The sequence below is a fragment of the Streptosporangium pseudovulgare genome, from assembly GCF_014648055.1.
Lineage (GTDB): Bacteria > Actinomycetota > Actinomycetes > Streptosporangiales > Streptosporangiaceae > Streptosporangium > Streptosporangium pseudovulgare.
On the sequence record NZ_BMQJ01000008.1, the window covers coordinates 56,438 to 170,638 of the forward strand.

Here is a 114,201-nt window from a genome sequence, read left to right on the forward strand (position 1 = left end):
GGCTGGGCCACGGTCATGTTGTCGTAGGCGCACATCTGCAGGAAGCGCTCGATGCGGGCCGACGAGTGGTCGGGGCCCTGGCCCTCGTAGCCGTGCGGCAGCAGCAGGGTCACGCCGGAGCGCTGGCCCCACTTCTGCTCGCCCGCGGTGATGTACTCGTCGATGACGGACTGCGCGCCGTTGACGAAGTCACCGAACTGGGCCTCCCAGCACACCAGTGCGTCGGGGCGCTCCACGCTGTAGCCGTACTCGAAGCCGAGGGCGGCGTACTCGCTGAGCAGCGAGTCGTAGACGTAGAACTTCGTCGTGCCGTTGTTGAACGTCTTGAGCGGGGTGTGCTCCTCGCCGGTGAGGCGGTCGACCAGCACGGCGTGCCGCTGGGTGAAGGTGCCGCGCCGGGAGTCCTGGCCGACCAGGCGGACCGGGTGGCCGTCGATCAGCAGCGAGCCGAAGGCCAGGGTCTCGCCCGTGCTCCAGTCGATGCGGTCCTCGGCGACCATCTGGCCGCGGCGCTGGATGACCGGCAGCAGACGCGGGTGGATGGTGAAGCCCTCGGGGAGGTTGAGCTGGGTGTCGATGATCCGCTTGACGGTCTCCTCGGTGACGGCCGTCGGGACGTCGTCGTGGCACCACTCGATGGCGCCGTCGACGTCGACCGGGCGGGTGAACTCGCCCGTGGTCTCGCCGGCGGTGCGGGTCTCGGCGAAGGCGTTCTCCAGCTTGGCCTGGTAGTCGCGCAGCGCGCCCTCGGCCTCCTCCACCGTGATGTCGCCCCGGCCGATCAGCGCCTCGGTGTAGAGCTTGCGCACCGACCGCTTGGCGTCGATCAGGTCGTACATCAGCGGCTGGGTGAAGCCCGGGTTGTCGGTCTCGTTGTGGCCGCGGCGGCGGTAGCAGATCAGGTCGATGACGACGTCCTTGCGGAACGCCTGGCGGTACTCGAACGCCAGCCGCCCGACCCGGACCACGGCCTCGGGATCGTCGCCGTTGACGTGGAAGATCGGCGCCTGGACCATCCGGGCGACGTCGGTGGCGTAGACCGACGAGCGGGACGAGGCCGGGGAGGTGGTGAAGCCGACCTGGTTGTTGACCACGATGTGCACGGTGCCGCCGGTGCGGTAGCCGCGCAGCTGCGACAGGTTCAGCGTCTCGGCCACCACGCCCTGGCCGGCGAAGGCCGCGTCGCCGTGGACCAGCACCGGCAGGACGGTGAAGCCCTCCTCGCCGCGCTCCAGCAGGTCCTGCTTGGCGCGGACCACGCCCTCCAGGACCGGGTCGACCGTCTCCAGGTGGGAGGGGTTGGCCACGACCGAGGTCTTGAGCTTGGAGCCGTCGGCCGAGACGAAGTCGCCGCTGGAGCCCAGGTGGTACTTCACGTCGCCGGAGCCGTGGGCGGTGCGCGGGTCGATGTTGCCCTCGAACTCGCCGAAGATCTGGCCGTAGGACTTGCCCACGATGTTGGCCAGGACGTTCAGGCGGCCGCGGTGGGCCATGCCGATGACGGCCTCGTCGAGCTTGTCGTCGGCGGCGGCGCTCAGCACCGAGTCGAGCAGCGGGATCAGCGACTCGCCGCCCTCCAGCGAGAACCGCTTCTGGCCGACGTACTTGGTCTGCAGGAACGTCTCGAACGCCTCGGCGGTGTTCAGGCGCTCCAGGACGCGCAGCTGCTCGGCCCGGTCGGGCTTGGCGTGCGGGCGCTCCACCTGGGCCTGGATCCAGGCCCGCTCCTCGGGGTTCTGGATGTGCATGTACTCCACGCCGATGGTGCGGCAGTAGGAGTCGCGCAGCACGCCGAGGATCTCGCGCAGCCGCATCAGCGGGCGGCCGCCGAAACCGCCGGTGGCGAACTCGCGCTCAAGGTCCCACAGGGTCAGCCCGTGCGACTTGATGTCGAGGTCGGGGTGCTTGCGCTGCTTGTACTCCAGCGGGTCGGTGTCGGCCATGAGGTGGCCGCGGACCCGGAAGGCGTGGATCAGCTCCAGGACCCGGGCGGACTTGGCCACGTCGTCGTCGTGGGTGGCCGAGATGTCCTGGACCCAGCGGACCGGCTCGTAGGGGATGCGCAGGGCCTCGAAGATCTCGTCGTAGAAGCCCTCCTCACCCAGGAGCAGGCGGTGGATCTGGCGCAGGAAGTCGCCCGACTGGGCGCCCTGGATGATCCGGTGGTCGTAGGTGCTGGTGAGCGTCATGACCTTGCTCACCGCGAGCCGGGAGAGCGTCTCGGGGGAGGCGCCCTGGTACTCGGCGGGGTACTCCATCGCGCCGACGCCGATGATGGTGCCCTGGCCCGGCATCAGGCGCGGCACCGAGTGGACGGTGCCGATCGTGCCCGGGTTGGTCAGGGAGATCGTGGTGCCCGCGAAGTCCTCGACGGCGAGCTTGCCGCCGCGGGCCTTGCGGACGATCTCCTCGTAGGCCACCCAGAACTGGCGGAAGTCCATGGTCTCGGCGCGCTTGATGGACGGCACGAGGAGCTGGCGGGTGTCACCCTTCTGGATGTCGATCGCCAGGCCGAGGTTGACGTGCTCGGGCTTGACCAGCACCGGCTTGCCGTCGACCTCGGAGTAGGAGTGGTTCATCTCCGGCAGGGCCGCGAGGGCCTTGACGACCGCGAAGCCGATCAGGTGCGTGAACGACACCTTGCCGCCGCGACCGCGCGACAGGTGGTTGTTGATCACGATGCGGTTGTCGATGAGCAGCTTCGCCGGGACCGCGCGGACGCTGGTCGCCGTGGGCACATGGAGGCTGGCCTCCATGTTGGCCGCCGTACGGGCGGCGGCCCCTCGGAGTCGGACTTCCTCGGCGCCGGCGGCGGGCACGCTCGTCTCCTGCTTGGTCTTGGTCGCCGGGGTGGTCGTGGCGGCCGCGGGGGCCGCCGCCTTCGGCGCGGGGGCTGCCGGTGCGGGGGCCGGGGTCGCCGGGGCCGCAGCCGGGGTGGGGGTGGCGGGCGCGGCGGCCGCCGTGCCCGGGGGCGCGGCGCGACCGGCCCCGGAGTCTGGGGTGTAGTCGGCGAAGAAGTTCCACCAGGCCCGGTCAACGGACTCGGGATCCTGGAGGTACTTCTGGTACAGCTCGTCGACCAGCCATTCGTTCTGACCAAAGGCTGCCAGCGGGTTTGTCCGCGACGACTCAGACGACACGGCGGAAATCGCCCTCTTCCGCAGATCGGCGTTGATGATGTTGATGATGGAGAACCGGTCCAAGGCTACTCGCCTGGACCCGGACCTGCGCCATTCCGACGGCAGCTCGCCGCCCGACCTTCCCAGGGTAGTCGAAAACGGTCACGCTGGAGGGCGATGTCCGGGAGATGCGATCCTCGTCACTCGCCGCCGGCGGGTCCGATGATCCTCGTCTCGACGCGCGCGCCGGGGCTGACGGCCCGCAGGAGTCCGGCCAGCTCCTCGCCGGCGGCGGTCAGCTCCCCGATCGTCATGGGTTCGAGCCGCTCCAGCAGGAACAGCGCGTCGGTCGTCTCCTCGGTGATCCGGGTCCGCACGCACTGGCGCCAGTTCCAGCGGCGGCAGGTGACGCCGTGGTCGTCGCGCCAGACCACCTCGCCGATCTCGGGGTGGTCGACGGACGGCTCGCCCCGGTCGGTCGTCTCGAACGGCTCGTCGCCCGTGGCGCGGACCAGCCTGGCCGGTCCCTCGTAGTGGCCGAGGTCCTCCCCGCCGATCGGCAGGCCGTGCCGGACGCTGACCGCGTTGTAGGCGTCGACCACGAGGTTGATCTCCGGCAGCGGCATCCGCCGGACCAGCGCGTCCACCGACGGCCGGGTCCGCTGCGGCTTGGCCCCGAAGGCGCGGTAGGCCTCCCGCCACGCCTCGATCCTCGGGTCCGCGGCCGGTACGGCGTCGCGGGCGGCCTCGGCCAGCCAGGCCCGCGACCGGTCGTCGGTCGGGCCGTTGCGCAGGCCGTACACGCCCATGGCCAGGACCGCGAAGTCGGGCCGCAGGGAGGTGACGGAGGGGTCCACCCGGATGTCGTCGATCACGTGCCCAGTTTAGGCGGGGCGTTCCGTCACCTCGGGGCCGGGGAAACCGGCCCGGAGCGGCGGGGCCGGCCCGGAGCCGTGGAAGCGGCCCGAGGGTCCCTCCCCGGCGGGCGCGCCGGGGAGGGACCGGGAGAAGACGCTCAGCGGCAGGGCGCGCCGTTGAGGAGGAACCGCTCGGGGGCCGGGTCGGCGCCCGGGGCGGACCTGCCGTTGAACCCGAAGGTGACCGACGCGCCGGGGGCGATCCTCCTGTTCCAGTCGAGGTTCCGCGCGGTGACCGCCGAGCCCTTCTGGTCGACCGCCGCGCTCCAGGCGCCGGTGATCTTCCGGCCGCCGAGGAAGGACCACTTCAGCGTCCAGCCGTCGATCGCCTTCGCGCCGGTGTTGCGGAGGGTGACCTGGGCGGTGAAGCCGTCGGGCCAGGCGCCGTGCCGGGTGTAGGCGACGTCGCAGGAGGCGGCGGGGGCGTCGTCGGCGACGAAGGACGCCACCCAGGCCAGCGGGGCGTTCCAGTTGATGGTCAGCTCGTTGGTCGACCACGACTCGATGTCGTCGATGTAGCAGAACTGCGGGGCGCAGCCGCGCAGTTTGGCCTGGGCCACCGGATCCTGGAGGCCGGAGTTCGGGCCGCCGGCCAGGGTGCCGCGCGGCGGGTTGGGCAGGGACGGGTCGAGCTGGTGGGAGTACCAGCGGCTGTGCTGGTTGTGCGAGGAGACCTCGCCGTAGCCGGTGACGTACGACTGGTTGAGCGCGTTGCGGCCGAGGACGTAGTCCATCGTCTCCACCGCCCCGTCGCGGTACTTCGCCTCGCCGCTCAGGTCGTGGGCGACGGCCAGCACGACCGCGTTGTTCAGCACCTGGCTGTTGGAGCCCCACTCGAAGCGCGCCGGGCCGTACGGCATGCCGTACGGCTGCGCCTTCTGGACGGCGAGGTACTTGTCCGCGCCCGCCAGGACCGACGCCCGGACGGCGTCGCGGCCCGGCAGGCCGTTCGGCACGGCGGCCAGGTCCAGGCGGCCGAGCTGGGCGACGCTGCCCCAGTTGAAGCCCTCGGGATGGAAGATGTCGGCCTTGTGCAGCGGGGAGGCGAGGACGCGGTCGGCGAACTCCTTCTCGCCGGTGGTGATGTACAGCTCGGCCGCCGCCCAGTAGAACTCGTCGGTCACGTCGGCGTCCTCGTAGGCGCCGCCGCCCACGCCGTCGGAGGGGCTGGCGTAGATGCCGGGCTCGGCCTTGGCCGCGGCCCACGCCCTGCGGGCGGCCCTGAGGTTGCGCTCGGCGAACGCGGCGTCGTACGGCGCGAACAGCCGGGCGGCCTGGGCGGCGGTGGCGGCCAGGTTGAGGGTGGCGGCGGTGGACGGCGGGTGCAGCTCGCGCTTCTGCGGATCGCGGTGCGGGAGCAGCGGCAGGCCGGTCCAGTTGGCGTCGTGGATCTTGTGGTGGGCCATCCCGGCGTGCGGCTTTCCGTCCGGGACCTGCATGCTGAGCAGGAACTCCTGCTCCCAGCGGGCCTCGTCGAGGACGTCGGGCACCCCGTTGCCGCTCTCGGGGATGTCCAGCTGTCCATCGGCGAAGACGCCCGTCGCCGCGGCCCGCTCGAAGGCCGACATGAGCTGGTGGACCGAGATGCCGCCGTTGACGACGTACTTGCCGTGGTCGCCGGCGTCGTACCAGCCGCCGCTGACGTCGAGGGAGTAGTCGCAGACGCCCGGCTGGCAGGGCACCTTCACGTCGCCCTGGTTCGGCGCGACGCCCAGGTGGCCGGCGGGCCTGCCGTACCCGGGGCGGAGGTCGTCGCGGATCTCGGCGCCGCTGCGCTGGGGGTAGTAGAACTTCAGCGCGTCGTCCCGCAGCCGGTCGTAGAGGTCGCGGCCGATGTCGAAGGGGCGGCTGGTCTCGCCGTCGGCCTCCAGCGTGTAGCCGGTCCCGGCGGCGGTGAAGGAGCCGAAGTCGACGGAGTGGACGTTCTGGCCGGAAGTGGCGTCCGTCCCGCGCGGGGTGGTCTCGCCGGTCGCGACGACCTCGTCGCCCTTCCTCAGGCGCCAGGTCACCGGCTCGGTCCGCTCGGTGACCAGGGTGGCGTTCTTCGGCCCGGAGGGGAGATAGCCGACCATGTTCACCCGGACCCGCGGGCCGGTGTCGGGCTTGTAGACGTCGGGCTCGGCGCCGCCCTTGAGGGAGACGTCGTCCAGGCAGAAGCGCCAGGGCGTGGCGCCGCCGCCGAGCTGGAAGACCACCTGGGCCTTCGGCTGGTCGACGGGGGAGGTGAAGGTGTAGGCGTAGTCGTTGCCCGACACGCTCAGCTCGGGACTGGCCGACAGGTAGGCGGTGTAGGGGTCGGAGGGCATCTGGACGATGGCCTTGGCGACGTGCCCGGGGTCGGCGGCGGCGAAGAACGAGAACGCGTAGGTCTCGTCCTTGACCAGCGGGATGTCGTTGATCCCGACGATGACGTCCCAGGGGTTGACGGTGCCGCCGGGGACGTCCGCGCAGAGCCGGCCGCCGTCGACCTCCAGCGCGGTGTTGGCGGTGCTCCACCAGGGGGCGGAGCCGGTGTCGAAGGTGCCGTTGGGGATCTGCTCCGGCCCCTCCTCGGCGGCGGTGGCGGGCACCGCGGAGAGGGTCACCGCGGCGGCGGCCACGGCGAGGGCGAGCCAGGCGGGGGGTCTGATCACGTGGTGTCCTTCGGGGGCGCGCGGTCAGCGGGTGCTCGGGAACCGGGGACGATCCGAGAGGGTGGTGGGAGCGTTCCCACGGATGGGACGCGCCGATGGTTCCAGCGTGTTTCCCGGGGCGTCAACGGCCCGGTCCCGGCGCGCCCGCTGACCGGCCCGACGGCGGTTCGCCCGGTGAAACTTTCACGGAGCGCCCGACCGGGCGGGAGACCGGCCGGGCGAGGACCGCCCGGTCCGGCGGCCAGGGACCGGCCGGGCGGTCGGGGATCGGCCGGGCGGTCAGGGGCCGCCGGCGTCGCGGCGGGTGCGGGTCGGTCCGGCGGTCAGGGGGCCGTCCAGTCGATCTCGGGGCCGCGGGGAACGATGCCGGTGGGGTTGATGTTCCGCTGCGTCACGAAGTAGTGCCGCTTGATGTGGTCGAAGTCCGTCGTGTCGCGGAAGGCCGGGATCGCGTACAGACGGCGGGCGTAGGCCCACAGCGCCGGATGGTCGGTCAGCCGCCGCACCGAGCACTTGAAGTGCGAGTGGTAGACCGCGTCGAACCGGGCGAGCGTCGGGTAGAGCCGTACGTCGCTCTCGGTGAGGGCGTCACCGTGCAGGTAGGGGCGGTCGGCGAGCCGCCGCTCCAGCGCGCCGAGCGTGTCGAACACGTCGGTGACCGCCTCCTCGTACGCGTCCTGCGAGGTGGCGAACCCGGCGCGGTAGACGCCGTTGTTGAGGCCGTGGAAGATCCGGTCGTTCAGCTCGTCGATCTCCGCGCGCAGCGCGGCCGGGTACAGGTCGGGGGCGCCCTCGGCGTGCCAGGGCGCGAAGGCGGTCTCCAGGGTCAGCGTGATCTGCGGGTAGTCGTTGGTGACCAGGACCCCGGCCTTGGCGTCCCAGACGCAGGGCACGGTGTAGCGGCCCTCGAAGCCGGGATCGGTCGCGAGGTAGAGCTCGGAGAGGAACTCCGCGCCGGTGACGGGGTCGCCGCCGGGGATCCGCCAGCCCCGCTCGTCGCGGATCGGGTCGACGATCGTCACGCCGACGACGTCCTGGAGGCCGAGGAGTTCGCGCACGATGAGCGAGCGATGCGCCCACGGGCAGGCGTAGGAGGCGTAGATCCGGTAGCGGCCGGGCTCGGGCGGGTGCTCCCCGCCCTCCTCGATCCGCGCGGTGAACCGGTTCGGCTGCCGGACGAAGCGCCCGGTGTCGGAGGTCTCGCGTGCCAGGTCCATGCTTCCGACCGTACGGCACCGCAGTAGAACATCGTTCGGTAACCCGGCAGAATCACGGGAGAGTCGGGGTGACGAAGGGAGAGGCGGGAGATGCGGCGGGACATGAGGAGAGAGAAGGTGACCCCGGCGAGCGAGGCCCAGCGCGAGGCGTGGCGGAGCGGGGGTTTCCCCGAGGTGGAGCGGGTGCGGCCGGGGGTGTGGTCGATCCCGGTGCCGATCCCGATCAACCCCCTGCGCTACGTGCTGGTCTACGCCCTCGAACTCCCCGGCGGGGTGGCGATCGTGGACGCCGGGTGGGACACCGACGAGGCGTACGACGCGCTGGTCGCCGGGCTGGGGGTCGCCGGATACGAGATCACCGACGTCCGGGCGGTCCTGGTGACCCACATGCATCCCGACCACTACGGGCTGGCGGGGCGGGTCCGCGAGGCGTCGGGCGCGTGGATCGGCCTGCATCCGGCGGACGCCCGGCTGCTGCCCGGCCGCTACGACGAGAGCCTGGTCGGCGACCTCGTACGGCGCGAGCGCGGCCTGCTGGCGCGGTCCGGGGTGCCGGAGCCGTCCCTGGACGAGCTGGCCGGGGCCTCCATGATGATCCGGCGCTTCGTGAGCATGGCCAAGCCCGACCGGCTGATCGAGGACGGCGAACGCCTCGACCTGCCCGGCTGGGATCTGCGGGCGGTGTGGACGCCCGGCCACTCGCCGGGCCACCTGTGCTTCGCCGAGCCGGAGCGGCGGCTGCTGTTCTCCGGCGACCACGTGCTGCCCCGGATCACGCCGATCGTCGCCGTCCACCCGCAGTCCGGGCCCAACCCGCTCGCCGACTACCTGGAGGCGCTGGCGGCGGTGGGCCGGCTCGACGTGGAGGAGGTGCTGCCCGCGCACGAGTACCGCTTCCTGGAGCTGGCCGGCCGGGTCGGCGACGTGATCGCCCACCATCACGAGCGGCTGGCCGAGATCGAGGCGGTGGTCGGCGCGGCGGACGGGATCTCCTGCTGGGAGACGGCGACCCGGCTGACGTGGTCGCGGCCTTGGGAGAGCATCCCGTCGTACATGCGGCGGGGGGCCAACAACGAGACGCTGGCGCACCTGGTGTGGCTGGAGACCGCCGGGCGGTTGCGCCGGATCGCCGGCGAGCCCGATCTCTGGTTCCCCGCCTGAGTCCCCCGCCGGACGCCGTCCCCGGCCGGGCGGCGCCTGAGCCCGGGGCGCGGTGTGGGACCGCCTTCCCGGTGCGGTCCCCGCCCGGGTGACGGCCGCCCGCCCGCACCGCCGACGCCCGGCGCGGTCGGTCCCGGTCCACTCTCGGACATCCGATTCAGGGGAGATTTACCACACTTCGGGAAGATATGGCGCTGGTACCGGGTTATGGGCGGGCGGGCGTGACGTCGGAGAAGACGAGGAGGAACGGTGACCGAGGCCATCTCAGGCCGGGCGATCGACGCCCAGCGGTTCCGGCGGGCGCTGGCCCTGCACGCGGCGGGGGTCGTCGTGATCACCGCGCAGTGCGAGGAGGGTCCCGTCGGGCTGACGGCCACCTCGTTCTCCTCGGTCAGCCTTGAGCCGCCACTGGTCTCCTTCTACGTCGGCCGGGAGTCGAGGACCTGGCCCAGGCTCCGCGAGGCGGGCTGCTTCGCGGTGAACGTCCTGGCCGGCGACCAGGCGGAGCTGGCCGCCCGCTTCGCGAGCCGGGGCGTCGACCGCTTCGCCGCCCCCACCGTCTGGGAACTCGCCCCACCGGGGGTGCCGCTGCTGGCCGGGGTGTCGGCCCACCTGGTGTGCGAGCCCCACTCGACCGTGGACATCGGTGACCACGTGCTGGTCGTGGGCCTGGTGGCCGAGGCCCACATCGATCCCGGGGGGCTGCCCCTCCTCTACCATCGCGGCCGCTTCGGCCACTTCGTCCCGCATTCCTGAGCCGCGGGCGGGCGTCCCCGGACCGGGACGCGACGCCTCCCGGCGATGACGCGGTGCCATCGACGGCGGTCACCGATACGGGTGGATTTTTCGGACAGATCCCTGTGGAGTCTGCTAGGAAATCCCAGGACCGAAATTCATCCCGGAGAGGGACGCTGTGGAACCGGAGAACCTGTCCAGACCGTATGTCATGCGGCACCATCCCGATCAGGAACCGTACGACGAGGACGCCCGCGAGCGGACCGGTCCCATCGAACCGATCGCGCGGCCGCAGGACGCGGCGCCCCCGGCGGGGGACGTGCTGTCGGACGGATGGGTCCTGGTGGAGGAGCGGGGAGCGGCCGGCGGCGGGGAAGAGTTCCCGGAGCGCACGGAGCGCACGGAGCCCGCGGGGCTCTCGGAACCCGAGGCGGCCCGTCGCACCGGTTCCCCGGACCTGACGCCCGATGACGACCGGCGTGACGAGCTCACGGAGCTCGATGCCATCAGGGCGGACGGAACGGCCGGAACGGACGGATCATCCACGGCCGAGTGGACACCCGACCACGACGCGGCGGCCACAGCGGAGCGGGACTCCGACCGTGACGTGGCCATCGCGATGTGGGGACCCGATGGCGACGGTGGACCCCGGCGCCGGGGCAGGCTCCTGCTGGCGGCCGTCACGGGTGTCGTGACGGTGGGTCTCGCCGGGGGCTGGTTCCTGTCGTCCATGGGCGACTCGACGCCCGACGCCGGGTGCTCCGCGAACGGCCGGTGCGTGAAGGCCGAGGTGCCCCAGGCGCCCGCCGACGCGCCGACGAAGGCGGTGAAGGAGCGGCCGCGGCCCGTGGAGACCACGCCGCCCCCCGCCGAGGAGCGGGCCACCGCCGCGCCGGAGACCTCCCGCTCCGCCGCGCCCCGGACCAGTGAGCCCCGCCCGGAACCGGCGCGCGCCACGCCGACGGCGAGGCACACCGCGGAGCCCACCCGGGAACGCGAGGAACAGCGCGACATCGACCACCGGCCGCGCGTCACCTCCGCCCCGTCGGCCGAGACGCCCGACTCCCGGCAGAGCACCGCGCCCGAGCAGACCTCCCAGACCTCCCAGCCCGAGCAGCCCTCCGGGCCGGCCGAGACCACCGTGCCGGCCCAGAACCCGCCGCCCGAGAGGGAGCGGCGCGGCGGCCTGCTCGACTGGCTGTTCTGAGCCCCGTCCCGGGTCGCGTCCCCGGGACGGGAAACGGACGCCGGAAAGGACATCGGTGGCGGGCGCCGAACGCGGTGGGAGCGGCTCTCCGGGGATAAGCGCGCCGGTTCCGGAATTGGACGAGCGCCGTACCGGGCCGACGCGCCGCGGGTGCGGCCGTGTCACCACCGGGTCCGTCGATAAAAGGCGATTATCCCCAAATATCACCTATTTCATTTCATTTATGGACGGTGCGGGAACGTCCTCCGTCGGCCGGACCGTACGGTGCCCGCCGGCCGGGCCGTACGGTGCCCGTCAGGCGAGCCGTACGGTGCCCCGGCCGGTGGTGAGGGGCAGGTCCAGGATGGTGCGGATGCCGGGCGGGGCCGCGCAGACGGCGGCCACCGCGTTGACGGCGTGCGCCGCGGCCCCGGCCAGGCCGTGGGACATCTCCTCCACGGCGAGCGTCATCTGCGGGACGCCCTCGATGTGCACGGTGAACCCCGGGTCGGACCAGCGGCTCACCCTGGTGGAGTCGGCCTTGTAGACGCACTCCACGGTCATGAAGGGACGGCCGCGGACCAGCCCGCTGAAGGTCCAGCGGGACGCGCACACCGTGCCGGCCCGTACCGGGCCCGCGGCGATCTCGAACTCCTCGGTGGCGAGCTCGAACTCGTCGCTCTCCTCCACCTCGTCGAGGGTCACGCCGAGGTGGCCCGCGACGAGCTGGACGCTCTCGGCGAACAGCGAGCGCTGCAGGACGCGGAACGGGCGCACCGCCGCGGCGTAGTCCTTGGCCGAGCGGGTGAATCCGTACAGGTCCACCACGATCTGGCGGGACGGGTGGCCCCGGAAGTCGGACGACTCGCGGACGTAGATGTGGTCGATCCGGCTGGACAGGCCGCTCAGCGCCAGGGGCAGCATGTCGCTCATGAAGCCCGGGTTGATGCCGGTGCCGTGCAGCGAGGCGCCGCCCCGGTGGCAGGCGGCCTCCAGGCGGTCGACCAGGCCGCGGCCGTGGCAGGCGGGGTAGACGAAGCCGGTGGTGGTGATGACGTTCTTGCCCGAGGCGAGGAGGGCGCAGATCGTCTCGACGTCGTCGATGGCGCTCCCCTCGCCGAAGAACGCGGCGGGCAGCGGCATGTGCAGCACGCAGTCGGCGTCCAGGGCGAGGATGCGGTCGACGTCGTCGGTGCAGATGACGCCGGTCTCGGAGAGGCCGACGAGCGTCCCGGCGTCCTGCCCGGCCTTGTCGGGGTCGTAGACGAGCACCCCGGCCAGTTCGAACTCGGGGCGGGTGATCAGACTGCGCAGCGAGTAGCGGCCGACGGCGCCGGTGGCCCACTGGACCACGCGGAGGGGCGGCTGTGTGGCCATGCCATGCCTCCAGCCCGGTTCTGTGGGCGGGGGTGCGGTCGGAGGAGCGCCATCAATGACCCTCGCCCTGTGCGGGGGCAGAAACTTTAGCAGAAATTCACATGTCCGCTCACTATCCACGATGGTTTCACTTCGGGCGCGTTTTCCGGGCGCCCGGCGGGGTCTTCTCCTGATCCCGGGAGAGGGTCGGAGGATCGTGCGGGAGAGGCGCGGGGCGGGCTTCCGGAGATGCGTCGGGCGGGCTTCTGGAGAGGTGATCTGGCGGATGAAAGATGGCATTAGACGGCTTTGACGGATATTGTGCGAAAAACAGAACTATATTCTCCAGGGAGTCCGGATGACGGAGCTGCGGTTCGACGGCAGGGTGGCGATCATCACCGGTGCCGGGCACGGTCTCGGCCGCTCGCACGCGCTGACACTGGCCGAGCGCGGCGCGAAGGTGGTCGTCAACGACCTCGGCGGCACGCTGGACGGCACCGGCTCCTCCGCCGGTCCGGCCGCCGAGGTGGCCGAGCTGATCGCCAAGAACGGCGGGGAGGCCGTCGTCAGCACGCACGACGTCGCGACCCCGGAGGGCGCCGCCGCGATCGTGCAGACCGCGATCGACGCCTTCGGCAAGGTGGACATCGTCGTCAACAACGCGGGCATCCTGCGTGACAAGTCCTTCGGCAAGATGAGCGTCGAGGAGTTCGACCAGGTCCTCGCCGTCCATGTGCGCGGCTCGTTCCTGGTCACCCGGGCCGCCTTCCCCCACCTCAAGGAGCAGGGCTACGGGCGGATCGTCAACACCTCCTCGCCGGCCGGACTGTTCGGCAACTTCGGCCAGGCCAACTACTCCACCGCCAAGATGGGGCTGGTCGGCCTCACCAAGACGCTCGGCATCGAGGGCGCCAGGGCGGGGATCAGGGCCAACGCGATCGCGCCCATCGCCTGGACCCGGATGACCGAGTCGCTGCTGCCGGCCGAGTTCGAGGAGAGGTTCACGCCGGGCCGGGTCAGCGCCCTGGTCGCCTACCTGGCGCACGAGTCCTGCGAGACCAGCGGCGAGGTCTTCAGCGTCGGCGCGGGCCGGATCGCCCGGGTGTTCGTGGCCGAGGGGCCCGGCTGGCGGCAGGAGGACCACACCGTCGAGGACATCCGGGACAACTGGCAGGCGATCATGGCCGAGCAGCCGTACCTCACCCCGACCACCCTCGGCGAGCAGGCCGGGGCGTCGCTGCGGGCCATGCTCTGACCTCGCTCCGGCCGTTCTCCGATCATGTTCCTGCGGTTCACACGGGCCGCGCCCTGACCTCCGTGCGGCCCGTGCCGCCATCCGTACTCTGACGTCCGCCTGCCGAAGGGCGCCCCAGCCGGGGCGCCCTTTTCGCTGTTCAGAAGCGGTTTTCGGGGGTTCGCACGCCCCCACCCGCACGGCCCGCCGGACTTTTGCGGATTTCTGCAAAAGTTCGGTGACTTTCGGCGAAAGGTCTTCACAAGCCGGGAAGAAGGGAGTTACCTTCTGCTGCACCGGCTCCAGATGCGGTCAGACCCCCGACCCCCAGCGAGGTTCCATGTCCGCCGTCACCCCCCTGCTGCAGATGAAGGGCATCGTCAAGCGGTTCCCCGGCGTGCGCGCGCTCGACGGCGTCGACCTGGAGGTCCTGCCCGGCGAGGTGCACTGCCTGCTCGGCCAGAACGGCGCCGGGAAGTCCACCCTGATCAAGGTCCTGGCCGGCGCGCACCGGCCCGACGAGGGCGTCGTCACCCTCGGCGGCGAGGAGGTGCGCCCGGCGAGCCCGATCGACGCGATCCGGCTGGGCATCTCCACGATCTACCAGGAGCTCGACCTGGTCGACGGGCTGACCGTGGCGCAGAACGTCTTCCTCGGCCACGAGCCGTCCCGTCTGGGATTCGTCGGACGGTCCGAGGCGGGCCGCGCCACGCGCGGGCTGCTGACTCGGCTGGGACACGGCGAGATCCGCCCCGGCACCGAGGTCGGCCGGCTGTCCCCGGCGGCCAAGCAGGTGGTGAGCATGGCGCGGGCGCTGTCCCGCGACACCCGCCTGATCGTCATGGACGAGCCGTCGGCGGCGCTGGCCCACGACGAGGTGGCGAACCTGTTCCGGATCATCCGGGAGCTGACCGCCCAGGGGGTCGCGGTGATCTACATCTCCCACCGGCTGGAGGAGATCCGCGAGATCGGCGACCGGGTGACGGTGCTCAAGGACGGCCGCACGGTGGCCGTCGGCCTGCCCGCCAAGACCACCCCGACCGGCGAGATCGTCTCGCTGATGACCGGCCGGTCCGTGGAGCACGTCTTCCCGCCCCGGCCGGACCCCGGGAGCCACGAGGACCGTCCGGAGGTGCTGCGCGTCGAGGACCTCGCCGTCCCCGGCGTCCTCGCCGGCGTCTCCTTCTCGGTGCGGGCCGGGGAGATCGTCGGCTTGGCGGGGCTGGTCGGCTCCGGCCGCTCGGAGATCATCGAGGCCGTCTACGGCGCGCGCCGCTTCACCGGGAACGTCCTGCTGGAGGGACGGCCGGTGGGCCGGGGCGGCACCGGGCGCACCGTACGGCTCGGCATGGGCCTCGCCCCCGAGGAGCGCAAGTCCCAGGCGCTGCTGCTGGACCAGAGCGTGACCCGCAACATCTCGCTGGCCGGCCTGGGCCGCTACTCCCGGCTCGGCTGGCTCGACCGGCGCCGCGAGGCCGCCGACGCCCGCGCCCTCGTCGAGCGGCTGGACGTCCGGCCGGGCGACCCGGACCGGCCGGTCAAGACGCTGTCCGGCGGCAACCAGCAGAAGGTCGTGCTGGCCCGCTGGCTGCTCAACGAGCGCAGGCTGCTCCTGCTGGACGAGCCCACCCGGGGCGTGGACGTGGGCGCGCGGGCCGAGCTGTACGCCGTCATCCGGGAGCTGGCCGACTCGGGCATCGGGGTGCTGCTGGTCTCCAGCGAGGTGCCCGAGGTGCTGGGCCTGGCCGACCGGGTGCTGGTCATCCGCGAGGGAACGGTCATCCACCAGGGTGACGCCCGCGACCTGGACGAACATCGAGTGCTTGACATGATCATGGAAGGCGGTGCGCTGTGACCGAATCGCAGGGCGGGGCCCCCGCGAGCCCCGCGAGCCCCGCGAGCCCCGCGAGTCCCGTGGACGTCGCCGGGCCACCGGCCGGACCGGACGCCCCCGGCGCCGCCGCCCCCAGGCCCGCGCCCCCACCGGCGGCCCGGCTGTCCCGGCTGGGGGAGGTGCCGCACCTGGGACTGGTCGCCGCCCTGGCGCTGCTCGCGGTGGTGGGCCTGGTCACCGTCCCCGACGCCTTCGCCAGCGCCTCCAACCTGGTCGGCATCCTGTCGCTGGCGGCGACGATCGGCGTGATCACGGTCGGCGCGACGTTCGTCATCATCGGCGGCGGGATCGACCTGTCGGTGGGGGCCGTCATGGCGCTGGCGTCGGTGTGGGCGACCACGCTGGCCACCCAGTCGTACGGCCCGCTGGTCATGATCGTGTGCGCGGTGCTGGTCGGCGCCGGCGCCGGACTGGTCAACGGCCTGCTGATCGCCTACGGGCGGCTGGTGCCGTTCATCGCGACGCTCGCCATGCTGGTGGCCGCCCGCGGCCTGGCCCAGCGGATGTCGGACCGCAGGACCCAGCTCGTCCAGCAGGGCAACCAGGCCATCGTGGACCTGTCGACCACGCGGGTGTTCGGCGTCCCGGTGCTGGTCTACATCTTCGCGGTCGTGGTGGCGGCGGGTTGGATCCTGCTGAACCGCACCACGTTCGGCCGCCGCACCTACGCGGTCGGCGGCAACCCCGAGGCCGCCCGGCTGGCCGGCATCGACGTGCGCCGCCACACGATGTGGCTGTACGCGCTGTCCGGGCTGTGCTGCGGCATCGCCGCCGTGCTGATCATGGCGCGGACCACCACCGGCTCCTCCACCCACGGCGACCTGTACGAGCTGGACGCGATCGCCGCGGTGATCATCGGTGGCACGCTGCTGACCGGCGGCCGGGGCTCGATCGTCGGCTCGATCCTCGGCCTGCTGATCTTCACGGTGATCACCAACCTGTTCATCCTCAACGGTCTCAACACCAGCGACCAGCTCATCGCCAAGGGGCTGATCATCGTGGTGGCCGTGCTGCTGCAGCGGCGCAGCCTGCGCTCACCGACCTGACCGGCGCCGCCGGCCGTACGGCCCGCGACACCATCCGGCCCGCGGCGCCGTACGGCCCGCCGTGCCGTCCCCGTCCGCGACACCCCCCACCCCCCACGGGAGCAAGGAGAACAACCATGTCCACACCAGTCGGTCGCCGGGGGATCCTCTTCGGCGGCGCGGCGATCGGCGCCGGGGCGCTGGTCACGGCCTGCACCGGCAACACCCCGGCAGGCACGGCGGCCACCTCGCCCCCGGCCGCGCCCGCACCCGCCGGTGACAACGACAAGCCCGGCGAGAAGGTCGTGATCGGCTTCTCCGCGCCGGCCGCCGACCACGGCTGGATCGCCGCGATCGCCAAGAACGCCGAGAGCACCGCCAAGCAGTACTCCGACGTGGAGTTCAAGCCGGTCGAGCCGACCAACGACATCAACGCGCAGATCTCGGCGGTGGAGTCGCTGATCGCGGCGAAGGTGAACGCGCTGGTGATCCTGCCCAACGACGGCCAGCAGCTCAATCAGGTCGCCCGGCAGGCCGCCGACGCCGGCATCCCGGTGATCAACCTGGACCGGGTGTTCCCCGACAAGCTGTCGTACCGGACCTGGATCGGCGGCGACAACTACGGCATGGGCGTCGCGGCCGGCCACCACATCGGTAAGACGCTCAAGGACAAGGGCGTGTCGAACCCGGTGATCCTGGAGATCCAGGGCATCGCGACGCTGCCGCTGACCCAGGACCGCAGCAAGGGCTTCGAGGACGCGCTGAAGACGTACGGCTTCTCCGTGACGGCCAAGCAGGACGCGCAGTTCACGGTGGAGTCCGGCACGAAGGTGGCGAGCAACCTGCTGCAGGCCCACAAGAAGATCGACGCGATCTGGAACCACGACGACGACCAGGGGGTCGGGGTACTGGCCGCGATCAAGGAGGCCGGGCGGAACGAGTTCTTCATGGTGGGCGGCGCCGGATCGGCCAACGCGATGCGCGAGATCCAGGCCGGCTCCGGCGTGCTGCAGGCGACGGTGACCTACAGCCCCACGATGGCGTCCTCGGCGATCAAGCTGGCCCGCCTGATCGCGCAGGGCAAGGGGATGAGCGACCTGGTGGAGAACGGGGTGCCGCAGTCGATCACGCTGGCGTCGGAGACCGTCACCAAGGACAACGTCGACAAGTATCTGCCGCTGGGGTTCGAGTCCTGATGGCCGCCGACAACAGGCCGACGCTGGGGATCGGCATGGTCGGGTACGCGTTCATGGGACGGGCCCACTCCCAGGCGTGGCGCAGCGCGGGCGCGTTCTTCGACCTGCCGGTCAGGCCCGTGATGGCGGCGCTGGCCGGCCGGTCGAAGGAGTCCGTGGCCGCCGCCGCCCGCGACCTGGGCTGGGCGGCGGCCGAGACCGACTGGCGCGACCTCGTCGCCCGCGACGACGTGCAGGTGGTGGACATCTGCACCCCGGGCGACTCGCACGCCGAGATCGCGATCGCCGCCCTGGAGGCCGGCAAGCACGTCATCTGTGAGAAACCGCTGGCCAACACGGTGGCGGAGGCCGAGGCGATGACCGAGGCGGCGAAGCGCGCCGCGGCCCGCGGCGTGCACGCCATGGTCGCCTTCAACTACCGCAGGGTCCCGGCCGTCGCGTTGGCCCGCCGGTGGGTGGCCGAGGGCCGCCTGGGGGAGCTGCGCCACGTGCGGGCGCAGTACCTCCAGGACTGGATCGTCGACCCGGACTTCCCGCTGGTGTGGCGGCTCCAGCGGGACATGGCCGGGTCCGGCGCGCTGGGCGACATCGGCGCGCACATCATCGACACCGCCCAGTTCGTCACCGGCCGCCGCCTGACCGGCGTGTCGGCGCTGACCGAGACGTTCGTCAAGCACCGCCCGCTGGCCGAGGGCTCCGCCGGGCTGTCCGCGGGCGGCGCCGCGCGGGAGACCGGCGAGGTAACCGTGGACGACGCCGCGCTGTTCATCGGCCGCTTCGAGGGCGGGGCGCTGGGGTCGTTCGAGGCGACCCGGTTCGCCGCCGGCCGCAAGAACGCGCTGCGCCTGGAGATCAACGGCTCGGCCGGCAGCCTGGCCTTCGACTTCGAGGCCATGAACGAGCTGTGGTTCCACGACCACACCCTGCCCGCGTCCGAGGCGGGCTTCCGCCGGGTCATCGTGACCGAGGCCGACCACCCCTACGCGGGGGCGTGGTGGCCGCCCGGCCACGGCCTCGGCTACGAGCACACCTTCACCCACGAGGTGAAGGACTTCGTCGAGGCGGTCGCCGCCGGCCGGGCGCCGTCGCCGTCGTTCGCCGACGGCCTGCGGGTGCAGCGGGTGCTGGCCGCGGTCGAGGCGAGCGCGGCGGACGACAGCCGGTTCACCGCGGTGGAGGACGTCCCGCGCGCGGGCGCCGCCGTACCGGACGCCGTCCCCCAGACCCCCGAGGAGGAATCATGACCCGACCCGTCACGCTGTTCACCGGGCAGTGGGCCGACCTGCCCTTCGAGGAGGTGTGCCGGCTGGCCGCCCAGTGGGGCTACGACGGTCTGGAGATCGCCTGCTGGGGCGACCACTTCGAGGTGGACAAGGCCCTGGCCGACGACTCCTACGTCGAGCGTAAGAAGGAGACGCTGGCCAAGCACGACCTGAAGGTGTGGACGATCTCCAACCACCTGGTCGGCCAGGCCGTCTGCGACAGTCCCATCGACGAGCGGCACCGGGGTATCCTGCCCGCGCGGATCTGGGGCGACGGCGAGCCCGAGGGCGTGCGGCGGCGCGCCGCCGAGGAGATGAAGGACACCGCCCGCGCCGCCGCGAAGCTGGGCGTGGACACGGTGGTCGGGTTCACCGGCTCGTCCATCTGGCACACCGTGGCGATGTTCCCGCCGGTGCCGCCGTCGATGATCGAGGACGGCTACGCCGACTTCGCCGCCCGGTGGAACCCGATCCTGGACGTCTTCGACGAGGCGGGGGTGCGCTTCGCCCACGAGGTGCACCCCAGCGAGATCGCCTACGACTACCACACCACCGTGCGGACGCTGGAGGCGATCGGCCGCCGCCCGGCCTTCGGGCTGAACTGGGACCCCTCCCACATGGTCTGGCAGGAGATCGACCCGGTCGGGTTCATCCTGGACTTCGCCGACCGGATCTACCACGTCGACTGCAAGGACGCCAAGGTTCGCACCGGGGACGGCCGGCGCGGCCGGCTGGCCTCGCACCTGGCCTGGGCCGACCTGCGCCGCGGCTGGGACTTCGTCTCCACCGGCCGCGGCGACGTGCCCTGGGAGGACTGCTTCCGCGCGCTGAACGCGATCGGCTACGACGGGCCGGTCTCCATCGAGTGGGAGGACGCGGGCATGGACCGGCTGGACGGCGCGCCCGACGCGCTGGCCTTCATCCGGGCCCTCAACGCGATCACCCCGCCGGCCGCGGCCTTCGACGCCGCCTTCTCCACCGAATAGGGGCTCCCGCCGGTACGGCCCGCGCCGCTCGTCCGCACGGGCGAGGGCCGCGGGCCGTACCGGCACCGCGGCACCCCGCTCCCACGTGCCGCCACTCGATCAGGCGGCCGTCGCCGATGCGGCGTGGACCCGTTCGGCGATCCGGCGTGCGACCTCGGCCGGTCCGGGACCGGGACCGGACGACTAGCCCTGTCCCCGGGAGGGTGAGAGGGGCGCCGTCCCGCCGGAACCGCCGGACGGACCGGAGGCGGCGAGGTCGAGAAGCGTCATCGCGTCGTGGTCCGGGCTGCCGGGCGGCGCCATGTAGACGATGAGGCGCTGGCCCTGCGCGCGGTTCAGGGACAGCCCCTCGTGCGAGAGCGTCATCGTGCCGACCTCCGGGTGCCGGAGCGTCTTGGTGCCGTCGCCGATCGTGCACACCTCGTACCGCTCCCAGAGCCGGTTGAAGTCGGGGCTCTTGACGATCAGCTCACCCACGAGTGAGGCGAGATCCGGGGCGTCCGGATCGGTGCCGGCGAGCGCCCGCAGCTGGGCGACGCATCCCTTGGCCTTCCGCTCCCAGTCCGTCCACAGGTCCCGGGCGGCCGGGTGCAGGAAGGTGTACCGGATGGTGTTCCGCTGCCGCTCCGGCCAGTCGGTGATGCCGTGGAGCAGCCGGAGGCCCCCGGGAGTGGCCGCCAGCAGATCGTTGGTGCGGCTCACGACGTACGCCGGGTTGGGCCGGAGCGTCTCCAGAAGCCGCATGACGGTCGGGCGGACCCGCCGCGACGGCAGGGGGCGGGGCTCGGGCGCGCGCCGCGCCGCCCGCGCCGCCAGCTCACGCAGGAAGCCGCGCTCCTCCTCGTTGAGGCGGAGCGCGTCGGCCAGCGCCTCGACCACGGAGGGGCTCGGGCGGGTCTCCTTGCCGCGTTCCAGGCGTACGTAGTAGTCGATGCTCACACCGGCCAGCGCCGCCAGCTCCTCCCGGCGCAGACCCGGCGTACGGCGTGTGCCGGTTCCGGGGGGCAGCCCGACGTCTTCCGGGCGTATGCCGCCACGGCGAGCCAGCAGGAACTTCCCGAACTCGGTCATATCGCCATTTTGTCAGCGGGTGGGCACGTTCCCGGCCCGGAGCCAGGCCCTGTCACACCCCCTGTGGCGCACCCCGGAAGACCGCGGTCTGCCTCGCCCCCGCGAGTCGCACCAGCCTGGACGGATGACTCCTCTCGCACCGGTCCGCGCGTCACAGGGCGCCCGGCGACGCACGGCCGGGCCGAAGCTGATCCTGGCGACCACGCTCATGGGCGCCTTTCTGCTCAACCTCGACGCCATGGCGATGAGCGTGGCGCTGCCCGGGATCGGGCGGGCCCTCGGCGGCGGCACGGCGGGACTGCAGTGGATCGTGGACGCCTACACGCTGATGTTCGCCGCGCTCCTGCTCTCCGCGGGCACGCTCTCCGACCGCGTCGGGGCGAGCCGCGCGTTCGGCGCCGGCGTCGCGGTCTTCACGGTCGCCTCGGCGGCCTGCGGACTGGCACCGGGGCTGGGCGAGCTGATCGCCGCCCGCCTGCTTCAGGGGAGCGCCGCGGCGATCATGCTTCCCTCCTCGCTGGCCCTCGTCCGTCAGGCGTTCCCGGACGCGGCCGAACGGGTGCGGGCCATCGCGCTGTGGGCCGTCGGCGGAGCCGTCGCGGTCGCCGCCGGCCCGGTGGCCGGCGGGGTGCTGTCCAGCACCCTGGGCTGGCGGGCGATCTTCGTCGTCAACCTGCCCATCGGCGTCGTCACCCTCGTGGTGCTGGCCCGCGCGGAGCGCTCGCCGCGCGGTGTCGCGCCGCTCGATCCGTACGGCCAGCTCACGGCGGTCATCGCGCTCGCGGCGCTCACCTTCGGGGTGATCGACGGAGGGGAGAACGGTTTCGGCGAGCCCGTGGTGCTGGGCTGCCTGGGGCTCGCCGCGGTGGCGGCGGCCGCGTTCGTCGTGATCGAGGCGCGCACCGCCGCGCCGATGATCCCGCTCGGTCTCTTCCGTTCGCGCACGGTGACGGTCTCGGTCGTGATCGGCTTCGTCGTCAACGCCGCGTTCTACGGGCTGGTGTTCGTGCTGAGCCTGTTCTTCCAGGACATCCTGAACCTGTCCGCCATGAGCGCGGGGCTGATGTTCCTGCCGATGATGGCCGTGATCGCCGGAGCCAACCTGGCCTCGGCCAGGGCCGCGGCACGCTTCGGGCCGCGGATGCCGATCGCCCTGGGGCAGGCGGTCTTCGCGCTGGCGATGTCCGGCCTGCTCTGGACGGACGAGGGGACCGGCGGGGCGGTGATCGCGGCGATGCTCGTCCCGGCCGGCCTCGGCATGGGTCTCGTCGTGCCCTCCCTGACCGCCGTCCTGCTGAACGACATCGCCGCGGACCGGGCCGGAACGGCCGCCGGGATCCTGAACTCCTTCCGGCAGACGGGCGGCGCGCTCGCCGTGGCCGCCTTCGGAACCTTGGCCGCGGACCGGGGTGAGTTCATCGTGGATCTGCGGGTCGCCCTGTGCGTCGCGGCCGTGATGCTGGTGGTCACCACGGCCGCGGCCCTCATGCTGCCGCGCGACCGTGGCTGACGGGCCGACGACGAGCGGGTCCGGTGAGGGGCCCTCTCGCCGGCGGCGTTCCCGTGAGGCGGTCAGCCCAGGGCGTCAGTCCAGGACGACCACTTGGCGCAGGACCTCGCCGCCGCGCAGGGCGGCCACGGCGTCGTTGAGGTCGGCGAGCCTGATCCGGGCGCTGATCATGCTCTCCAGGTCGAGCTTGCCGGCCTTGTACAGCTTGGCGAAGAAGGGGAAGTCGTGCCGGACGTCGGATCCGCCGTACATCGAGCTGAGGATGTTCTTGCCCTCGAACAGGAGGTTGAAGGCGCTCAGCGGGACCATGTCGTCGACGGCGCCCGCGCCCACCACGATCATGTCGCCGCCGCGCCGGGTCGCCTGCCAGGCGGTCATGATGGCGGCGGACTTGCCGACCGCCTCGAAGCCGTGGTCGAACCCGTGGCCGCCGGTCAGCGTGGCGACGGCGTCCTGGAGCTGGTCGGGGGTGACGGCGTGCGTGGCGCCGACCTTCTTCGCCAGCTCGTGCTTGGACTCGAGCGGGTCGATCGCCAGGATGGTGGTCGCGCCGGAGATCCGCGCCCCCTGGATGATCGACAGGCCGATGCCGCCGGCGCCGACCACCGCGACCGTCGAGCCGGGCCGTACCTTGGCGGTGTTGAGCGCCGCGCCGACGCCGGTCGTGACGCCGCAGCCGATCAGCGCCGCGATCTCGTAGGGGATCTCCGGATCGACCTTGACCGCCCCCTGCCAGGGCACGACGATCTCCTCGCACCAGGTGCCGCACCCGGCCATCCCGAACGCCGGGGTGTCGCCGCCGTAGCGGAACCGGGCGTTGACGAAGCTCTCCATCATGTAGGTCATGCACAGGTACGGCTGGCCGACCAGGCAGTTGGCGCAGTGGCCGCAGGCCGGGGTCCAGTTGACGATGACGCGGTCACCCGGCTGGACCGAGGTCACGTGGTCGCCGATCTCCACCACCTCTCCGGCGCCCTCGTGCCCCGGGATGATCGGGAGCGGCATGGGCAGCACGCCGCTGATCACCGAGAGGTCGGAGTGGCACACGCCGGTCGCCCTGATCTTGATGCGGACGTCCGTCGGGCCCACCGGGGTGAGGGTGAAGTCGTCGCGGATGTCCAGCTTGTCGTCGCCGACGGCGTGCAGAAGCGCACCACGCATGGGGGATCCTCCTAGCTCTCCTTCAAGGAGATGGCGGCTTTGGGGCAGGACCGCGCGGCGTGCCGGACCCGGTCCGACAGCTCCGCGGGCGGCTCGGGCAGCAGCACGTGCAGCTGGTCGTCGTCGTCAAGCTCGAAGACCTCGGGGGCGAGGCCGGTGCAGACGGCGTTGGCCTCGCAGACCAGGTAGTCGACGGTGATTCTCACAGAGGGCCTCCTATGCCGGTGAGGCGAGCTTACGGTGATCCCAGGAGACCACCCGGACGGGCTCGACGACGAAGGCGACCCTTTTACGGCCGGTCTCCGCGACGTACCCCCGCAGGGCCTCCTCGTCGGAGGGCATCCCGGCCATCCGCCGGGCCACGTCCATGCCGACGCCGAGGACGCCCTCGGGGTCGCCGATCCGCCGGGCGGTGCCGTACAGCAGGACGCCGCGCAGGTCGAAGTAGTCCTCGCCGGCCTCGATGAGGCAGGTCACCCGCGCGTCCCGCTCGATGTTGCGCGCCTTCTGGGCCTTGCCGTACGTCCAGAAGGAGATCCTGCCGCCGGTCAGCCCGTAGAACATGGTCACCAGGTGCGGCGTCCCGTCCGGGTTGATCGTGCCGAGCTGGAGTTTCCGCGACGCGGCGACGAAGGCCGTGACCTCGTCCTCCGCCATCGTGATGCGGGCGCGCTGGTTCACGGTGGAAAGTAGAACACGGGGCACAGGGGCGGGCAAGGGTTGTTTGGAATGTTGTTCGGTTTCCGGAGTCGTCGCGGTGTGACGGGGTTTTCGTCGGGATGATGCCGCTTCTGGGTAGGCTGCCTCGATGAGCATCCCGACCATGCCGACCGAGCTGCGGAACGCGGCCCGGCGCGCCAAGGGTTTCATGCCCGACGCCGAGGGCCTCGCCCTCTTCGAGACCGCCGCCGAGTACGGCACGCGCGGCCCGATCTGCGAGATCGGCACCTACTGCGGCAAGTCCGCGATCTACCTCGGCGCGGGGGCGCGTCAGGCGGGCTCCGTCGTCGTCACCGTCGACCACCACCGCGGCTCGGAGGAGATCCAGCCCGGCTGGCCGTACCACGACCCCTCGCTGATGGACCACCGCTTCGGCAAGATGGACTCGCTGCCCACCTTCCGCCAGACGATCGCCGCGGCCGGCCTGGAGGAGGAGGTCATCGCGGTCGTCGGCCCCTCCGACCGGGTCGCGGCGCTGTGGAACACCCCGCTGGGGATGCTCTTCATCGACGGCGGGCACTCCGAGGAGCCGGTGACCAAGGACTACGAGGGATGGGCCCCGCACGTCACGCCGGGCGGCGCGCTCGTCTTCCACGACATCTACCCCGACCCGGCCGACGGCGGGCAGGCGCCGTACCGGGTCTACCAACGGGTGCTCGCCTCCGGGGCGTTCAAGGAGGTCCGGCACACCGGCTCGCTGCGGGTACTGGAGAGGGTCGGCCCCGGCATCGGCTGACGGCCCCTCTCCGCCTCCGCCTCGGCGGCGTCCTCCCGCGCCGCCGGTTCCGCGGCCGGCTCCGGCGGCGTCCACCCCGCCGGGTCCGCCTCCCGCAGCCGCAGGCCGGTCCACGCCACCACCAGCCGGCCCCGCACGTCGGTCGCGGTGACGTCCCAGACGTGCTCGTCCCCTCGGTGGTCGCGCCCGGCGGCGTGCAGCCGCACGTCCCCCTGCGAGGGCCGCACCAGCAGCCGCTCGCCGCCCGAGGGCAGCAGCCGACGATGCGGCACGCACGCCTGCAACGCGTGGATCACCGCGTCGTTCAGCCCGGGACTGCCCAGCACCGGCCTGCCGTACCCGGGGCCGAACCAGCCCAGGGAGTCGTCGCCCCGCAGTTCGCCCCGGCAGCTCCGCGGCCCGGTGAGGGTGAGCCGGACGACCCGGCGGAACCGGCCGGTGGGGAAGCGCGCCGGGCCGCCGGGGAGACCGGCCGTGCCGTACAGGTCGGCGGCCGAAAGCGGGGGACCGTCCGGGCCGAGCCGGGGGACCTCCAGCGTCCCGTCGGTCGGCTCCACCGGGAAGGCGGCGCGGAAGTGGTCGACGTGGAAGGCCGTCTCCTCGCAGCAGAGCACCGTCTCGATCAGCGGCCCGCACCGCAGGGCGCGCACCCGGATCAGGGTGCCGCCGTCGTCGGGCACGACCACCGGCCGGTCGAACGCCATCCGCGTGATCTCGTCCGGCGGCCGCCCGGCCAGCGCGCCCGCGGCCTGCGCCATGGCCTCCAGGGCCACCACGGCGGGGAGCGTCGCGCGGCCGTCGACGCGGTAGTCGTCCAGATAGGGGTCGTCGGCGAGGGAGAGGCGGCTGTCGGCGACGAGCTCCACCCCGGGCACGTGGGTGCGCGCCCCGGCCAGGAACCGCCCCCGTCCGTCCCCGTCCGTCCCGCCCGTCCCGTGGCTCATCGTGGTTCCGCCGTAACCGCCGTAGCCGCGGAGGCCGTGGGAGCGGAAGCGGCGGGAGCCGTCCCGGGGGAGACCGCCGAGCGGGCCGCGGAGGAGGCGGTGAGGGCCCTGCCCGCGCGGCGCCGTACCCGGTTCCGCACGGCCAGGGCCGCGCCGCGGCAGGCGCAGACGGCCACGAGGGCGAGGAACGGCCCGTGGGCGACGCCCAGCACGACCAGCAGGCCGTGGACCGCGGCGGTGGCCGCGCCGAACACGACCTGGGCGCGCCGGCCGGCGGGGGTCGTGTCGGGGTCGGCGACCACGTAGACGGTGTAGAGGGCGAAGGCCACGCCGGTCACCGGCAGCAGGGCGTCCATCACCGAGACGCCGGACAGGACGCCCCGCACGACGGCCTGCGCGGCGAACCCGCCGGCCCAGCCCGCCAGCACCGGCAGCCTGCCGGTCAGCCCCGCGTGCAGCGCCACCCCCAGGCCCAGCACGACCGGCGGAGCCACCACGTCGAACGGCTCCGGCACCCCCGCGGTGAACCGGTACGGTGACGCCGCACCGGTCCACGACAGCAGCACCGTGGCCGTGCCGAGGGCCGCGGGGTTCAGGACGGGGCCGCCCGTCCAGCGGAACCGGAAGACGTACCTGCCGCTGACACCGACCAGCGTGGCCAGCACCACGGGGGACAGGCGGCCGTCGCCGTACAGGAACATCGCGCAGAGCAGGCCGGTGACGTACGACGGCAGGAAGAAGTCGAGCGTCCCGCCGGCCCGCCCGCTCCGGGGGCTCAGGTAGCGGGGCCGGCGCAGGCACGCCCACGCGTCCAGGCTCTCCAGCACGAGTTCGGCGGCGACCCCGGTGGCCGCGCCCGCGATCGGCGCGAGACAGGGCTGCTCGAAGCCGGGGACGAGATGCCCGAGCACGGTCACCAGAGTGAGCGAGCCGGCGAGGCAGCGCAGCGCCGTCCGCCGCGCCCGCGCGGGCGGGATTCCGGAGACCCCGGCCCTCCCCGTGACCCCGGCGGTTCCGGCGCCGTGGACGAGGGTGGCGTCGCGCTCCTCCCCGGCGGCGGTCATGAATACCGGTTCCGCCGCGTCCAGGCCCTCCGGACGCCCGCCCGCCACAGCGACAGCCCGGCCAGGCTCCACGGCCTGGGCGGTCCCGGCATGGCGGGACCGGCCGACGGCGGCGGCGAATCCCACGTGTCCGGGCCGAGCGACTCCGGCAGGAACGCGTGGACCCGCTCAGCGACGGACGCCTGCGCCGTACGGACGTCGGCTGGAGGTCCGGCGGAGGGATCGACGGGGAGGCCGGCCGAAGGAGCGGCGGAAGACCCGGTGGAGGGCGTGGATCGGGGCCCGGCGCCCGCGTTCGCGCTCCGGTCCGGACGGGATTCGGGGAGCGGAACGGGGTCGCGGGCCCGACGGGGGCCGGAGGCCGGGCGATCGCCGGCGGACGGGTGGTCGTCAGTGTCCTCGAAGAGGTCGAGGATCGGGATGACGCCGGTGTCCGCCTCCGCCAGCGCCTCCTTCTCCTTCCTCGAAAGAGGCCCCCGGTGCCGGCCGGGGGTCGTGCGCGGCACCGGGACGCGTCCCGTCTCGGGGGCGGGGTCCGCGGGGATCTTCTTCGCGTCAGGGAACGTCTCCGCCCGGGACATGCCGACCCTGTCGCTCTGAGTCGCTATCCGGGTACCCTCGGCATCGCTCACAGGCCCGAACGTAGTAACACGCATCCGGGCCTTCAAGTACCGCGTTTCGGGTGCCTGGCAAAGAAAACACCAGGCCGGGGGGTCGGAAACGGATCGGGTACGGGGCCCGCGGGGCGGGTGCGGGTCGGTGCGGGAGCCTGTGGAGCCGGAATCTGACCGGGCCCGGGAAACCGCGGGGCCGGGGACGGGTCAGGCCCGGGGACGGATCAGGCCCGGGAGCCCGCGTGGCTGCACCCGCAGCCCGCCGTGGGGCGGTCCGTCGCGTACCCGCCCGCGTCCCGGAAGACGCCCCCGGCGGGGGTGTGACCGTCCAGCGCGTCGGCGGCGAGCACGACGGCCGCGGCGGTGTAGGCGGAGCGCTCGTGCGGGAAGTGCCTGCCGTTCACGAACTGCCAGCCGGTCCAGTAGGAGCCGTCCTCGTGCCGCAGGTGCTGCATGTCGGCGAACAGCCGCAGCGCCCGCTCCCGGTCGCCCACGGCGTCCAGGGCGAGCACCAGCTCGCACGACTCGGCGCCGGTCACCCACGGCTGGTCGGAGACGCAGCGGATGCCGAGGCCCGGTACGACGAACGTGTCCCACTCCTCGGCCAGCCGCGCCCGGGCGGCCGCGCCGCGTACGGCGCCGCCGAGGATCGGGTAGTACCAGTCCATCGAGAAGCGGCTCTTGTCGGCGAACGCCTCGGGGTGGGCGGCGAGGACGTGGCCGAGCCGGTCGGCCGCGAGCTCCCAGTCGGGCTGCGGGTCGCCCAGGCGTTCGCCCAGCAGCACGCCGCAGCGCAGTCCCTGGTGGATGGAGGCGCACCCGGTCAGCAGGGCGTACCCGGCGGGCTCGCCGCTCGCCGTACGCTCCCAGACGATCTCGCCCCGGGTGGTCTGCAGGCCGACGACGAAGTCCAGTGCGGCGCGGACGACCGGCCACATCCCGCGGGCGAAGCCCGCGTCGCCGGTGACCAGCAGCTCGTGCCAGACGCCGACCGCGACGTAGGCGGCGTGGTTGGACTCGCCGCCGTGCTCGGCCGCGCGGCCCCCGACCAGCTTCATCGGCCAGGAACCGTCGGCCCGCTGGGTGCGGGCCAGCCAGTCGTAGCCGCGGCGCACCGGCTCGGTGAGGCCCGCCACGCTCATCGCCATCAGGCACTCGACGTGGTTCCAGGCGTCCACGTGCCCCTCGGGCCACGGCACGCCGCCGTCGGGCTCCTGCAGGGCCGCGATGCTCCGGGCGGTCTGGACGACCTGCTCCCATCTCATCGATCGCTCATCGCGTCGGGTTCGCTCCCGCTCCGGCGGCGACTCCTGTTCCGTCGGGTCGCTCATGCGGGCTTGCGGACGTAGAGCACCACGCTCTTGCCGATGAGGGGGTTGAGCACGGCCTCCGCGATCCGGGTGACGGCCGGGCGCTTCATGATGTCCCAGACGAGGATCTCGTGGTACGCCTTGGCCAGCGGGTGGTCGTCGTTGTTCACACCGACCGCGCACTTGATCCACCAGTACGGCGCGTGCAGGCCGTGGGCGTGGTGGTGGGGGCCGACCTCGAAGCCGACGGATTTGAGCTTGGCGCTCAGCTCGGCCAGCGTGTAGATGCGGACGTGCCCGCCGGGGGCCGTGTGGTACGCCTCGTCGAGGGCCCAGCAGATCCGCTCCGGCAGGAAGCTCGGCACCGTGACGGCCGCCCGGCCGCCCGGTTTGAGCACGCGGAGGATCTCCCGCATCGCGGCCATGTCGTCGGGGATGTGCTCCAGCACCTCGGCGGCGATCACCCGGTCGAAGCTCGCGTCCTCGAACGGCATGTCGAGCGCGTCGCCGGTCACGGTCCGGGCCGTCGCGCCGGGGGGCACCTCTCCGGCCTTGTCCATGGCGGTGAACATGGTGGCGACGCCTTCGAGCTCCTTGGCGTCCATGTCGAAGGCCACCACGTCGGCGCCCCGGCGCAGCACCTCGAAGGCGTGCCGTCCGGCGCCGCAGCCCAGGTCCAGGACCCGGGTTCCGGGCCCGACGGGCAGCCGGCCGAAGTCGACAGTCAGCACTCGCCGCTCCTCTTCAGATGGTCGGGGGTGGAGGGGTGGTCAGGGCCCGAAGGCTCTGGTCCGTGCGGGCCCGGGGGTCCCGGGGGCTCCGGGGATGGGATGGCAGGGCTCGGAGGGCTCGGGAAGGGGCCCCCGAGGGGCCGTCACCGGTCGCGGCGTGCCCGGATGGCCTCGCGGTAGGCGTCCACGGTCCGCTGGGCGACGACGTTCCAGGTGTAGCGCTCCATGACCCGGTCGTAGCCCTTCCTGCCGACCGCCGCCCGCTCCTCGGGGGAGTCGTGCAGGCGGCGCAGCGCGGCGGCCAGCTCCTCGGGGTCGCCGGGCGTCACCTGGACGGCCGCGTCGCCCACCACCTCGGGCAGCGCGCCGGTGCGGCTGGCGATCAGCGGGGTGCCGCAGGCCATGTGCTCGACGGCGGGCAGCGAGAAGCCCTCGTAGAGGGAGGGGACGACCGAGATCTCCGAGGTGGCGATCAGCTCGCCCAGCTCGGTGTCGGAGATGCCGTGCACGAACCGCACCCGGTCCCGCAGGGACAGCTCGGCGACCAGCTTCTCGGTCGGCCCGCCCGGGGTCGGCCTGCTGACCACGGTGAGGTTCACGTCGCGCTCGGTCGCCAGCTTCGCCACCGCGCGCAGCAGCGTCGCGACGCCCTTCATGGGGGAGTCGGCGCTGGCCACCGCGACGATCGAGCCGGGCCGCTTCGGCATGTCCGGGCGGGGGTGGAAGTAGCGGGTGTCCACGCCGAGCGGGATGAGCCGCATGTTGGCCTGGGGCACGTTGAAGTCGCGGTGGATGTCGGCCAGGGACGACTCGCTGACGGTCAGGATGGGCTTCAGCCGGGGGGCGACCTTGGCCTGCATCCGGACGAAGCCGTACCACCGCCGCAGCGACAGCCGCTTGCGCCCCGACGCGGCCGCGAGCTCGATCCGCCGGTCCACACTGATCGGGTGGTGGATGGTGCCGACCACCGGGAAGAGCTTCTGGATGCCGAGCAGGCCGTAGCCGAGCGTCTGGTTGTCCTGCACCACGTCGAAGTCGCCGACGCGCTTCTTCAGCTCGCGGTGGGCCCGCAGGGTGAAGGTCAGCGGCTCGGGGAAGCCCGCGGTCCACATGGTGCCGACCTCCAGGAGGTCGATCCAGTCGCGGTACTCGTGCAGCTTGGGGGTGCGGAAGGGGTCCTCGTCGCGGTACAGGTCCAGGCTGGGGACCTTGTTGAGGATGACGCCCTCGTCGAGCTCGGGGTAGGGCTGGCCGGAGAAGACCTCGACGTGGTGCCCGAGAGCGACCAGCTCCCTGCTGAGATGGCGCAGGTAGACGCCCTGGCCACCGCATGTCGGCTTGCTGCGGTAGGACAGCAGCGCGACGCGCAGCGAATCCGCCCCTGGCACGGCGACCCCTTCCTCATCCCTGCCCGGAAGGGGACAGGTACCGTGAAAGATGACCTTTCCCTCCGGACCCTACCATTCAGTAGGTCTCGCCGACCCGAGGTGTAATCGTTCCCACAGTCCGCCGTACCCGGCCCCAACTGCGATATCAGGGCGACAGAGCATTATTCTATGCAACGCGTTCTAGTTGTGGCGGCGGCGGCGTGATGTCCATGCCAACGACAGGACGGTACATTCGCCGTCACACGCCATATGAGGGGCGAAAGTCTCATCCCATCAGCAAGGAGGACGCGTTGGCCAGGCGCGCACTGATCACCGGCATCACCGGGCAGGACGGTTCATACCTGGCCGAGCACCTGCTGGACGAGGGTTACGAGGTCTGGGGTCTGGTACGGGGCCAGGCCAACCCGCGCGTCTCACGGGTCCGCAGCCTGCTGCGGGACGTCCGGCTCGTCCGTGGCGACCTCCTCGACCAGGGGTCGCTGATCTCCGCCGTGGAGAAGGTCCAGCCCGACGAGGTCTACAACCTGGGCGCCATCTCGTTCGTCCCCATGTCGTGGGAGCAGGCCGAGCTGACCGCCGAGGTCACCGGCATGGGCGTGCTGCGCATGCTGGAGGCCATCCGGGTCTGCTCCGGCGTCTCCTCCTCCCGCTCGGTGGCCGGCTCCGGCCAGATCCGCTTCTACCAGGCGTCGTCCTCGGAGATGTTCGGCCAGGTCCGCGAGACCCCGCAGACGGAGACCACCCCGTTCCACCCCCGCTCGCCGTACGGCGTCGCCAAGGCGTACGGCCACTTCCTCACCCAGAACTACCGCGAGTCCTACGGCATGTACGCGGTGTCGGGGATCCTGTTCAACCACGAGTCCCCGCGCCGGGGCGCGGAGTTCGTCACCCGCAAGGTGAGCCTGGGCGTGGCCAGGATCAAGCTCGGCCTGGCCGGCGAGCTGCGCCTGGGCAACATGGAGGCCCGCCGCGACTGGGGCTACGCCGGCGACTACGTCCGTGCCATGCACCTGATGCTCCGGGCGGACACGCCCGAGGACTACGTCATCGGCACCGGCCGCACCCACACCGTGCGCGATCTGGTGGTCGCCGCCTTCGCCGCCGCCGGCCTCGACTGGGAGCGGTACGTGGTGTGCGACGCGGCCCTGCACCGCCCCGCCGAGGTGGACCTGCTCTGCGCCGATCCGAAGAAGGCCCGCGTCCAGCTCGGCTGGGAGCCCACGGTCTCCTTCGAAGAACTCGTCGCCATGATGGTCGAGTCCGACATCAGGCTCCTGTCCGAGGGCGGCGACCCCGGCCAGGACTCCTCCTGGCCCTGATCCGGCGCCGTCCGGTCAGGAGCGCGCGGCGCCGGGCCGGTGGAGGTCGATCAGCCGGGCCAGGTGCCGTCCGGCGGCGTGCAGCGGCCGGTCGTCCTGCGACACCTGGGCGGCCAGCTCGGCGCCCTCCAGCGTGCTGATCACCGTGTGGGAGAGGTCGTGGGCGTCGTCCTCGGCGAAGCCCGCCCGGCGGAGCCGGTCGAAGACCAGCCGCCGCCAGTGGGCGAAGGCCTCGGCGGCGGCCCGCTGCACGTCGGGCACCCGGCCCGCCGTACCCAGCGCGGTGGCCGTGACCGGGCAGCCGTCCACCCAGTCGGAGGCGCGCAGGCCCTCGGCGAGCCTGCGGGTGCAGGCGACGACGGCCTCGGCCGGGTCGTCCTCGCCGTCGAGGATCTCCCGCAGCTCGTCGGCGAACTCCTTCTCGCCGTGCCGGATCGCGGCGACGGCCAGCTCCTGCTTCCCGCCCGGGAAGAAGTGGTAGACCGAGCCGAGCGTGGCCTCGGCCTCCTGGGAGATCTGCTTGATCCCGGTGCCGTCGTAGCCCTGCCGCTGCATCAGCCGTGAGGCGGTACGGACGATCCGGTCGCGGGTGCCGAGGGCGCCGTGCGGGCCGGCCGCCCCGCGCTGTCGTGCGCTGGTCTTCATCCGGCGAGTCTACCGAATAGAACGTTCGTTACAGGGATGTGCTACGGTCCTCTCTAGATAGAGCGTTCGTTCTAGAAGGGATGCGCGATGAGCGTGCGGGCAGTGACGGTCATCGGACTCGGGCCGATGGGCCGGGCGATGGCGGAGGCGTTCCTCGACCGGGGCTACGAGGTCACCGTGTGGAACAGGACCCCGGAGAAGGCGGACGAACTGGTGGCCAGGGGCGCGACCCGGGCCGCCACGGCCGGTGACGCGCTGGCCGCCGGCGAGGTGGCCGTCCTCAGCCTGACCGACTACGACGCGATGTACGCGATCCTCGGACCGGCCGCGGCGCACCTGCCCGGCAAGGTGATCGTCAACCTGAGCTCCGACACCCCGGACCGGGCCAGGGAGGGAGCGGAGTGGCTGGCCGGGCACGGCGCCCGGCAGCTGACCGGCGGCGTGCAGGTGCCGCCGTCCGGCATCGGGGACCCGGCCTCCTCCACCTTCTACAGCGGCCCCCGGGAGGTGTTCGAGCGGCACCGGCCGACCCTGGAGGTGCTGACCGGCGCCGACTACCGGGGAGAGGACCCGGGGCTGGCGGCGCTGTACTACCAGCTCCAGATGGACATCTTCTGGACCTCGATGCTCAGCTGGCTGCACGCGCTCGCGACGGCCGACGCCAACGGCATCACGGCCGCGGAGTTCCTGCCGTACGCCGCGCGGACCGCGGCGTCGATCCCGGGGTTCATGGAGTTCTACACGCCGCGGATCGACGCCGGGGAGCACCCCGGTGACGTGGACCGGCTGGCCATGGGGGTGGCCAGCGTCGAGCACGTCACGCACACCGTCCACGCGGCCGGCGTCGACGTCGCGCTGCCGGGCGCGGTCCTGGAGATCTTCCGGCGGGGCGCGGCGGCCGGGCACGCCGACTCCAGCTTCACCAGCCTGTTCGAGGTGATGCGGAAGGTCCCGGAGCGCGTGGGCTGAGAGAGGTCTCAGCGGCGCTCAGCGTCACCTCAGCGATCGTCCGGCACCGTGGAGGCGGTCGATGAGGTTGAGCCACGAGGAGGCGCCATGCCCGTCCACGCCGTGCGGCCGGAGGAGATCCTCGCCGTTCCCGCCGTCTCCGCGGGACTGGCGCGGGTGGAGAGGCGCATCCGGCGGCTGAGCGCCTCCTCCCGGCTGCCGCTCGTCAACCGGGCGGCCGGTCACATCACCGGCGCGGGCGGCAAGCGGCTGCGCGCCGCGCTGACACTGGCGACCGCGCTCGCCGTGGGCGGGCGGATCGACGGCCGGACGGTCACCGCGGCGGCCTGCGTCGAGCTGATCCACGCCGGGTCACTGGTCCACGACGACCTCATGGACGGCGCCGGGCAGCGCCGGGGAGTACGGACCCTCAACGCCGAGCTGGGCGACGCCAGGGCGTTGGTCGTCGGCGACTTCATGCTCGCCCGGGCCGGGCTCGCCGCGCTGACCTCGGCCTCCAGGCACGTGGCCGAGACGCTCGCCGCCGTGGTCGTCGAGCTGGCCGAGGGGCAGTTCCAGGAGACGGCCGAGCTGTTCGACCCCGCCCGCACCCCCGAGGCGGCCCTGCGGTCCATCACCGGCAAGACCGCCTCCCTGTTCCGGGCGAGCTGCGTGGTGGCCCACCCGGCCGGGCGGACCATGGCGGCGTACGGCGAGCGGTTCGGCGTCATCTTCCAGGTCCTGGACGACCTGCTCGACCTGGCCTCCACCGCCGACCGGCTGGGCAAGCCGGTCGGCAACGACCTGCGGCAGGGCGTCTACACCCTGCCGCTGCTGCTGGCGCTCCGCCACGACCGCGGGGAGCTGCGGTCCCTCCTCGGCAGGCGGCTGACGGAGGAGGAGATCGCGTTCGTGCTCACCCGCCTGCGCGAGGGGCACATGGTCGACGACACGCTGGAGTACTGCCGGGGCCTGGCCGCCGACGCCCTGGCCGCGCTGCCCGCCGTCGCCGACCCGGAGGTCGCCGCCGCCCTGTACGCGCTGCCCGGTGCCTACGTCGACCGGGCGGAGTCCCTGCTGACGCGGTGAGGGCGGGACCCGGCCGCCGATCCCGGGACCCGCCCGCCGATCCGGGGGCCCGCCCGCCGATCCGGGGGCCCGCCCGCCGATCCGGGGGCCCGCCCGCCGATCCGGGGGCCGGCGGGCGGGAACGGCGGCGCCGGGGTTCAGGAGACCGTGGCCGGGAGCTCCTTGATGCCGTTGATGAAGTTGGAGCGGAGCCGCCGGGCCGGGCCCGCCTGGGCGAGGTTCGGCAGCCGCTCGGCCAGCACCTCGAAGAGCACCCGCAGCTCCAGCTTGGCCAGGTGGTTGCCGAGGCAGAAGTGGGCGCCGCCGCCGCCGAAGCCGATGTGGGGGTTGGGGGTGCGGCCGATGTCGAACACCCCGGGGTCGGCGAAGACGTCCTCGTCGCGGTTGGCGGAGGTGTAGAACACCACGACCTTGTCGCCCTCCTTGACCTCCTGCTCGCCGATCACCGTGTCGGCGGTCGCCGTACGGCGGAAGAGGTTGACCGGGGAGACCCAGCGGACGATCTCGTCGGCGGCGGTGCCGGCCAGCGCGCGGTCGGCGACCAGGCGCCGCCACTGCTCGGGGTGCTCGAAGAACCCGAGCATGCCGCCGGAGGCCGCGTTGCGGGTCGTCTCGTTGCCCGCCACCACCAGCAGCAGCACGAACAGGTCGAACTCGTTCTCGTCGAGGACCTCGCCGTTGTCGTCGGGACGCAGAAGCTTGGTGATGATGTCGTCGCGGGGCTCCTCGCGGCGCTCGGCGGCGAGCCGGTTGGCGTAGGCGTAGACCTCCGCGGCGGCGTCGCGCCCCTCGGTGGGGTCGGCCGCGTAGTCGGGGTCCTCCGCGCCGATCATCTGGTTGGACCAGGTGAAGAGCTTGTCGCGGTCCTCGACGGGGGCGCCGAGCAGCTCGCAGATCACGTACAGCGGCAGCGGGGCGGCGATGTCCCGGACGAAGTCGATGGAGGAGCGGCCCCTGGCCTCGTCCACGAGGTCGTGGCAGATGTCGCGGATGTGCTGCTCCAGGGCGCCGATGACGCGCGGGGTGAAGCCCCGGTTGACCAGCGAGCGGCGCCGGGTGTGCTCCGGCGGGTCCTGGTTGAGCATCATCATCCGCTGGAACTCGCGCTGCTCCTCCGGCATCTCTTCGAAGAGCGCGAGCTTCCTGCTGGAGGAGAACAGGTCGGGGCGGCGGGAGACCTGCACGACGTCGGCGTGCCTGGTGACCGCCCAGAAGTCGGGCCAGCCGAGGCCTCCGCCGGCGTGCCGGTGGACCGGATCGTTGGCCCGCAGCCAGGCGAACCGGTCGTGGGGCGCGCCTTCGCGCGCGTAGAGATCCTGGTCGACGAGGTTGATGTCCATGGCCCTCCCCGGGGGAACCGCCCGCGCGTCCTCGCGGGCGTCGTGCTGCCGGCGTACGCCACGCCACGCCGCGGGTGACGGGCGTGCCCGCCCGGCCCGCCAGCCTAACCGATCAAGCGCTTGGTGGGGCATCTGCTGTAACGCGTTCTATTATGTACCTCCGGGCGCGTCAAGGTACGGCTTCCGCGTCTCTTCCCGGCGTTCCGCGGCACGCCTCGATCGGGCCGGCCCAGCGCTCCACCCGGCCGTCACGCTTGATCATGAAACCGCGCTTGAGCGGCCGGAGCACCACCGTGGTCTCGATCGCCCGCATCCCGGGCAGGCCGCCGATGCCCCGCAGGAACTCGTACAGCTCGGACCGCCCCGGCACGACCACGTGCGCCACGAGCTGGTGGTCGCCGGCCACCGCCACCAGGTACCGCACCTCCGGAAGCGCGGCCAGCGCGTGCCCGACGGCCTCCACCTCGCACTCGGCCACCCGCAGCCAGAGCACCGCCTCGACCGGCAGCCCGAGGTAGGCGGGCTCGATCTCGGCGCGGATGCGCAGGATCCCCCGGCGCAGCAGGGAGTCCAGGCGTCGGCGGGCCGTGGACTCGCTGATCCCGGCGGCGGACGCGACCTCCGCGTGGGTGGCGCGGCCGTCGGTGACGACCGCCGCGATGATCCGCGCGTCCTCGGCCGGCGGCGCCTCGCGCGGGCGCTGGAGGCGGCCCGGCAGCGGGGCCCACTGCTCGCGCAGCCCCTCCACCTCCTGCGGGGTCAGCACGTCGAGGTGCCACTCCTGGGGGGTCTTGAAGTAGCGCAGCGCCGGATAGGCGACGCTCTCCACGACCCCGTCGATCGACGGGATGCCCCGGAACAGCAGATCGATCATGGCGTCGTCGGCCACGGACAGCTCGGCCGTGCAGTCCACCGAGCCCGAGACCAGCGCGGCGAACCGGGTCTCGGGCAGCTCGGCGAGCGCCTCGCCCGCGTCGATCACCGTCCCGGGACGGCAGCGCAGCCGCAGCACCGACGACCCCAGCCGCCGGTCCTCGACCAGCCCGACCACCGAGAGCACCCCCGACTCGATCAGCCGGGCCGCCCTCCTGGCGACGTTGCGCGTGGGCTCGCCCAGCACGCGCCCGATGCGGTCCCAGGTGGCCCGCCCGTTCACCTGCAGGGCGGCGACCACCCGCAGGTCGGCTTCACCGAGTGGCTGCATGGCGTCATCCTCATGGCGGGAAAGGGTCGCCGCAAGCGTACGGCCTCGTGATCATTCCCGGCGGGGGAACGCGGGGAGCCGGCGGGGAAACGCGGGGAGAACACGCACCCCCGCGGACGCGTCGCCGCCGCGTCAAAGCCGTTCGAGGACGGTCGCGGTGGCCAGCGCGCCGCCCGCGCACATCGTCACCAGCGCGGTCGAGGAGTCCGACCGCTCCAGCTCGTGCAGGGCGGTGGTGACCAGCCGGGCGCCGGTCGCGCCGACCGGGTGGCCGAGCGCGATGGCCCCGCCGCAGACGTTGACCCGGTCCATGTCCGGCCGGTGCACCGACGCCCAGGACAGCACGACCGAGGCGAACGCCTCGTTCACCTCGAACAGGTCGACGTCCGCCACCCGCATGCCCGCCGCGGACAGCACCCTGGCGGTCGCCTCCACCGGCCCGTCCAGGTGGTAGTACGGCTCGGCGCCGACGAGCGCCTGGGCGCGGATCCGGGCGCGGGGGCGCAGGCCGTACCGGGCGGCGGCCTCCTCGCTCGTCAGCAGCACCGCCGCCGCGCCGTCGGAGATCTGCGACGAGGTCCCGGCGGTGTGCAGGCCGCCCTCTCCCGTCACCGGCCGCAGCCGTGCCAGCCCCTCGGCCGTGGTCTCGCGGAGCCCCTGGTCGGCGGTCACGACGCGGCTCTCCCCGGTCGGCCGTCCGTCCTCGCCCAGGACCGGAGCCGCCACCGGGACGACCTCCCGGTCGAAGCGGCCCCCGGCCCACGCGCGGGCGGCCAGGCGCTGGGACCGGACGCCGAAGGCGTCGAGCCGCTCGCGGGTCAGTCCGCGCCGCCGCGCGATCCGCTCGGCGGCGGTGAACTGGTCGGGCAGGTCGATGGCCCAGTCGTCGGGCCGGGGGTCGGCCGGGAGCACGTTGCTGCCCAGCGGGGCCCGGCTCATCACCTCGACGCCGCAGGCCACCCCGACCTCGATGACGCCCGCCTCGATGAGGGCGGCGACCAGGTGCACGGCCTGCTGCGAGGAGCCGCACTGCGCGTCGACCGTGGTCACGCCCGTTCCGTACGGCAGGCCGGCGTAGAGCCAGGCGTACCGGCCCACGTGCCCGCCCTGCTCACCCGCCTGGGTGACGCACCCGGCGAAGACCTGGTCCACGGCCGCCGGGTCGATCCCGGACCTGCCGATCAGGCCGTTCAGCGCCGCGGCGAGCAACGCCTGCGGTTTCAGGCCCGCGAGCACGCCGCCGCGCCTGCCGATCGGGGTCCTGACGGCCTCGACGATCACCGCGCCCATCCGACCTCCCAGCCCGACCGCACCCGCCTGTGACTGTAACTCGTTCTAGTTTCCGGCGGAAGGCGAAGGAGGGAGGTCACCGGAAGGAGGCGGAGGGCGGGAGGCTCGGGAGGGCGAGGGTAGGAGATCTCCGGAGGGCAGGCGGGGACGGGAGGTCTCCGGGGAGCAGGCGGGGATGGGAGGTCTCCGGAGGGAAGGGCGGGGCGGGATGAGCGGTCAGAAGCCGGCGAGCAGCCGGTCGGCCGCGATCTCGACGCGGCGCTGCACCTGCTCGTGCGTGCGGCGGCCGCGGAGCATCTCCAGCAGCTCCTGCACCCAGACGCTGGACAGCGAACCGGCCAGGATGGCCTGCTCCTCGGTGGCGGTCTCCATCGTCAGCCGGTCCCCGGCGGCGCGCAGCAGCAGGCCGGTCATCCGGTCGCCGAACGGGGTGCCGACCTCGGCGATGATCAGCGAGCGGATGAGCGCGTCGGCCAGCTCGGGCTCGCGCATGAGACCGCGGGTGGCGCGCATCAGCACGTCCACGGCGCGTCCGGCGGCGGTGGCGGCGCTCGGCGGGCGGCGCTCGATGCTGCCTTCGAGCAGGTCGAACTCCTCGCTGACCACCGCGACGACCAGGTCCATCTTCGATGGGAAGTAGCGGTAGAGGGTGCCGAGGGCGACCCCGGCGCGCTCGGCGACCGTGCGCATCTGCATGGCCTCGACGCCGCCGCGGGAGGCGAGCGCGGCGGCCGCCTGGACGATGCGCTTGCGGCGCTGGTGCTGGCTCCTGGAACGGACGCCGCCGGACGCCGCCGGCTCGCCCTGCGAACCCTGTGCGCCCGAGGCGCCCTTGGCGGCACCCGAGGATCCCTTGGCCGCGCCCGGCCGGGAGGACCCGGGGGTCGAAGCGTGCGGGGCGCGGGTGGCCGCGGATGCTCCGATGGTCGTACGCGGGACACGCATGAGAACACGTTATCTGATCTCCGGTCGTCCGGGTGAGTTACCCGCCGGTTGTGAGGGCCATCGGCCCTTCCACGGAAGACGCCCGCCCACCGTACGGTGCCGCACGTCCCCGCCGGTGGCCCCTGGACGGGGATTGAAATCTGTTCTAGTTTCCGGATCGGTTGGCTTGAGCGTTTTAGCCCCCTGGAGCGCCCGTGGACTTCACCCTTGACGAGACCCAGAGCGAGCTGCGCGCCCTCGCCGCAGACCTCCTCGGCCGCGAGGCGGCCACCGAACGGATCGAGGCCCACGAGGCGGGCGGCGCGCCGTACGACGCGGGGCTGTGGCGCTCCCTCGCCCACGCCGGGCTGCTGGGCGCCTGCCTTCCCGAGGAGGCGGGCGGCGCGGGGCTCGGACCGGTGGAGATGGCCGTCCTGCTGCGGGAGGCCGGGGCGCACGTGGCCCCGGCGCCGCTCCTGGCGAGCCTGGTCGCCGCGCTGACCGTCGCGCGGCACGGCTCCCCGGAGCAGCGCGCGGCGCTGGCCCCGCTGGCCGAGGGGCGGGCGGTGCTGACCGCCGCGCTGCGCGGCCCCGGCCGTGACCTCGGCGCCGCCCCCACCGTGACGGCCCGCCTCGCGGGCGGACCCGATCCCGCGGGGGGCCCGGACGCCGCCCCCACCGTGACCGCCCGCTCCCGCGGCGACGGGTGGGTGCTGACCGGACGGGCCGGCACCGTCCCCTACGCCGCCCAGGCGTCGGCGATCCTCGTCCCCGCCGCCACCGAAGAGGGCGCCGGCCTGTTCCTGGTGGCCCCCGGGGCGGCGGCCCTGCGGCCGGTGCGCGTCTCCACCGGCGAGCCCGCCGCCACCCTCACCCTCCACGACTCCCCGGGAGAGCCCGTGGGCGGGCCGGACGGCCGGGCCACGGAGGGTCTGCGCCTGCTGGCGCTCGCCGGGATCGTCGCCGTCGCCTCCGGCGTGCTGGCCGGGGCGCTCGCGCTGACCACCGAGCACATCAGGAACCGCAGGCAGTTCGGCCGGGCGCTGGCCGAGTTCCAGGCGGTCACCGTGCAGATCGCCGACGTCTACATCGCCGCCCGCACCCTGGACGTCGCCATGTGGTCCGGGGCGTGGCGGCTGGCCGAGGGCATGGACGCCGAGGCCGACGCCGACCTGTCCGTCGCGGCCCTCACCGTCACGGACGCGGCGCTCGCCGCGCTGCACACCTGCCAGCACCTGCACGGCGGGATCGGCCTGGACGTGGCCTACCCGCTGCACCGCCACTTCGCCTGGGGCAAGCACCACGCCCACCTGCTGGGCGGTGTGGAGGCCCGGCTCGACGCGATCGGAGCCCTTCTTCGATGATGATCGACCTGACCCCCGAGCAGCGGCGGCTCCGCCACGAGCTGCACGAGTACTTCACCGTCTGCCTGTCCGCCGAGGAGCGCCGGGAGATCGCCGCCGACCCGTTCGGCCCGGCCTACATGCGGCACTGCCGCAGGCTCGGCCGTGACGGCAAGCTCGGCCTGGGCTGGCCGGAGAAGTACGGCGGCGGCGGGTACGGCCCGATGGAGCAGCAGATCTTCGCCAACGAGATCGCCCGCGCCGAGGTGCCCTACCCGATCATCACAGTGCAGACCGTCGGCCCGACCATCATGCGGTACGGCACGGCCGCGCAGAAGGAGTTCTTCCTGCCGCGCATCCTGGCCGGGGAGTGCCACTTCGCCATCGGCTACAGCGAGCCCGAGGCGGGCACCGACCTCGCGGCCCTGCGCACCACCGCGGTCCGCGACGGCGACCACTACGTCGTCAACGGGCAGAAGATCTTCACCTCGGGCGCCCACCGCGCCGACCACATCTGGCTGGCCGCCCGCACCGACCCGGCCGCCGACAGGCACCGGGGCATCACGATGCTGATCGTCGACTGCGCCGACCCGGGCTTCTCGTGGACCCCGATCACGACCATGGACGGCCGCCACCACACCAACTCCACCTACTACACCGATGTGCGGGTGCCGGTGGACATGGTGGTGGGGGAGGAGAACCGGGGCTGGGACCTGATCGTCGAGCAGCTCAACCACGAGCGGGTCACGCTCGGCCCGGCGGGCAACATCGCGCACGTCCACGACCGCTTCCTGAGGTGGGCGCGCGCCACCGGCCTGATCGACGAGCCCGCCGTACGGCGCGCGCTGGCCGGGGTGTACGCCTGCCTGCGGACCAACGAGCTGCTGAACTGGCAGGTCGCGGCGGGCATGGACCTGGGCTGGCTGGGCGCCCCCGACGCCTCGGCCACCAAGATCTACGGCTCGGAGCGCATGCAGGAGGTCGGCCGGATCGTCGGGGACGTCCTGGCCCGGTTCGGCGACCCGGACGACGAGGAGACGGCCGACTTCGCCGAGCGCCTCGACCGCGGCGTCAAGGGCGCGATCGTGCTGACCTTCGGCGGCGGCGTCAACGAGATCCAGCGCGAGCTCATCGCCATGCTGGGCCTGAACCTGCCGAGGCCGCCCCGATGACCGCCGCGAACCCTCCCGCCGGGGTCCCGGACCCGGGCTTCCACGAACGGCTCACCGCGCTGGCCGAGAAGAGGATGGCCGCGGGCGAGGTGTACGGGGAGGCCGCGGCCGACCCGGTCAACCTTCCGATGATCCGGCACTGGGCCGCCGCCATGGGCGACGCCAACCCCCTCCACACCGACGCGGAGGCCGCCGCCGCGGGTGTCCACGGGGAGATCGTGGCTCCCCCGGCGATGATCCAGGTCTGGACCATGCCGGGCCTCGCCGGACCGGCCGGGCGGACGGGAGGGGACGGGGGGTCCGGAGGGCAGGGGAGGGCCGGGGACCAGGGACCGGGCGGGCGGGCCGTACAGGCCGGTGGGAGCGGAGAACACGGCCCGGACGGGCGGCCCGGGAGCGGGGGCGGCCCGATCGACGACGTGCTCGCGGCCCTCGACGCCGCCGGCTACACCGGGGTGGTCGCGACGAACTGCGAGCAGACCTACGACCGCTACCTGAGGCTCGGCGAGCGGCCGGTCCCGGCCACCCGGCTCACCGGGCTGTCCGGGCCGAAGCGGACGGCCCTCGGCGAGGGTTACTTCGTCACCTGGAACGTCACCTGGTACTCGGAGGGCGAGCGGGTGGCCCAGATGCTGTTCCGGGTGCTGAAATTTCATCCCGAGGGGCGCAAAACCACTCCCGATACCCGGCAGCCGTACCCGCTGGGACCGGCCGTCAACGACGACACCGCCTTCTTCTGGGAGGGTGTGGCCCGAGGCGAGTTGCGGATCCAGAGATGCGCCGACTGCGGCGAGCTCCGGCATCCCCCCGGTCCGGTCTGCCCCTCGTGCCGCTCGGCCGGCCGGACGTACGTCGTGGCGAGCGGCGAGGGTGAGGTCTACAGCTACGTGGTGCACCACAACCCGCCGGTCCCGGGATGGGAGACGCCGTTCGCGGTGGCGGTGGTCCAGCTGCCGGAGGGCGTGCGGATCGTGGGCGCCGTCGTGGACTGCGCTCCCGCGGAAGTGGGTATCGGTATGCCGTTGCGTGTGACGTATCGCCAGAAGGACGACAACCTCATACTGCCCCTCTGGGTCCCCCGGGAGACGTGATGCGGACGCTTACCGAAGACGAGGTCCAGGTCGGAGTGGCGCTCCCCGAGCTCGCGATCGACCTGACCCCCACCGCGGTCGTCTCGACGGCACTGGCCACGATGGACTTCACCCCCGTCCACCACGACCCGGCGAGCGCCAGGGCACAGGGAGCGAAGGACGTCTTCCTCAACATCCTGACCACGATGGGCCTCGTCGAGCGCTACGTCACCGACTGGGCGGGCCCCGAGGCGCTGATCCGCGGCATCAACGTCAAGCTGGGCGTCCCGGCCTACGCCGGTGACCGGCTGACCTTCACCGGCACCGTCGTCGGGCGGGAGAACGGCGAGTTCACCGTCGAGGTGCGGGGCAGGGTCAGCCTGGGCGACCACGCCTCGGGCACCGTCCGCGTCGCCCTCCCCGACCGCTGACCCACCAGAAAGGCCCCCACCGTGGTCTCCTTTTCGGGGAGTACGGCCGTCGCCGGCATCGGCGCGACCGAGTTCTCCAAGCAGTCGGGCAGGTCGGAGCTCCGGCTCGCCGCCGAGGCGGTGTTCGCGGCGCTGGACGACGCCGGCCTCGGCCCGTCGGACGTGGACGGCCTGGTGACCTACACCCAGGACGCCAACGACGAGATCGCCGTGGCCCGCGAGGTGGGCATCGGCGACCTGACCTTCTTCTCCCGGGTCCACTACGGCGGCGGCGCGGCGTGCGGCACGGTGATGCACGCGGCGATGGCCGTCGCGACCGGCGTCGCCGAGACCGTCGTCTGCTACCGGGCGTTCAACGAGCGCTCCGGCCGCAGGTACGGCCGGCCCGACCCCGGGCTCGGCGGCGCGCCGTCGTCCCTGGGCCTGGAGATGAGCTGGCACGTGCCGCAGGGGCTGATGACCCCGGCGGCGTGGGTCGCCATGTTCGCCCGCCGGTACATGCACGTCCACGGCGCGACGTCCGAGGACTTCGGCAGGGTGGCGGTCGCCATGCGGCGGCACGCGGCCACCAACCCCGCCGCGTGGTTCCACGGCCGGCCGATCACCCTCGCCGAGCACCAGGCGTCGCGGTGGATCGTCGATCCGCTGCACCTGCTCGACTGCTGCCAGGAGAGCGACGGCGCGGTGGCGCTGGTGGTCACTTCGGCCGAGCGCGCCCGTGACCTGCGGCGGACCCCGGCCCTGATCACCGCCGCGGCCCAGGGGTCGGGGGCCGAGCAGATGATGATGACCAGCTACTACCGCGACGACATGACCGGCCTGCCGGAGATGGGGGTGGTCGGCCGCCGGCTGTGGGAGCAGGCGGGGTTCGGCCCCGAGGACGTGCAGACGGCCGTCCTGTACGACCACTTCACGCCGTTCGTGCTCGTCCAGCTGGAGGAGCTGGGGTTCTGCGGGCGGGGTGAGGCGCGCCACCTCGTGGCGGACGGCGGCATCGAGATCGACGGCCGGCTGCCGGTCAATCCGCACGGCGGGCAGCTCGGCGAGGCGTACATCCACGGCATGAACGGCATCGCCGAGGCCGTCCGGCAGGTCCGGGGCACCGCGGCCAACCAGGTGGCGGACGTCCGCAACGTCCTGGTCACCGCCGGCACCGGCGTGCCGACCAGCGGGCTGGTCCTGTCGGCGGGCTGAGACGCCGGACCGTTCACGGCGTCACGGCGTCACGGCACCGGGGCGTCATGGCACCGGGGCGTTACGGCGCCGGGGCGTTACGGCGCCGGGGCGTCACGGCGCCAGGGCGGGCATGGCGAGGAAGACGATCACCGCGATCGCCACGCAGATGAGGAAGCCCACGAGCTCCCAGACCCAGTCGTGGTGACGCTCGGCGTGCCTGCCCGGCCGGCGCCTGGGCCTGCGATGCGACCGCCCGCCTGACCGCGCCGTACGGGACGCCCGGGGGCTCGGCTCCGGGACATCGGCCCGGACCCCGGTCACGGCCGCGGCCGTGGCTCCGACCTCCGCGTTCCCAGTGTTCCCGGGGTTCCCGGCGTTCGCCAGCATCCCGGCCCGCCAGGCGGCGACCTCCTGGAAGTCGGTCGTCGCCGCGTCGGTCGTCCGGGGGTCCTGCGTTTCCGCGGCGGTCGTCCGGAGGCCGGTCGTCTCCGCCGTGGCCTCGGGCTCGGGCTCCTGCCCGCTCAGGGGCCACCCCGTGTCGGCGGGCCGTTCCAGCCCGTGCACGCGGACGGGTCGTTCCGGCGCGGTCCAGTCGACGATCGGCCACTCGTCGCGCGGAGCCCGTACGGCCTCCACCGGACCGGCGTCCGCGTGCGGCACGTCCCCGGTGTCCGCGAGAGGGGTCCTCCCGGCGTCCTCGTACGGGGACGCCGCGGCGTCCGTACGCGCCGTCGGGTCCTGGGCCGTGGACGTCGTGGACGTCCGGTCCTGGACCGGGGACGTCGTGGAGCCGGGGACGGTCAGGTCCTCCAGCTCGTCGGCCCGCAGCGGCCAGCCGGGCAGCGGACGCTCGTGCTCCCCCCGCCGGCCGGCGTCCTCGCGCCACCCGCGATCCCCTCGCCGATCGGGCTCTTCGCGCCGCTCGTGCCGTCCGCGGTCCGTGCGCCGCCTGTCGCGGTCGCGTTCCTCGCGCGGCGCGGCGGCCACCAGCCTGTCGGTCCGGATCAGGGCCGCCCGCGCCTCGGGGGTGAGGGGCTGGAACAGGTTCCCCACGGAGGGGAACCCGTCCGGCGACGACGGCGACGACGGTGGTGATGACGGCGATGACGATGGTGGTGACGGCGACGCCTCGGGTTCGAGCACGTCCCCGGGGACCGGGGCGGACAGGGGCGCCGAACCGCGCGGCGAGGGCCGGCGCAGCCTCGCCCGCCGGGCGCGGGGCGACATGTCGTCGAGCGAGGTCAGGACCGCGTCCTTGAGCCGGGGCATCGGCTCGGTGGTGGCCTCGTGCGCGGAGACCACGTCCGGGTCCGGCGGCGAGAAGGGGTCGGACGCGCGGTCCCGCGCGGAGGAGCCGGGGTGACCCGAAGATCCGGTGAAGCCGGTGAAGCCGGTGGGACCCGACGGCCCGGACGATCCGGGGGAGCCGGGAAGGATCGGGGAGCCCGAGGGACCCGGGGAACCGGGCGAGCCGTCGCGCGGTCCGCCCGCCGGCCCGATCGGCAGCGGGAACACGGTGGTGCTGGTCAGCGCGTCGGTCTCGGAGGGCGGGAGCGGCCACACCGGGGGCGCGGGCCACAGCCTCCTGAGCGGGGGACCGGAGGGGCGCGAGGCGGAAGCCGTACCGGGTCGGATGCCCGGCGCGGCGGAAGCCGTACCTGACCGGACCTCCGGCGAAGCGGGAGCGGCACCCGGCCGGACCACCGGCGTGGCGGGAGCCGTATCCGGCCGGACTCCCAGCACGGCGGCGCGCAGATCCGGCGGCGGGACGGCCCAGGGGGCGCGGGCGAGGACGTCGCGGATGGGCGCGGCGTCCAGAGCGCCGAACACCTCGGCCATGCGGTCCGGCACCCTCATCGAGGCCAGGGCCGGGCGCAGCGCCTGGGCGAAGCGCCGGCAGGCGCTCACGGTCAGCTCGTCGGCGGTGTCGGCGGCCACGTCGAGCACCCAGGAGAGCTCGAAGGCGTCCATCTCGCACACGCCGGACAGGTACAGCACCTCGCGCTGGTGGGGCCGCAGGTCGCGCAGCACCCGCCCGACGAAGGCGGCCACCAGGTCGGCTCCGGCGATCGGCGGCGCGTGGACGACGTCGCGGTGCTGGATCTCGCGGCGGGCCAGCGCGTAGAGGGCGGCGCGCGGCGGGCCGGCGGCCTCCCCAACGGAGTACGGCCCGGCGGCCTCCCCGGCGGCGTGCGGCGCGAGGGTCTCCCCGGCGGCGCGCGGCGGCCCGGCGGTCCCCACCGTGGCGCGCGGCCCGGCGGCCTCCACGGCGGCGAAGACGGCCGCCAACACGGCGGCTGCGGCGCCGGGATCACCGAGCTGGTCGTGACAGTACGCGAACAGTCCGGCGGCGTGACGGTCGTAGAGCTCGGCGACGAGGTCACCACGCGAGCGCCGACCGAGGAGCGGCTGGGTCACGGGAACCGGTTCCTCTGGTGGTTCGGATGGTTCAGGCGGGGCACCTGACGATGAAACCGGGATGAGCGGAATACGTACGGTGCCGATGTGGCTGTTGGTGCATGTGTGTCAGATGAGTCACTCCCCACGATATGGGTAATCATGCCGGGTCGGCGGGCCCAATCGCACTATTGACTGCCCTTTCTCCGGAGGGCTTGCTAGCCTGAGCGGCCCCCTGGTGGGGGCCATGGGAGGGTTGAGTTGGATACCTCACCTTTGTCGGTCCCGCGTTAGACCATGGGGCGGTTGTGGGCAGGGGGTCCCACGCCCCGCCGGCGAGCAAAAGGTTACGCATGATCACATTCGACCGTGTCACCAAGCGATATCCAGACGGAACCGTCGCCGTGGACGACCTCAGCCTCGAAGTTCCCACGGGTGGGATAACCGTGTTCGTCGGTCCCTCCGGATGCGGCAAGACGACGTCCCTCCGGATGATCAACAGAATGATCGACCCGAGCGAGGGCCGCGTCCTCCTCGACGGCGTGGACGTCACCACCGTCGATCCGCCCACGCTGCGCCGGGGCATCGGCTACGTGATCCAGCAGGCCGGCCTCTTCCCGCACCGGAAGATCGTGGACAACGTCGCGACCGTGCCCCAGCTCCTCGGCTGGGACCGGCGGAAGGCCCGGGACCGCGCGATGGAGCTGCTGGAGCGGGTGGGCCTGGACACCGGCCTCGCGAACCGCTACCCCTTCCAGCTCTCCGGCGGCCAGCAGCAGCGCGTCGGCGTGGCCCGCGCGCTCGCGGCCGACCCGCCGGTGCTGCTGATGGACGAGCCGTTCAGCGCGGTGGACCCGATCGTGCGCGCGAGCCTGCAGGACGAACTGCTGCGGCTCCAGGCCGAGCTGCACAAGACGATCGTGTTCGTCACCCACGACATCGACGAGGCCGTCAAGCTCGGCGACCGGGTCGCCGTGCTGCAGGTGGGCGGGCACCTGGCGCAGCTCGACGACCCCGCGACGCTGCTGGCCAGGCCCGCCGACGGGTTCGTCCGGGAGTTCCTCGGCCGCGACCGGGGCATCCGGCGGTTGTCGTTCGTCCCCGGCGCGGGACTGGGGCTGCGCGGCGACCTGACCGTGCCGGTCTCCGCCGACGTCGCCTCGGCCCGCGGCACGGCGGAGCCCTGGCTGGCCGTGGTCGACCCGGACGGCGGGCCCCTGGGCTGGGCCGCCACCGCCGGTCTTCCGGAGAGCGGGACGTTCGAGGCGGTGCCGCTCGCGCCGTACGGGACGTTCGTCAGGGACCGCGACTCGCTCCGCGCGGCGCTGGACGCGGCGCTGCTGTCGCCCTCGGGGAACGCGATCGCGGTGGACGACTCCGGGCGGGCCGAGGGCGTGGTCACCCGCGAGGTCCTGGACGAGGCGCTGGTCCTGGCCGCCCGGGAGGCGTCCCGCGTGGCGGGGGAGACCCGGGCCGACGAAGGACCCGGGGAGGCCGGCGGAGCCCGGGAGGCCGCGGATGGACGGTGAGCCCCTGGTCCGCTGGGACTGGATCTGGCGCAACTGGAGCACCGGCCGGGCGGGCAGCATCGACTCCCTGCTCCAGCAGCACGTGGTGATGGCGCTGCTGCCGGTCGTGCTCGGGCTGGTCGTCGCGCTGCCGATCGGGCTGGCCTGCGTGCGCTGGCGCTGGCTGTACCAGCCGACGGCCGGGCTGATGAACGTCGTCTACGCGCTGCCGTCCCTGCCGGTCTTCATGCTCCTGCTCCCGGCGACCGGCCTCGGACCGGCGACAGTGATCATCCCGCTGAGCTTCTACGGCGTGGCCGTGCTGATCCCCGCCGTGGTGGACGGCATCGCCTCGGTCCCCGACCACGTGCGGCAGTCGGCGGTCGCGATGGGCTTCACCCCGCTGCGCCGGCTGCTCCGGGTGGAGCTGCCGATCGCCGTCCCGGTGGTGCTGGCGGGCCTGCGCGTGGTCGCGGTCTCCAGCATCAGCCTGGTCAGCGTGGGCGCGCTCATCGGCCAGGGCGGGCTGGGCAACCTGTTCACCGACGCGTTCAAGCGGGACTTCCCCACCCCGGCGGTCGTGGGCATCGTGCTCATCGTGGCGCTGGCCCTGCTGGTGGACGGCCTCCTGCTCGCCGCGCAGCGGCTGCTCACCCCCTGGCAGCGGGCGAGGGGGAGCGCGTGAACTGGCTGACCGACTTCTTCGGCGACCCGGCCCACTGGTCGGGGCCCGACGGCATCCCGGCCCGGCTGCTGGAGCACCTGGCGTTCTCCGCGGCGGCGCTGCTGCTGGCCGCGCTGATCGCGCTGCCGCTGGGGCTGTGGATCGGCCACACCGGCCGGGGCGCCTACTTCATCGTGGCGACGGTCAACGTCGCCCGCGCGATACCCACCCTCGGCCTGCTCGTGCTGTTCGTGCTGCTGCTCGGCACCACCACGGTCTGGCCGGTGCTCATCCCGCTGGTGGCGCTGGCGGCGCCGCCCATCCTGGTCAACACCTACGAGGGCGTCCGGGGCGTGGACCCCGACCTGCGAGACGCCGCGTACGGCATGGGCCTGCGCGGCGGCCAGGTCCTGGGCAGGGTGCTGGTGCCGGTGGCGCTGCCGCTGATCCTGCTCGGGCTGCGGCTCTCGGCCGTCCAGGTGGTGGCGACCACGACCGTGGCGGCCTACGCCGGGCTCGGCGGGCTGGGCCGTTTCATCATCGACGGCCTGGCGACGAAGGACTACGCGAGCGTCGCGGGCGGCGCCGTGCTGGTGGTGCTGTTCGCGCTCGCCGTACAGCTGTTGTTCACGTTGGCACAGCGGACGGCGGTGTCGCCGGGGGTGAGCCGGAGACAGCGCGTCCGCTAATCTACTAATAACCCCCCGTTTGAAAGGGAAATGCACGATGAAGCGTCTGTTCGGCACCGCGGCGGTAGTCCTGTCCGCGGCGCTCACACTTACCGCGTGCGGCGGGGGAGACCCCCTGACCAGCGCCTCCGCGAGCCCGGCCACCACCGGTTCCGGCTCGGGATCGGGTTCCGGGGGCGGCAGGGCCGTCGTCGGCTCCTTCGACTTCCCCGAGAGCGTCCTGCTCGCCTCCATCTACGCCCAGGCGCTGGAGTCCAAGGGCGTGACGGTCGAGGAGAAGCCCAACATCGGCAGCCGTGAGATCGTCTACGACCAGGTCAAGAGCGGCGGCCTGACCGTGCTCCCCGAGTACAACGGGGCGCTGCTGGCGTTCATCGACCCGAAGACCACGGCCGCGTCCAAGGACGAGGTCAACGACGAGCTGAAGGCCAAGCTCCCGGCCGAGGTGGAGATCCTCGACTCGGCCGCCGCCGAGGACAAGGACTCCCTCACGGTCACCAAGGAGAGCGCGACCAAGTACAAGCTCACCACGATCGAGGACCTCGCCAAGATCTCCAAGCAGAACGCCGTCGGCGGCCCGCCCGAGTTCAAGAAGCGGCGCGAGGCCCAGTTCAAGGACGTCTACGGCCTGGAGTTCAAGGAGTGGAAGCCGACCGGCGCGACCACCGCCGACGCCGTCAAGAGCGGCACGGTCCTGACCGGCAACGTCTTCACGACCGACCCGAAGATCGTGCTCAACGACCTGGTCCCGCTGGAGGACCCCAAGAACGTCTTCAGCGCCCAGAACGTCACCCCGCTGGTCAACAAGGCGGCCGCGAACGACACGGTCCGGACCACGCTGAACGCGATCTCCGCCAAGCTCGACACCCAGACCCTCGTCGACATGATGAAGCGCGTCGCGGTGGACAAGGACGACGCCGCCGTGGTCGCCAAGGACTGGCTGACCAAGAACGGCCTGGCCTCCTGACACCCCGCCGGAGCGGTGGCCGGGGTCCGGGATGATGACGGTATGAGCGAGTTCACCGAGGCCATGGCGGGGGTGGCGACCGCGGTGACGGTGGTCACCGTCAACGACGGGCGCGACGACGTGGGCGGAACGGTCGGCACCTTCACGTCCGTCTCGCTCGACCCCGAACTGGTGATGGTCAGCCTCGCGAACACCGGCTACCTCAACGAGCTGCTGCTGCGCCGCGACCGCTGGGCGGCCAGCGTGCTGTCGGCCGGGCAGAAGGCGATCGCCAGCCGCTTCGCCACCCCGGGCCGCCCCGGCGCGCGGCTGCTGCTCGCCGGGACGCCGCACCACCGGGGCGAGCTGAGCGGGGCGCTCGTCGTGGAGGGCGGCGTGGCCGCGCTGGAGGCCGAGACGACGCAGGTCGTCCCGGCCGGCGACCACACGCTCCACATCGCCCGGGTACTCGGGGTGAGCTACGTCGAGCCGTCGCTCACCCCGCTCGTACGGCTCCGCGGCCGCTACCGCCCCGTCGGAGACCCGGACGCCCGTTAACCCCGGCCGCCGCGCGTTGGGGCGGGGAGGCGGGGAGCCGGCGGCGACATCAGCGGCCACCGCAGACCGGACGGTACGGCTCGCCGGGGAGGTACTGCCGCCACTCCTGAGGAGTGAGCGAGCGTCCGGCGGCCGAACAGGCCGCCCGGAACAGGTCGGAAGGAATGGCCACGTCCCACAGCCAGACCACGCCGTTCGCGGCGCCGGTGGCGAGAGTCCGGCCGTTCGGACTGAAGGCCACGGCGTAGACGCCGCCGTCGTCGGGATGTGCGGCGGCGCCAATCTGCTGGCGTGTGGCCAGGTCCCACAGCCGCACGGTGCCGTCGTCGCCGCCGGTGGCGATCACCCGCCCGTCCGGGCTGAAGGCGACATCCCTAACGGTGCCGGTATGGCCGGTGAACGGCCGGCCGGCCTGACGGTGGGCGCGCACGTCCCACAGCCGGACCGTGCCATCGGCCCCGCCGCTGAGCAGGTGACGGCCGTCCGGGCTGAACGCGACACGGTGGACCGCCGCGGTGTGCCCGAAAAGGGGGGTGCCGAGACCGCGCTGCGTGCGCACGTCCCAGAGCCGGATCGTGTGGTCGTCGCCCGCGGTGGCCAGTGTCGCGCCGTCGGGGCTGAACGCGACCCCTCTGACGCCCTCGATCCCGCTGGACCGGTGACCACGCAGCGGTCCGCCCAGCGCGGTGTGCCGGGAAATGTCCCATAGACGGGCGGTGCCGTCCACGCCCGCGGTGGCGGCCCACCGGCCGTCCCGGCTGATCGCCACCCCTCTCGCTCCGCCGTTGAACGACGCCTCATGTCCGACGAGCGGCGCACCGATCCTGCGCCGGGCCTTGACGTCCCAGACCCACAGGTCCGCCTCGTAGTCGGCGATGGACACCAGGGTCCGCCCGCCGGGGCCGAAGGCGACCTGCTGGACGCCATCGGTGTGCCCGGTCAGCGGCGGGTCCTCAGGCCGGTGCGTGGCGGGGTCCCACAACCGGATGTCCTTGTCGCCACCGGCCGTGGCCAGCACTCTCCCGTCCGGGCTGAAGGCCACGGTTTCCACCGAGCCTTTGTGACCCAGGAGCATGGGGCCCACCTGCCGGAACCCCGCCGTGGTCCACAGCCGGACGCTGCCGTCGCCACCGGCCGAGACCAGGGTCGAGCCGTCCCCGCCGAACGCCAGCCCCGCCACCCCGGCCAGGCTTGACCCGTGACCGGTCAACGTCGGGCCGATCCGCCGCTGGGACGTCAGGTCCCACAGCTGGATCACTCCGTCCAGGGCGGTGCCCGTGGCGATGGTCTGACCGTCCCCGCTGAGGGCCAGGGCCGAAACGCCGTCGCCGGTGACCTTTATGGGCCTGCCCAGCGGTGTGCCGCGCTCCACGTCCCACATCCGGACGGTCCTGTCCTGACTGCTGGTGATCAGGATCCGGCCGTTGGGGATGAACGTCGCCCCTGTGATCCAGCGGGTGTGACCCTTGAGCGGACGGCCGAACGGCTTGCGCGTCACAGCGTCCCACAGCCGTACGGTGCCGTCCCCCTCGCCGGTGACCGCCAGCTTGCCGGCCGGGTCGAACGCGACGAACGTGACCTGTGTCCGGCCGCCGGAGGTCAACCGGCCGGCCCGGTGGCCCTTATGGGTGTCCCACAGCAGGGCGGCACCTCCGGTGGTGGCCACGGTGATGCCGTCAGGGCTCCACGCCAGCCGGCGGATGCTCCAGTCGCCCGTGTCGAACGCCCGGAGCTGGACCTTGGTCGAGGAGTCCCATATCCGCAGCATCCCCTGCTGGTCGACGGTCGCGATGCGCGTGCCGTCGGGGTTGAACCTCACCGACTCGACCCTGTGGTCGCCGGTCGAGAACCAGCCCACCTGACGGCGGGCGGCCACGTCCCACAGCCGCACAACGCCGTCGCCGCCCGCAGTGGCCAAGATCTTGCCGTCGGGGGCGAAGGCCACGTCAGAGAACATCACGTCGAGATAGCCCGAGATCGGGTTCTCCGGCACGCCGGCGGGGGCGGGACTGATGCGGTCGTCGGCGGTGGTGAGCGTTCCCCTGCCGCGGCGTGCGAGCGCGTTGATCATCGCGTGTCCGGCCTCCGGTGTGTGCGCGGTGTCCCACGCCGTGGCGGCCAGCATGAGGGCGGCACCGGGGTCGGTGTCGGCGATCGTGACGCTCTGCAGCGACAGCCGCCGTGACAGGTCGACGCCTCGCTGCGCGTCGGCCCTGTCACGTTCCATCCGGGCCGTGCCCGCCGCGCTCACCGCCAGTCCGGCACCCGCCAGCGCGGCGACCAGCAGCAGGGCCAGGCCGGCCGTCACCACCCGGCGTACCCGGGCCGAGCGCGTCACGGCCCGGGTGCCGGCCGCGACGAACCGCCGGGCCTCCGGCGTGAGCGCCGGATAGCGGTCCGGGTCGGACTCCCAGCGTGCCCGCTCCTGTTGGACGGCGGCCAGTCGCGTGCCCCGGTACAGGAAGGAGGCGTCCTCGCCGCCGGCCGCCCACTCGGCGGCGTCCTCGGTCAACTGGGTGTGGACGACGTGGCTCGCATGGTCGTCGGCCAGCCACTCGCGCAGCCTCGGCCAGACCGTCAGCAGCACGTCGTGCGCGATCTCGGCCGTGCCCTCGTTGAGCACCACCAGTCGCCGATCGGCGAACGCGCTCAGCACCCTCGCCGCCCCACCGGCTTCGTCGAGCGCGGTGAGCGCCACGGGCCGCCGGGTGACGCGCCCGCCCCGTACCACGGCCATCTGCCTGAACATCGTTCGCGCGGTCGCGCGCTCGGCTTCGGTGGACAGCGTGGCGTACGCGGCCTCGGCGCTCGTCTGCACGGCCTTGGCCACCCCGCCGCCCTCGCCGTACGCCCTGGTGGTCAGCCGGGTGCCCTCTCTGTTCTCCCAGGTCGCCAGCAGGGCCTGGGACAGCAGCGGCAGGACTCCCGCCCCGTACCCGGCGGATTCCGCCGCCTCGCCCCGGACGGCGGGGGTGGCGACGTCGTCCAGAATGGACTCGGTCAGTCCCGCCTCAAGGGTCAGCCCGGCGGCCTCGGCCGGGCCGACGACGGCTCTGCGCAGCTCGGCCCTGGTCATCGGGCCCAGCACGAACGGTCCCTCCCGCATCGCCGGGGCCAGTGCGGCGGTGTCCGCGCAGCGGTCGATGAAGTCGCCGCGCACGGCCATGACGACCAGCGCGCCCGGCTGCCCCGCCGCCCCCGCGGGCTCGGTGGCCGCCGCGACCAGCGTCGTCACGAAGGCATCACGGATCCGGCGGTCGGTCACCAGCGTGAAGACCTCCTCGAACTGGTCCACCACGATGACCAGCCGTGAACCGCCGGTGTCGCCCACGGCCAGCAGGACCTGCCGGACGACCAGCGCCGCCCGCGTGGGATCGTCGGCCAGAGAGCGCCGGATCGTGACCGGATCCAGCGACCCCGCCAACGACGCCAGCGCCGCCGCGAGCTCACCCAGCGGGTCCGCCGTCGCGGTGATCAGCAGACGCGGCCAGCGCTCCGCCCCCGGCACCGCCAGCAGTCCTCTGGCCAGCGCGGGCATCAGCCCCGCTCGCAGCAGCGACGACTTCCCGGCGCCGGACGCTCCGGTGACGATCAACGGGCCAGGCCGGTTCAGCCGCTCGGCCAACGCGCCCACCAGCCGGATCGTCTCCTGCTCACGGCCGTAGAAGATCCGCGCATGGTCGACCTCGAACGGCCACAGACCTCGGTAAGGGCTACCCGACTCCCAGACAGGACTGTCCTGCGGCGCACCCGGCTCCCCGGCTCCAGCGGCGGTGCCGTGGTGACGGCGTACGCCGCTCTGCCGCAGAATGGCCAGATCCTCAAGGACGCGCATCAACTGCGCGGACTGTTCGCGCAGCCGTTCCCGGTCGCTGCGGTGCTCGGCGTCCTGGCGGCGCAGCGTCCGCTGGATGTCCGCCGCCGCGTCCCCGATCCCGGTCAGCAGGTCGGAGAACTCCTCGAACTCCTCGCTCAGCTCGGCGAACGCCCGGGTGATCTGTGTCCTGGTCGCCCGATCACCGGACTTGATCGCGACCTCCAGGGCGATCCCCGCCATGTCGATCTCTCGCATCAGCGCGGCGATCTCCCGCCGCAGCAGCGTGGCACGGGCCTGATCCCCGGTCAGGGCACGCTCGATCCGTTCGGCCAGCTCGTTCTCGGCCTGCGCCGGGGTCGGGGGCCCCGCGCGGCGGCGCAGTGCGGCGACCGCGTCGCTGATCACCCCGCTGAGCACATTGGTGCCCACGCCCGCCGCGATGCCCAGCGTCGCCGCACCCGTCATGCTCGGTTCGGTCAGTGCCAGCGGAAGCAGGGCGCTCGCCGACAGAACCGCCAGCAGCGTCGGGGGAGTGGCCCTCAGGGCGCCGGAGGCCATCTGGCGGGTCAGTGCCAGGGAGACCCGCTCCCTGGTCGCCTCGGCGCTGTCTTCCCCGCTGCCGTCCGCCATGGCGTTTCACCTGACCGAGCTCGTCACCACCACCGTGTTTCGCATTCACCTATCGGTTCGTCGGCGCGTACCGCTACATCCGGACGGCCGGCCGGTCCGCCCCGGCCCGAGTACGGCCTCACGTGGACCGGCGGCGCCGGAGAGGCCGACCGGTCGGCGGCCGGGACCTCGATGACCTGTCCGTGGGTGAGCTCGGCCAGGTCATCTACGGAGCAGGGGCATCGACCGTGCGGGGACGGGGCTGGAAGGCCACTGAAGATCTTGTATCGGTGGCCTTCTAGCGGATCGTCCAGGAGCCGGGGAGCATGAGCGGGCCGTACGACGGCAGGCCCAGCTCGGCGGCGAGGTGGGAGATCGAACCCCACGACTCCAGCCGGACCCGGGACAGCGCGGCGGCCCTGTCCTCGCTCGACTCCGCCGGGCGCAGCCGCTCCAGCGGGCTCAGCCTGGGGTAGACCCGCACCGGGGCGTCGGCGGCGACGCCCGCCTTCTTCCGCGCCAGGGCGAGGGCGTCCTCCAGGCCGCCGAGCTCGTCGACGAGCCCGTGCGCGTGGGCGTCCGCGCCGGTCCAGACCCGGCCCCTGGCCAGCTCGTGGACGCGCTCGCGCGGCAGGTCACGGCCCTCGGCGGCCTTGGCCACGAAGTCGTCGTAGACCCGGTCCAGCCAGGCGTTGACCCGCGCCCACTGGGCCTCGGAGAAGGCGTTCGTCGGGGAGAACATCCCGGCGTTGGCGCCCTCACCGACCGTCTCGGAGGAGATGCCGATCTTCTCCAGCAGCCCGCCGATGACGGCCTTGCCGCCGAACACGCCGATGGAGCCGGTGAGCGTGCCCGGCTGGGCCACGATCGCGTCGGCGGCCATCGAGACCATGTAGCCGCCGGAGGCCGCGAGGTCGCCCATCGAGACCACGACCGGCTTGCCCGCCTTACGGGTCAGCACCACCTCGCGCCAGATGGCGTCGGAGGCGACGTAGGAACCGCCGGGGCTGTCCACCCGGAACACGACGGCCTTGACGTGGTCGTCGTTGCGGGCCGCGCGCAGGGCCGCGCAGACGGTGTCGGAGCCCATCGCCCCGCCGCCGCCCAGCGGGCTGCGGCCGCTGCGGCCGAGCCGTACCGCGCCGTTGCCGTGGACCAGCGCGACGACGTCCTCGCCGGGGCGGGGCAGCTTCTTCGCGATCGGGCCACGGGCGTAGCGGGTGACGTAGAGGAGCAGGGAATCCTCACCGGCGGCCTTCTTGACCTCGTCGTAGACCTCGTCGCGGTAGGCCATCCGGTCCACCAGGCCCGCCTCGACGGCCTCGGCGCCGATGAACGGTCCCCGGTCCACCAGCTCACGGACCCTGGCGGGCTCCATCCCGCGGCCCTCGGCGATGCCCGCGACGACCTGCTCGGTGATCGACTCGGTGATCCGGCCCATCGACTCGCGGTGCGCCTCGGTCATGTGGTCCTGGGTGAAGGTGTTGGCCGCGGTCTTGTACTCGTGCCGCTGGCCGATCTGGTAGTCCACGCCGAGTTTGCCGAGCGCGCCCTTCAGGAAGCGCTGCTCGATCGCGACGCCGGTGAGCCCCACGTCGCCCGACGGCTGCAGGTAGACCCGCTCGAAGGCGGTGGCCAGGTAGTAGGGGACGGTGCCCGCGCCGAACTCGCCGAACGACTCGGCGAACGCGACCGTCAGCTTGCCCGCCTCGCGCAGCCGGGTCACGGCCTGGCGCAGCTCCTGCACCATCGCCAGTCCCAGCGGGCGGGTGCCGATCTTGACGACCAGGGCCCTGACCCGCGTGTCCGTCCGGGCGCGCTTGAGGCCGGACAGCACGTCGCTCAGCCGCGGCCTGCGCATGGACAGCACCGCGTTCAGCGGGTCGGCCGGGGGGCCGTCGAGCAGGCCCTCGGTGAGGTCGAGTTCAAGGACCAGCGGGGCGGTGCGCCGCTGCCGGAACCGGTCGACGGAATCGATGATCACCTTGGTCGCGTCCATGGCTAACACCCTAGGCGACCAAAAAGCTACTTATGCGGTACCGCGGACATTCACCCCTTTCCGCAGCATCGAGGTGGACGAGGTGAGCGAGGCGCCGGTGAGCCGCCGCTTCTCCGCCGTGGCGATGACGCTCCCGACCGTGGCCTTCGCGCTCCCCGTCTTCTCCGCCGAGCCCGTACGGCCGGCCTTCGCGGTGAGGCCGGCCGTGCCGTGCGCCCAGTTCAGCCAGGCGGCCAGCAGTTCGCTGTCCAGCGCGGCCCGCGCCGTCCGCTTGGCCGGGCGCAGCACCCGGTAGGCCGTGCCGAGCGTGGAGGCGCGGGTGACCTCGGGGAAGACCGCGCTCGCCTTGGAGACGAGCCGCAGGTAGCAGCCGAGCGTCCCGTCGCTCAGCACGCCCCTGCCCCGGGTCATCTCGACGGCCCACTGCTCCGCGGTCAGGCGCTTGCCGCCCTTGCCCCGGGTGCAGACGGCGGGCGCGGACGCCGGGGACCCGGTAGGCGGGACGGTGACGGGCGCGGCGGTGACCGTCACGGTGACCGTCACCGTCGGCAGCGGGACGGGCTCCGGCTCGGCGGGCGCCGGGGTGTCCTGCGGGTCCGGGGCAGGCCCTGAGCTGGGGTCCGGGACGGGGGCGTCCTGGTCGCCGGGCGCGGAGCCGTCACCCGAACCGTCACCCGAGCCGTCGCCGGGCCCCGGCTCCTGGGTGGCCGGCGGGCCGGGCGCCTGACCGGTCAGCGCGCCGTACACGTCGAGACGCGGGGTGGTGACCCCGCCGTAGACGATCGGGCGGCCCGCCGCGGTCAGCCTGCCGACGAGCGCGTCGGGGGAGGCGCCGGCGGACTTCTGCGCCAGCGCCGCCAGCGCGCCCGTGACGTGCGGGGCCGCCATCGAGGTGCCGCTGTAGACCGCGGTGCCGCCGCCGGGCACCGCGGAGTCGATCTCAAGGCCCGGCGCGAAGAGATCCAGTGTCGGGCCGTGGTTGGACCAGGAGGGCACCCGGTCGTCGCCGCCCACCGCGCCCACGGTCACCGCGCTGGAGACGCAGGCCGGCGCGCCGCCGCCCGCCACGCCCTCGTTCCCCGCGGCGGCGACGGTGACGACGCCCCGGGCGCGCAGCGCGTCGATCCGCTGCTTCAGCGGGCCGATCTCGGGCGCACCGTCGCACGCCCCATCGTAGAAACCGCCGCCGAGGCTGAGGTTCACCGCGACCAGGCCGGGCCGGGAGGTGTCCTTCAGCTTGATGAGGTGGTCGAGGGCGAGCAGGATCGTGGACTCGTAGGCGCCCACGCACGCCTCCTCGACGACGCACTCCTCGACGCCGTCGAACCGGCTGAAGACCTGGAGCGCCACGATGTCGGCGCCCGGCGCGACCGCGTGCGCGATGCCCGCGACATGGGTGCCGTGGTCGCACAGGTTGGCGGCGCCGCTCACGCACGCCGCCGTCTTCGCGTCGGCCGCGCCCGGACCGGTCTGCGTGTCCTGGCCGCCGGGGCACAGGGACTTCGCGCCGTCGCCGGTCGCGGAGAAGCACGCCTCGTCCACGACCTTCCCGTTCAGCGCGGGATGGCCGGCGTCGATCCCGGTGTCCACCACCGCGATCGTCCGGCCCTCACCGGTCGCGCCCTCCGCGATGGCCCGGTCGGCCCCGATCAGCGTCAGCCCGGAGGACAGCGAGGCGGCGGAGTAGGCGCGGTCGCGCCGGACCGACACCACCCGGGGGTCGGCGGCCAGCTTCTCCAGGGCCTCGCCGGTGCCCTCGACCACCAGGAAGGAGGTGTCCGGCGGCTGCAGCACGACCTCGGTGCCGGGCAGCGTCCGCGCCTCGCCGGCCACCGGCGCGGTCTCGGCGGGCGCGGTCACCTCGACGATGACCCGGCCGCCGTTTTCGCCACCGTCCTCGTCGCCGCCGAGCCCGGCCTCCAGCTTCGGCCGCTCCGCAGGTGGCGTCTCCTGTACGGCGGGCGGGTTTTGCACGCCCGGCGGATCCTGTGCGGCAGGCGTCCCCTCGGGCGGGGCCGTACCGGTGGCGGCCTGAGCCGGGGCCGTACCGGCGGTGTCCGTGACCGGGGGCGCGACGGCGGGCGGAGGTGGGACGGGCGGGGAGTCGGCGGCGAGCGCGGGCGCGGCCGGGGTGATGGTGAGCATGATCGCCATGGCCACGAGAGCGCGAAGTCGCACACGTCCTCCGGGGGATGAAACGGGCGATTCGGAGTCTAGGGAGCGTCTCGCCTCCGGTGAATACCTTCGCGGCGGATTTCCGGATCTTCCCAGGTCGCGTTCAGAAGCGGGCGGTCCCGGGCGTGGGACGGCGTGGGAGGAGGTCCGGGTCGGGAGCGGCGCGGGGTTCCCGAACGTGAGATGTCGCGGGATTCCCGAGGGTGAGACGGCGTGGGAGCCCTGAGCGTGGGATGGCGCACGGGCCGGGGCAAGGGACGGCGCGGGAGCCCGGGGCGTCCGGTTGATCATTTATGGAAGCATGTACTAATCTGCTTTCTCATTATGAACGACGTACGTAATTTCGAGGTCGATCCAGCCGGTTTCCACTACGACCCCCGGGTCAGGGCCACCATGGCCCGGTTCGTCACCGACGGCGGTGATCCGCTCGCCTTCGAGGCGGCCGCGGCCGTCCGCACCGCCCACCGCGCCGTCGAGCGCATGCGCTCCCACGGCTCCGAGGGCCGGGGGCTCAGCGCGGGCGCGCTCGACGTGCTGATCCGCCTGGACGGCGAGGAGCGAGGACTCAGCATCGGTGAGCTCGCCCGAGCCGCCGGGGTCAGCTCGCGCAACGTCACCGGGCTGGTGGACACGCTGGAACGCGACGGCCTGGTCCGCCGGGTCCCCGACGAGGCGGACCGGCGTTCGGTCCTCGCCGAGATCACGCCCGCCGGACGGGCCTGGCTGGACGCCTTCCGTAAGCCCACGCAGGCGGCCATGCGGGCGATGTTCCGCGGATTCACGCCCGAGGAGCTGGTCGTCTTCCGCGACCTCTGCCTGCGGCTGGCCGACAACCAGATCCGGCTCTCCGCCCACCTCCGCCAGAACGGACAGCGCGATGACCACTGACAGGGGTGACGCGGGTGAGCACCTCCCGACGAGGCCCGGCCCGATCCCTGACACCCCGGAGCGGACCCGCCACGCCGTGCGGGGCTACCACGAGGCGCGCTTCCGCGGCGACGCGACCGCGGCGGCGGCGTACCTCGGCGAGCCGTTCCGTTTCCAGAGCCCGTTCATCACCTCCGACGACCGCACGGAGCACCTGGCCACGCTGCCGGGGTTCGTGTCGATCGTGACGGGAGTCGACCTGATCAGCGAGCTGTACGGCGAGGCGGAGGCGACGCTCGTGTACGACGTGCATACCGCGACGCCGGCCGGCACCCAGCGCACGGCCGAGCACTTCCGCCTCGACGGCGGCGTGATCACCTCGATCACGCTGGTGTTCGACACCGCGCCCTGGCAGCCGATGAGGGAGTGGATAGAGCCCTGACGGGACACCGCCGCGCCGCGCGGCGGAGAGAAAGCGGACGGTGCCCGGACAGGGCGCAGCCGCGCGGTGGAACGGCCACCGCGTGGCGCGTCGGCGGTGAAACCCTCCCCAGCTCATCTCGCCCAAGCCCTACGTGTTCCTGTGAAGAAAGGAAAGAAACCAGCGAACCACCCTTTGGGTCTTTATTTTTCCCAGGACCCGTCGGGGATGCTATAGAAAGTGCGGGTCGACGCCCACCATTCCCGGTCGGCGAAGCGACCCGTGATGCGACCCATCATGCAGAAGAAGAGATGCACGTCCCAATGAGTGCCCGTCCTGCCGAGTTCCAGGCCCGCTGTGTAGGGCAGGTAGTCGGCGAGGTCCATGGGGCCGCCTTCAACCAATGGCGGGGAGATGTCACCGAGTTGCTCTCCGTCGTAGTTCAGGTACAACGGCTCGAGTCCTTCGCCCACTTCTCCTGCGTAGCAGATCTCGAAGACGCGTCGCTTTCCCAGATTGCGTATCGCGGGGTGGAACGAGTACATGCCGAAGGCGAACATGTGTGTCCAGCCGGATGTGTGCGGCCCCATCCAGATGGCCTTGTGCGGCAGGCCTTCGTAAGTCTCAAAAACGGTTTTCAGGTCGCACTCCAGGCGCGAGCCCGGATCCACCTCAAGCAGTCGGGCAAGCTCTTCTTGATCACTGCTCTCTATCCAGAGGGCGTGGAATCCCTGGTCGAGCCAGTGGCCGTACTCGGCCAGCAAGGCCCATTGATTCGCTTCGGGAAGCGCCTGTTTCGTATTCATCGTTCTCTGTGTTCTTGTATCTGATGGGGGGCGGGGCTGCGCTCGGCGGCCCCACATTAATGGCCGTTAATCCACGATCTTCACCAGAACGGGCTGTCGCTAACCTTGGTGATGGTTTTTGTCGGATCATAGGTGAGGAGTCGGCAATGGCCATAGAATGCCTTGAGCGCGGCTCCATGCAGTATATTATGGCTCTTCCGGACGCCCTGGACGGATCAGTTCATCTTGTCCTTGGCGACTCCTTCCTGAGTGGAGGCGAAGGGATATTCATCACACTGCGTATCCGTGTAGCCGTATTTTTTGTAAATATCCCAGGTGCAGTACTTGCAGTAATTCAAGCCGTAGTTCTTGGCGCCAGGTCTTCCCAGGGTGAAGTTGTCCTCGGGTACCGAGAACGGATGTCCGGAGAAGATGGCCCGATCGTCTTCGCAGCCCGTGTCGGTGCCCCTCCACAGGGAGGCTTTTTCATCCTGATGGCCTGGTGCGACAAGCCTGCGGAGAACGGCACCGTGGAGCCCGCAGGAGCTTGCAGCGGAGTGGTCCATCGTCTACGGCCGACTCGCGGGGGTCGCGGACTGTGGGTTCGGCTCACCTCGGGTCAGGAACGGCTCCGCACAGGTAGGTGGCCTCCTCCAGCAGCTGCGGCGTCATCGTGATCCCGGTGAGGCGCTCGGCCAGGAGGAACGCCGGCCCTTCGTTGGGGTCGGTGTGTGGAGGGTAGACGGAGTCGATCCGCTCCATGGTCTCTGCGAGTTCGTCCGGCATCTCCTCTGAGTAGCCTTCCCAGTGCGGGAACTCGCGCTGGATCTTTCCGTCTTCGATCCAGTGGGAATAGCCGTCCTGGTACTGGAACTCGAACCGGATCTTTCCGTCTTCGATCCAGTGGAAGTAGTCCATGCACTTGATGTCGAGGTAGAAGTGGGAGACGAGGCGGGTGCCCGCCGACAGCGGCACGGTGATCTCGTCGGTGACGCCGAGCCTGCCGTTGGCCTCGACGATGAGTACCCAGTCGCCTACAGCCGTGACGCCGAAGAACATGCTCTTCCCGTCGTAGCCGGAGTAGGCGGTACTCGTCAGCTCATCAAGCGTCATGTGAGAGCAGTCTTCGACCCGGACGCCGAGCCGGGTCACCAGTTCCTCAGGTGTCAGGCCGCGGACGTAGGTGAAGCAGTAGGCACCCCCCAGATCGGGGAGGTGCTCGGAGGGGAACCGGGAGTAGTCGTCAGGGGACGCGATCACCCCGTCATGCTCGCAGCGCCCACCGACACAATGAACCTTTTCCTCATTGAGCGATCCGGTGGTTCTGAAGGACGGCGATGGCCTTGGCGTCCTGCAGCAGGGTCGGTCGCACCTGGGTGAGTGCCTTGCCGTCCTTGCCTGTGACGGTGGGCTGGCCTGCGGCGTTCTTGCCGAAGGCGAGGCCCGGGGGCAGTTCCACCGGCACGCTGAAGGAGGCCGGACCGGCAGGCCGTTCGGTGATGACGACCTGCTGCCGGAATCGAGCGCGGCGCGGGATGAGGACATGGCTCGACCCCCCGCGGCCTTGAGCGCACGGAGGGCCGAGCGAGCGAAACTTTACCGGAGTCCGCCTGCCATGGCGCTGACGAGCTCACCGTTGGCGGTGTCTCCGCTGGTCTCCCAGAAGAACGCGCCGCCCAGACCCTGGTTCTTGGCGTAGGTCATCTTGCCGGCGATGGTGGCCGGGGTGTCGTAGCTCCACCACTGGCCGCCGCAGAAGCCGTAGGCGGTGCCGGCGACGGTGCCGGTGACCGGGCACTTCGTCTTGAGGACCTTGTAGTCCTCGATGCCCGCCTCGTAGGTGCCGGGGGCGGCCCCGGTGGCGGTGCCGCCGGGCGCGGCCTGGGTCACGCCGGTCCAGCCGCGGCCGTAGAAGCCGACGCCGAGCAGGAGCTTGGACGCCGGGACGCCCTTGGCCTTCAGCTTCTGGATCGCGGCGTCGGAGTTGAAGCCCTCCTTCGGGATGCCGGTGTAGGAGGTGAGGGGCGAGTGCGGGGCGGTCGGGCCCTTGGCGTCCCAGGCGCCGAAGAAGTCGTAGGTCATCGGCATCAGCCAGTTCAGGCTCGCCGCCGCGCCCGCGTAGTCGGTGACGTCGAGCTTGCCGCCGGAGGAGCCGTCGGCGGTGATCGCCGCGGTGACCAGCGCGTTGGAGCCGAACTTGGCGCGCACCGCGGAGACCACGTTCTTGAAGGCGTTCGGGCCGCTGGTGTCACAGGTCAGGCCGCAGGCGTTGGGGTACTCCCAGTCGATGTCGATGCCGTCGAAGACGTCGGCCCAGCGCGGGTCCTTCACCAGGTTGTAGCAGGAGTCGGCGAACGCCGCGGGGTTGGCCGCCGCCTGGGTGAACCCGCCGGACCAGGTCCAGCCGCCGAACGACCACAGCACCTTGAGGTTGGGGTAGGCCTTCTTGAGCTTGCGGAGCTGGTTGAAGTTGCCGCGCAGCGGCTGGTCCCAGGTGTCGGCGACGCCGTCCACGCTCTGGTCGGCGGTGTACGCCTTGTCGTAGTCGGCGTAGGAGTCGCCGATCGAGCACCGGCCGCCCGTGGTGTTGCCGAACGCGTACAGGATGTGGGTCAGCTTCGCTGCGGTGCCGCTGGTGGCGAGGTTCTTCACGTGGTAGTTGCGGCCGTAGACGCCCCACTCGGTGAAGTAGCCGACGAGCTTCTTGCCGCCCGGGGTTCCGGGGTCGTCGGTCGGGGTGACCGTGGGGGTCGCGGTGGGAGTCGCCGTGGGGGTCGCCGTGGGGGTCACGGTCGGGGTCACGGTCGGTGTGGGGGAGGGGTCCGTGGGGCCGCCGCCACAGGGGGCGCCGTTGAGCTTGCAGTTCAGCACGCCGGACAGCCCGCCCGGCGCGCCGTTGAAGCCGAAGCTCACCGAGGCGCCCGCTGCCAGGGCGCCGTTCCACGACTTGTTGGCGAAGGTGTAGTGGCTGCCGCTTCTCGTCATGTCGGCGTCCCACGCCGAGGAGATCGAGTTGGCGGCCGGCAGGTCGAACTCGACCTTCCAGCTGGTCAGGGGGCTCGTACCCGCCTTGACGGTGACCTTGCCCTCGAAGCCGGTGCCCCAGTCCGAGGAGGTCACGTAGGTGGCGGTGGCCGGGGTGGCGGCCGTCGCGGTGCCGATCCCGACGGGGACGAGCAGCGCCGCCGCAGCGATGAAGGAGCCGATGGTGATTCTTCGCAAGGGTCGCTCCAGGTCAGAGAGTTCCTAGCCCCCGTACATATAGGAAAGTTTCCTATTGATTAACTGAGCGTAGGTTCCCGTTGTCCCGGGGTCAATGCCTTGTTCGCGGCCGTGTGGTCGGCCGCGGCCGGCCGGGGCGGCCCGGAAACGGCGAACGGGCCGGCCACAACACGTGTGACCGGCCCGTTCGCGGCGCGGCGCGGCGGCCGGGCCGCCGGAGGGTGGTGAGAAGGAAGTCGGAAAAACTTACCGGCCGCTGTCGGAACGGCCGGAGCCGCCCGCGCCCGGGACCCCTTCCGGCGACTCAGCGGTCATGCCCTCGCCGCCCCCGGTGACCGCCATGGTCTCCGACGCCGCCGACTCCGCCGCGGTCTCCGTCACCATCGACCCCACGACGGTCTCCGAAGCCGCCGATCCCGCCACGGTCTCCGTCACCATCGGCTCCGCGTCCGGGGGCGGGACGTCATCGGCGCCCTCCTCGGCCAGGACCTCCTCGGCCGCCTCCTCCACCACGGCCGCCGCCGCGGTCAGCGCGGCCTCGGCCTCGGTGGCCGGGTCCTCGACGCGCTCCCCGGCGTGCCGGAGCCAGACGGCGCCCAGCGGCGGGACGCGCAACCGGGCGGAGTACGGCTGGCCGTGCCAGGACTCCTCGACCGCCTCCACCGTGCCGAAGTTCCCCACGCCGCTGCCTGCGTAGTCGTAGGCGTCGGTGTTGAGCACCTCCTCCCACGCGCCTCCCCACGGCAGGCCGAGGCGGTAGTCGTCATGCGGCGCGCCGGAGAAGTTGACCACGCAGGCGACGGCCGAGCCGTCGGGCGCCAGGCGCAGGAACGACAGCACGTTGCCCTGCGCGTCGTCGGCGTCGATCCAGCGGAAGCCGTCCGGGGAGACGTCCTGCGTCCACAGCGCCGGGGTCTCCCGGTAGACGCGGTTCAGGTCGCGCACCAGCCGCTGCACGCCCCGGTGCAGGTCGAAGTCGAGCACCCACCAGTCGAGCCCGCGCGTCTCCGACCACTCCGAGCCCTGGCCGAACTCCCCGCCCATGAACAGCAGCTGCTTACCGGGGTGGGCCCACATGTAGGCGAACAGCGCGCGCAGGTTGGCGAACCGCTGCCACTCGTCGCCGGGCATCTTGCCGAGCAGCGACCCCTTGCCGTGGACCACCTCGTCGTGCGACAGCGGCAGCACGAAGTTCTCCGAGTAGGCGTACATCAGGGAGAACGTCATCTGGTGGTGGTGGTACTGCCGGAAGACCGGCTCGTGCGCCAGGTAGGCGAGGCTGTCGTGCATCCAGCCCATGTTCCACTTGAACCCGAACCCGAGGCCGCCCAGATGCGCCGGCCGCGAGACGCCGGGCCAGGCCGTCGACTCCTCGGCGACGGTGACGATCCCCGGCTGGTCGCGGTAGACGACCGCGTTCATCTCCTTGAGGAACTCCACCGCGTCGAGATTCTCCCGTCCGCCGTACTGGTTGGGCGTCCACTCGCCCTCGCGTCGCGAGTAGTCGAGGTAGAGCATGGAGGCGACCGCGTCCACCCGCAGTCCGTCGATGTGGAACTCGCGCAGCCAGTACAGCGCGTTGGCGACCAGGAAGTTGCGCACCTCCCGGCGGCCGAAGTCGAAGACGTAGGTGCCCCAGTCGGGGTGCTCGCCCCTGCGCGGGTCGCCGTGCTCGTACAGCGGCGTCCCGTCGAACCGCGCCAGCGCCCACTCGTCCTTCGGGAAGTGCGCGGGCACCCAGTCGACCAGGACCCCGATGCCCGCCCGGTGCAGGCTGTCGACCAGGTGGCGGAACTCGTCGGGCGTGCCGAACCGGGAGGTCGGCGCGTAGTAGGACGTCACCTGGTAGCCCCACGAGCCGCCGAACGGGTGCTCGGCCACCGGCATGAACTCCACGTGCGTGAACCCCAGGTCCACCACGTACTCGACCAGTTCGGTGGCCAGCTCCCGGTAGGACAGGCCCGGCCGCCACGACCCGAGGTGCACCTCGTAGACGCTCATCGGCTCCTTCACCGCGACGCGCTCGGCCCGGCGGCGCATCCACTCGGCGTCCTGCCACTCGTGGTACGAGGCGTCGACCACCGAGGCCGTCGCGGGCGGCACCTCCGTGCGCCGGGCCATCGGGTCGGCCTTGGCGCGCCAGACGCTGTCGGCGCCCAGGACGGAGAACTTGTACCGCTCGCCCTCTTCCAGCCCCGGGACGAACAGCTCCCACACCCCCGAGGAGCCCAGCGACCGCATCGGGTGGCCCGAGCCGTCCCAGTGGTTGAAGTCGCCGATCACCCGGACGCCCCGCGCGTTCGGCGCCCACACGGCGAAGGCCACGCCGTCGGTGTCCTCGTGCCGCATCACCCGGGCGCCGAGCACCTCCCACAGCCGTTCGTGGCGCCCCTCGCCGATCAGGTGCAGATCCACCTCGCCCAGCGTGGGCCAGTGCCGGTAGGGGTCGGACATCTCATGCGGCTCGGCCCCGGCGTAGGAGACCCGGAACCGGTAGTCCGGGACCTTGTCCAGCCCGGGGATCGTCACCTCGAAGACCCCGTACGCCACGTGCTCCATGTCGTGGACCTGGTCGTCCAGCATGAGCTGGACCTTCTGCGCCAGGGGGCGCAGCGCCCGGACCGTCACGCCTTTCGGCCCGGGATGCGCCCCGAGGATCGAATGCGGGTCGTGGTGTGCCCCTCCCGCCAGGCGGTTCAGGTCCAGGTGCGCGTTCATGGATCACTCCCGTAGCTCGGTGTCCCCTACCCTGCCCTCCCCGGGCACCTCAACCCATGCCCGTGTCCGCTATCACCATGCGTGTCGGGTAAACGTGGGAGACGCAGGCGGGGAAGTCCGTTCGTCCGTTGCCGGCTGCCCACTGCCTGGTCGTAGCGTCCCACTCGGCGGACACCACCCGCAAAACCCGCCGCGCCCTTCCCGACGTCCACCGCGTACTTCCCGGTTTCCCGCCGCGCACTTCGCCATGTCGGCCGTCCGGAGGGGCGACGTCACCGAGGTGCGGCCGCCGCCGGAAGGTGCGGCCGTCGCCGGGAGGTGCGGTCGGCGCCGGGAGGTGCGGTCGGCGCCGGGAGGTGCGGTCGGCGCCCTCAGGCGGGGTCGGCGCAGTCGCCGGCCGCGGTCTCGATCCGGGCCGTCACCTGGGTCGACAGCCGTTCGAGCGCGGCGACCTGCTCGGGGGTGAGTCCCTCGAAGAACAGGCTCCGGACCGCCTCGACGTGCCCGGGGGCCGCGGCGGTGATGGCCTCGCGGCCGGCGTCGGTGAGCACGACGAATGCCCCCCGGCCGTCCTCGGGGCACTCCTCGCGGCTGATCAGGCCGCGGCGCTGCATCCGGGTCAGGTGGTGCGACAGGCGGCTCTGCTCCCACTGCAGCTCGCGCTGGAGCTCGAAGGGGCGCAACCGCCCGTCCGGGGTGTCGGTGAGCTCGACGAGCACCCCGTAGTCGGCCAGGGAGAGGCCGGAGTCGGCCTGCAGCTGCCGGTTGAGCAGGGCCGTCAGCTGCCCGTGCATCCGTATGTACGCCCGCCAGGCGCGCTGCTCCTCCTCGCGGAGCCATCTAGGGCTTTCCATGCCTCCCACCCTACCCAAGTGGATGACACGTCATTGGAATTGCGGAATGGATGACGTGTCATGTACGTTGTGGGCGTGTGAATGACACGTCATCCAACCGGATGGCAGATCGCGAAGGAGAGCGTCATGACCGTCACCGCCACCGAGTTCGCCAAGCTCACCGGCACCTACACCATCGACCCGGCCCACACCCGCATCGGGTTCGTCGCCCGGCACGCGATGGTGACGAAGGTCCGCGGCGCGTTCAACGAGTTCGAGGGCACCGCCGTCATCAACGGCGACGACCCGGCCGCCTCGTCCGCCAGGGTCGTCATCAAGGCCGCCAGCATCGACACCCGCAACGCCCAGCGCGACGAGCACCTGCGCGGCAACGACTTCCTGGCCATGGACGACCACCCGGAGATCACCTTCGTCTCCACCGCCGTCCGCCAGACCGGCGAGACCGAGTTCGACCTGACCGGCGACCTCACCATCAAGGGCGTCACCAACCAGGTGACGATCCCCTTCACCTACGAGGGCACGGCGGCCGACCCGTTCGGCAACCTGCGCGTCGGCTTCGAGGGCTCCGTGACGATCAACCGCAAGGACTACGGCGTCACCTGGAACGCCGCCCTGGAGACCGGCGGCGTGCTGGTCGGCGAGAAGATCGTCCTGGAGTTCGAGGTCTCCGCGATCAAGAACGCCTGACGACCCGGCGCCCCGGAGCACCCCCCCACCGCCCGCCGCACCCCGGCGGGCCGTCGAGGACCGGTGCGCTCCGTGCCGCCCGGCGTACGGGTGCCCCGGAGAACCGCGCGGCGCCCGCCGTACCCCACCGAATCGTCCGAGATCAGCAGCACACTCCGTCCCGGAAAGGGGAAACCATGACCACCACCCTGCCCACCCCGGCCGTGGACATCCGCCGCGCCGACGAGCGGTTCGCCACCAAGATCAGCTGGCTGGACTCCAAGCACTCGTTCTCCTTCGGCGGCCACTACGACGACGCCAACACCCACCACGGGGTGCTGCTGGTCAACAACGACGACATCGTGCGCCCGGGCACCGGGTTCGACACTCACCCGCACCGCGACATGGAGATCGTCACCTGGGTGCTGCGCGGCTCCCTCGTCCACCAGGACTCCGAGGGGCACAACGGCGTCATCTACCCGGGGCTGGCCCAGCGGATGAGCGCGGGCACCGGCATCCTGCACTCGGAGAAGAACGACTCCTGGCGGCTCTCCGGCGACGTCCACGACGAGCCGGTCCACTTCGTGCAGATGTGGGTGGTGCCCGACGAGCCGGGAATCGTCCCCGGCTACGAGCAGCTGGAGATCGAGAGCGAGCTGCTGGCCGGCGGCCTGGTTCCGGTCGCCTCGGGCATGCCCCAGCACGACGGCGCCTCGGCCATCCGCATCAAGAACCGCTACGCCGCCCTGCACGCCGCCCGCCTGGAGCCCGGCCGGAGCGTCGAGCTCCCCGAGGCGCCGTTCCTGCACCTGTTCGTGCCCAGGGGCACGGTCACCCTTGAGGGCGCCGGCACCCTCGGCGAGGGCGACGCCGTCCGCTTCACCGCGACCGGCGGGCAGCGGGTCACGGCCGTGGAGCCCGCCGAGATCCTGGTGTGGGAGATGCACGCGGCCCTCGCCGCCTGAGCCGCCTGAGCCGCCTGAGTGGCCTGAACGGCCGAACGAGATGATGAGCGAACACCGAGCAGGGGAGCCGTGAACGTCGTGAACATGGAGCAGACAGAGCCACGCGTCGTCGACGACCCCGAGGCGAGCCGCTTCGAGGTCGTCGTGGACGGGGAGGTCGCCGGGTTCGCCGAATACCGGCGGGCCGGGGACAGGCGGTCCTTCACCCACACGGAGGTGGACCCGCGCTTCGAAGGGCGCGGCCTGGGTTCGATCCTGGTGCGCGGCGCCCTCGACGCCACCCGCGCCGCCGGGCTGTCGGTGCTGCCGTTCTGCCCCTTCGTCCGCCGCTACATCGAGCGCCACCCGGACTACCTGGACCTCGTGCCCGGGAACCAGCGGGCCCGCTTCGGCCTCCCCGCCGATGAGCCGGACCGGCCGGCCGCGCCGTAAGGTTCGGCCCGTGACCTCCTCCCGGTGCCGGGACGGAGGACCCCGCGCCGACGCGCGGATCCCCGCCCCGGCACCGGTTCCCACAGCTGGAAGGACTGGAGCCTGAGATGAGCGATCCCGGTCGAGACACGGAACAGGCGGTGTACGGCTGCGCGGTCGCCGAAGTGCCCGAGCCGGAGAGCGTCCTCCTCCCCGGGCACGACGTGCCGCTGGGCCGCTACACCACGGTGCGGCGGCTGCTGCCGCAGCGTCCGCGCCGCATGGTGGGCGCCTGGTGCTTCGTCGACCACTTCGGCCCGGACGACGTCGCCGGCCGGCCCGGCATGCAGATCGCGCCGCACCCGCACACCGGCCTGCAGACCGTCACCTGGCTGGTCGAGGGCGAGATCATGCACCGCGACAGCCTCGGCAGCGCCCAGCCGATCACGCCGGGACAGCTCAACCTGATGACGGCGGGTCACGGCATCGCCCACTCCGAGCAGTCGCCGCCGGACCACCCGCCGGTCATGCACGGGCTCCAGCTGTGGATCGCGCTGCCGGAGGACGCCCGCCACGGCGAGGCCCGCTTCGAGCACCACCCCGCCCTGCCGACGCTGCGCGACGGAGACGCGACCGTCACCGTCGTGGCGGGCGAACTGGGCGGTGTACGGTCACCCGCGCGGGTGCACAGCCCGCTGGTCGGCGCGGAGGTGCTGCTGCCCACCGGCGGACGGCACCGGCTCCCGCTGGACCCGGCGTTCGAGAACGCCGTCCTGGTCATGTCCGGCGCCGTGACCGTCGCCGGCACGGCCCTTACGCCCGGCTCGCTGCTGTATCTCGGGCAGGGCCGCTCCGAGGTCTCCATCGAGGCCGCCGAGGCCGCCGGGGAGACCAGGCTGTTCCTGCTCGGCGGCGAGCCGTTCGAGGAGCCGCTGGTGATGTGGTGGAACTTCGTGGGACGCACCCACGAGGAGATCGTCCGGGCCCGCGACGAGTGGATGCGGGGCGACCGCCGCTTCGGCACGGTGGGCGGCTGCGACGAGGACCCGCTCCCGGCGCCCGTGATGCCCACCGTCCGGCTCAAGGCCCGGGACCGCCACGGCCGCACCGCCGGCTGACGCACCGAGGCGGCTCCCGCCGTCTCGGTGGGAGCCGCCCGGTTCACCGGAAAGTCCACGGGACGGCGGAGATCCGGCTCAGTAGGGGTTCTTGGCCGTCACGTCGCGGGGTGTGATGCGGAACCCCTGCCAGTGGGTCGGCATGGTGTCGCCGTCCTCGTCACGGGCGACGTGGTGGAAGTCGACGTTGACCCAGACCACCGGGTCGGTGATCCGCTCCCCGTTGACGTAGCGGTCCACGGACGTGGCGCAGCCGGGCGAGGGGTTGGTGGTCGCCAGCCGCTCGCAGGCGCGGTACTGGGTCACGTAGAGGTCGGCCTGGGTGAACTTCTCGTTCGCCGGGCCGCGGTACTGGGAGCTCTCGGAGTTGTTGATCTCCCAGGAGACGGGATGGCCGTCGGCGTTGCGGACCCGGGGATCGACCACGCGCCACCAGCGCATCGGGCTGTTGACGGCCTTGCCCTCCCGGGTGAACGTGGTGTGGGAGATCTTCCGCTTGGCCGTTCCGGACCCCGAGAAGTCGTACTGCTCGACGACGTCGTCCTGCTTGCCCTGGATGTCGAAGTCGAGGCGCCAGAAGATGTTGTGGCTGTGGCTCTCCTCGAACGTCGCGCGGCCCACCCCGATGGGCCAGCCGTGCTCGGGGGTGGTGGTGAACCCCGACAGCGCGCCGGTCGCGCCCACCCGCGGGGTGATCGCGCCGTCGTCGGAGAAGCCCCACTCGACGAGGTAGGTGTACCAGCCGACCTGGAAGGCGGCGAACACCACCAGCTCGCGCCCCTGGGCCGTCCTGGCCGGCTCGCCGTCGCCGCCCTTCAGGTAGGCGTGGCCACGCGGCCGGGTCGTCACGCAGACGAACTGCCCGCGCCGCGCGCCGCCGGGGCAGTCGACGGCCTGCAACGGGATGGCGGTGGCGCCGAGGGCGCCGATGTCGTGGTAGCGCGGGGTGCCGCTGTCGTAGGGCACGTGGATCTGGGCCAGCGCGGCGGTGCGCAGCACGCTGACCGCCCGGTTGCCCCGGGGGGTGTAGACGACCTTGGTCAGCGTCAGCCCCTCGACGTTGCGCATCTCCCAGCACATCTGCCAGCGCGCGCCGTTCGGCATGGCCTGGTCGATCCGGTACGGCGTGCCGCACGGCGCGGCCGGCGCCTGCGGGGCGGCCGCCGCCTGCGCGCCGGTCCGCCATCCGGTGCCGGGAAGCAGCGCGAGGGGGAGCAGGAGCGCCCCGAGCACGCCGAACCGGAACGTCCGCCGGGACGGAACCCGCGGCTTCCACCGGAGTGGTGACCGGGCCGCCGCGCGGGTGGGAAACCGGGCCGCCGCGCGGGCGAGAAGCCGGGGTGCCGAGCGGGTGAGGACACGGGGGAGGGCCGGGGGGAGGGGCACGGTCACCATTCCAGGGTGTAGATCTTCTTGGCGGACAGGTCGACGACGATCCGGCTGGTGTCCAGCCAGGTGCCGTCGGGAAGCCGGACGAACAGCCGCACGCACCGATGCGTCCCGCACTGCGCGGCCCCGCCGGCCTCCTCCTGAGCCGGGGTGAAGATCAGCCCCCGCACCCCCAGGTCGGACGGCGACCGCAGCTCACGGCCGCCCGCCCGGGTGAAGGACTGCCGTACGGCCGGGCCGTACCGGGGGTCGGCCAGCAGCAGACCGACGGCCCGTGACTCCTCGACCTTGGAGGGAGGCGGCTGCACACCCTCCTTCACCGTCTCCTCCACGACCTTCCGCAGGCCGAGGTCCACCTTCCGCACGATGAGCCGGTCGGAGCCGTAGTCGTACAGGTAGGCGTCGGCCTGTCGTCGCTCCTCGGCGTCCTTGTCGTCGTCGCGTTCGACGTAGAGCAGATCGACCCGGCCGGCGGCCATGTGCGCCCGCGAGCCGGCCGACGCCACCGCGCTCGCCAGCGCGACCTCCTGGCTGGTCAGCGGGTCTCCGGGGGCGGGTGGCCGCACCGCCGTCCGCGCGGCCTGCGACCCCTGCTCGCCGGGCAGGAACAGCACCGCCGCCACCGCGGCGGACACCACCCCCGCGGCGGCGATCGCCACGGTGGTCCGTCGTCGTCCCATGAGTGCCTTCTTTGCAGATTGTTGACCTGTAACTGCGGAGGGTAATCGATTCGGCGCTTTCGGTCGGGCCGGACGGCGCATTGTCCTGTTGATCGGTATTGCTTGTTTCGCACGTTCGGCGGCTTTCGCCCCCGCTCTCTTACGCCCCCGCTCTCCTTCGCCCCCGGCCTCCTTCGCCCCCGGCCTCTTTCATCCACCGCTCTCTTCCGCATGGTCCGCCGCTTTCCGCCCGGCGACCATGACCGGACGCGTTACGTCTCCCGTCCTGGCGAACACCGGAGGAACGGGCCACGGGGGAGCGGGTCGCGGAGGATCGGTGGCGGGCCCTGCGGGCGGATAACCGGTTGGCGGCGGGCCGTGGCCGGTGAATACTTCCCGGATGTTCTCCGACGCTGACGCCGCCGCCCTGTACGACCTGATGTATCCCTGGGACGTCGCCCGGTATCCCTCCGACGCCTTCCACCACGACCTCGTGATGGCCGCCGACGCCGTACTGGACGTCGGCTGCGGCACGGGCTCGATGCTGCACCACGCCCGGGAGTGCGGCCATTCCGGGCGGCTCGCCGGGATCGACCCGGACCGGGCCGCGCTGGAGCGGGCCCGTCGCCGGACCGACATCGAGTGGCACGAGGGCACCGCCGCCGACGTCTCCTGGGACCGGGAGTTCGACCTCGCGACGATGGTGAGCAACGCGTTCCAGTGCCTCGTGGGCGACGACGAGCTGCGCGCGTCGCTGGTCGCGATCCGTACGGCGCTGCGTGACGGCGGCCGGTTCGCGTTCGAGACGCGCCACCCGCAGGCGCGGGCGTGGGAGACCTGGACCCCCGGCAACCCCGATGACGGCAACGCCGCCGATGTCGTGGACGCCTCCGGCCGCGTCCTGCGCGTGTGGCACGAGGTCGAGTTGGTCATCGGTGACGTCGTGACGTTCACCGAGACGACCGCCGAGCCGGACGGCGCCGTCCTGCGCGTCGACCGGACGAGCCTGCGCTTCCTGGACGTGCCCGCGCTGAACGCCTTCCTGGCCGAGGCGGGCTTCGCCGTCGAGGGGCAGTACGGCGACTGGTTCCGCGGTCCCGTCACCGACGCCAGCCAAGTGATCGTCACCATCGCCCGCCGGACCTGAACCGGGTGACCCCCGGGGCTCGGACGGCGGGACCATCCCGGAGAGGCCCGAGGACTCCGCGCCTTCTCCGTGTCGCAGGCTCGTACAGGCGCGGTTTCATGACCGTGCTTCTGTATCCGAGCCCCCTTCAGCCACGCGGTCATGCGGTCGGCCGGGAGCGACTCAAGCGTTCCGGAGTGATGGCCCGGGTCCGTTCGAAGCCGAGGGGTGCGACGGGGCTTCGCCGGGATGTCACGTGATGGAAAGGTTAAACCTGTCGTGACCGCATTGTGATCTTCAATTGCGAAGATCAAACGCCGGTTTCCGCCGGACGACGGCATGTGACGACAGGAAAGGGCGCTTTCGATGAAGGCCACTTCGAGGGGACGGCGGCTCGCCGTGCTGGCCGCCGCGCTGACGGCCCCGGTTGCCATCGGGCTCGGTGGCGTCGCGAACGCCCAGGCCGCCACCGGATCCGCAGCCACCGCTTCCGCAGCCGCCGCTTCCGCAGCCGCCGCTTCCACCGCCACCGTTTCCATCGCCTCCGATGCGGCCGACGCGCTCAAGCGTCAGCTCGGCGGCAGCCGCGGCGTGGAGTTCGCCGAGACCATCACCGACACGGTCGTCTCCGGGTCGCAGCGCGGCCACCGGACCGTCTCGCGGACCGAGGGCGTCGCCCAGTTCGGCGGCGGGAGGATCGTCGCCACCGACTCGACGGACGGCACCACGCGGTGGATCTCCTTCGCCGACCGCGCCTACGGCACCGGGGCGCTCTTCCCGACCCTGCCCGCGGGCAAGGACTGGGTCGTCTCCGAGGACGCGGCCCGTCCCGACCTCACGTCCGGCAGCCTCGCGCTCGACGACCCGGCCGTGATCAAGGCCCTGCTCGCCACCACCGCGTCCAAGCGCTCCGGCGGAACCCACGACGGCATCCGCACCACTCTCTACCAGGGGAAGATCACCTTTGCCGGGCTGCGCAAGGCGGTCCCCGGCCTGCGCCTCGCGTCAGGCGCGCCGCTCGACGCCGCGCGCCTGAAGGCCAAGCTCTCGTGGCGGCTCTGGCTCGGGCAGGACCAGCTCGTGCGCCGCGCGTGGAGTTCCTGGACCGAGCCCCGGTACAAGGGCGTCACCGGTGACGTCGTCCACGTCAGCGACACCCGCCTGACCGACTGGGGCACCCAGGCCCGCATCGTGTCCCCTCCGGAGGAGAAGGTGACGACGCCCGGCGACGTCGCGCCCAACTACGCGGTCAACGGCGCCACCGGCGACTGATCTCACCCGTCCCGTACGGCGCCGCGCCGCCGCCCGGTCCGCCTCACCCGTCCTTGTATGTACGGCGCCGCACCGCCGCCCGCCTGGCCGCATCGTCATCCGTGGCCGTGGACAGTGACCTCCGCTCTCATGCGAAGGCTCACGCGCGGCGGCGCGACCGCCGAGTGGGCAGATTTTTGTTCTTGACGAAAATCCGCCTTCTGATGAAGATTCTTGCCAATTTCACGCTTCATACCGGGATGACCCCCCACCCGGGGAGCCGCACGGCGAAGGGGTCGGCGAACCGGAACAAGGCCGCCGCCAAGGTCGCGCGGGCACACACGAAGGTGGCCGACACGCGCCGGGACTTCGCCCACAAGCTCTCCACGCAGATCATTCGCGACAACCAAGCGGCGTACGTGGAGAACCTGTCGGTGAAGGGCCTGGCGCGCACGAGACTGGCCATGAGCGTCCACGACGCGGGCTGGTCACGGTTCATCGGGATGCTGGAGTACAAGGCCGCCCGATATGGGCGGCACTTCGCTGGGATCGACCGCTGGTTTCCCTCGTCGAAGCTCTGTTCGGCGTGCGGAGCCGTCGCCGAGTCGATGATCTGGCCGGGCCGTACCGGTCCGGTGCCGGACGTGCTGTACTCCGCGGCCGGCAACAGCGCCGACGAGCACTGGTTCAACCGGGGCATCATCGGCTGGGACTTCGAGGTCGGCGCGGACGAGGTCGGCCCGGAGGAAGGGCTCGCTCAGCCGCCGAACGCCGGGTAGCCCGGCAGCGGGGTCACCTTCCACGAGCCGGCCACCTCGCGCAGCAGCAGGCGCATCGTCTCGGCGAACGCCGGGAGCTCCGTCAGCGCGCTCGCCATTTCCCAGCGGTGCCGGAGCACCTGCCGCATCGTCGACACCGGCCGCCGCGTCCGGTGCATGAACCTGTCCTCCTCCACCACCCGGGGCAGCAGGAACACCGTCATGTGCGTCGTCCAGGCGGCGACGGCCCGGCGGACCCCGGCGTCCCACACCGCGTCGTCGGCCAGCGCCGGGTAGACCGTGACGACCTCCGCCCGGTACACATCCTCGATCCTCTCGGCCATGTCGTCCGGCAGGGTGAAGACGCACCAGCAGGAGGAGAAGGGCATCCGGCAGTACGCGGCGGTCAGGAAGACCGACTCGTAGGCCGCCGACTCGAAGTCGATCAGCCGCAGGCCGCCCGGGGAGAGCAGGTTGTTGTCGGGACAGGTGTCGCCCGGGGTGAAGGCCGGGTAGTCGTCCCGGCCCACCGTTCCGACCAGCGCCAGGTCCTCCGCCAGCCCCGGCGGCGCGGCGACGCCGACCTCGTCGAGCAGCCCGAACAACCGGGGGGCGAGTTCCGGGATCCACGACTCGTCCTCCACCGGGAGCGTGCCGTGCCGGGGCTGGTCCGCCGGAAGCCCGGCGTGCCGGCCCTGGTCCGCCAGGGCCCCGCCGTACCGGCCTCGCAGCTCCGCGAAGTCGGCCCGCCGGGGCATCGACGCGGCGGCCAGCCGGCCGAGCCCGCCCGCCCAGGCCAGCAGCCCGTCCACGGCGGCTTCCGGGTCGTCCCCGAGGAGCACGTCGGCCAGGGTCGGCGCGGTCCCGAGGTCGGCCATCACCACCAGCGGGACGGCGGGGTCCACGCCCAGCAGCTCGGGACCGGCCAGGCCCAGTGAGAGCGCGGCGGCCTCCGCGACGAAGCCGCGCAGCGCGTCGGGCTCGGCGGCGTACGCCTTGACGACCACGCTGTCTCCGTCGGCGGTACGGCAGCGCAGCACGGTGCTGCGGGGGTTGCCGCCCAGATCGACGGGCTCGGACAGCTCGACGCCCGCCGCCTCGCTCGCGGCGCGCAGGATCGCTTCCATGGGGGTCTCCTCGGGGGCCCGGGTGAGGCTCCGCGGTCCTCGCCGGGGTCGTGCGGTGCGGTGGCCGGACGCCGTGTCGTGCCGGTGCGGTGGCCGGACGGCCGTCCCCGAGGCTCGTTCCCCGGTGACAAGGAGGATCCTGCCGCGCCGACGCCGGGATATCCACCGAGATACGCGCCGGCCGCATTCAGGGGAGACGTCCCTCGCTGATCGAGCGTCCCTTCCGGCCGAGTCCCGGCATTCGGCGCTGGGAGCCTCCCGCTCCGGCTACGCGACGATGTACTCGGCGTCGCCGAAGTCCGCCACCACGCGGAGCCGCCCGCCGAGGGCCTCGACGTATGATCGCAGGGTCGCCACTTCCACGCGGTCCACCTCGCCGTGCTCGATGGCTGAGACCCGTGGGCCGGAGACCCCCATCGTGTTCGCCACATCGCGCTGCGTCAGATCCTGCTCACGTCTGATCTCCGCGAGCTTGTACGCCCTGACCTCCGCGGCAAGCCGGTCCATCGCGGCGGATTTCTCGGCCTCCGACTGCACGGGTAGCCCGGCGGCCTGACGCCGCTCCCGTGCCTGCCGCTTCACCTCATTCCAGTTGACCGTGCTCATTCGTACTCCCTGGTCGCCAATTCCGCTATGTGCTCGGCGTACCGTTTCTCCGCCAGCGGCACATTTTCCTCATACCAACGATCCCAGTTGCCCGTCTTGTCGCCGGCGACCAGCAGCACCGCTCGGCGGGTGGGATCAAAGGCGAACAGAATGCGAATCTCGCTTCTGCCCGTGGAACCAGGCCGCAGCTCTTTCAGGTGATGGTTATCAGCTCCCTTGATGCGGTCCACCAGCGGCCGGCCCAGCGTCGGCCCGACCCGCGCCAGCATGTCTATGGCGTTTTCGACCTGCTCAGCGCTATCCCAGTCGTCCTGGCACAACCGGTCGTACCAGTCGGCGACCTCGGTAATCAACACCACCTGCCATCCAGCCCCGCTCGTAGCTTAACCCTGGCATTAAGTTTGCAGCAAGGGGGCGCTTTTCTTGTTACTCGTGTCCGATCCCCGGCCTGAAGGCGTCTGTGGGCCGGAGCTTCACGCGGTGGGGGCGTCGTCGGTCAGGCACGGTTCGGCCGCAGACCTGCGTGGGGAGGCTCTCGTAGGCGTCGGCCGGCAAATGCATCGCGCCCGCATCGATCCCGGCGGGAGCGGCTACGGCCGCGTGCGGCTCCCGCTCTGAGCCTTCCCAACAGCCCGCACGCGGAAAGGGCCGTCCGCCGGGCATCGCGTGGATGCCCGGCGGACGGCCCGGGTGGGGACTCGGAGGACGTCGTCGCCGTCGGTCGGGTCGGACTCGTCGCGAGGGGTCCCGCTGTCGCCGACGGCGGTCCGCCGGCGATGGCGGGTCAGCCGTCGTAGCGGTCCTCGAAGGCGGTGAAGGCGGCCTCCTGCCGCCACTCGGCCGCGGCCTTGGGGCTCTTCTTCAGTACGGCCAGGCAGGACGGGGCCGGGTCGCCGCCGAGCGGGGAGCCCGCGCACTCCGGCACCGGGGTGTGGTCGTCCGGCGCCCGCCAGAGGCTGCCGCCCTGCAGGAAGCTGTGGTCGAGGGCGGTGCGGGCCAGGGTCTTCAGATCGGCGTAGCGCAGGCCGTACTGGGTGATCGCCCGGATGTACTCGCCGGCCAGGTCGGTGTGCTCGATGCCGGCGTCGTCGGTGACGAGGGCGACGGGCACGCCCGCCCGGCGGTACTCCGTGAACGGATGGCCGTCCCCGCAGACCTGGAGGATCTGGCAGTTGCTGGTGAGGGCGATCTCGACGAGGACGTGCCCGCGGGCCATGTCGGCCATGAGCCCGGCCGGGTCGTCCTCGCCGCGGATGCCGGCGCCGTGCCCGACGCGTTCGGCGTGGCCGGTCTTCACGGCCTCGCGGATGTGGAACTTCAGATCCGCGTCCGGCGCCAGGCCGGGGGTCAGCTCGCCGGCGTGCAGGCTGATGTGCGCCTCCGGATAGAGGCCGCGCAGGTGGTCGAGCATGCGCATGTGCAGCCGGTAGTCGCGCAGTGCGACCGGGTCGTCCTCGGGGGCGACGAGGTTGACGCCGACGTAGCGCTCGTCGGCCTTGGCCAGCTCGAAGCCCAGCAGCATCTGGGCGAAGACCACCTCGGGCGGGGCGGTGCGGGTGACCTGGAGGAGGAAACGCAGTGGCAGCGTGCAGCCGGGGTCGGCGTCTTCGCCGTCGCAGCGCAGTTCCTTGCGCATCTGGGCGATGTCGGTGTCGGCGTCGGCGCGGGCGGCCTTGACGATGCCCGCCATCGCGCCGTCGGCGAGCAGCCGGTCGCGCAGTCCCGCCAGGTCGGAGGCGTCGCCGCCGACCTTCTTGACGAGCTCCTGGACGGCCCCCGACTGGCGGGACAGCATGACCTCCAGCGTGAACTCCCGCTGGGCGGCGGCCCGGGAGGCGAGGACCGCCAGCATCTCCCCCTTGTGGGAGGTCGCCGCCCCGAACCTGCCGAACGCCGAGAAGAAGTGGTCGTGGCCCGACTCCTTGCCGGGGGTGAAGCCCCGCATGGACCAGGCCCGCACGATGTCGTCGGCGAGGCGCGGGTCGGTGGCCGCGTCGCGCACCGGTCGCTGCCCGTCGCCGCACGGCGGCGCCGACGCGGTGAGGGAGGCGGTGTCGAAGCACAGGCCGTCGCGCATGGCTGAGCTGAGCAGATACCCGGTGGGCACGGCGCCGGACAGATGGGTGTGCAGGTCGGCGCCCTTGGGCAGGTCGGCGACGAACTCCCCGAGCCGGCCGGGTTCGTGGCGGACGCTGTCGAGGTACGCCTCGACCCGCGCGATCGTGTCCTGCCCGTCGTCGGCGGCCTGCGCGCCCGTCCACGCCGGTGCCCCGGCGACCGCGACCGCCACTCCGATCGCGGCAAGACCTTTGGTCAACATCATGGCGGCCAGCCAATCATGATCTTCACGATCGGTTACGTAATGTGACGGCCATGTTTCCCCATGTGGCCGGGGACCGGTGCGGCGCGCCCACCGGATGTCCGTGGGCGCGCCGCAGGGGTGAGGGGCCGGGCGGGGTCAGCAGCGGACGAGGAGGCCGGTGAGGGCGGTGCAGGTGGCCGACGCCGTGTCGTCGGACGGCTGGGGGTCGGCGGGGGCGCTGTCGAGGCGGGAGGCGGTGACGGTGAGGCGGCCGCTGATGACGAGGAGCCGGGTGTAGAGGCCCAGGGACCTGGTCACCGAGCCGCCCGCGGGGATGACGCCGAGGTCGCAGGTGACGGTGCGCGCCGCGCCGTCCACGGCGCAACCCGGGGCGCTCGGCCCGGTGAACGCCGAGGGGTAGGTGAGGCGCAGCCGCGCCGAGGTCGTGGCGGCGGATCCCCGGTTGGTGACGGTCGCGGTGAAGGTGGCGTGGGAGACGCCCAGGCCCTTGGGGGAGGCGTCCAGCGAGACGGCGAGGTTCGTGGCGGAGACGGCGTCGATCGTCAGGCCGCCGAGGTCGGTGGCGGCGGGCCCCTCCGGGAAGGTCTCGACGAGGGCGGCGCTCAGGGGCGCCTGTCCGGATGCCGTGCTCTTGAACGGGACGTAGACCACGGTGCGGTTCGCGGCACCGGGCGCGAGGTCGCGCAGGGTGACGGTGATCGTGCGGTTCGCGGCGTCGCCGACGACCGTGTCGGTGTGGTGTTCGGGGTCGGGCGACCACCAGGAGAACCTGTCCGCGCTGAGGCTGCCGTCGGCCCCGGGGGCGAAGGTGACGGTCACCGTGGCCGAGACGACCGGGCGGCCGGAGGTGTTGGCGTAGTTGACGTCCAGCAGGGCCTCGGCGCCGGCGTCAACCGTCTTCGGGGCGGTGAGCGTGATGTGTCCCGGTTCCCCGATGGTGGTCGTGGCGGCGACGGCGGCCGCCGCGGTCCGCGGGCCGGTCAGGACGGTGGCCGCCAGCAGGGCCAGCAGGACGCCTGCCACCAGGGGTGTTCGGCGGGTACGGCCCGGCGCGGTGCCTGTCTGGGGGGACATGTCTCCTCCTTCGTGCCGCCTGCGCGGCGAAGAACGACTCGGTGGTCACCGTGCGGGCGGCCCGCCGCTCCCGGCCGCGGCGGAAGCCGGGCGGGGGAAGGGAAGCACTCCGTATGCGATGACAACCAGAGTGTGACGAATGTTCGTGAAAGAGGAAGCTGTTTTCGGATATCAGTCGAGATCGCGGTGATTTTTCGCTTATGTGCTTTATTGGTCCGCGGGCGGCGCCAGGCGGGCCGCCACCCGGTGCAGCGCCGCCAGCTCGCCGGGGGAGAGCTCCGACAGTACGGCGGGCGGCCGGTAGAGACGCCGGAGCATCCGTTCCCGCAGTTCCTCGCCCTCGGCGCTCAGTGCCACGACCTTGACGCGCCGGTCGGTCGGGTGGGGCCGGCGTTCGACGTAGCCCTGTTTCTGCAGCCGGTCGACGATCCAGGTCACGGTCGAGGCGTCGCACCGCCACATGTCGGCGAGCGCGCGCATCGGCTCGCCGCGGCCCGGGGCCAGTCGCATGAGGGCCTTGAGGTCTCCCGGGCTGACGCCCAGTTCGGCGACGGCCTCCAGGTTGCGCTCGTGCTCGGCCATGAAGAAGTCGTACAGGGCTTCCCAGATCTCCGACCTGAGCCGTTCGTCCTGCTCAGGGTCCCGTCGTTCCATGGCGACCATGGTACGTCCGTCGCATCTGTCCAAATATTGGATCAATCATAATGTTGGATATATCAAAGTATCTGTTATCGTTCGGAGCAGCAGAGCTTCGAGCCGTGCTCCCGCGAAGCGCCCTGGCGCGGCGGGAACGACCGGGGACGCCGACGACCGGGGACGATCCCGGCGGCGCGCCGGAACACCGGCGGAGCACAGCCCACACCCACAGTGAGGAGCACCCCATGACCGTTCTCGTCACCGGAGCGACCGGCCGGGTCGGCAGCAGGTTCGTCCCCCGGCTGCTCCAGCGGACCGGAGCCGTCCGCGTGCTGGTCCGCGACGCCGTACGGGCCGAGCCGCTCGCCAGGCTCGGCGCCGAGGTGGTCGTCGGCGACTTGCGCGACACCGGCGCCCTGGACGACGCGCTCAAGGGCGCCGAGGCGGTCGTCCACCTCGGCGCGGCCTTCCGCGGCGTCTCCGACGAGGAGGCCGTCGCGGTCAACCACACCGCCACGGTCGAGCTGGCCGCCGCCGCGCTCCGGGCCGGTGCCGGCCGGTTCGTCTACACCAGCACCAACCTCGTCTACGGCGCGGACTTCATCCACGGAGCGGGCCCCGCCCGCGGCGCGGGCCGCGGCCGGCCCGCCGCCGAGACCGACGAGATCCACACCCCCGCGGGGGCCTACCCGCGCAGCAAGGCCGAGGCCGAGAAGATACTCGGCGAGATGCACCGGGCGGAGGGGCTGCCGCTGCGCGTCCTCCGTCTGTCCTTCGTCTACGGCGACGGCGACCCGCACCTCGCCGAGTCACTCCACTGGGCGCGCGACTGGGCCGCGCACAGGCGCCTGCACATGGTCCACCACGCCGACGTCGCCCAGGCGCTGATGCTGGCGCTCTCGGCGCGCGGTGTGGACGGCGAGACGTTCAACGTGGCCGACGACGCGCCCGTCACCGCGCTGGAGCTGCACCGGCTCAACGGCGAGCCGGTGCCGGAGGGAATGGCCGGCCGCGCGCTGGACGACCCGTGGGAGGGCATCGTCGACACCGCGAAGATCCGGCGCGAGCTGGGTTTCCGGCCGATCCACCCGAGCGTCCACACCGCCCGGGACGCCGGGGCGCTCTGACCCGCGCCGCGGCCCGCCGCCCCGCCGGTCGCGTCACGGCCGGCGGCACCGGAGAGCCGTCACCCCCTACCAGGAGCGGGACCGGCGGGGGACGAAGGGAGTGCGCCGCTCCGGGTCGGCGGGACGGACCGCCCTGATCCACAGATGGAACGGGACCCGCGCCCGGGAGCCGTCGGCGCGGACGGTGACCGGCTCGCGCAGGGCTTCGACGAGCAGGCCCGCCTCCTCCAGGGCCCCGGTGTAGGCGCTCAGCGGGTGGCCCCACCCGCTGAACTCCATCCGCAGGCCGCCGCGCTCCTCGACGCTCCGGAACCGGTGACGTTCGAAGTAGGAGACGCCGGGCGCGAACGCCGCCGCCGCCCCGCCGTCGAGCACGACTCCGGGGTTGGTGACCGGATGGGTGATCGACAGCACCAGCCTCCCGCCGGGGGCCAGCACCCGGCCCGCCTCGCGGACCGACCCGGGAAGGTCGTCGACGTCCATCAGCGAGTTGTAGGCGATGACGAGGTCGAACTCGCCGTCGTCGAACGGCAGCGCGGCGGCGTCCGCCACGAGGTAGCGCCCGCCGCCGCCGGCCCGGTGCGCCGCCGCCACGAGCGTCGGCGACACGTCCACCCCGGTCACCCGGTGTCCCCGTTCGGCCAGCTCCCTGGTCACCCGGCCCTCGCCGCAGCCGAGGTCGAGGGTGGCGCGGCCCGGGGCGGGCACCAGTTCGAAGAACGCGGAACGGTAGCGCCAGTAGGAGTCGAAACCGGGCTCGCGTGCCCAGGCGATCCAGTTGCGCGCCTGCGCCTCCCAGTCTTCGGCCGAGGAACGGTCGGTCAGCTGGTCGCTCATCGAGGAACCTTTCAGACGTCCGGCGGACACACCAGGTGAAGGCTGACCCATCACGGCGGAGAGATCAAGGGCTGGACCGGGGGGCCGCGTCGATGAACGCGCCAGGCCGTCGCCCGGATGCGCGCGGTCCGGTGCCCGTGCGCGGCCGTGCCGCTGCCACCGTCGGGTCTTCGGTGGTGGAATGTCCGGACGAAAACCCTTTGAGTCTCCAGTCGGTGGAAGGTTCAGGCTGATCCCGTGAACGACCACGAGGAGCTGTTCACCATCGGACAGCTCGCCCGCCGTACCGGTTTGCCGGTGCGCACCATCCGATTCTGGTCCGACATCGGCGTCGTGCCGCCGACCGGCCGCTCGGCCGGGGGATACCGGCTCTACGGCGTCGAGGCGGTGGCCCGGCTGGACCTGGTGCGGACGCTCCGCGAGCTGGGGCTGGACCTGGAGACGGTCCGGTCGGTGCTGGCCCGGCAGGGCGGCGTCGCCGACATCGCCAGGGCGCACGCGGAGGCGCTGGACGCGGAGATCCGGATCCTGCGCCTGCGGCGCGCGGTGCTGCGGTCGGTCGCACGCAGAGGAAGCACGATCGAGGAGATGAGACTCATGCATGACATGGCACGGTTGTCGGCCGGGGAACGGCAGCGGGTCATCGACGAATTCGTCGACCGCGCCTTCGACGGCATCCCCGCCGACGCGCCGGGGGCGGGCATCGCGCAGGGGATGCGGCAGTTGCCGGCGGAGCTGCCGGACGACCCGACCGACGAGCAGGTGGACGCCTGGGTGGAGCTCGCCGAACTCGTCGGTGACGAGTCGTTCCAGCGCCGCGTCCGCGAGATGGCCACGGCGGGCGCGGCGGCCGACCAGCCCCCGTCCTACGACTTCGCGCTGGTGACGGAGCACGCGGGCGCCGCCGTGGAGGCGGGGGTGGACCCCGCCTCGGCCGAGGGCCTGGCCGTCCTGGAGCGGATCGTCGGCGCGGACGTGCCCGCGGCGGAGCGGGTCCGGATGGCCGAGACGGTGGAGCTGTTCAGCGACCGGCGGGTGGAGCGGTACTGGGAGCTGATGGGCGTCCTCAACGACCGTCCGCCGGTCCCGCCCAGGGTCCCGGCGTTCGAGTGGTTCGCCGCGGCGCTCCGCGCCCACGCCTGACCGGAGCGGACCGCCGTACCGGGCCGAGGCGGTTTCGCTACCGTTCGGCCTGGAAGGCGGCCATGGGGATGGGCAGCCAGGTGGGGCGGTTGCGGGCCTCGTAACCGACCTCGTAGACCGCCTTCATCATCTCCAGCGCCCGCAGCAGGACCGCGTCCTGGGCCTGGAGGCGCCCGCCGCCCGCGGAGTATCCGGCGAGGAACGACGAGCGGTTCAGCTCGGCCCACTCCACGGCCCGCGGGTAGAGCTCCTCTGCCCGCGGGTGCCCGGCCAGCAGGTGGCGGGCGGCGTAGTCGAACGAGCGCAGCATGCCCGCCACGTCCCGCAGCGGCGAGGACAGGGCCCGGCGCTCCTCCAGGGGCTGGCCGGGCTCGCCTTCGAAGTCGAGGACGATCCAGTCGGTCGTGGTGCGCATCACCTGACCCAGGTGGTAGTCGCCGTGGACCCGCTGGACCGGGATCTCGTAGGCGGTGTCGGCGACCCGCTGGTAGGCCTCCTGGACCACGTGGGCGTGGCGGCCCAGCTCGGGCACCTCCTCGACCATCTGGGTCAGGCGGCGGCGCTGGTCCTCGATGAGCTGCTTGACCTCGTGGGCCTCCATCACCGAGGTCGGGAAGGTCGCGGCCAGCTCGCTGTGGACCTCGGCGGTGGCCACGCCGAGGCGGTAGGACTCGGAGCTGAAGTCGCCGCCCGCCTCCGAGGCGGAGGGGGTGAGGCTGGCGTAGAGGTCGCGGACGCTGGCCAGCGCCAGGGCCCAGCCGTCGTTGGCGGTCGACAGGAACTCCTGCGTGATCGCCAGCGTGGTCGGCACGCCGTCCAGGTCGGTCTCGATCCAGCCGTACGGCCGCGCGATGTGCCGGGCGTCGCGGGCGGCCAGGGCGCGGACGATCTCCAGCTCGGGGTTGACGCCGGGGATCAGCCGGCGGAACAGCTTGCAGATGTAGGTCTCGCCGTACACCAGGGAGGTGTTGGACTGCTCGGCGCCCAGCACCAGGCTGCGCAGCGAGGTGTCGATGTCGGCGCCCGGCATGTGGCGCATGCGCAGCGGGCCGGTGTCGCGGTCCTCGGCCATCCCGTCCAGCAGGACGCAGGTGAGGTCGGCGTCGTGGGCGGCGTCGTAGTACTCCTCGCCGATCCGGGCGTGGCTGAACCGGCCGGAGGTGTCGCCGCCGGTGCCGAGCAGGAGCTGGTAGCGGTCGAGGTCGTCGCCCTGGCGGACGCGGAGGACGAGGTGACGGAGGCGGGGGGCGAGCTCGACGTCGGACTCGACGTCGAGCTCGTCTATCGGCCGCCCCTTACCGGCGAACCATCGCTGATGCGCTATCCATCCGGCAAGGAGCTCCGTCAACACGGCCTTACGCCTCCTGGGGTGCGGGCGGCAGGGTGAACCAGTAGAACCCATGCCCAGGAAGCGTCAAAAGATACGGAAGTTCGCCGATCGGGGGGAATGGAACTCCGCCCATCGTCTCCACGGGCACCGACCCCTCGAACCGGCGCAGATCGAGCTCCACCGGCTGCGGGAACCGCGAGAGGTTGTTGACGCACAGCATCCGGTCGTCGCCCAGCTCCCGGACGTAGGCCAGGACGCTGGGGTTGGAGGAGTTCAGCTCGGTGTAGTCGCCGAGACCGAACACCGGGTGCCGCTTGCGGATGTCGATCATGCGTTTGGTCCAGTGCAGCAGCGAACCGGCGCTCTTCTGCTGCGCCTCGACGTTGATCGCCTGGAAGCCGTAGATCGGGTCCATGATGACCGGGAGGTACAGCCGGCCCGGGTCGCAGTTGGAGAACCCGGCGTTGCGGTCGGGGCTCCACTGCATCGGGGTGCGGACGCCGTCGCGGTCGCCGAGCCAGATGTTGTCGCCCATGCCGATCTCGTCGCCGTAGTACAGGACGGGAGAGCCGGGCAGCGACAGCAGCAGCGCGGTGAACAGCTCGATCTGGTTGCGGTCGTTCTCCAGCAGCGGCGCCAGGCGCCGCCGGATGCCGACGTTGGCCCGCATCCGGGGGTCCTTGGCGTACTCGGAGTACATGTAGTCGCGCTCGTCGTCGGCGACCATCTCCAGCGTCAGCTCGTCGTGGTTGCGCAGGAAGATGCCCCACTGGCAGTGCTCGGGGATCTTCGGCGTCTGGGCCAGGATCTCCGAGATGGGGTAGCGCGACTCCCGCCGCACGGCCATGAAGATGCGCGGCATCAGCGGGAAGTGGAACGCCATGTGGCACTCGTCGCCGCCGGTGGCCGGGTCGCCGAAGTACTCCACCACGTCGGCCGGCCACTGGTTGGCCTCGGCCAGCAGCACCCGGTCGGGGTAGAGGCGGTCCACCTCGGCGCGGATCCGCTTGAGGTAGGCGTGCGTCCTCGGCAGGTTCTCGCAGTTGGTGCCCTCCTGCTCGAACAGGTAGGGGATCGCGTCCATCCGGAACCCGTCGATGCCGAGGTCCAGCCAGAACCGCAGCACCTCCAGCATGGCCTCCTGGACGTCGGGGTTCTCGTAGTTCAGGTCGGGCTGGTGGGAGAAGAAGCGGTGCCAGTAGTACTGGCCGCGCACCGGGTCGTAGGTCCAGTTGGACGCCTCGGTGTCGATGAAGATGATCCGGGCGTCCTGGTAGCGCTCGTCGGTGTCGCTCCAGACGTAGAAGTCGCCGAACGGGCCGTTGGGGTCGTGGCGGGACGCCTGGAACCAGGGGTGCTGGTCGCTGGTGTGGTTCATCACCAGGTCGGCGATGACCCGCATGCCGCGCTTGTGGGCCTCGTCCACCAGCTTCACGAAGTCACCGAGGTCGCCGAACTCCGGCAGGATCTTCATGAAGTCCGCGATGTCGTATCCGCCGTCGCGCAGCGGCGACTCGTACAGCGGCAGCAGCCACAGGCAGTCGACGCCGAGCCACTGGAGGTAGTCCAGTTTCTCGATCAGGCCGCGGATGTCTCCGGTGCCGTCGCCGTTGGAGTCGGCGAAGCCCCGGATGAGCACCTCGTAGAAGACCGCGCGCTTGAACCAGTACGGGTCTCGAGGCTTCTCCTCGTCGAAGGTGTTCGGGATCGGCTCGGATGGCTGACTCACCAGTGGACTCCCCGCTTCTTCAACCGGTATCGCGTGCTCCGGCCTGCTCACCGCTGGTTCGCCGGGGCGCGCAGAGTGAAGATGTGTGCTGGTCGGACATGAGGGTCGAGACGCACGTAGTTGTTCTGCCGCCAGTGGTACGACTCGCCCGACAGTTCGTCGTCGGCGACGAACTCGTCGTTCCAGCCGAGACCGAGGGCCGGCATGTCCAGCGACACCGTGGCCTCGTGGGTGTGGTACGGGTCGAGATTCACAACCGTCAGCACCACGTCGCCCAGGCCGTGCCGTCGTGTGGCCGTGTCGTAGGCACCGGGCAGTCGCTTGGAGAAGCAGACCAGGTCCGGATGGTCGACGCTGTGGAACCGTAGGTTACGCAGTTCCTGGAGCGCCGGGTGAGCTCTTCGCAACAAATTGAGTTGCGTGATCAGCGGGGCGAGGCTACGGCCCTCGCGCTCGGCCTCGGCCCAATCGCGAGGTCTGTACTGATATTTCTCGCTATCGAGGTATTCCTCACTGCCCGGACGAACCGGGACATTCTCCGCAAGCTCGTAACCGGAGTAGACGCCCCAGGTCGGCATCGACATCGCCGCGAGGACCGCTCTGATGCGGAATGCCGGGACACCCCCATGCTGAAGGTATTCGTGAAGGATGTCCGGAGTGTTGACGAAGATGTTGGGCCGCATGTAGTGCGACGTCTCGTGGGACAGCTCGGTGAGGTAGCTCTCGACCTCCTCCCGCGAGTTGCGCCACGTGAAGTAGGTGTAGGACTGCTGGAAGCCCACCTTGCCCAGCGTGCGCATCATCGCCGGCCGGGTGAACGCCTCGGCCAGGAACAGCACGTCCGGGTCGGTGGCGTTGACGTCGGCGATCAGCCGCTCCCAGAACGCCACCGGCTTGGTGTGCGGGTTGTCCACCCGGAAGATCCGCACCCCGTGGTCCATCCACAGCCGCACCACCCGTTTCACCTCGGCGTAGATCCCCTCGGGGTCGTTGTCGAAGTTCAGCGGGTAGATGTCCTGGTACTTCTTCGGCGGGTTCTCGGCGTAGGCGATGGTGCCGTCGGCGCGGACGTTGAACCACTCCGGGTGCTCCCTGACCCACGGGTGGTCCGGCGAGCACTGCAGGGCCAGGTCGAGCGCGACCTCCATGCCCAGCTCACGGGTCTTGGCCACGAACTCGTCGAAGTCCTCGAACGTGCCGAGGTCGGGGTGGATCGCGTCGTGGCCGCCCTCCTCCGAGCCGATCGCCCACGGCGAGCCCGGGTCGTACGGCTCCGGCGTCAGCGTGTTGTTGCGCCCCTTGCGGAAGCTGTGCCCGATCGGGTGGATCGGCGGCAGGTAGACGACGTCGAAGCCCATCTTGGCGACGGCCGGCAGCCGCAGGGCCGCCGTCTTGAACGTCCCGGACTTGGGCGCGACGCCCTCCTGGACGATCGCGCCCTCCGACCGCGGGAAGAACTCGTACCACGACCCGAACAGCGCGCGCCGCCGCTCGACCCTGACCACCCGCTTGCCGGTCCGGGTCACCAGGTCGCGCAGCGGGTGCGCGCGCAGCAGCGCGGCCGTCTCCGCCGACTGGGCCGCCGCGAACCGGGCCCGCGGGTCCACCGCCTGGTCGCGCAACCGGGCCGCCACCTCCAGCAGCGCCGCGCGGTGCCCGCAGGCCGCCGCCGCGCCCGAGGAGGCCCGCACCGCCGTACGGCCGGCCGCCTTCGCGTTCCGGGCGCCCTTCGCGCCCTTCGCCGCGGAGGGGGCGGGGACGGAGGGGCAGTCGGCGGGCCGTACGGCACGGGCGGCGCGCTCGAAGAGCCGGGCGCCCTCCTCGCACATCAGCTCGGTGTCCATGTCGCGCGGGATCTTGATGCCCGCGTCGTGCAGCCAGGTCGCGATCGGGTCGCTCCACGCCTCGACGCGGAAGTGCCACTCGCCCTCGTCGGGCAGGGTCACCTCCGTCCCCCAGCGGTCGGTGCCCGGGGCCAGCTCGGCCATGGGCAGCAACCGGCCGCGGGTGCCGTCGGGGGCGGTGAGCACCACGCCGGCCGCCACCGCGTCGTGTCCCTCGCGGAACACGGTGGCGGAGATCTCGAAGGTCTCGCCCGCGGCGGCCTTGGCGGGGTAACGCCCGCACTCGACCGTCGGGTGCACGTCAAGGATGGGAATTCGTCCGATCATCGCGTCTCAAGGTAGCGACGGCACACCGGTACCGCCGGAGAAGTCGGCAAGGAAAGATCTTCGTTTTTTTCAAACAACCCCGTGACCGGCACCCGGGGGCGTGACCACGCTCACGGGGGACCGGTTCCCGAGGGGGTGGAGCGGTCGGCCCCTAGATGCCTGCCCCAATAGTCCATCTTCATACCTGTGAGGGAAAGACCGGGGAACCCTCGCTTTCCCGGGCGAGTTGGGCCGGTGAACGGCCACCCCGCGATCGACCCTTCTTTGATGTGTTTGGGGGCGATTGATAGCGGTGAGGGGGAGACGCGTGAGTGTCGAGGTCGCCATCCGTGGCGCTGAGTAACTAGGGTCTGGCAGCGTGAGAGCAATCCGCAGGTTCACCGTACGCACCGTTCTTCCTCCGGAGCTGGCCTCGCTGGGCGAGCTTGTGCGCAATCTGCGCTGGTCATGGCACCCCGAGACGCTCGACCTCTTCGCCGAGGTCGATCCGGAGGTGTGGGAGAGGGTCGGTCACGACCCGGTCGCCCTGCTCGGCGCCGTCGATCCGGCGCGGTTGCGCGAGCTCGCCGCCGACCGCCGCTTCCTGCGGCGGGTCGCCGACGCCGCGGACGACCTCCACGAGTACACGACCGCGCCCGGCTGGTACCAGACGGTCCCCGACGCCCCCCGGGCCATCGCCTATTTCTCCCCCGAGTACGGCATCGCCGCCGCGCTGCCGCAGTACTCCGGCGGCCTGGGCATCCTGGCCGGCGACCACCTCAAGGCCGCCAGCGACCTGGGCGTGCCGATCCTGGCGGTCGGCCTGCTGTACCGGCACGGCTACTTCACCCAGTCGCTGTCGCCGGAGGGCTGGCAGCTGGAGCACTACCCCTCCCTCGACCCGGGCGGCCTGCCGCTGACCCTGCTGCGGGAGGAGGACGGCACGCCGGTGCGGATCGCGATCGGCCTGCCCGAGGGCCGCACCCTGCACGCCCAGATCTGGATCGCCCAGGTGGGCCGGGTCCCGCTGCTGCTGCTCGACTCCGACGTGGCCGAGAACGACACCGCCGCCCGCGACGTCACCGACCGCCTCTACGGCGGCGGCACCGACCACCGCCTGATGCAGGAGCTGCTGCTCGGCGTCGGCGGCGTCCGCGCCATCCGCGCCTACTGCCGGGTCACCGGCCACCCCGAGCCGGAGGTGTTCCACACCAACGAGGGCCACGCGGGCTTCCTCGGCCTGGAGCGCATCCGCGAGCTGACCGAGAGCAGGCTCTCCTTCGACGAGGCGCTGGAGGCGGTCCGCGCCGGCACGGTCTTCACCACCCACACGCCCGTCCCCGCCGGCATCGACCGCTTCCCGGCCGAGATGATCGCCCGCCAGTTCGGCGGCGACAACGCCTGGCCCACCGTCCCGGTGGACCGCATCCTCGCGCTCGGCGCGGAGAAGGAGCCCGGCAAGTTCAACATGGCCGCGATGGGCATGCGGCTCGCCCAGCGGGTCAACGGCGTCTCCGAGCTGCACGGCGAGGTCAGCCGGGAGATGTTCCAGGACCTGTGGCCGGGCTTCGACGCCTCCGACGTACCGATCGGGTCGATCACCAACGGCGTGCACGCGCCCACCTGGGTCGGCCGGGAGATCATGGAGCTGGCCGGCCGGGAGCTGCCCTCGCTCGTCGAGCGGGCCCAGGGCTGGGAGGGCGTCAACAAGATCTCCGACGCCGACGTCTGGGCCATCCGCGGGCGGCTGCGCGCCCGGCTGGTCGAGGCGGCCCGCGAGCGGCTGCGCCGCTCCTGGCTCGCCCGGGGCGCCTCCCGCGCCGAACTGGGCTGGATCGACGACGCCCTCGACCCGGACGTGCTGACCATCGGCTTCGCCCGCCGGGTGCCCTCCTACAAGCGGCTCACCCTGATGCTGAAGGACCCCGACCGGCTCCGCCAGCTCCTCCTCGACCCGGACAAGCCGGTCCAGATCGTGATCGCCGGCAAGGCGCACCCGGCCGACGAGGGCGGCAAGAAGCTCATCCAGCAGATCGTGAAGTTCGCCGACGCCGAGGACGTGCGGCACCGCATCGTCTTCCTGCCCGACTACGACATGGCGCTCGGCCAGCTCATGGTCCAGGGCGCCGACGTGTGGATGAACAACCCGCTGCGCCCCCTGGAGGCGTGCGGCACCTCCGGGATGAAGGCCGCCCTGAACGGCGGGCTCAACCTGTCCATCCGCGACGGCTGGTGGGACGAGTGGTACGACGGCACCAACGGCTGGGCCATCCCCACCGCCGACGGCGTCGGCGACCCCGACCGCCGCGACGAGCTGGAGGCCGGGGCGCTGTACGACCTGGTCGAGCACGAGGTGGCCGACCGCTTCTACGACCGGGCGGCCGACGGCCTGCCGCTGCGCTGGCTGGAGATGGTCCGCCACACGCTGACCTCCCTCGGGCCCAAGGTCCTGGCCGGGCGGATGCTCCGCGACTACGTCGTGGACCTCTACACCCCGGCCGCCACGTCGGGCCGCGCGCTGCTCAAGGACGGCTACGAGCCGGCCAGGGGCTTCGCCGCCTGGAAGCTCCGCCTCGCCCAGGCGTGGCCCGGGGTGCGGGTGGAGCACGTGGAGACCTCCAACCTCGGCGACACCCCCGAGGTGGGCGCGTCGCTGGAGGTGCGCGCCACCATCGCGCTGGGCGAACTGCGCCCGGAGGACGTCCGCGTCCAGGCCGCCTACGGCCCGGTCGGGCTCCACGACGAGCTGGTACGGCCCGCGTACACGACCCTGGCCCTGGAGTCCGACGGCGACGACGGCAGGGCCGTCTTCGCCGGGACCGTCCCGCTGGACCGCACCGGCTCGTTCGGCTACAGCGTCCGGGTCGTCCCCGACCACCCGCTCATGGACACGCCCGCCGAGCTGGGGCTGGTCACCGTGCCGGAGGAGCCGGCGGGGATGACCAACGGCACCCTGCGCTGATCCCGGCGGCCGGGCGGGGACGGAGAAGCCGATCCCGGCGGCCGGGCGGGGACGGAGAAAAGGGAGGAGGGGAGCCGGGGCACACACGCCCGGCTCCCCTCCTCTCATGTCCTCTCCGTGCCCTCCGGCGTCCCGGGGATCGGACGTCCTCCGGCGCACCGGAGGTCAGGCGTCCTCGGCGTTCCGAGGGCCAGGCGTCCTCCGGCGGCCCGGGGGTCAGGTGGCGGACACCACCACGTCCTCGGCCTTGACGAACATCACGCGGTGGCCGAACTGGATCTGGTAGTACTTCTGCTTCCCGCGGATCACCTGGTGGTTCGCGGGATCGAAGGTCACCGCCCGGTAGTACTCGCCGACCGCGGTCAGGCCGACGGTGTAGCGCTGGCCCGCGGCGAGGGTGTACTGCAGCGGGCTGATCGTCTGGTACGGCACGCCCGCCGGGTACGCCTCCGCCTCCGGGTACGCCCTGCCGTACACCGGCACGCTCGCCAGGCCCGGCTTGGGCGTCACCACCAGGCCCTTGGACGGCACCGCGGTGGGCTGGGACGCGGGGTTGTGGAACCACGCCTTCTGGCCGAGATACCAGATCGCGGTCCAGTCGCCCTGGCGGTCGGCGACGGCGTAGCGCTGGCCGGTGGCGGCGCGGGCGCTGTGGTCGTAGACGCTGTAGAGCGAGTCACCGGTCGGGTGCTTGCCGATGTCCTTGACCAGTGGGGCGTCCTCACGCGGCTCGGTGCGCAGCCAGACCGACGCCGAGCCGTGCGGGGCGCAGTCGGCCTCGGGGTTCTTGCGGTCGCAGCCGTAGTAGTACGGCTGGTTCTTCTCGTAGTCGGGCAGGATCATCACCGACTCGGTCCGCGGGCCGCCGGTGCCGTGCAGCGGGCGGCCGAGGAGCTGGAAGTAGTGCGCCCAGTCCCAGAAGGGGCCCGGGTCCTCGTGCATGCCCCGCACCGTGGAGGCGATCGTCCCGGGCACGTTGTCGTGGCCGATGATGTGCGCCCGGTCGAGCGGGACCTGGTAGCGCTGGGCGAGGTAGCGCACCAGCCGGGCCGAGCTGCGGTACATCGCCTCGGTGTACCAGAAGGCGCCCTCGCCGAGGAACCCCTCGTGCTCGATGCCGATCGACTTGGCGTTGACGTACCAGTTGCCCGCCTGCCAGGCGACGTCCTTGGTCTTCACGTGCTGGGCGATGTGCCCGTCCACGGAACGCACCGAGTAGTGCCAGCTCGCCGGGCGCGCGGGGTCCTGCACCAGCCGCACGGAGGGGGCGAAGTAGCCCTCCATGTCGTGGATGACGATGTATTCGATCTGCTGGTTGACCGGCCGGTTCGACGTGTCGTGGTTGCCGTAGTCGTCACCGGGCAGCGCCTGGTAGGGCGCGGGGATCCACTCGCACGAGACGGTGGGCGGGCACTCGGCCTCGCCGCGGACGGGCCGGCGCAGGCCCAGCCTGTCCAGCCAGCCGTCCATCTTCCGCAGGCCGGGGGCGGCCCTCAGCTCGACCTTCTGGCCGTCGTCGGTGACGCGCTCGGCGCCGGACTCGATCGTGGCGTAGACCTCGTCGGCGAAGAACTTCGCCGCCTCGGCCTCCTCGGCGCCGGAGTAGCGGGCCACCGCGCCGTACCACTGGCCGGGGTCGTCGCTGAGCGGCGCGCCGAGCGCCTTCTGGTAGTCGGCCAGCAGGGCCGCGCCGCCGCGGATGTTGGCGGCCGGGTCGCCGCGCAGTTCCTCGCGGCTCACGCCGGTGAGCTGGGCCGCCTTCTCCAGTGTCCTGAGCGAGGCGGGGACCTCGGCGGGCGCCGGCGCCGCCTGGGGGGCCGGCAGCGGGCGGCCGTCGTCACCCCGGGCGTCCTCGGTGCCCTCGGCGTGGTGGTTCCCGCCGCTCAGCTCGGCCGCGTCGGTGAGGTGCATCGGGCCGTACCCGGCGGAGCTGCTCGGCTTGCCCGCGTTGGCGTCCCAGCGCGACTCAAGGTAGGACACGCCGAGCAGGACGCTCTCGGGCACGCCGTACGCTTTGGCCGCCTCGGTGAAGGCCGCCTGCCGGCTGTCGGGAACGGCCGCCTGTGTGGCGGAGGCCGGTTGCGCTGGGGAGAGGCCGCCTGCGACCACGATGGCCGCGGCCGCCAGGCGGAGGGGGGACGATCGTCGCACGAACGCTCCTCGGCTGGGGGAATCCGATGCGAGACAGCCTGCGAAGCCGGGCCCGTGATGTCAATAACATTCTTCACTTTGCCGACACGTAGCGAAGAATTTCTTCACCCTGTCAGCCCGGCGACTCCCGGACCCGGCCGTCTCCGCACCTCGAACGGATCGATCCGCCCACAATGCGGCGGTCACGTCGAGCGGGCGGAGGAGACGGCGCTGAGCAGGTAAAACCTGCGCATGGGGATCCGGCGGGCGGTTCTCCTCCCGGGCGGGGCGGGAAGGGCAACGGGTTGGAGGCGAAGGCCCGCGAGCCGTACGCACTGGAGAGAAGACGTGAACGGGTGGACTTTCGAGGGCCAGCCCGGCGCACTGGGCGACAGCGCGGTGACCCTGGTGGAGAGCGGTTCCTTCTGCGTGTCCGGGCGCGGCGGGGACATCGTGCCGGGCGGGGCGCAGGGGGTCTACACCGCCGACACCCGGCTGCTGTCGCGCTGGGAGCTGCGGATCGACGACGTCGGGGTGGAACCGCTCAACGTGTTCGTGACCGAGCCGTACCACGCGACGTTCGTCGGCCGGGCGGCGCCGCGGCCGGGGCGCGCGGAGAGCACCCTGCTGGTGGTCAGGGACCGCTATGTCGGCGGCGGCCTGCGCGAGGACCTGACGCTGCGCAACCTGTCCGACGAGCCGGCCGGATGCCTGGTCGACATCCACCTGGCCGGTGACCTGGCCGACCTGTTCGAGGTCAAGGCGGGGCGGATCCGGCACGTGCTCGACGTGGAGACGACGCCCGACCGGACAGGCCTGATGATCTTCTCCGCCAGCCGGTGCCGGGGGACCCGGGTGGTGGCCGAGCCGCAGCCGATCTCCATGCCCGGGATCCTCGCCTTCCGGATCGTCGTGCCCGCCCGGGGGGAGTGGACCGCCACCGTCCAGGTCAACCCGATCCTGGACGGCGAGGAGCTGCCCGCCCGGTTCTCCACCCGCCACCCGCCGGAGCACGCCGAGCCCGCCCGGCGGCGGGCCGACTGGGACCGGCTCAGCCCGGCCGTCGTCACCTCCGACCGCACCCTGACCCAGGTGCTGCGCCGCTCCCGGGAGGACCTGGGGGCGCTGCGGCTGTTCGACCCCGACCGGCCCGAGGAGCCGCCGACGATCGCCGCGGGCGCGCCGTGGTTCATGACGCTGTTCGGCCGCGACTCGCTGCTGACCTCCTGGATGGCGCTGCCGATGGACCAGTCGCTGGCGCTCGGCACGCTGCGCCGCCTGGCCAGGCTGCAGGGCAAGACCTGCGACCCGCTCACCGAGGAGGAGCCCGGCAAGATCCTGCACGAGCTGCGCTTCGGAGCCCAGGCCGGCGGCCTCGCCTACTACGGCTCGGTGGACGCCACCCCGCTGTTCGTGATGCTGCTGGGCGAGCTGCGCCGGTGGGGCCTGCTCGGCGCGGAGGTGGAGGAGCTCCTGCCGTACGCCGACGAGGCGCTCGGCTGGATCACCAGGTCGGCCGACCCGTTCCTGTCCTACCGCCGCAAGACCGACCACGGCCTGGTCCACCAGGGCTGGAAGGACTCCTTCGACGGCGTCACCTTCGCCGACGGCACCCTGGCCCGGCCGCCCATCGCGCTGGCCGAGGTGCAGGGCTACGTCTACGCCGCCTACAACGCGCGCGCCCACTTCGCCCACGAGGCCGGTGACATCACCCTGGAGGAGGAGTGGAAGGGGCGGGCGGAGCGCCTGCGGGAGGCGTTCAACGACCGGTTCTGGATGCCCGAGCGCGGCTACTACGCCATCGGCCTCGACGGCGAGGGACGCCGCATCGACTCCGTCGCCTCCAACCCCGGTCACTGCCTGTGGACCGGCATCGTCGACGAGGACCGCGCCGCGTCCGTCGCCGGACACCTGCTCTCGCCGCGCATGTTCACCGGGTACGGCGTGCGCACCCTGGCCTCCGACATGGGCGCCTACAACCCGATGAGCTACCACAACGGCTCGGTCTGGCCGCACGACAACTCCATCATCGTGGCCGGGCTGATCCGGTACGGCTTCGCCGAGGAGGCGCGGCGGATCGCCTCCGGCCTGATGGAGGCGGCGGAGGCGTTCGGCTGGCGGCTGCCCGAGCTGTTCTGCGGCTTCGACCGGGGCGACTTCTCCCCGCCGGTGCCCTACCCCACCTCCTGCACCCCGCAGGCGTGGGCCGCCGCGTCGCCCATCCACCTGCTGCGCAACATGCTCCGCCTCGACCCCTGGGTGCCCTACGGGCAGGTGTGGCTGGACCCCGTGCCGATGGAGGACATCCGGGTCGAGGGGATGCCGCTCGCCGGGTCCCGGCTGACGATCGAGGTCAGCGACGGGAAGGTCTCCGTCGCCGGGCTGCCCGAGGGGATCATCCTGCACGACGAGCCGCGCCCGCCGGTGTCGGCCCCGGGCGGCGTCTTCAGCGCCCAGGGCCGGGGAGAGCGCGGTGACGGGCAGGCCCGGGAGGCGAGGACCCGGGAAAGGACATCGACAGGCCGGGGGGCCGGGAGCGGGGGCGAGGATGATCACTGAAGAGGAGCCGGCCGGGTGGCGCGGCGGGGGGCTGCGCGTCGTGATGATCGCTCCCCCCTGGTACGACGTGCCGCCCGCGGCGTACGGCGGCATCGAGTCGATGGTGGCGGACCTCGTCGCGGGGCTGTCGCGGCGCGGGCACGAGGTCACCCTGATCGGCGCGGGCAAGCCCGGCACGTCGGCCCGCTTCCTGGCGACCTACGCCGTGCCGCCGTCGGAGCGGATCGGCGAGGCGATGCCGGAGGTGCTGCACGCGGCCCGGGCGCACGGCATGCTCTCCGGCCTGGAGACGGACATCGTCCACGACCACTCGCTGGCCGGGCCGCTGCACGCCGGGTGCCGGGCCGTCCCGACGGTGATCACCTGCCACCTCACGATGGACGGTGAGTTCGGCGACTACTACCGCTCGCTCGGCGCCGGCGTGGTGATGGTCGGCATCTCCCGAGCGCAGCGGCGCAGCGCCCCGGAGCTGCCCTGGGCCGGGGTCGTCCACAACGCGGTGGACATCGCCTCCTTCCCCTTCCGCGAGGACAAGGAGGACTGGGTGCTGTGGCTCGGCCGGTTCAACGAGGACAAGGGCGCGCACCTGGCCATCGACGCCGCCCGCGCGGCCGGGCGGCGGATCATGCTGGCCGGCAAGCTCACCGAGCCGGTGGAGCGCGACTACTTCGCCGAGCACGTCGCGCCCAGGCTCGGCGCCGACGCCGAGTACGTCGGCGAGGCCGACGCCGTCGGCAAGCGCGAACTGCTCGCGGCGGCCCGCTGCCTGCTCTTCCCTGTCCTGTGGGAGGAGCCGTTCGGCATGGTGATGATCGAGGCGATGGCCTGCGGCACGCCGGTGGTGGCGTTCGGCAGGGGAGCGGTGCCCGAGGTCGTCGCCGACGGGGTGACCGGTTTCGTCCTGGACCGGCCCGAGGAACTGCCGGAGGCGATCGAGGCGGCCGGGAAGCTCGACCCGCACGCCTGCCGGTCCCACGTGGCGGACCACTTCGGCGTCGAGGCGATGGCCGCGGGCTACGAGCGCGTCTACCGGAAGGTGATCGCCGAGGCCGCCGCGCGGGCCGAGCCCGCCGGCGGGACCCGGGGCCTGATGCCGCTGAACTGACGCCGCCGGGCATCTCTCCGGGGCGGGGTCAGGCCGCGTGGTCCCCGTGTTCGCGGATGTACCGGGCGAAGGCCTCCCTGGCCAGCTGGGACACCGTCTTTCCCTCGCGTTCGGCAAGGGCCTTGGCGGCGTTCTTCTCCTCGGCGGTGAGGCGGAAGGTGACCTGCGGTGACCGCTCCCCGGGCGCACTGAGCGAAGGGCGGCCGACTGATCGCCGGACATGGGCCACGGCGGCGTCCACGTACGCCCGGTCGATCCGATTGCCCTGCCTGTCGTAGATCTCCTCGGCGTCCAGGTCGACGTCCGAGGCGTCGTCCAGGGTGAGTTCCACGTCCTCCGGCGGCCAGTCGCCGCGGTACTCGGTCATGGCGTGCTCCTCCTGAGTGCGGTCGGCATGACGTGGATGACCAGCAGGCACTTCTCGGTCAGCACCGCGATGACCTCCAACTGGAGGCCACGGTCGTCAGGCCCCAGCCAGTGCCACTGTTCGTCCAGGTGCGGCCCGGGCGACGGCACCACCCTGGGTGGGCTGGCTCGCATGACGTACATGGCTCGTGCCCTGCCGACGCGGTGCTTCCGAGCTGACTGCGTGAACCTGATTCTACGCACAGCCGGATTGTGCCATGCAGAATTAACCGATGACGCTACTTTCAGTGAGGAAATGTTTACCTGTTGTTCTGAAGGCCCGGCCGGGCGTGACCCGGCCGGGCGGGCGGGGACGGGCCCGCCGGAGTCGGATCAGCCGTGCGAGTCGGCCGGGGAGCCGGTGAAGGTGGTGAGGCAGGACGGGCCGTTGACGCCGTCGAAGCGGACCGAGTGGAAGAAGTCGCGGAACGGGGTGTAGAAGTTGCCCTTCCCCCAGGGGGAGGTCACGGCGGAGCAGCCGCCGTAGCCGGACTCGGAGTACAGGTGGATGTAGGAGGCCGTACGGTTCCAGTCGGACTTGGCCCGGCCCGCCATGCCGAGCGCGGCGAGGTCCGGGGTGTCGCTCTTGATCTCGATCATGTCGCCCGTGCCGTCGAGGCCGGAGAACATGCAGTAGGACCCGGCGTGGCAGCGGTCGTAACCGGTGGCGGCCTGGGCGGGGGCGCCCGCCAGGGCGGTCAGCGCGACGGCCGCGACGGGGAGTGCCAGCATCTGAAGCTTCTTGCCCAATGTTCCTCCATTGGTGAAACTTTCTTTCGATGACCGGCTCGACCATACCTGTTGAGATCTTGTAGAGGAAGAGGTCATTTTCCGGACCGCCGAAACCCGGCCGACACCTCCCGCCGTAGGGCGGGCGGGGCTACTGGGACGGCGAGGCGCTCCTCTAGGGTGCGGGTGACGGGTTGCTCTGAGGAGAGGACGGCCATGGGTGAGTTCGTGCGGGTGGAGACGGCCGACGGGGTCGCGACGATCCGGCTCGACCGGCCGAAGATGAACGCGCTCAACCGGCAGGTCCAGGAGGAGATCCGCGACTGCGCCCGCCAGGTGGACGCCGACCCCGAGGTGTACGCGGTGGTGCTCTACGGCGGGGAGAAGGTCTTCGCGGCGGGCGCCGACGTCAAGGAGATGGCCGGCATGTCGTACGCCGACATGGCCGTCCACTCCGCGGCCCTCCAGGGCTGCTTCACCGCGGTCGCCGGGATCGGCAAGCCGGTCATCGCGGCGGTGACCGGCTACGCCCTGGGCGGCGGCTGCGAGCTGGCGCTGTGCGCGGACATCCGGATCGCGGGCGAGTCGGCCAAGCTGGGCCAGCCGGAGATCCTGCTCGGCATCATCCCCGGCGCCGGGGGCACCCAGCGCCTGCCGCGACTGGTCGGCCCGGCGCGGGCCAAGGACCTCATTTTCACCGGCCGCCACGTCTCCGCCGCCGAGGCCCTGCAGATCGGGCTGGTCGATCGGGTCGTCCCGGACGCCGACGTCCACACCGAGGCGCTGGCCTACGCCGCGCAGTTCAAGGGCGGTCCCGCGCTGGCCGTGCGGGCGGCCAAGCAGGCCGTGGACCGCGGCCTGGAGACCGACCTGGCCACCGGCCTGGAGATCGAGCGCCTGCAGTTCTCCGGCCTGTTCGCCACCGAGGACGCCCGCGACGGCATGCGGGCCTTCGCCGAGAAGACCAAGGCCACCTTCACCGGCCGCTGACCGGCCGCGCGGCCGATCAGCGGCCTGCTCGCGCCGTCCCGGGCCGCCCGGAGCGTGGCCCGCGCCGTACGGCGCCGCCCGGGAGGGCCGCGTCACGGATGCGGCCCGTTCCCGGCCGGTCAGGCGGCGGCCGGGGCCGGGGTCCGGGCCGGGGTGGGGGTGCGCGGCACGGCCTGGACCAGCGCCGCGACGGCCAGGGTGACCACGATCAGGTAGACCAGCCCGTGCCGGAACGCCCCCGCGACCCCGGCCGACGGATCGCCGTAGAACACGATGCCGACGACGCCGACGCCGATGGCCGAGCCGACCTGCTGGGCCGTGGTGAGGATCCCGGCGGCGGCGCCGGCGTGCCGCGGGGCGACCCTGGCCAGGACGGTGCCCATGATGGGGGCGAGCGCCAGGCCCATGCCGACCCCGTCGACGACCAGGATCGGCACCAGCCAGCCGATCGGCGCGTCCCAGGCGACCGCGACGAGCAGGGCGGTCAGGCCGGTCGCCCTGGTCAGCCCGCCCAGGGCGATCGTCTGGCGGCCGAGGCGGGTCGTCAGCCGGGGCGCGAGCAGCGAGGCCGCGAGGTAGCCCGCGCCGATCGGGGTGAAGATCAGGCCGGCCTGGAGCGCGTCCAGGCCCCGGCCCTCCTGGACGTACAGGGCGAAGACCAGGAAGTAGGCGGCCATGCCCATGGTGAAGGCGAGCTGGGTGAGCAGCCCCGCGGTGAAGGCCCGCTCGCGGAACAGGGTGAGGTCGATCAGCGGTGACTCGTGCCGCCGCCGGCCGTACGCGATGAGGAGGGCGGCGGCGACGGCGAAGGACAGCCAGGTCCACAGTGGCCAGCCCTGCTCACGGCCCTCGATCAGCGGCAGCAGCGTGGCGACCAGGCCGAGCGTGACGAGTGCGGCCCCGCCGACGTCGAGCCGTACGGCGTCGGCGGATCGGCTCTCGGGCACCACGCGGCCGGTCATCACCAGGGCGGCGACGCCGATCGGCAGATTGATCAGGAAGCAGGCCCGCCAGCCGAGGCCGAACAGGTCGGCCTGGATGAGCACGCCCCCGATGATCTGGCCGAACACCGCCGCCAGGCCCATGGTCATCGCGTAGGCGCTGAGCGCCCTGACCTGGGCCGCCCCGTGGTAGGCGGTGCGCAGGACGGCCAGCACCTGGGGGGAGAGCAGCGCGGCCGCCGCACCCTGCGCGACGCGGGCGGCGATCAGCGTGCCGACGTCCGGGGCCAGGCCGCAGGCGACCGAGGCCAGCGTGAAGAGGGCCAGCCCGACGGCGAACATGCGGCGGCGGCCGAAGAGGTCACCGAGCCGGCCGCCGAGGACCAGTCCGGAGCCGTAGGCCAGGCCGTATCCGGCGACCACCCACTCGATGGCCGCGGCCCCGGCGTGCAGGTCGCGCTGGGTGGTGGGGATGGCCACGTTGACGATGAAGAAGTCGAGCATCGTGATGAAGACACCGGTCAGGACGGTGGGCAGGGTGCCCCGGCGTGGCATGGCCGCTCCAGTGGATAGATAGAACGATCGGTATACAGCGCCTCATTAGATAGAATGGTTGGTCTACTGTCAACCGCGTGCGAGGATCGGAGCCGTGACCACGACCACGAGACCGGGACCGCGCGAGCGGCTGCTGGAAGCCGCCCGCGAGCTCACCTACACCCATGGCGTTCACGTCGGCGTGGACGCCATCCTCAGCCGGGCCGACGTCGCCCGCCGTTCGCTCTACCAGCACTTCGGCGGCAAGGACGGGCTCATCGCCGAGATGCTGCGCACCCAGGCCACCACCGACCGCTACCGGGAGACCATGGACGCGGCCGGCGACGACCCCCGCGAGCGCGTCCTGGCCGTCTTCGACGAGCTGGAGCGGGTCACCACGCGGCCCGCGTTCCGCGGCTGCCGCTACACCGCCGCCGAACTCGCCCTCTCCGACCCGGACCACCCGGCGCACGCGGAGGTCCGCGCCCACAAGGGGGAGCTGCACCGGATCTTCGCCGCCGAGCTGACCCGGCACGGCCACCCGGACCCGGAGTTCGGTGCCGACCAGATCCTGGTGCTCGTCGACGGGGTGCTGGCCCACGCCGTCACCCGCCCCGGCGCGCACCCCGCGCTGGCGGCGCGGGCGATGGCCGAGACGATTCTCGGGCCGGGCGGGACGACGGAACCGGGCGGGACGGCGAAGCCGGGAGGGGCGCCGGAACGGGGATGACCGGACGCCGGGACCCCCGGCCGGGAGGGGCCGGAACCGGGAGGAGCGGGGCCGGCGGGCCCAGCCGGGTGGCCGGGAGGGGCGAGACCGGCGGCGGGCCGAGCCGGGTGACCGGCCGCGCTGGAATGCGAGGGTCGCACCAGGCTGTGCCGATTCCTGGGACTGTCCGGACATCTCAGTCTTTGCCGGTATCGTGCCGGGCTATGGCGCGATTGGCGAAGCGGGCTCTGGTGCCCGCCCGGCTGCGGAGTGCGGTGCGCGGCTGGTTCGACTCCCGGTACATCTCCCTGGCCGAGCACCGCCAGGACATCAAGGACGCGCTGTGGGAGGTCCAGGTGCTGCGCCGGGAGGTCACCACGCTGCGCGCCGAGGTCGAGAGGCTCCAGGCGCGCACGGCCAAGGCCCCCGCCGCCCCCGCCGGCCGGACCGTGGACGAGACGCGGGCGCGGCGCTGGGACGACGCCCACCGGCTGGCCACCGAGACGGCCGCCGCGATGGAGCGGGTGCTGCAGAACGAGGTGCTGCTCTGGCAGGCCGTGGACCGTGCCGCCGGCCGTACCCCTGAGACCGCCGAGGCGGCCCGCCCCGCGGGGGAGGGCCGTACGCCCGGAACCGCCAGGACCGGCCGCGCCGCCGGGACGGCCCTGGACCGCGCCGCCGGGAGCGCCGGATGAGGGTCTCCTGGACCTCCGACGGCGCCGTCCGGCACCTGACCTTCCGGCTGGACCCCGAGGACGACATCACCGGGCACTGCGCCGACGGCCAGCCACTGAAGATGGCCACGAACTCCTGCCGGGTCGAGCTGCCGCGCGAGCCGCGAGAGATCCACCCCGACCTCGCGGCCCTGGCGGCCTGGACCGTCGTCGCCCCGTGGACCCGCCGCGCGGTCACCTTCGACCGGCCGATCTCCGCCGAGCTGGCGGAGGCGATCCACGACGGCTGGGGGATCGAGGCGGGCCCGGTGGGCGCGTCGCCGCGCTCCGGCCGCCGGCTGGCGGTCTCCTACAGCGGCGGCGCCGACTCGGTGGCCGCGGCGGCCATGCTGCCCGACGCGCCGTTCGTCCACTTCCAGCGGGTGTCCCACCCGCGCGTGCCCAACCGCTGGACCCACTACCGCGCCGACGTGCTGGCGAAGCTGGCCGCGCGCACCGGCCGCGAGCCGACCGTCGTCCGCTCCGACCTGGAGTTCACGCTCGCCGAGCCCCGGCCCGGCTACCCCGAGCACCACGCGGTGGCCGCCGGGGCGCTGCTGATGGCCGACGAACTGGACCTCGGCGGCCTGGCGTTCGGCTACGAGCTGGGCTCGCGCTGGCTGGGCGGCGACCGCTACCTGCTGCGCTACACCCCCGACAACCCGATGTGGGCCCCGCACGGCGCCTGGGGCCGCGCCTTCGCCGCGGCGGGCGTGCACATCGTGCTGCCCGTCGGCGGGGTGAGCGAGGCCGTCACCATGCGGCTGGCCCTCTCCTCCCCGCTGAGGGAGTACGTCCGCTGGTGCCTGCGCGGCGAGGACGGCCCCTGCGGCACCTGCGGCAAGTGCCTGTACAAGGAGCTCATCCAGGCCGCCGTCGAACGCCGCCCGCTGCGCACCGCGATCGGCCCGGACCGGCCGGTCGCCCGCAAGTGGCAGGAGCCCCCGCCGTACGGCGGGCAGGAGATGATCGAGTACGGCTGCGCCCGGATCCCCGGCATCGAGGACACGGTCTTCGCCAAGGCCGCGGCGTTCCTCGGCGCGACCGAGTCCTCGACCGCCTGGCTGGACCGCTGCTACCCTCCCGCGATCGAGGAGATCCCCGAGCCGTGGCGGGCAACGGTCCGCGACTTCATCGCGGCCGAGATCGGATTCATGAACGACGACGAGGCGCGCCGCGTCGAGACATGGGGGCTGTCGTGAGGGTGTACGTGTCGGTGGACATGGAGGGCGTCACCGGCCTGACCGACCCCGAGGAGATGCGGGCGGGGGGCCGCGGCTACGAGCGCGGCTGCGAGCTGATGACCGCCGACGCCAACGCCGCCGTCCAGGGCGCCTTCGACGCCGGGGCCGAGGCGGTGTGCGTCAACGACGCCCACAGCTCGACGAAGAACCTCAGGATCGACCTGCTCGACCCGCGCGCCACCCTGATCAGGGGACCGGGCAAGCCGCTGCGGATGGGCCAGGGCCTCGACCCGGGCCACCGGGCCGCCTGCTTCGTCGGCTACCACGCGCGGGCCGGGGTCGAGCACGGCGTGCTCAACCACACCTGGATGGGCAAGGAGATCCAGAACCTCTACCTCAACGGCGAGGTCTGCGGCGAGACCCGCCTGGTGGCGTCGTTCGCCGGGTCGCTCGGCGTCCCGGTGGCCCTGGTCACCGGGGACGAGGCGGTCTGCGAGGAGGCCAGGGAGCTGCTCGGCGACGTCGAGACCGTCGCGGTCAAGAAGGGCATCAACAAGTTCTCCGCCGAGCTGCTGCCGCCCTCGGTGACCCAGGCCCGCATCCGCGAGGCCACCGTCCGCGCGCTCGGCCGGCTCGCGGACTTCCGCCCCTACGCCGCGGAGCCGCCGTTCACCCTCGGCGTCGAGTGGAACTCCACCGCGATCGCCGCCGGATGCGCCGTCATTCCCGGGGTGCGCTCGGTCGGGCCCCGGCACACCGAGTTCACCACCGACGACTTCGCCCAGATCATGGGGATGATGGGCCTGCTGGCCACCATCGGCGGCCAGATCGCCTGCGACAGCGGCGTGTACGGCTGACCCCGCCGGCAACCGCCACCGGCTCCCGAACCGCCGGCGCCCCCGACAACCCCCGAACCACTGACGACCCCCGACAACCCCCGAACCGCTGACGACCCCCGACAGCCTCCGAACCGCTGACGACCCCCGACGACCGACGACCCCCGCGAACCGCTCCGGCCCGGCCCCGCTCCCGGCGACCGGCCCGAAGGCGGCTCGGACCCCCGCGAGCCCGGAAGACCCGAGAAGACAGTGACCGAACGCAGGACGATGACGCGCAGGGCGCTGCTGGTGGGCGTGGGCGCGGCCGGCGGCGCCGGAGCCATGTTCGCGGCCATGGGGGCGCTGGGCCTGGCCCCCGACTCCCAGCCCTCCGACTACGTCCCGCCGCAGCCGTCCGACTTCTCCCTCAAGGGGAAGGGCGCGGCCAAGGTCGTGATCATCGGGGCCGGTGTCGCCGGGCTGACCTGCGCCTACGAGCTGGGCAAGGCGGGCTACGACTGCACCGTCCTGGAGGCGGCCGACCGGGTCGGCGGGCGCAACCTCACGCTGCGCGGCGGCGACCGGCTGCCCGAGAAGGACGGGCCGGACCAGACGGCCGGGTTCGGCGAGGGCGTCTACTTCAACGCCGGTCCCGGGCGGATCGCGCAGTGGATGATCGCCATGGACTACTGCCGCGAGCTGGGCGTGCCCCTTGAGGTGTTCGTCAACAACAACGCCTCGGCGTACGTCTACACGCGCGGCATGAAGGCCCCGGTCCGGGCCCGCACGGCCCGCGCCGACCTGTACGGCTACGTCGCGGAGCTGCTGGCCAAGGTCTCCCACGCGGGCGCGCTGAACCGCCGCCTCACCGCGGAGGACCGCGAGCGGCTCTCGGAGTTCCTGCGCCGGTTCGGCGACCTCGGGCCCGACCTGTCCTACCGCGGCTCCGACCGGCGCGGGTTCGCGACCTACCCGGCGACCGGCGACGGCGTGCCGCTCGACCCGCCCGCCTCGCTGGCCGAGGTGCTCTCCGCGGGCACCGGCCGGGCGATCACCATGGACTTCGGCTTCGAGCAGGCGGCGCCGATGTTCCAGCCGGTGGGCGGGATGGACGCGATCGTGACCGCGCTGGTCAGGGCGGTCGGCCCCGACCGGATCAGGACGGGGACGCCCGTCACCGGGATCAGGAACCTGCCCGACGGCGTCGAGGTGACCCACCCGGGCGGCGCGGTCCGCGCCGACTACTGCGTGGCCACGCTGCCGCCGCACCTGCTCGCCCGGCTGCCGCACAACCTCGGCGCCCAGGTCACCGCCGCGCTCCGCACCCCCGTGCCGGTCGCCGCCGGCAAGATCGGCCTGGAGTACGGCAGGCGCTGGTGGGAGACCGAGGACCGCATCTACGGCGGCATCACCGAGACCGACCTGGACATCACCCACATCTGGTACCCCTCCTACGGCTACCACGCCCAAAGCGGCCTGCTCGTCGGCTACTACAACACCGAGAAGGAAGCCGAGCTGTACGGCCGGCTCTCCCCGGCCGAGCGCCGCAACCGGGCGCTCACCCAGGGCAAGAAGATCCACGGAGAGAAGTACCGCGCCGAGCTGCGCTCCAGCGTCTCGATCGCCTGGCACCGCCAGCCGCACATCGAGGGAGGCTGGGTCCGCTGGCCCTCCTACGAGGGGGCCTTCACCCTCCTGCAGCGCCCGGCCGGGCGGGTCCACTTCGCCGGCGACTGGCTCACCCACCTGATCGCCTGGCAGGCCGGGGCCATGGAGTCGGCCAGGAAGGCGGTCACCGCGATCCACGAGCGGGTGCTGAGCACGTCCTGAGCACGCCGAGCGGCGTCGTCCCGGACGTGGCGGGCACGGCCGTACAGTCTCAGGGGGCGGCGGTACGAAGTCCCGGGGACCGCCGAGCGGTCCCCCAAACGGTGAGCGGTCCCGGGGACGGCGGGGCGCGTGACGGAGGGGAAGAACGGCGATGGCGATCGGAACGCTGGAATGGGCCAAGGCCGGCGAGCGGCCCGACCTGCTCGCGGAGCCCGTGGCGCGGGCGACGGCGGGGCTCGACGGGGTGCTCGTGGCCCCGATCGACCCGGAGCTGGCCGACACTGCAGCGTTCTGCGAGCGGTACGGCGTCGCCCTGTCGGAGTCGGCCAACTGCGTGATCGTGGCGGCCAAGCGCGCCGGGGAGGTCCGCTACGCGGCCTGCCTGGTGCTCGCCACGACTCGGGCGGACGTCAACGGCGTGGTCCGGCGGCACCTGGACGCCCGGAAGATCTCGTTCGCGCCGCAGGACGACGCGGTCGGGCTGACCGGGATGGAGTACGGCGGGATCACCCCGCTGGGGCTGCCCGCGGGGTGGCCGGTGCTGGTGGACGAGGCCGTGGCGGCGCACCCGGAGGTCGTGATCGGCAGCGGCGTCCGCCGCTCCAAGCTGGCGGTGGCCGGCTCGCTGCTGGCCGGGCTGGAGAACGCGGAGGTGCTCCGGCTGGCGAGCTGAGGCCGGGCCGGAGGCGCCGGGGGAGGCCGGGGCCGGGGAACCGGGACCGGACCGGGGGCCGCGGAGGCGCCCGGCCGGCGAGCCGAAGCCGGGCCGGGATGCCGGGGCGCTCCGGCCGGTGAACCGAACGCCCGGTGAGGACTCGGGGAAAATGGGCGAACCGTCGCCGAAAAGAGATTGAGTGTTGTCTGCCTTTGGGAAACCGTTGAAGTCTCGCGGACGTTACGTGTTCGGGGAGTATGGCCTGATGGTTCAGCTCATGGGCGGTGTTTAACCGGATATGGTGCTACATGCCATGAATCAGGACGACCGATTGGGTCCTTACCGGCTGCTCCGGCGGCTCGGCGAGGGCGGCATGGGCGTGGTCCATCTCGCCACCGATCCCCGCGGCCGTCAGGTGGCGGTGAAGGTCCTGCGCGGTGAGGTCGCCGGAGACGACGTGGCGCGCCGCAGGCTCTCCCGCGAGGTCGAGACCATGCGCCGGGTGCGCAGCGAGTACATCGCCGAGGTCGTCGACGCCGACGTGACCGGTCACCGCCCCTACATCGTGACGCGATACGTCCCCGGCCGGTCGCTGGAGGAACTGGTCAAGCAGGACGGCCCGCTGGAGCTGCCCGCCCTCCTCCAGGTCGCCCACGGGGTGGCGGTGGCGCTGGCCGCCGTGCACTCCGTCGGGGTGATCCACCGTGACCTCAAGCCCGGCAACGTCCTCATCCTGGACGGCCGCCCCGTCCTCATCGACTTCGGCATCGCGCAGGCCGTGGACGCCACCCGGCTCACCCAGACCGGCATGTTCATCGGCACGCCCGGCTACCTCGCCCCCGAGATCATCGAGGGGCACGAGGCCGGGCCCGAGGTGGACGTGCACGCCTGGGGCGGCACGCTGGTCTTCGCGGCCACCGGCCGCCCGCCCTTCGGCAAGGGCACGCTGGAGATGATCTTCTACAACATCACCGCGGGCAAGGCCGACGTCGACTCCGTCCCCGAGCCGCTTCGTCCGCTGCTGCGGGCCGCGCTCCAGCGCGACCCGGCCAGGCGTCCCGCGGCGGCCGAGCTGGCCGGGCAGGTGGGGCATCTGATGGCCGGGGGCGGCCGGCCCCGGGTGTCCGACGAGATGGTCACGGTCCCGCGCTTCGGCGACGCGGGACCCGGCGGTCCCGGCGCGGGCGGCGCCGGCGTCACGGGCCCGGCGGGCGGGAGCCTTCCCGGCGGGCCGGACGGCTCCGGCGGCCGGGGAGTCCCCGGCGGTCACGGGTTTCCGGGCCGGCCGGGCGACCTCGGCGACGTGCCGACCCCGGCGACACCTCGCCCGGGCGCCGGGCCGTGGCCGCCGGCCCAGCCGACTCAGCCCTCCCCGGTCTCTCCCGCGTCCCCGGCGCAGGAGTACGTCTCGCTGCTCGGCGAGCAGCGGCCCGATGAGCGGCCCGGCGAGCGGCCCGCCGGGCAGTGGTCCGATGAGCGGCCCGGCGGGCAGTGGTCCGCGGAGCGGCCCGGCGGGCGGTGGCCCGCCGAGCGGCCGGCCGAGCGCTCGGCCGACCGGTCCGATCCCTGGCCCACCCGCAGGGTGACGCCCGAGGAGCTGCGCCGCGCCGCCGCCGAGGACGCCCACGACCTGCCCACCGGCGCGCTCGGGCCGGAGGACATCCCCACCGGGCGCGTGCCCACCGGCCCGTCCGGCGTCCCGGGCACATCGGGACTGGGCGCCTCCGGACCGGGCAGGTCCGGTCCGGCCCCGTGGGCCGGCTCGGGCGCGTGGACCGGCCCGGAGACGTCCGGCCCGTCCGGCGACGGCGCCCGGCCCGGCGTCTCCGACCGGTCGCGGCCTACGCCACAGGTGCCGGACGGCGACATCCCGACGCAGCGGGTCCGTCCCCAGGACCTGCAGGAGTACGCCCGCGACCACTCCGCCAGGCCCGGCTCCGGCCCCGGGGCCGTCCGCCCGGCGGCGCCGTACCCGCCGCCGGTGCCCTCCGAGGGGCCGCGCGACCGGTGGCCCGCGCCCGCGGACCCGTTCGAGCACACGCCGCACCTGCGGCCCGACCGGTCGCCGGCGCCGCCGCCCTACCCCTACCCCCATCCCCGGCCGCCCGGGGCGCAGGCGGGCCGGCTGCTGCAGCGTTCCCGCGCGCACGGCGTCGCCGGGACGATGGCGCTGGTCGCCGTCGCGGCGGTGGCCGTCCTGGTGCCGGTCCTCGCCGCCGTCGTGGCCGTGCCCGTCGTGATCCTGCTGCGCGCGGCCGACATCGCCCAGCCCGGTCTCGCCGCCCGCCGCCCGGCCGGCGCGGCGGCGGGCGACGTCCTGCGGGTGCTCGGCAACCCCGCCGCGTTACTGAAGGCGGTGGGCGTCACGATCGCGCTCCTGCCGTACGCGCTGATCCTCGGCCTGCCGGTGACGCTCCTGCTGACCGTGCTGGTCACCGGGATGCCGACCGTGAACGCGCTGAGCTGGGGGGCGGCGGTGGCGCTGTGGGCGATCAGCGCGGGACCGGGGGTTGAGGGCCCCAGCCGCCAGATGCGACGTACGCTGGCATCATTGCTGCCTTCGCGCGGCGCGGCCATGATCACGGCCGCGGCGGTGGGGGCGGCGGCGGTGCTGGCGGTCATCATGGCGGCCGGCACCGTGCGTGACGGGGCACGGGAGGCGAGGTGGACGCCGGTCGGTGTCAAGACGGTGGTGAGCAGACTGGACGAGCTACGGGAGAGGGCGAGGCGATGACGGGGGAGACGCAGGCGCCCGAGCGGCTGGGTCCTTACCGGCTGCTCAGGCAGATCGGCGAGGGCGGGATGGGGGTCGTCCACCTTGGGCTGGACGAGGACGGCCGCGAGGTGGCGGTCAAGGTGCTCCACCCACACGTGGCCGCCGACCTCAAGGCCCGCGACCGCCTCACCCGCGAGGTCGAGACCATGCGGCGGGTGCGCAGCCCGCAGGTCGCCGAGGTCGTCGACGCCGAGCTGACCGGCAGGCAGCCCTACATCGTCACCCGCTTCGCGCCGGGCCGCACGCTGGAGGACATCGTCCTCACCGACGGGCCGCTCGACGCGGACGAGGTGATCAGGCTCGCCCGGGGCCTGTGCGCGGCGCTGGTGGCGATCCACGCCGCCGACGTCGTCCACCGCGACCTCAAGCCCGCCAACGTGATGATCGTCGACGGCGAGCCGCTGGTCATCGACTTCGGCATCGCGCACCTGGTCAACGCCACCCGGCTGACCCAGACCGGCATGTTCGTCGGCACGCCCGGCTATCTCGCCCCGGAGATCATCCGTGACTCCGAGATCACCCAGGCGGCCGACGTGCACGCGCTGGCCTCGACGGTGTTCTTCGCCGCGACCGGCAAGCCGCCGTTCGGCACCGGCAGCTTCGAGGTCGTCTGCTTCAACATCATGGAGGGCCGGGCCAACATCGACCAGGCCCCCGTCTGGTTGCGCGGCTGGCTCCGCCGGGCGCTGGCCGTCGACCCCGTCGCCCGGCCGAGCGCCCAGGAACTGCTCCGGATGGCCCGCGAGCTCGACCCCACGGCCACGGTCCTGCACGAGACGCCGCCGCCCGCCGACGGCGGCACCCGCGTCCTCGACGCCGACGGCACCCGGGTCCTGGACGCCGACGGCGCCTCGACCCTGCCCGGCGGCGGGCCGGTGTCCCCGCCGAACGGCACCCGCACGCTGCCGCGCGGCGACGACTACGCCGACCTGCTGCCGCCGGTGGAGTACGCCAGGCCCGAACGGCGGAGCCGGCCGTCCCGCCCCGAGCCGAGCCTGACCCCGGAGGGGATCGCCCCGTACGTGCCGGCCACGCCGCCTCCTTACGCCGCGGCTCCGACGCGGCGGGGCGGCCACCCGCCGCCTCCCTACCCCGACCAGCGGGTCGCCGGCTACCCGCCGCCCCCGCCGACCGGGCAGCCCCAGCCGTACGCCCCGCCGGCCCAGGCCCGGCCGCACACCCCGCCGGACGCCCGGCCCCGGCCGCAGGAGCGCGCTCCGTACCGCACCGGGCATCCGCTGGCCGCGGCGCTGCTGCTGACGATCCTCGTCGGGCTGGCCTGCGTGCGCCCGGTCATGGTGAGCGCCGTCGCGCTGGTCGCGGTGCTGTGCCTGCGGGTGGGCGAGTACCTCTTCGGGGACCTCGCCGAGCGCCGTTCGGTGCGCG

At 72.6% G+C, this 114,201-nt stretch carries 94 protein-coding genes (2 of these 94 only partly in view); 47 read left to right on the top strand and 47 right to left on the bottom strand.

Annotation, left to right across the window (positions count from 1 at the left end):
* From IEZ10_RS17210 to IEZ10_RS17225, 4 genes are all read right to left on the bottom strand, one after another.
* Positions 1–3,140 carry the 5' portion of a multifunctional oxoglutarate decarboxylase/oxoglutarate dehydrogenase thiamine pyrophosphate-binding subunit/dihydrolipoyllysine-residue succinyltransferase subunit gene (locus tag IEZ10_RS17210; RefSeq protein WP_189247527.1) on the bottom strand. The gene continues 547 nt to the left of window position 1, outside the view, so the window shows 3,140 of its 3,687 coding nt (coding positions 1–3,140); its start codon is at positions 3,138–3,140; the stop codon falls past the left edge of the window.
* A gap of 179 nt (positions 3,141–3,319) precedes the next feature.
* Positions 3,320–3,994 carry a B3/B4 domain-containing protein gene (locus IEZ10_RS17215; RefSeq protein ID WP_189247528.1) on the bottom strand — a complete coding sequence of 225 codons (675 nt, stop codon included), beginning with the start codon at positions 3,992–3,994 and terminating at the stop codon, positions 3,320–3,322.
* Between the two features lie 140 nt (positions 3,995–4,134).
* Positions 4,135–6,669 carry a glycoside hydrolase family 9 protein gene (locus IEZ10_RS17220; RefSeq protein WP_189247529.1) on the bottom strand — a complete coding sequence of 845 codons (2,535 nt, stop codon included), beginning with the start codon at positions 6,667–6,669 and terminating at the stop codon, positions 4,135–4,137.
* Positions 6,670–6,992: 323 nt separating this feature from the next.
* Complete coding sequence (locus tag IEZ10_RS17225) at positions 6,993–7,886, bottom strand: glutathione S-transferase family protein (protein ID WP_189247530.1); 894 nt, start codon at positions 7,884–7,886, stop codon at positions 6,993–6,995.
* A gap of 117 nt (positions 7,887–8,003) precedes the next feature.
* Between IEZ10_RS17225 and IEZ10_RS17230 the strand changes: the two genes are divergently transcribed.
* The 3 genes from IEZ10_RS17230 to IEZ10_RS17240 all read left to right on the top strand — a co-directional run bounded on the left by IEZ10_RS17230 (position 8,004) and on the right by IEZ10_RS17240 (position 10,989).
* Positions 8,004–9,047 (top strand): MBL fold metallo-hydrolase, encoded by a 1,044-nt coding sequence (locus tag IEZ10_RS17230; protein WP_229811364.1) that lies wholly within the window; start codon positions 8,004–8,006, stop codon positions 9,045–9,047.
* Between the two features lie 249 nt (positions 9,048–9,296).
* Positions 9,297–9,803, top strand: a complete 507-nt coding sequence (locus tag IEZ10_RS17235; protein WP_189247532.1) for a flavin reductase family protein — start codon at positions 9,297–9,299, stop codon at positions 9,801–9,803.
* A 190-nt stretch (positions 9,804–9,993) separates the two neighbouring features.
* Positions 9,994–10,989 carry a hypothetical protein gene (locus IEZ10_RS17240; RefSeq protein ID WP_189247533.1) on the top strand — a complete coding sequence of 332 codons (996 nt, stop codon included), beginning with the start codon at positions 9,994–9,996 and terminating at the stop codon, positions 10,987–10,989.
* Positions 10,990–11,283: 294 nt separating this feature from the next.
* Here the strand turns inward: IEZ10_RS17240 and IEZ10_RS17245 are convergent, their stop codons facing one another.
* Complete coding sequence (locus IEZ10_RS17245; RefSeq protein ID WP_189247534.1) at positions 11,284–12,345, bottom strand: NAD(P)H-dependent amine dehydrogenase family protein; 1,062 nt, start codon at positions 12,343–12,345, stop codon at positions 11,284–11,286.
* 337 nt (positions 12,346–12,682) lie between these two features.
* Between IEZ10_RS17245 and IEZ10_RS17250 the strand changes: the two genes are divergently transcribed.
* The 6 genes from IEZ10_RS17250 (at position 12,683) to IEZ10_RS17275 (ending at position 19,921) form a co-directional block, all read left to right on the top strand.
* A complete protein-coding gene (locus IEZ10_RS17250; protein WP_189247535.1) occupies positions 12,683–13,579 on the top strand; it encodes an SDR family oxidoreductase in 897 nt (298 codons plus the stop codon).
* A 319-nt stretch (positions 13,580–13,898) separates the two neighbouring features.
* Positions 13,899–15,413 (top strand): sugar ABC transporter ATP-binding protein, encoded by a 1,515-nt coding sequence (locus IEZ10_RS17255; RefSeq protein ID WP_189247536.1) that lies wholly within the window; start codon positions 13,899–13,901, stop codon positions 15,411–15,413.
* Positions 15,410–16,498: an ABC transporter permease gene (locus IEZ10_RS17260; protein ID WP_189247537.1), complete on the top strand. Its 1,089-nt coding sequence runs from the start codon at positions 15,410–15,412 to the stop codon at positions 16,496–16,498. The genes IEZ10_RS17255 and IEZ10_RS17260 overlap by 4 nt, the downstream gene beginning before the upstream one ends.
* Before the next feature lie 116 nt (positions 16,499–16,614).
* On the top strand, positions 16,615–17,673 hold the full coding sequence (locus IEZ10_RS17265) for an ABC transporter substrate-binding protein (RefSeq protein WP_189247538.1): 1,059 nt from the start codon (positions 16,615–16,617) through the stop codon (positions 17,671–17,673).
* The gene (locus IEZ10_RS17270) at positions 17,673–18,917 is read left to right on the top strand and encodes a Gfo/Idh/MocA family protein (protein ID WP_189247539.1); all 1,245 of its coding nucleotides are present in this window, start codon (positions 17,673–17,675) and stop codon (positions 18,915–18,917) included. Before IEZ10_RS17265 ends, IEZ10_RS17270 begins: the two co-directional genes overlap by 1 nt.
* A complete protein-coding gene (locus IEZ10_RS17275; protein ID WP_189247540.1) occupies positions 18,914–19,921 on the top strand; it encodes a sugar phosphate isomerase/epimerase family protein in 1,008 nt (335 codons plus the stop codon). Before IEZ10_RS17270 ends, IEZ10_RS17275 begins: the two co-directional genes overlap by 4 nt.
* A gap of 183 nt (positions 19,922–20,104) precedes the next feature.
* Here the strand turns inward: IEZ10_RS17275 and IEZ10_RS17280 are convergent, their stop codons facing one another.
* Positions 20,105–20,992, bottom strand: coding sequence for a helix-turn-helix transcriptional regulator (locus tag IEZ10_RS17280; RefSeq protein ID WP_189247541.1), 888 nt, complete (start codon positions 20,990–20,992; stop codon positions 20,105–20,107).
* A gap of 124 nt (positions 20,993–21,116) precedes the next feature.
* Here IEZ10_RS17280 and IEZ10_RS17285 point away from each other — a divergent pair, with 124 nt between their 5' ends.
* On the top strand, positions 21,117–22,502 hold the full coding sequence (locus IEZ10_RS17285; RefSeq protein WP_189247542.1) for an MFS transporter: 1,386 nt from the start codon (positions 21,117–21,119) through the stop codon (positions 22,500–22,502).
* Between the two features lie 75 nt (positions 22,503–22,577).
* Here IEZ10_RS17285 and IEZ10_RS17290 read toward each other — a convergent pair whose 3' ends face one another.
* From IEZ10_RS17290 to IEZ10_RS17300, 3 genes are read right to left on the bottom strand one after another with little or no spacing between them, the layout of a single operon-like run.
* On the bottom strand, positions 22,578–23,663 hold the full coding sequence (locus tag IEZ10_RS17290) for an alcohol dehydrogenase catalytic domain-containing protein (protein ID WP_189247543.1): 1,086 nt from the start codon (positions 23,661–23,663) through the stop codon (positions 22,578–22,580).
* An 11-nt stretch (positions 23,664–23,674) separates the two neighbouring features.
* Positions 23,675–23,869: a ferredoxin gene (locus IEZ10_RS17295; RefSeq protein WP_179825122.1), complete on the bottom strand. Its 195-nt coding sequence runs from the start codon at positions 23,867–23,869 to the stop codon at positions 23,675–23,677.
* A gap of 10 nt (positions 23,870–23,879) precedes the next feature.
* Positions 23,880–24,344: a pyridoxamine 5'-phosphate oxidase family protein gene (locus tag IEZ10_RS17300; RefSeq protein ID WP_189247544.1), complete on the bottom strand. Its 465-nt coding sequence runs from the start codon at positions 24,342–24,344 to the stop codon at positions 23,880–23,882.
* A gap of 127 nt (positions 24,345–24,471) precedes the next feature.
* Between IEZ10_RS17300 and IEZ10_RS17305 the strand changes: the two genes are divergently transcribed.
* Positions 24,472–25,119: a class I SAM-dependent methyltransferase gene (locus IEZ10_RS17305; protein ID WP_229811365.1), complete on the top strand. Its 648-nt coding sequence runs from the start codon at positions 24,472–24,474 to the stop codon at positions 25,117–25,119.
* Here the strand turns inward: IEZ10_RS17305 and IEZ10_RS17310 are convergent.
* The 5 genes from IEZ10_RS17310 to IEZ10_RS17330 all read right to left on the bottom strand — a co-directional run bounded on the left by IEZ10_RS17310 (position 25,026) and on the right by IEZ10_RS17330 (position 31,170).
* Positions 25,026–26,063: a polyketide synthase dehydratase domain-containing protein gene (locus tag IEZ10_RS17310; RefSeq protein ID WP_189247545.1), complete on the bottom strand. Its 1,038-nt coding sequence runs from the start codon at positions 26,061–26,063 to the stop codon at positions 25,026–25,028. The two genes, IEZ10_RS17305 and IEZ10_RS17310, sit on opposite strands and share 94 nt — an antisense overlap.
* Positions 26,060–27,127, bottom strand: a complete 1,068-nt coding sequence (locus IEZ10_RS17315; protein WP_189247546.1) for an enediyne biosynthesis protein UnbU — start codon at positions 27,125–27,127, stop codon at positions 26,060–26,062. The genes IEZ10_RS17310 and IEZ10_RS17315 overlap by 4 nt, the downstream gene beginning before the upstream one ends.
* 838 nt (positions 27,128–27,965) lie before the next feature.
* Positions 27,966–29,006, bottom strand: coding sequence for a prenyltransferase (locus tag IEZ10_RS17320; RefSeq protein ID WP_189247547.1), 1,041 nt, complete (start codon positions 29,004–29,006; stop codon positions 27,966–27,968).
* 62 nt (positions 29,007–29,068) lie between these two features.
* Positions 29,069–29,782: a class I SAM-dependent methyltransferase gene (locus tag IEZ10_RS17325; protein WP_179825110.1), complete on the bottom strand. Its 714-nt coding sequence runs from the start codon at positions 29,780–29,782 to the stop codon at positions 29,069–29,071.
* A 143-nt stretch (positions 29,783–29,925) separates the two neighbouring features.
* Positions 29,926–31,170, bottom strand: coding sequence for a glycosyltransferase family 4 protein (locus IEZ10_RS17330; RefSeq protein WP_189247548.1), 1,245 nt, complete (start codon positions 31,168–31,170; stop codon positions 29,926–29,928).
* 290 nt (positions 31,171–31,460) lie between these two features.
* Between IEZ10_RS17330 and IEZ10_RS17335 the strand changes: the two genes are divergently transcribed.
* Positions 31,461–32,489, top strand: a complete 1,029-nt coding sequence (locus tag IEZ10_RS17335; RefSeq protein WP_189247549.1) for a GDP-mannose 4,6-dehydratase — start codon at positions 31,461–31,463, stop codon at positions 32,487–32,489.
* A 15-nt stretch (positions 32,490–32,504) separates the two neighbouring features.
* Here the strand turns inward: IEZ10_RS17335 and IEZ10_RS17340 are convergent, their stop codons facing one another.
* On the bottom strand, positions 32,505–33,134 hold the full coding sequence (locus IEZ10_RS17340; protein WP_189247550.1) for a TetR/AcrR family transcriptional regulator: 630 nt from the start codon (positions 33,132–33,134) through the stop codon (positions 32,505–32,507).
* 87 nt (positions 33,135–33,221) lie between these two features.
* Here IEZ10_RS17340 and IEZ10_RS17345 point away from each other — a divergent pair, with 87 nt between their 5' ends.
* Positions 33,222–34,103, top strand: a complete 882-nt coding sequence (locus tag IEZ10_RS17345; protein ID WP_189247551.1) for an NAD(P)-dependent oxidoreductase — start codon at positions 33,222–33,224, stop codon at positions 34,101–34,103.
* An 87-nt stretch (positions 34,104–34,190) separates the two neighbouring features.
* The gene (locus IEZ10_RS17350) at positions 34,191–35,171 is read left to right on the top strand and encodes a polyprenyl synthetase family protein (protein WP_189247552.1); all 981 of its coding nucleotides are present in this window, start codon (positions 34,191–34,193) and stop codon (positions 35,169–35,171) included.
* A gap of 137 nt (positions 35,172–35,308) precedes the next feature.
* On the opposite strand, the gene IEZ10_RS17355 is transcribed toward IEZ10_RS17350, so the two are convergent.
* The 4 genes from IEZ10_RS17355 to IEZ10_RS17370 all read right to left on the bottom strand — a co-directional run bounded on the left by IEZ10_RS17355 (position 35,309) and on the right by IEZ10_RS17370 (position 39,749).
* Positions 35,309–36,511: a cytochrome P450 gene (locus IEZ10_RS17355; protein WP_189247553.1), complete on the bottom strand. Its 1,203-nt coding sequence runs from the start codon at positions 36,509–36,511 to the stop codon at positions 35,309–35,311.
* A gap of 169 nt (positions 36,512–36,680) precedes the next feature.
* The gene (locus tag IEZ10_RS17360) at positions 36,681–37,715 is read right to left on the bottom strand and encodes an Lrp/AsnC family transcriptional regulator (RefSeq protein ID WP_189247554.1); all 1,035 of its coding nucleotides are present in this window, start codon (positions 37,713–37,715) and stop codon (positions 36,681–36,683) included.
* A gap of 132 nt (positions 37,716–37,847) precedes the next feature.
* On the bottom strand, positions 37,848–39,005 hold the full coding sequence (locus tag IEZ10_RS17365) for a steroid 3-ketoacyl-CoA thiolase (RefSeq protein WP_189247555.1): 1,158 nt from the start codon (positions 39,003–39,005) through the stop codon (positions 37,848–37,850).
* 216 nt (positions 39,006–39,221) lie between these two features.
* Entirely contained in the window at positions 39,222–39,749 is a 528-nt protein-coding gene (locus IEZ10_RS17370; RefSeq protein WP_229811389.1) for a TetR family transcriptional regulator, read from the bottom strand.
* Between the two features lie 395 nt (positions 39,750–40,144).
* Here IEZ10_RS17370 and IEZ10_RS17375 point away from each other — a divergent pair, with 395 nt between their 5' ends.
* From IEZ10_RS17375 to IEZ10_RS17400, 5 genes are read left to right on the top strand one after another with little or no spacing between them, the layout of a single operon-like run.
* Complete coding sequence (locus IEZ10_RS17375; RefSeq protein WP_189247557.1) at positions 40,145–41,293, top strand: acyl-CoA dehydrogenase family protein; 1,149 nt, start codon at positions 40,145–40,147, stop codon at positions 41,291–41,293.
* On the top strand, positions 41,290–42,444 hold the full coding sequence (locus IEZ10_RS17380) for an acyl-CoA dehydrogenase family protein (RefSeq protein ID WP_189247558.1): 1,155 nt from the start codon (positions 41,290–41,292) through the stop codon (positions 42,442–42,444). Before IEZ10_RS17375 ends, IEZ10_RS17380 begins: the two co-directional genes overlap by 4 nt.
* Positions 42,441–43,535, top strand: coding sequence for a bifunctional MaoC family dehydratase N-terminal/OB-fold nucleic acid binding domain-containing protein (locus IEZ10_RS39005; protein WP_229811366.1), 1,095 nt, complete (start codon positions 42,441–42,443; stop codon positions 43,533–43,535). The genes IEZ10_RS17380 and IEZ10_RS39005 overlap by 4 nt, the downstream gene beginning before the upstream one ends.
* On the top strand, positions 43,535–43,945 hold the full coding sequence (locus tag IEZ10_RS17395; RefSeq protein ID WP_189247559.1) for a MaoC/PaaZ C-terminal domain-containing protein: 411 nt from the start codon (positions 43,535–43,537) through the stop codon (positions 43,943–43,945). The genes IEZ10_RS39005 and IEZ10_RS17395 overlap by 1 nt, the downstream gene beginning before the upstream one ends.
* Before the next feature lie 21 nt (positions 43,946–43,966).
* A complete protein-coding gene (locus IEZ10_RS17400) occupies positions 43,967–45,139 on the top strand; it encodes a lipid-transfer protein (RefSeq protein WP_189247560.1) in 1,173 nt (390 codons plus the stop codon).
* Between the two features lie 93 nt (positions 45,140–45,232).
* On the opposite strand, the gene IEZ10_RS17405 is transcribed toward IEZ10_RS17400, so the two are convergent.
* Positions 45,233–47,539, bottom strand: a complete 2,307-nt coding sequence (locus IEZ10_RS17405; protein ID WP_189247561.1) for a hypothetical protein — start codon at positions 47,537–47,539, stop codon at positions 45,233–45,235.
* Positions 47,540–47,871: 332 nt separating this feature from the next.
* Between IEZ10_RS17405 and IEZ10_RS17410 the strand changes: the two genes are divergently transcribed.
* The 5 genes from IEZ10_RS17410 to IEZ10_RS17430 are packed head-to-tail and all read left to right on the top strand — an operon-like array spanning position 47,872 to position 51,883.
* The gene (locus tag IEZ10_RS17410) at positions 47,872–49,047 is read left to right on the top strand and encodes an ABC transporter ATP-binding protein (protein WP_189247562.1); all 1,176 of its coding nucleotides are present in this window, start codon (positions 47,872–47,874) and stop codon (positions 49,045–49,047) included.
* Entirely contained in the window at positions 49,037–49,711 is a 675-nt protein-coding gene (locus tag IEZ10_RS17415; protein WP_179825074.1) for an ABC transporter permease, read from the top strand. Before IEZ10_RS17410 ends, IEZ10_RS17415 begins: the two co-directional genes overlap by 11 nt.
* Positions 49,708–50,379, top strand: coding sequence for an ABC transporter permease (locus IEZ10_RS17420; protein ID WP_179825072.1), 672 nt, complete (start codon positions 49,708–49,710; stop codon positions 50,377–50,379). Before IEZ10_RS17415 ends, IEZ10_RS17420 begins: the two co-directional genes overlap by 4 nt.
* Positions 50,380–50,416: 37 nt before the next feature.
* Entirely contained in the window at positions 50,417–51,346 is a 930-nt protein-coding gene (locus IEZ10_RS17425; protein ID WP_189247563.1) for an ABC transporter substrate-binding protein, read from the top strand.
* 42 nt (positions 51,347–51,388) lie between these two features.
* Positions 51,389–51,883: a flavin reductase family protein gene (locus IEZ10_RS17430; protein ID WP_189247564.1), complete on the top strand. Its 495-nt coding sequence runs from the start codon at positions 51,389–51,391 to the stop codon at positions 51,881–51,883.
* A gap of 49 nt (positions 51,884–51,932) precedes the next feature.
* Here the strand turns inward: IEZ10_RS17430 and IEZ10_RS17435 are convergent, their stop codons facing one another.
* From IEZ10_RS17435 to IEZ10_RS17445, 3 genes are all read right to left on the bottom strand, one after another.
* Positions 51,933–56,330, bottom strand: a complete 4,398-nt coding sequence (locus IEZ10_RS17435) for an nSTAND1 domain-containing NTPase (RefSeq protein WP_189247565.1) — start codon at positions 56,328–56,330, stop codon at positions 51,933–51,935.
* 277 nt (positions 56,331–56,607) lie between these two features.
* Positions 56,608–58,308: a signal peptide peptidase SppA gene (sppA, locus tag IEZ10_RS17440; protein ID WP_189247566.1), complete on the bottom strand. Its 1,701-nt coding sequence runs from the start codon at positions 58,306–58,308 to the stop codon at positions 56,608–56,610.
* A 30-nt stretch (positions 58,309–58,338) separates the two neighbouring features.
* Positions 58,339–60,486, bottom strand: a complete 2,148-nt coding sequence (locus IEZ10_RS17445) for a S8 family peptidase (protein ID WP_189247567.1) — start codon at positions 60,484–60,486, stop codon at positions 58,339–58,341.
* 321 nt (positions 60,487–60,807) lie between these two features.
* Here IEZ10_RS17445 and IEZ10_RS17450 point away from each other — a divergent pair, with 321 nt between their 5' ends.
* Together IEZ10_RS17450 and IEZ10_RS17455 are read left to right on the top strand one after the other, a co-directional pair.
* The gene (locus IEZ10_RS17450; protein ID WP_189247568.1) at positions 60,808–61,371 is read left to right on the top strand and encodes a MarR family winged helix-turn-helix transcriptional regulator; all 564 of its coding nucleotides are present in this window, start codon (positions 60,808–60,810) and stop codon (positions 61,369–61,371) included.
* Positions 61,361–61,792: a hypothetical protein gene (locus IEZ10_RS17455; RefSeq protein ID WP_229811367.1), complete on the top strand. Its 432-nt coding sequence runs from the start codon at positions 61,361–61,363 to the stop codon at positions 61,790–61,792. The genes IEZ10_RS17450 and IEZ10_RS17455 overlap by 11 nt, the downstream gene beginning before the upstream one ends.
* 182 nt (positions 61,793–61,974) lie before the next feature.
* On the opposite strand, the gene IEZ10_RS17460 is transcribed toward IEZ10_RS17455, so the two are convergent.
* The 7 genes from IEZ10_RS17460 to IEZ10_RS17490 all read right to left on the bottom strand — a co-directional run bounded on the left by IEZ10_RS17460 (position 61,975) and on the right by IEZ10_RS17490 (position 69,350).
* Positions 61,975–62,577 (bottom strand): hypothetical protein, encoded by a 603-nt coding sequence (locus IEZ10_RS17460; protein ID WP_189247569.1) that lies wholly within the window; start codon positions 62,575–62,577, stop codon positions 61,975–61,977.
* 215 nt (positions 62,578–62,792) lie between these two features.
* Positions 62,793–63,122: a NucA/NucB deoxyribonuclease domain-containing protein gene (locus IEZ10_RS17465; RefSeq protein ID WP_189247570.1), complete on the bottom strand. Its 330-nt coding sequence runs from the start codon at positions 63,120–63,122 to the stop codon at positions 62,793–62,795.
* Positions 63,123–63,165: 43 nt separating this feature from the next.
* Positions 63,166–63,816: a DUF6461 domain-containing protein gene (locus IEZ10_RS17470; RefSeq protein ID WP_189247571.1), complete on the bottom strand. Its 651-nt coding sequence runs from the start codon at positions 63,814–63,816 to the stop codon at positions 63,166–63,168.
* A gap of 43 nt (positions 63,817–63,859) precedes the next feature.
* Positions 63,860–64,015: a hypothetical protein gene (locus tag IEZ10_RS17475; RefSeq protein WP_229811368.1), complete on the bottom strand. Its 156-nt coding sequence runs from the start codon at positions 64,013–64,015 to the stop codon at positions 63,860–63,862.
* Between the two features lie 137 nt (positions 64,016–64,152).
* Positions 64,153–65,778 carry a glycosyl hydrolase family 18 protein gene (locus IEZ10_RS17480; RefSeq protein WP_229811369.1) on the bottom strand — a complete coding sequence of 542 codons (1,626 nt, stop codon included), beginning with the start codon at positions 65,776–65,778 and terminating at the stop codon, positions 64,153–64,155.
* 246 nt (positions 65,779–66,024) lie between these two features.
* Positions 66,025–68,496 (bottom strand): 1,4-alpha-glucan branching protein GlgB, encoded by a 2,472-nt coding sequence (glgB, locus tag IEZ10_RS17485; RefSeq protein WP_189247573.1) that lies wholly within the window; start codon positions 68,494–68,496, stop codon positions 66,025–66,027.
* Positions 68,497–68,867: 371 nt separating this feature from the next.
* Positions 68,868–69,350: a MarR family winged helix-turn-helix transcriptional regulator gene (locus IEZ10_RS17490; RefSeq protein WP_189247574.1), complete on the bottom strand. Its 483-nt coding sequence runs from the start codon at positions 69,348–69,350 to the stop codon at positions 68,868–68,870.
* Between the two features lie 126 nt (positions 69,351–69,476).
* Here IEZ10_RS17490 and IEZ10_RS17495 point away from each other — a divergent pair, with 126 nt between their 5' ends.
* The 4 genes from IEZ10_RS17495 to IEZ10_RS17510 all read left to right on the top strand — a co-directional run bounded on the left by IEZ10_RS17495 (position 69,477) and on the right by IEZ10_RS17510 (position 72,510).
* Complete coding sequence (locus IEZ10_RS17495; protein ID WP_179825056.1) at positions 69,477–70,037, top strand: YceI family protein; 561 nt, start codon at positions 69,477–69,479, stop codon at positions 70,035–70,037.
* Positions 70,038–70,213: 176 nt separating this feature from the next.
* Positions 70,214–70,981 carry a pirin family protein gene (locus IEZ10_RS17500; protein ID WP_189247575.1) on the top strand — a complete coding sequence of 256 codons (768 nt, stop codon included), beginning with the start codon at positions 70,214–70,216 and terminating at the stop codon, positions 70,979–70,981.
* A gap of 84 nt (positions 70,982–71,065) precedes the next feature.
* Complete coding sequence (locus IEZ10_RS17505; RefSeq protein ID WP_189247576.1) at positions 71,066–71,413, top strand: GNAT family N-acetyltransferase; 348 nt, start codon at positions 71,066–71,068, stop codon at positions 71,411–71,413.
* Positions 71,414–71,520: 107 nt separating this feature from the next.
* Positions 71,521–72,510: a pirin family protein gene (locus IEZ10_RS17510; protein WP_189247577.1), complete on the top strand. Its 990-nt coding sequence runs from the start codon at positions 71,521–71,523 to the stop codon at positions 72,508–72,510.
* A 78-nt stretch (positions 72,511–72,588) separates the two neighbouring features.
* Here IEZ10_RS17510 and IEZ10_RS17515 read toward each other — a convergent pair whose 3' ends face one another.
* Positions 72,589–73,743, bottom strand: a complete 1,155-nt coding sequence (locus IEZ10_RS17515; RefSeq protein ID WP_229811370.1) for a copper amine oxidase — start codon at positions 73,741–73,743, stop codon at positions 72,589–72,591.
* Between the two features lie 155 nt (positions 73,744–73,898).
* Positions 73,899–74,579, bottom strand: coding sequence for a hypothetical protein (locus IEZ10_RS17520; RefSeq protein WP_189247579.1), 681 nt, complete (start codon positions 74,577–74,579; stop codon positions 73,899–73,901).
* 379 nt (positions 74,580–74,958) lie between these two features.
* Here IEZ10_RS17520 and IEZ10_RS17525 point away from each other — a divergent pair, with 379 nt between their 5' ends.
* From IEZ10_RS17525 to IEZ10_RS40610, 3 genes are all read left to right on the top strand, one after another.
* On the top strand, positions 74,959–75,705 hold the full coding sequence (locus IEZ10_RS17525) for a class I SAM-dependent methyltransferase (RefSeq protein ID WP_189247580.1): 747 nt from the start codon (positions 74,959–74,961) through the stop codon (positions 75,703–75,705).
* A 345-nt stretch (positions 75,706–76,050) separates the two neighbouring features.
* On the top strand, positions 76,051–76,956 hold the full coding sequence (locus tag IEZ10_RS17530; protein WP_189247581.1) for a hypothetical protein: 906 nt from the start codon (positions 76,051–76,053) through the stop codon (positions 76,954–76,956).
* 239 nt (positions 76,957–77,195) lie between these two features.
* Entirely contained in the window at positions 77,196–77,714 is a 519-nt protein-coding gene (locus tag IEZ10_RS40610) for an RNA-guided endonuclease InsQ/TnpB family protein (protein ID WP_506004881.1), read from the top strand.
* On the opposite strand, the gene IEZ10_RS17540 is transcribed toward IEZ10_RS40610, so the two are convergent.
* From IEZ10_RS17540 to IEZ10_RS17565, 6 genes are all read right to left on the bottom strand, one after another.
* Entirely contained in the window at positions 77,693–78,820 is a 1,128-nt protein-coding gene (locus IEZ10_RS17540; protein ID WP_189247582.1) for a hypothetical protein, read from the bottom strand. The two genes, IEZ10_RS40610 and IEZ10_RS17540, sit on opposite strands and share 22 nt — an antisense overlap.
* Positions 78,821–79,087: 267 nt before the next feature.
* The gene (locus tag IEZ10_RS17545; RefSeq protein WP_189247583.1) at positions 79,088–79,426 is read right to left on the bottom strand and encodes an XRE family transcriptional regulator; all 339 of its coding nucleotides are present in this window, start codon (positions 79,424–79,426) and stop codon (positions 79,088–79,090) included.
* A complete protein-coding gene (locus IEZ10_RS17550; protein WP_189247584.1) occupies positions 79,423–79,785 on the bottom strand; it encodes a type II toxin-antitoxin system RelE/ParE family toxin in 363 nt (120 codons plus the stop codon). The genes IEZ10_RS17545 and IEZ10_RS17550 overlap by 4 nt, the downstream gene beginning before the upstream one ends.
* A 425-nt stretch (positions 79,786–80,210) precedes the next feature.
* Positions 80,211–81,749, bottom strand: a complete 1,539-nt coding sequence (locus IEZ10_RS17555) for an amidohydrolase family protein (protein WP_189247585.1) — start codon at positions 81,747–81,749, stop codon at positions 80,211–80,213.
* A 135-nt stretch (positions 81,750–81,884) separates the two neighbouring features.
* On the bottom strand, positions 81,885–82,823 hold the full coding sequence (locus IEZ10_RS39965) for a DUF11 domain-containing protein (protein WP_189247586.1): 939 nt from the start codon (positions 82,821–82,823) through the stop codon (positions 81,885–81,887).
* Between the two features lie 207 nt (positions 82,824–83,030).
* Positions 83,031–83,477, bottom strand: coding sequence for a MarR family winged helix-turn-helix transcriptional regulator (locus tag IEZ10_RS17565; protein WP_189247587.1), 447 nt, complete (start codon positions 83,475–83,477; stop codon positions 83,031–83,033).
* Positions 83,478–83,704: 227 nt separating this feature from the next.
* Here IEZ10_RS17565 and IEZ10_RS17570 point away from each other — a divergent pair, with 227 nt between their 5' ends.
* On the top strand, positions 83,705–84,586 hold the full coding sequence (locus tag IEZ10_RS17570) for an NAD-dependent epimerase/dehydratase family protein (protein WP_189247588.1): 882 nt from the start codon (positions 83,705–83,707) through the stop codon (positions 84,584–84,586).
* 66 nt (positions 84,587–84,652) lie between these two features.
* On the opposite strand, the gene IEZ10_RS17575 is transcribed toward IEZ10_RS17570, so the two are convergent.
* Positions 84,653–85,423, bottom strand: coding sequence for a class I SAM-dependent methyltransferase (locus IEZ10_RS17575; RefSeq protein WP_189247589.1), 771 nt, complete (start codon positions 85,421–85,423; stop codon positions 84,653–84,655).
* Between the two features lie 237 nt (positions 85,424–85,660).
* On the opposite strand from IEZ10_RS17575, the gene IEZ10_RS17580 reads away from it, so the two are divergent.
* Positions 85,661–86,566 carry a helix-turn-helix domain-containing protein gene (locus IEZ10_RS17580; RefSeq protein ID WP_189247590.1) on the top strand — a complete coding sequence of 302 codons (906 nt, stop codon included), beginning with the start codon at positions 85,661–85,663 and terminating at the stop codon, positions 86,564–86,566.
* Positions 86,567–86,603: 37 nt separating this feature from the next.
* On the opposite strand, the gene IEZ10_RS17585 is transcribed toward IEZ10_RS17580, so the two are convergent.
* From IEZ10_RS17585 to IEZ10_RS17595, 3 genes are read right to left on the bottom strand one after another with little or no spacing between them, the layout of a single operon-like run.
* On the bottom strand, positions 86,604–87,917 hold the full coding sequence (locus IEZ10_RS17585) for a maltokinase N-terminal cap-like domain-containing protein (RefSeq protein WP_189247591.1): 1,314 nt from the start codon (positions 87,915–87,917) through the stop codon (positions 86,604–86,606).
* A gap of 4 nt (positions 87,918–87,921) precedes the next feature.
* Entirely contained in the window at positions 87,922–89,625 is a 1,704-nt protein-coding gene (gene treS / locus IEZ10_RS17590) for a maltose alpha-D-glucosyltransferase (RefSeq protein ID WP_189247592.1), read from the bottom strand.
* Positions 89,626–89,672: 47 nt separating this feature from the next.
* Entirely contained in the window at positions 89,673–91,796 is a 2,124-nt protein-coding gene (locus IEZ10_RS17595; RefSeq protein WP_189247593.1) for an alpha-1,4-glucan--maltose-1-phosphate maltosyltransferase, read from the bottom strand.
* Positions 91,797–92,154: 358 nt separating this feature from the next.
* Between IEZ10_RS17595 and glgP the strand changes: the two genes are divergently transcribed.
* Positions 92,155–94,737, top strand: a complete 2,583-nt coding sequence (glgP, locus tag IEZ10_RS17600) for an alpha-glucan family phosphorylase (protein WP_189247594.1) — start codon at positions 92,155–92,157, stop codon at positions 94,735–94,737.
* A gap of 216 nt (positions 94,738–94,953) precedes the next feature.
* On the opposite strand, the gene IEZ10_RS17605 is transcribed toward glgP, so the two are convergent.
* Positions 94,954–96,888 (bottom strand): peptidoglycan recognition protein family protein, encoded by a 1,935-nt coding sequence (locus tag IEZ10_RS17605; RefSeq protein WP_189247595.1) that lies wholly within the window; start codon positions 96,886–96,888, stop codon positions 94,954–94,956.
* Between the two features lie 327 nt (positions 96,889–97,215).
* Here IEZ10_RS17605 and IEZ10_RS17610 point away from each other — a divergent pair, with 327 nt between their 5' ends.
* Together IEZ10_RS17610 and IEZ10_RS17615 are read left to right on the top strand one after the other, a co-directional pair.
* Entirely contained in the window at positions 97,216–99,426 is a 2,211-nt protein-coding gene (locus tag IEZ10_RS17610; RefSeq protein ID WP_229811371.1) for an amylo-alpha-1,6-glucosidase, read from the top strand.
* Complete coding sequence (locus IEZ10_RS17615) at positions 99,416–100,531, top strand: glycosyltransferase family 4 protein (RefSeq protein ID WP_189247597.1); 1,116 nt, start codon at positions 99,416–99,418, stop codon at positions 100,529–100,531. The genes IEZ10_RS17610 and IEZ10_RS17615 overlap by 11 nt, the downstream gene beginning before the upstream one ends.
* A 28-nt stretch (positions 100,532–100,559) precedes the next feature.
* Here the strand turns inward: IEZ10_RS17615 and IEZ10_RS17620 are convergent, their stop codons facing one another.
* From IEZ10_RS17620 to IEZ10_RS17630, 3 genes are all read right to left on the bottom strand, one after another.
* Complete coding sequence (locus IEZ10_RS17620; protein WP_189247598.1) at positions 100,560–100,898, bottom strand: plasmid mobilization protein; 339 nt, start codon at positions 100,896–100,898, stop codon at positions 100,560–100,562.
* On the bottom strand, positions 100,895–101,071 hold the full coding sequence (locus tag IEZ10_RS17625) for a hypothetical protein (RefSeq protein WP_189247599.1): 177 nt from the start codon (positions 101,069–101,071) through the stop codon (positions 100,895–100,897). The genes IEZ10_RS17620 and IEZ10_RS17625 overlap by 4 nt, the downstream gene beginning before the upstream one ends.
* Before the next feature lie 198 nt (positions 101,072–101,269).
* Complete coding sequence (locus IEZ10_RS17630; protein ID WP_189247600.1) at positions 101,270–101,668, bottom strand: peptidase inhibitor family I36 protein; 399 nt, start codon at positions 101,666–101,668, stop codon at positions 101,270–101,272.
* 213 nt (positions 101,669–101,881) lie between these two features.
* Between IEZ10_RS17630 and IEZ10_RS17635 the strand changes: the two genes are divergently transcribed.
* Positions 101,882–102,655 carry an enoyl-CoA hydratase/isomerase family protein gene (locus IEZ10_RS17635; RefSeq protein ID WP_189247601.1) on the top strand — a complete coding sequence of 258 codons (774 nt, stop codon included), beginning with the start codon at positions 101,882–101,884 and terminating at the stop codon, positions 102,653–102,655.
* A gap of 119 nt (positions 102,656–102,774) precedes the next feature.
* Here IEZ10_RS17635 and IEZ10_RS17640 read toward each other — a convergent pair whose 3' ends face one another.
* The gene (locus tag IEZ10_RS17640; RefSeq protein WP_189247602.1) at positions 102,775–104,151 is read right to left on the bottom strand and encodes an MFS transporter; all 1,377 of its coding nucleotides are present in this window, start codon (positions 104,149–104,151) and stop codon (positions 102,775–102,777) included.
* A gap of 94 nt (positions 104,152–104,245) precedes the next feature.
* On the opposite strand from IEZ10_RS17640, the gene IEZ10_RS17645 reads away from it, so the two are divergent.
* From IEZ10_RS17645 to IEZ10_RS17680, 8 genes are all read left to right on the top strand, one after another.
* On the top strand, positions 104,246–104,860 hold the full coding sequence (locus IEZ10_RS17645; protein ID WP_189247603.1) for a TetR/AcrR family transcriptional regulator: 615 nt from the start codon (positions 104,246–104,248) through the stop codon (positions 104,858–104,860).
* 203 nt (positions 104,861–105,063) lie between these two features.
* Positions 105,064–105,534, top strand: coding sequence for a hypothetical protein (locus IEZ10_RS17650; RefSeq protein ID WP_229811372.1), 471 nt, complete (start codon positions 105,064–105,066; stop codon positions 105,532–105,534).
* Positions 105,531–106,754, top strand: a complete 1,224-nt coding sequence (locus IEZ10_RS17655; RefSeq protein WP_189247604.1) for a DUF6395 domain-containing protein — start codon at positions 105,531–105,533, stop codon at positions 106,752–106,754. Before IEZ10_RS17650 ends, IEZ10_RS17655 begins: the two co-directional genes overlap by 4 nt.
* Positions 106,751–107,593 carry a M55 family metallopeptidase gene (locus IEZ10_RS17660; protein ID WP_189247605.1) on the top strand — a complete coding sequence of 281 codons (843 nt, stop codon included), beginning with the start codon at positions 106,751–106,753 and terminating at the stop codon, positions 107,591–107,593. Before IEZ10_RS17655 ends, IEZ10_RS17660 begins: the two co-directional genes overlap by 4 nt.
* A gap of 231 nt (positions 107,594–107,824) precedes the next feature.
* The gene (locus IEZ10_RS17665) at positions 107,825–109,384 is read left to right on the top strand and encodes a flavin monoamine oxidase family protein (protein WP_229811373.1); all 1,560 of its coding nucleotides are present in this window, start codon (positions 107,825–107,827) and stop codon (positions 109,382–109,384) included.
* A 151-nt stretch (positions 109,385–109,535) separates the two neighbouring features.
* Positions 109,536–110,057 carry a YbaK/EbsC family protein gene (locus IEZ10_RS17670; protein ID WP_189247606.1) on the top strand — a complete coding sequence of 174 codons (522 nt, stop codon included), beginning with the start codon at positions 109,536–109,538 and terminating at the stop codon, positions 110,055–110,057.
* A gap of 295 nt (positions 110,058–110,352) precedes the next feature.
* On the top strand, positions 110,353–112,773 hold the full coding sequence (locus IEZ10_RS39015; RefSeq protein ID WP_229811374.1) for a serine/threonine-protein kinase: 2,421 nt from the start codon (positions 110,353–110,355) through the stop codon (positions 112,771–112,773).
* A protein-coding gene (locus IEZ10_RS17680; protein WP_189247607.1) for a serine/threonine-protein kinase crosses the window boundary here: on the top strand, positions 112,770–114,201 show its 5' portion. The gene runs 512 nt beyond the window's last position; only the first 1,432 of its 1,944 coding nucleotides appear in the window; the start codon lies at positions 112,770–112,772; the stop codon falls past the right edge of the window. Before IEZ10_RS39015 ends, IEZ10_RS17680 begins: the two co-directional genes overlap by 4 nt.

What these genes read in the sequence shown, in the direction of transcription:
- IEZ10_RS17490 (WP_189247574.1), bottom strand. Translation starts at nt 69,350, where the DNA reads ATGGAAAGCCCTAGATGGCTCCGCGAGGAGGAGCAGCGCGCCTGGCGG.
- IEZ10_RS17250 (WP_189247535.1), top strand. Translation starts at nt 12,683, where the DNA reads ATGACGGAGCTGCGGTTCGACGGCAGGGTGGCGATCATCACCGGTGCC.
- IEZ10_RS17520 (WP_189247579.1), bottom strand. Translation starts at nt 74,579, where the DNA reads ATGGGACGACGACGGACCACCGTGGCGATCGCCGCCGCGGGGGTGGTG.
- IEZ10_RS17225 (WP_189247530.1), bottom strand. Translation starts at nt 7,886, where the DNA reads ATGGACCTGGCACGCGAGACCTCCGACACCGGGCGCTTCGTCCGGCAG.
- IEZ10_RS17525 (WP_189247580.1), top strand. Translation starts at nt 74,959, where the DNA reads ATGTTCTCCGACGCTGACGCCGCCGCCCTGTACGACCTGATGTATCCC.
- IEZ10_RS17510 (WP_189247577.1), top strand. Translation starts at nt 71,521, where the DNA reads ATGAGCGATCCCGGTCGAGACACGGAACAGGCGGTGTACGGCTGCGCG.
- IEZ10_RS17280 (WP_189247541.1), bottom strand. Translation starts at nt 20,992, where the DNA reads ATGACCGAGTTCGGGAAGTTCCTGCTGGCTCGCCGTGGCGGCATACGC.
- IEZ10_RS17425 (WP_189247563.1), top strand. Translation starts at nt 50,417, where the DNA reads ATGAAGCGTCTGTTCGGCACCGCGGCGGTAGTCCTGTCCGCGGCGCTC.
- IEZ10_RS17355 (WP_189247553.1), bottom strand. Translation starts at nt 36,511, where the DNA reads ATGGACATCAACCTCGTCGACCAGGATCTCTACGCGCGCGAAGGCGCG.
- IEZ10_RS17285 (WP_189247542.1), top strand. Translation starts at nt 21,117, where the DNA reads ATGACTCCTCTCGCACCGGTCCGCGCGTCACAGGGCGCCCGGCGACGC.
- IEZ10_RS17655 (WP_189247604.1), top strand. Translation starts at nt 105,531, where the DNA reads ATGAGGGTCTCCTGGACCTCCGACGGCGCCGTCCGGCACCTGACCTTC.
- IEZ10_RS17265 (WP_189247538.1), top strand. Translation starts at nt 16,615, where the DNA reads ATGTCCACACCAGTCGGTCGCCGGGGGATCCTCTTCGGCGGCGCGGCG.
- IEZ10_RS17270 (WP_189247539.1), top strand. Translation starts at nt 17,673, where the DNA reads ATGGCCGCCGACAACAGGCCGACGCTGGGGATCGGCATGGTCGGGTAC.
- IEZ10_RS17650 (WP_229811372.1), top strand. Translation starts at nt 105,064, where the DNA reads ATGGCGCGATTGGCGAAGCGGGCTCTGGTGCCCGCCCGGCTGCGGAGT.
- glgB (WP_189247573.1), bottom strand. Translation starts at nt 68,496, where the DNA reads ATGAACGCGCACCTGGACCTGAACCGCCTGGCGGGAGGGGCACACCAC.
- IEZ10_RS17465 (WP_189247570.1), bottom strand. Translation starts at nt 63,122, where the DNA reads ATGGACCACTCCGCTGCAAGCTCCTGCGGGCTCCACGGTGCCGTTCTC.
- IEZ10_RS17290 (WP_189247543.1), bottom strand. Translation starts at nt 23,663, where the DNA reads ATGCGTGGTGCGCTTCTGCACGCCGTCGGCGACGACAAGCTGGACATC.
- IEZ10_RS17570 (WP_189247588.1), top strand. Translation starts at nt 83,705, where the DNA reads ATGACCGTTCTCGTCACCGGAGCGACCGGCCGGGTCGGCAGCAGGTTC.
- IEZ10_RS17360 (WP_189247554.1), bottom strand. Translation starts at nt 37,715, where the DNA reads ATGCAGCCACTCGGTGAAGCCGACCTGCGGGTGGTCGCCGCCCTGCAG.
- IEZ10_RS17275 (WP_189247540.1), top strand. Translation starts at nt 18,914, where the DNA reads ATGACCCGACCCGTCACGCTGTTCACCGGGCAGTGGGCCGACCTGCCC.
- IEZ10_RS17435 (WP_189247565.1), bottom strand. Translation starts at nt 56,330, where the DNA reads ATGGCGGACGGCAGCGGGGAAGACAGCGCCGAGGCGACCAGGGAGCGG.
- IEZ10_RS17450 (WP_189247568.1), top strand. Translation starts at nt 60,808, where the DNA reads ATGAACGACGTACGTAATTTCGAGGTCGATCCAGCCGGTTTCCACTAC.
- IEZ10_RS17500 (WP_189247575.1), top strand. Translation starts at nt 70,214, where the DNA reads ATGACCACCACCCTGCCCACCCCGGCCGTGGACATCCGCCGCGCCGAC.
- IEZ10_RS17630 (WP_189247600.1), bottom strand. Translation starts at nt 101,668, where the DNA reads ATGCTGGCACTCCCCGTCGCGGCCGTCGCGCTGACCGCCCTGGCGGGC.
- IEZ10_RS17305 (WP_229811365.1), top strand. Translation starts at nt 24,472, where the DNA reads ATGAGCATCCCGACCATGCCGACCGAGCTGCGGAACGCGGCCCGGCGC.
- IEZ10_RS17530 (WP_189247581.1), top strand. Translation starts at nt 76,051, where the DNA reads ATGAAGGCCACTTCGAGGGGACGGCGGCTCGCCGTGCTGGCCGCCGCG.
- IEZ10_RS17345 (WP_189247551.1), top strand. Translation starts at nt 33,222, where the DNA reads ATGAGCGTGCGGGCAGTGACGGTCATCGGACTCGGGCCGATGGGCCGG.
- IEZ10_RS39005 (WP_229811366.1), top strand. Translation starts at nt 42,441, where the DNA reads ATGACCGCCGCGAACCCTCCCGCCGGGGTCCCGGACCCGGGCTTCCAC.
- IEZ10_RS17350 (WP_189247552.1), top strand. Translation starts at nt 34,191, where the DNA reads ATGCCCGTCCACGCCGTGCGGCCGGAGGAGATCCTCGCCGTTCCCGCC.
- IEZ10_RS17565 (WP_189247587.1), bottom strand. Translation starts at nt 83,477, where the DNA reads ATGGAACGACGGGACCCTGAGCAGGACGAACGGCTCAGGTCGGAGATC.
- IEZ10_RS17415 (WP_179825074.1), top strand. Translation starts at nt 49,037, where the DNA reads ATGGACGGTGAGCCCCTGGTCCGCTGGGACTGGATCTGGCGCAACTGG.
- IEZ10_RS17365 (WP_189247555.1), bottom strand. Translation starts at nt 39,005, where the DNA reads ATGGGCGCGGTGATCGTCGAGGCCGTCAGGACCCCGATCGGCAGGCGC.
- IEZ10_RS17640 (WP_189247602.1), bottom strand. Translation starts at nt 104,151, where the DNA reads ATGCCACGCCGGGGCACCCTGCCCACCGTCCTGACCGGTGTCTTCATC.
- IEZ10_RS17545 (WP_189247583.1), bottom strand. Translation starts at nt 79,426, where the DNA reads ATGAGCACGGTCAACTGGAATGAGGTGAAGCGGCAGGCACGGGAGCGG.
- IEZ10_RS17505 (WP_189247576.1), top strand. Translation starts at nt 71,066, where the DNA reads ATGGAGCAGACAGAGCCACGCGTCGTCGACGACCCCGAGGCGAGCCGC.
- IEZ10_RS17555 (WP_189247585.1), bottom strand. Translation starts at nt 81,749, where the DNA reads ATGATGTTGACCAAAGGTCTTGCCGCGATCGGAGTGGCGGTCGCGGTC.
- IEZ10_RS17460 (WP_189247569.1), bottom strand. Translation starts at nt 62,577, where the DNA reads ATGAATACGAAACAGGCGCTTCCCGAAGCGAATCAATGGGCCTTGCTG.
- IEZ10_RS17620 (WP_189247598.1), bottom strand. Translation starts at nt 100,898, where the DNA reads ATGACCGAGTACCGCGGCGACTGGCCGCCGGAGGACGTGGAACTCACC.
- IEZ10_RS17240 (WP_189247533.1), top strand. Translation starts at nt 9,994, where the DNA reads ATGCGGCACCATCCCGATCAGGAACCGTACGACGAGGACGCCCGCGAG.
- IEZ10_RS17410 (WP_189247562.1), top strand. Translation starts at nt 47,872, where the DNA reads ATGATCACATTCGACCGTGTCACCAAGCGATATCCAGACGGAACCGTC.
- IEZ10_RS17310 (WP_189247545.1), bottom strand. Translation starts at nt 26,063, where the DNA reads ATGAGCCACGGGACGGGCGGGACGGACGGGGACGGACGGGGGCGGTTC.
- IEZ10_RS17395 (WP_189247559.1), top strand. Translation starts at nt 43,535, where the DNA reads ATGCGGACGCTTACCGAAGACGAGGTCCAGGTCGGAGTGGCGCTCCCC.
- IEZ10_RS17245 (WP_189247534.1), bottom strand. Translation starts at nt 12,345, where the DNA reads ATGGCCACACAGCCGCCCCTCCGCGTGGTCCAGTGGGCCACCGGCGCC.
- IEZ10_RS17315 (WP_189247546.1), bottom strand. Translation starts at nt 27,127, where the DNA reads ATGACCGCCGCCGGGGAGGAGCGCGACGCCACCCTCGTCCACGGCGCC.
- IEZ10_RS17495 (WP_179825056.1), top strand. Translation starts at nt 69,477, where the DNA reads ATGACCGTCACCGCCACCGAGTTCGCCAAGCTCACCGGCACCTACACC.
- IEZ10_RS17670 (WP_189247606.1), top strand. Translation starts at nt 109,536, where the DNA reads ATGGCGATCGGAACGCTGGAATGGGCCAAGGCCGGCGAGCGGCCCGAC.
- IEZ10_RS17635 (WP_189247601.1), top strand. Translation starts at nt 101,882, where the DNA reads ATGGGTGAGTTCGTGCGGGTGGAGACGGCCGACGGGGTCGCGACGATC.
- IEZ10_RS17615 (WP_189247597.1), top strand. Translation starts at nt 99,416, where the DNA reads ATGATCACTGAAGAGGAGCCGGCCGGGTGGCGCGGCGGGGGGCTGCGC.
- IEZ10_RS17340 (WP_189247550.1), bottom strand. Translation starts at nt 33,134, where the DNA reads ATGAAGACCAGCGCACGACAGCGCGGGGCGGCCGGCCCGCACGGCGCC.
- IEZ10_RS17455 (WP_229811367.1), top strand. Translation starts at nt 61,361, where the DNA reads ATGACCACTGACAGGGGTGACGCGGGTGAGCACCTCCCGACGAGGCCC.
- IEZ10_RS17255 (WP_189247536.1), top strand. Translation starts at nt 13,899, where the DNA reads ATGTCCGCCGTCACCCCCCTGCTGCAGATGAAGGGCATCGTCAAGCGG.
- sppA (WP_189247566.1), bottom strand. Translation starts at nt 58,308, where the DNA reads ATGGACGCGACCAAGGTGATCATCGATTCCGTCGACCGGTTCCGGCAG.
- IEZ10_RS39015 (WP_229811374.1), top strand. Translation starts at nt 110,353, where the DNA reads ATGAATCAGGACGACCGATTGGGTCCTTACCGGCTGCTCCGGCGGCTC.
- IEZ10_RS17380 (WP_189247558.1), top strand. Translation starts at nt 41,290, where the DNA reads ATGATGATCGACCTGACCCCCGAGCAGCGGCGGCTCCGCCACGAGCTG.
- IEZ10_RS17540 (WP_189247582.1), bottom strand. Translation starts at nt 78,820, where the DNA reads ATGGAAGCGATCCTGCGCGCCGCGAGCGAGGCGGCGGGCGTCGAGCTG.
- IEZ10_RS39965 (WP_189247586.1), bottom strand. Translation starts at nt 82,823, where the DNA reads ATGTCCCCCCAGACAGGCACCGCGCCGGGCCGTACCCGCCGAACACCC.
- IEZ10_RS17595 (WP_189247593.1), bottom strand. Translation starts at nt 91,796, where the DNA reads ATGATCGGACGAATTCCCATCCTTGACGTGCACCCGACGGTCGAGTGC.
- IEZ10_RS17320 (WP_189247547.1), bottom strand. Translation starts at nt 29,006, where the DNA reads ATGAGATGGGAGCAGGTCGTCCAGACCGCCCGGAGCATCGCGGCCCTG.
- IEZ10_RS17430 (WP_189247564.1), top strand. Translation starts at nt 51,389, where the DNA reads ATGAGCGAGTTCACCGAGGCCATGGCGGGGGTGGCGACCGCGGTGACG.
- IEZ10_RS17575 (WP_189247589.1), bottom strand. Translation starts at nt 85,423, where the DNA reads ATGAGCGACCAGCTGACCGACCGTTCCTCGGCCGAAGACTGGGAGGCG.
- IEZ10_RS40610 (WP_506004881.1), top strand. Translation starts at nt 77,196, where the DNA reads ATGACCCCCCACCCGGGGAGCCGCACGGCGAAGGGGTCGGCGAACCGG.
- IEZ10_RS17625 (WP_189247599.1), bottom strand. Translation starts at nt 101,071, where the DNA reads ATGCGAGCCAGCCCACCCAGGGTGGTGCCGTCGCCCGGGCCGCACCTG.